At 48.0% G+C, this 114,371-nt stretch carries 122 protein-coding genes and 2 riboswitches (1 of these 124 running past the window's edge); of the genes, 81 read left to right on the forward strand and 41 right to left on the reverse strand.

The features are described 5' to 3' along the window. Window positions 1–212 precede the first annotated feature (212 nt). The 9 genes from cdaA (at window position 213) to KNP00_RS04905 (ending at window position 11,368) form a co-directional block, all read left to right on the forward strand. Window positions 213–1,073 (forward strand): diadenylate cyclase CdaA, encoded by an 861-nt coding sequence (gene cdaA, locus KNP00_RS04865; RefSeq protein WP_215142806.1) that lies wholly within the window; start codon window positions 213–215, stop codon window positions 1,071–1,073. Continuing rightward, complete coding sequence (locus KNP00_RS04870; protein WP_215142808.1) at window positions 1,074–2,354, forward strand: CdaR family protein; 1,281 nt, start codon at window positions 1,074–1,076, stop codon at window positions 2,352–2,354. Between the two features lie 36 nt (window positions 2,355–2,390). Next, complete coding sequence (glmM, locus tag KNP00_RS04875) at window positions 2,391–3,749, forward strand: phosphoglucosamine mutase (protein WP_215142810.1); 1,359 nt, start codon at window positions 2,391–2,393, stop codon at window positions 3,747–3,749. A 359-nt stretch (window positions 3,750–4,108) separates the two neighbouring features. Next, window positions 4,109–5,905 carry a glutamine--fructose-6-phosphate transaminase (isomerizing) gene (gene glmS, locus KNP00_RS04880; RefSeq protein ID WP_012727635.1) on the forward strand — a complete coding sequence of 599 codons (1,797 nt, stop codon included), beginning with the start codon at window positions 4,109–4,111 and terminating at the stop codon, window positions 5,903–5,905. A gap of 172 nt (window positions 5,906–6,077) precedes the next feature. After that, entirely contained in the window at window positions 6,078–6,764 is a 687-nt protein-coding gene (locus tag KNP00_RS04885; RefSeq protein ID WP_215142812.1) for a DUF975 family protein, read from the forward strand. A gap of 69 nt (window positions 6,765–6,833) precedes the next feature. Further along, window positions 6,834–7,802 (forward strand): NAD(P)/FAD-dependent oxidoreductase, encoded by a 969-nt coding sequence (locus tag KNP00_RS04890; RefSeq protein ID WP_215142814.1) that lies wholly within the window; start codon window positions 6,834–6,836, stop codon window positions 7,800–7,802. A gap of 73 nt (window positions 7,803–7,875) precedes the next feature. Then, window positions 7,876–8,319 carry a MarR family winged helix-turn-helix transcriptional regulator gene (locus KNP00_RS04895; protein WP_214785181.1) on the forward strand — a complete coding sequence of 148 codons (444 nt, stop codon included), beginning with the start codon at window positions 7,876–7,878 and terminating at the stop codon, window positions 8,317–8,319. A 3-nt stretch (window positions 8,320–8,322) separates the two neighbouring features. Next, window positions 8,323–10,977 carry an MMPL family transporter gene (locus KNP00_RS04900; protein WP_215142815.1) on the forward strand — a complete coding sequence of 885 codons (2,655 nt, stop codon included), beginning with the start codon at window positions 8,323–8,325 and terminating at the stop codon, window positions 10,975–10,977. A gap of 103 nt (window positions 10,978–11,080) precedes the next feature. Next, window positions 11,081–11,368 carry a putative quinol monooxygenase gene (locus KNP00_RS04905; RefSeq protein ID WP_215142816.1) on the forward strand — a complete coding sequence of 96 codons (288 nt, stop codon included), beginning with the start codon at window positions 11,081–11,083 and terminating at the stop codon, window positions 11,366–11,368. Between the two features lie 86 nt (window positions 11,369–11,454). Here the strand turns inward: KNP00_RS04905 and KNP00_RS04910 are convergent, their stop codons facing one another. Further along, the gene (locus KNP00_RS04910; RefSeq protein WP_215142817.1) at window positions 11,455–13,269 is read right to left on the reverse strand and encodes an LTA synthase family protein; all 1,815 of its coding nucleotides are present in this window, start codon (window positions 13,267–13,269) and stop codon (window positions 11,455–11,457) included. A 179-nt stretch (window positions 13,270–13,448) separates the two neighbouring features. Here KNP00_RS04910 and KNP00_RS04915 point away from each other — a divergent pair, with 179 nt between their 5' ends. Then, entirely contained in the window at window positions 13,449–13,640 is a 192-nt protein-coding gene (locus KNP00_RS04915) for a helix-turn-helix transcriptional regulator (RefSeq protein WP_215142818.1), read from the forward strand. 3 nt (window positions 13,641–13,643) lie between these two features. Beyond that, complete coding sequence (locus tag KNP00_RS04920; RefSeq protein WP_215142819.1) at window positions 13,644–14,111, forward strand: hypothetical protein; 468 nt, start codon at window positions 13,644–13,646, stop codon at window positions 14,109–14,111. 118 nt (window positions 14,112–14,229) lie between these two features. Here the strand turns inward: KNP00_RS04920 and KNP00_RS04925 are convergent, their stop codons facing one another. Further along, window positions 14,230–14,628, reverse strand: a complete 399-nt coding sequence (locus KNP00_RS04925; protein ID WP_215142821.1) for a VOC family protein — start codon at window positions 14,626–14,628, stop codon at window positions 14,230–14,232. Between the two features lie 199 nt (window positions 14,629–14,827). Between KNP00_RS04925 and KNP00_RS04930 the strand changes: the two genes are divergently transcribed. After that, complete coding sequence (locus KNP00_RS04930; protein ID WP_215142823.1) at window positions 14,828–15,304, forward strand: GNAT family N-acetyltransferase; 477 nt, start codon at window positions 14,828–14,830, stop codon at window positions 15,302–15,304. Between the two features lie 318 nt (window positions 15,305–15,622). Here KNP00_RS04930 and thiW read toward each other — a convergent pair whose 3' ends face one another. The 3 genes from thiW to KNP00_RS04945 all read right to left on the reverse strand — a co-directional run bounded on the left by thiW (window position 15,623) and on the right by KNP00_RS04945 (window position 17,818). Beyond that, window positions 15,623–16,108: an energy coupling factor transporter S component ThiW gene (thiW, locus tag KNP00_RS04935; protein ID WP_215142824.1), complete on the reverse strand. Its 486-nt coding sequence runs from the start codon at window positions 16,106–16,108 to the stop codon at window positions 15,623–15,625. A 66-nt stretch (window positions 16,109–16,174) separates the two neighbouring features. Then, a riboswitch (TPP riboswitch) is annotated at window positions 16,175–16,273 on the reverse strand. Between the two features lie 44 nt (window positions 16,274–16,317). Beyond that, window positions 16,318–17,058: a hypothetical protein gene (locus KNP00_RS04940; RefSeq protein ID WP_215142825.1), complete on the reverse strand. Its 741-nt coding sequence runs from the start codon at window positions 17,056–17,058 to the stop codon at window positions 16,318–16,320. Between the two features lie 73 nt (window positions 17,059–17,131). Further along, on the reverse strand, window positions 17,132–17,818 hold the full coding sequence (locus KNP00_RS04945; protein ID WP_215142826.1) for a hypothetical protein: 687 nt from the start codon (window positions 17,816–17,818) through the stop codon (window positions 17,132–17,134). Between the two features lie 93 nt (window positions 17,819–17,911). Here KNP00_RS04945 and KNP00_RS04950 point away from each other — a divergent pair, with 93 nt between their 5' ends. The 9 genes from KNP00_RS04950 (at window position 17,912) to KNP00_RS04990 (ending at window position 25,976) form a co-directional block, all read left to right on the forward strand. Beyond that, window positions 17,912–18,832 carry an AAA family ATPase gene (locus KNP00_RS04950; protein ID WP_215142827.1) on the forward strand — a complete coding sequence of 307 codons (921 nt, stop codon included), beginning with the start codon at window positions 17,912–17,914 and terminating at the stop codon, window positions 18,830–18,832. 2 nt (window positions 18,833–18,834) lie between these two features. After that, a complete protein-coding gene (locus tag KNP00_RS04955) occupies window positions 18,835–19,887 on the forward strand; it encodes a DUF58 domain-containing protein (RefSeq protein ID WP_215142828.1) in 1,053 nt (350 codons plus the stop codon). Between the two features lie 63 nt (window positions 19,888–19,950). Beyond that, on the forward strand, window positions 19,951–20,490 hold the full coding sequence (locus tag KNP00_RS04960) for a ribonuclease FAU-1 family protein (protein ID WP_215142829.1): 540 nt from the start codon (window positions 19,951–19,953) through the stop codon (window positions 20,488–20,490). Window positions 20,491–20,539: 49 nt separating this feature from the next. Then, complete coding sequence (locus tag KNP00_RS04965) at window positions 20,540–21,670, forward strand: tetratricopeptide repeat protein (RefSeq protein WP_215142831.1); 1,131 nt, start codon at window positions 20,540–20,542, stop codon at window positions 21,668–21,670. 138 nt (window positions 21,671–21,808) lie between these two features. Continuing rightward, the gene (locus KNP00_RS04970) at window positions 21,809–22,252 is read left to right on the forward strand and encodes a MarR family winged helix-turn-helix transcriptional regulator (RefSeq protein WP_215142833.1); all 444 of its coding nucleotides are present in this window, start codon (window positions 21,809–21,811) and stop codon (window positions 22,250–22,252) included. 26 nt (window positions 22,253–22,278) lie between these two features. Then, window positions 22,279–23,271 (forward strand): ring-cleaving dioxygenase, encoded by a 993-nt coding sequence (locus KNP00_RS04975; protein WP_215142835.1) that lies wholly within the window; start codon window positions 22,279–22,281, stop codon window positions 23,269–23,271. Beyond that, window positions 23,268–23,897 carry an NADPH-dependent FMN reductase gene (locus tag KNP00_RS04980; RefSeq protein WP_420828311.1) on the forward strand — a complete coding sequence of 210 codons (630 nt, stop codon included), beginning with the start codon at window positions 23,268–23,270 and terminating at the stop codon, window positions 23,895–23,897. The genes KNP00_RS04975 and KNP00_RS04980 overlap by 4 nt, the downstream gene beginning before the upstream one ends. Window positions 23,898–24,060: 163 nt before the next feature. Next, entirely contained in the window at window positions 24,061–25,128 is a 1,068-nt protein-coding gene (locus tag KNP00_RS04985) for a saccharopine dehydrogenase family protein (protein WP_215142839.1), read from the forward strand. 53 nt (window positions 25,129–25,181) lie between these two features. Continuing rightward, window positions 25,182–25,976, forward strand: coding sequence for a GNAT family N-acetyltransferase (locus tag KNP00_RS04990; protein WP_215142841.1), 795 nt, complete (start codon window positions 25,182–25,184; stop codon window positions 25,974–25,976). A 35-nt stretch (window positions 25,977–26,011) separates the two neighbouring features. Here KNP00_RS04990 and KNP00_RS04995 read toward each other — a convergent pair whose 3' ends face one another. Further along, a complete protein-coding gene (locus KNP00_RS04995) occupies window positions 26,012–26,797 on the reverse strand; it encodes an SDR family oxidoreductase (RefSeq protein ID WP_215142843.1) in 786 nt (261 codons plus the stop codon). Window positions 26,798–26,870: 73 nt separating this feature from the next. Next, window positions 26,871–27,185 (reverse strand): hypothetical protein, encoded by a 315-nt coding sequence (locus KNP00_RS05000; RefSeq protein ID WP_215142845.1) that lies wholly within the window; start codon window positions 27,183–27,185, stop codon window positions 26,871–26,873. 150 nt (window positions 27,186–27,335) lie between these two features. Here KNP00_RS05000 and KNP00_RS05005 point away from each other — a divergent pair, with 150 nt between their 5' ends. Both KNP00_RS05005 and KNP00_RS05010 read left to right on the forward strand, forming a co-directional pair. Continuing rightward, window positions 27,336–27,638, forward strand: a complete 303-nt coding sequence (locus KNP00_RS05005; RefSeq protein ID WP_215142847.1) for a hypothetical protein — start codon at window positions 27,336–27,338, stop codon at window positions 27,636–27,638. A 63-nt stretch (window positions 27,639–27,701) separates the two neighbouring features. Then, a complete protein-coding gene (locus tag KNP00_RS05010) occupies window positions 27,702–27,956 on the forward strand; it encodes an LD-carboxypeptidase (protein ID WP_240542733.1) in 255 nt (84 codons plus the stop codon). 95 nt (window positions 27,957–28,051) lie between these two features. Here the strand turns inward: KNP00_RS05010 and KNP00_RS05015 are convergent, their stop codons facing one another. Continuing rightward, window positions 28,052–28,516 carry a GNAT family N-acetyltransferase gene (locus KNP00_RS05015; protein WP_215142849.1) on the reverse strand — a complete coding sequence of 155 codons (465 nt, stop codon included), beginning with the start codon at window positions 28,514–28,516 and terminating at the stop codon, window positions 28,052–28,054. A gap of 50 nt (window positions 28,517–28,566) precedes the next feature. Between KNP00_RS05015 and KNP00_RS05020 the strand changes: the two genes are divergently transcribed. The 3 genes from KNP00_RS05020 (at window position 28,567) to KNP00_RS05030 (ending at window position 30,688) form a co-directional block, all read left to right on the forward strand. Beyond that, the gene (locus KNP00_RS05020; protein WP_215142851.1) at window positions 28,567–29,355 is read left to right on the forward strand and encodes a GNAT family N-acetyltransferase; all 789 of its coding nucleotides are present in this window, start codon (window positions 28,567–28,569) and stop codon (window positions 29,353–29,355) included. Continuing rightward, window positions 29,355–29,540 (forward strand): hypothetical protein, encoded by a 186-nt coding sequence (locus KNP00_RS05025; RefSeq protein WP_215142853.1) that lies wholly within the window; start codon window positions 29,355–29,357, stop codon window positions 29,538–29,540. Before KNP00_RS05020 ends, KNP00_RS05025 begins: the two co-directional genes overlap by 1 nt. 164 nt (window positions 29,541–29,704) lie before the next feature. After that, a complete protein-coding gene (locus tag KNP00_RS05030) occupies window positions 29,705–30,688 on the forward strand; it encodes a M23 family metallopeptidase (protein ID WP_215142855.1) in 984 nt (327 codons plus the stop codon). Window positions 30,689–30,733: 45 nt separating this feature from the next. Here KNP00_RS05030 and KNP00_RS05035 read toward each other — a convergent pair whose 3' ends face one another. Then, entirely contained in the window at window positions 30,734–31,276 is a 543-nt protein-coding gene (locus tag KNP00_RS05035; RefSeq protein ID WP_215142856.1) for a TraR/DksA C4-type zinc finger protein, read from the reverse strand. 151 nt (window positions 31,277–31,427) lie between these two features. Between KNP00_RS05035 and KNP00_RS05040 the strand changes: the two genes are divergently transcribed. Genes KNP00_RS05040 through KNP00_RS05055 form a run of 4 tightly spaced genes read left to right on the forward strand, consistent with a single transcriptional unit; the run spans window position 31,428 to window position 33,092 of the window. After that, the gene (locus tag KNP00_RS05040; protein ID WP_215142858.1) at window positions 31,428–31,952 is read left to right on the forward strand and encodes a GrpB family protein; all 525 of its coding nucleotides are present in this window, start codon (window positions 31,428–31,430) and stop codon (window positions 31,950–31,952) included. A gap of 57 nt (window positions 31,953–32,009) precedes the next feature. Continuing rightward, on the forward strand, window positions 32,010–32,309 hold the full coding sequence (locus KNP00_RS05045; RefSeq protein WP_215142860.1) for a hypothetical protein: 300 nt from the start codon (window positions 32,010–32,012) through the stop codon (window positions 32,307–32,309). Next, window positions 32,309–32,782, forward strand: a complete 474-nt coding sequence (locus tag KNP00_RS05050) for a GNAT family N-acetyltransferase (RefSeq protein ID WP_215142862.1) — start codon at window positions 32,309–32,311, stop codon at window positions 32,780–32,782. Before KNP00_RS05045 ends, KNP00_RS05050 begins: the two co-directional genes overlap by 1 nt. A 4-nt stretch (window positions 32,783–32,786) precedes the next feature. Next, on the forward strand, window positions 32,787–33,092 hold the full coding sequence (locus KNP00_RS05055) for a hypothetical protein (protein ID WP_215142865.1): 306 nt from the start codon (window positions 32,787–32,789) through the stop codon (window positions 33,090–33,092). A gap of 67 nt (window positions 33,093–33,159) precedes the next feature. Here KNP00_RS05055 and KNP00_RS05060 read toward each other — a convergent pair whose 3' ends face one another. Together KNP00_RS05060 and KNP00_RS05065 are read right to left on the reverse strand one after the other, a co-directional pair. Continuing rightward, window positions 33,160–34,428 carry a hypothetical protein gene (locus tag KNP00_RS05060; RefSeq protein WP_215142867.1) on the reverse strand — a complete coding sequence of 423 codons (1,269 nt, stop codon included), beginning with the start codon at window positions 34,426–34,428 and terminating at the stop codon, window positions 33,160–33,162. A 286-nt stretch (window positions 34,429–34,714) separates the two neighbouring features. After that, the gene (locus KNP00_RS05065) at window positions 34,715–35,611 is read right to left on the reverse strand and encodes an aldo/keto reductase (RefSeq protein ID WP_215142869.1); all 897 of its coding nucleotides are present in this window, start codon (window positions 35,609–35,611) and stop codon (window positions 34,715–34,717) included. 146 nt (window positions 35,612–35,757) lie between these two features. Between KNP00_RS05065 and KNP00_RS05070 the strand changes: the two genes are divergently transcribed. The 5 genes from KNP00_RS05070 (at window position 35,758) to KNP00_RS05090 (ending at window position 38,172) form a co-directional block, all read left to right on the forward strand. Further along, window positions 35,758–36,369, forward strand: coding sequence for a protein kinase family protein (locus KNP00_RS05070; RefSeq protein ID WP_215142876.1), 612 nt, complete (start codon window positions 35,758–35,760; stop codon window positions 36,367–36,369). A gap of 77 nt (window positions 36,370–36,446) precedes the next feature. Further along, the gene (locus KNP00_RS05075) at window positions 36,447–36,776 is read left to right on the forward strand and encodes a four-helix bundle copper-binding protein (RefSeq protein WP_215142878.1); all 330 of its coding nucleotides are present in this window, start codon (window positions 36,447–36,449) and stop codon (window positions 36,774–36,776) included. Between the two features lie 91 nt (window positions 36,777–36,867). After that, window positions 36,868–37,380 carry a GNAT family N-acetyltransferase gene (locus KNP00_RS05080; RefSeq protein ID WP_215142880.1) on the forward strand — a complete coding sequence of 171 codons (513 nt, stop codon included), beginning with the start codon at window positions 36,868–36,870 and terminating at the stop codon, window positions 37,378–37,380. A gap of 133 nt (window positions 37,381–37,513) precedes the next feature. Continuing rightward, on the forward strand, window positions 37,514–37,900 hold the full coding sequence (locus KNP00_RS05085) for a hypothetical protein (RefSeq protein ID WP_215142882.1): 387 nt from the start codon (window positions 37,514–37,516) through the stop codon (window positions 37,898–37,900). 89 nt (window positions 37,901–37,989) lie between these two features. Beyond that, window positions 37,990–38,172, forward strand: coding sequence for a DUF6440 family protein (locus tag KNP00_RS05090; protein WP_026824899.1), 183 nt, complete (start codon window positions 37,990–37,992; stop codon window positions 38,170–38,172). Between the two features lie 65 nt (window positions 38,173–38,237). On the opposite strand, the gene KNP00_RS05095 is transcribed toward KNP00_RS05090, so the two are convergent. Beyond that, complete coding sequence (locus KNP00_RS05095) at window positions 38,238–39,695, reverse strand: aldehyde dehydrogenase family protein (RefSeq protein ID WP_215142884.1); 1,458 nt, start codon at window positions 39,693–39,695, stop codon at window positions 38,238–38,240. 127 nt (window positions 39,696–39,822) lie between these two features. Between KNP00_RS05095 and KNP00_RS05100 the strand changes: the two genes are divergently transcribed. Both KNP00_RS05100 and KNP00_RS05105 read left to right on the forward strand, forming a co-directional pair. Continuing rightward, entirely contained in the window at window positions 39,823–40,182 is a 360-nt protein-coding gene (locus KNP00_RS05100; protein ID WP_215142886.1) for a hypothetical protein, read from the forward strand. Window positions 40,183–40,266: 84 nt separating this feature from the next. Further along, the gene (locus KNP00_RS05105; protein WP_215142888.1) at window positions 40,267–40,944 is read left to right on the forward strand and encodes a YjjG family noncanonical pyrimidine nucleotidase; all 678 of its coding nucleotides are present in this window, start codon (window positions 40,267–40,269) and stop codon (window positions 40,942–40,944) included. A 1-nt stretch (window position 40,945) separates the two neighbouring features. Here KNP00_RS05105 and KNP00_RS05110 read toward each other — a convergent pair whose 3' ends face one another. Beyond that, window positions 40,946–41,395 carry an NUDIX hydrolase gene (locus tag KNP00_RS05110; protein WP_215142890.1) on the reverse strand — a complete coding sequence of 150 codons (450 nt, stop codon included), beginning with the start codon at window positions 41,393–41,395 and terminating at the stop codon, window positions 40,946–40,948. Window positions 41,396–41,450: 55 nt separating this feature from the next. On the opposite strand from KNP00_RS05110, the gene KNP00_RS05115 reads away from it, so the two are divergent. The 3 genes from KNP00_RS05115 to KNP00_RS05125 are packed head-to-tail and all read left to right on the forward strand — an operon-like array spanning window position 41,451 to window position 43,080. Then, the gene (locus KNP00_RS05115; protein WP_215142892.1) at window positions 41,451–42,053 is read left to right on the forward strand and encodes a pentapeptide repeat-containing protein; all 603 of its coding nucleotides are present in this window, start codon (window positions 41,451–41,453) and stop codon (window positions 42,051–42,053) included. Beyond that, on the forward strand, window positions 42,050–42,877 hold the full coding sequence (locus tag KNP00_RS05120) for an aminoglycoside 6-adenylyltransferase (RefSeq protein WP_215142894.1): 828 nt from the start codon (window positions 42,050–42,052) through the stop codon (window positions 42,875–42,877). Before KNP00_RS05115 ends, KNP00_RS05120 begins: the two co-directional genes overlap by 4 nt. A gap of 50 nt (window positions 42,878–42,927) precedes the next feature. Beyond that, window positions 42,928–43,080, forward strand: a complete 153-nt coding sequence (locus KNP00_RS05125) for a hypothetical protein (RefSeq protein ID WP_215142896.1) — start codon at window positions 42,928–42,930, stop codon at window positions 43,078–43,080. A gap of 7 nt (window positions 43,081–43,087) precedes the next feature. Here KNP00_RS05125 and KNP00_RS05130 read toward each other — a convergent pair whose 3' ends face one another. Then, window positions 43,088–43,483 carry an ion channel gene (locus KNP00_RS05130; RefSeq protein ID WP_215142898.1) on the reverse strand — a complete coding sequence of 132 codons (396 nt, stop codon included), beginning with the start codon at window positions 43,481–43,483 and terminating at the stop codon, window positions 43,088–43,090. A 136-nt stretch (window positions 43,484–43,619) separates the two neighbouring features. Then, window positions 43,620–43,724: riboswitch (TPP riboswitch) on the forward strand. A gap of 87 nt (window positions 43,725–43,811) precedes the next feature. Here KNP00_RS05130 and tenA point away from each other — a divergent pair. The 8 genes from tenA to KNP00_RS05170 all read left to right on the forward strand — a co-directional run bounded on the left by tenA (window position 43,812) and on the right by KNP00_RS05170 (window position 50,070). Continuing rightward, window positions 43,812–44,486: a thiaminase II gene (gene tenA / locus KNP00_RS05135; protein WP_215142899.1), complete on the forward strand. Its 675-nt coding sequence runs from the start codon at window positions 43,812–43,814 to the stop codon at window positions 44,484–44,486. Beyond that, complete coding sequence (gene thiM / locus KNP00_RS05140) at window positions 44,483–45,274, forward strand: hydroxyethylthiazole kinase (protein WP_215142900.1); 792 nt, start codon at window positions 44,483–44,485, stop codon at window positions 45,272–45,274. The genes tenA and thiM overlap by 4 nt, the downstream gene beginning before the upstream one ends. Next, window positions 45,271–46,110, forward strand: a complete 840-nt coding sequence (thiD, locus tag KNP00_RS05145; RefSeq protein ID WP_215142901.1) for a bifunctional hydroxymethylpyrimidine kinase/phosphomethylpyrimidine kinase — start codon at window positions 45,271–45,273, stop codon at window positions 46,108–46,110. The genes thiM and thiD overlap by 4 nt, the downstream gene beginning before the upstream one ends. Further along, window positions 46,079–46,720, forward strand: coding sequence for a thiamine phosphate synthase (gene thiE / locus KNP00_RS05150; RefSeq protein ID WP_215142902.1), 642 nt, complete (start codon window positions 46,079–46,081; stop codon window positions 46,718–46,720). Before thiD ends, thiE begins: the two co-directional genes overlap by 32 nt. 24 nt (window positions 46,721–46,744) lie before the next feature. Then, a complete protein-coding gene (locus tag KNP00_RS05155) occupies window positions 46,745–47,383 on the forward strand; it encodes an SDR family oxidoreductase (protein ID WP_215142903.1) in 639 nt (212 codons plus the stop codon). 105 nt (window positions 47,384–47,488) lie between these two features. Further along, the gene (locus KNP00_RS05160; RefSeq protein WP_215142904.1) at window positions 47,489–49,054 is read left to right on the forward strand and encodes a GGDEF domain-containing protein; all 1,566 of its coding nucleotides are present in this window, start codon (window positions 47,489–47,491) and stop codon (window positions 49,052–49,054) included. A 42-nt stretch (window positions 49,055–49,096) separates the two neighbouring features. Then, window positions 49,097–49,546 (forward strand): OsmC family protein, encoded by a 450-nt coding sequence (locus tag KNP00_RS05165; protein WP_215142905.1) that lies wholly within the window; start codon window positions 49,097–49,099, stop codon window positions 49,544–49,546. A gap of 65 nt (window positions 49,547–49,611) precedes the next feature. Further along, window positions 49,612–50,070 (forward strand): GNAT family N-acetyltransferase, encoded by a 459-nt coding sequence (locus KNP00_RS05170; RefSeq protein ID WP_215142907.1) that lies wholly within the window; start codon window positions 49,612–49,614, stop codon window positions 50,068–50,070. On the opposite strand, the gene KNP00_RS05175 is transcribed toward KNP00_RS05170, so the two are convergent. Then, window positions 50,052–50,498, reverse strand: coding sequence for a DUF4385 domain-containing protein (locus KNP00_RS05175; RefSeq protein WP_215142909.1), 447 nt, complete (start codon window positions 50,496–50,498; stop codon window positions 50,052–50,054). The genes KNP00_RS05170 and KNP00_RS05175 overlap by 19 nt on opposite strands. A gap of 74 nt (window positions 50,499–50,572) precedes the next feature. Here KNP00_RS05175 and KNP00_RS05180 point away from each other — a divergent pair, with 74 nt between their 5' ends. The 7 genes from KNP00_RS05180 to rbsB all read left to right on the forward strand — a co-directional run bounded on the left by KNP00_RS05180 (window position 50,573) and on the right by rbsB (window position 56,872). Further along, the gene (locus KNP00_RS05180) at window positions 50,573–51,115 is read left to right on the forward strand and encodes a GNAT family N-acetyltransferase (protein WP_215142911.1); all 543 of its coding nucleotides are present in this window, start codon (window positions 50,573–50,575) and stop codon (window positions 51,113–51,115) included. 109 nt (window positions 51,116–51,224) lie between these two features. Beyond that, on the forward strand, window positions 51,225–52,202 hold the full coding sequence (locus KNP00_RS05185; protein WP_215142913.1) for a LacI family DNA-binding transcriptional regulator: 978 nt from the start codon (window positions 51,225–51,227) through the stop codon (window positions 52,200–52,202). Window positions 52,203–52,205: 3 nt separating this feature from the next. Continuing rightward, a complete protein-coding gene (gene rbsK, locus KNP00_RS05190) occupies window positions 52,206–53,090 on the forward strand; it encodes a ribokinase (RefSeq protein WP_215142915.1) in 885 nt (294 codons plus the stop codon). Next, window positions 53,090–53,479 (forward strand): D-ribose pyranase, encoded by a 390-nt coding sequence (gene rbsD / locus KNP00_RS05195; protein WP_215142917.1) that lies wholly within the window; start codon window positions 53,090–53,092, stop codon window positions 53,477–53,479. Before rbsK ends, rbsD begins: the two co-directional genes overlap by 1 nt. A gap of 13 nt (window positions 53,480–53,492) precedes the next feature. Next, on the forward strand, window positions 53,493–54,971 hold the full coding sequence (locus KNP00_RS05200; RefSeq protein WP_215142919.1) for a sugar ABC transporter ATP-binding protein: 1,479 nt from the start codon (window positions 53,493–53,495) through the stop codon (window positions 54,969–54,971). Window position 54,972: 1 nt separating this feature from the next. After that, entirely contained in the window at window positions 54,973–55,938 is a 966-nt protein-coding gene (locus KNP00_RS05205; protein ID WP_215142921.1) for an ABC transporter permease subunit, read from the forward strand. Window positions 55,939–55,960: 22 nt separating this feature from the next. Further along, window positions 55,961–56,872: a ribose ABC transporter substrate-binding protein RbsB gene (gene rbsB, locus KNP00_RS05210; RefSeq protein WP_215142923.1), complete on the forward strand. Its 912-nt coding sequence runs from the start codon at window positions 55,961–55,963 to the stop codon at window positions 56,870–56,872. A gap of 192 nt (window positions 56,873–57,064) precedes the next feature. On the opposite strand, the gene KNP00_RS05215 is transcribed toward rbsB, so the two are convergent. Then, window positions 57,065–58,402, reverse strand: a complete 1,338-nt coding sequence (locus KNP00_RS05215; protein ID WP_215142925.1) for a sugar phosphate nucleotidyltransferase — start codon at window positions 58,400–58,402, stop codon at window positions 57,065–57,067. Between the two features lie 43 nt (window positions 58,403–58,445). Here KNP00_RS05215 and KNP00_RS05220 point away from each other — a divergent pair, with 43 nt between their 5' ends. Next, window positions 58,446–59,048 (forward strand): response regulator, encoded by a 603-nt coding sequence (locus KNP00_RS05220; protein WP_215142926.1) that lies wholly within the window; start codon window positions 58,446–58,448, stop codon window positions 59,046–59,048. On the opposite strand, the gene KNP00_RS05225 is transcribed toward KNP00_RS05220, so the two are convergent. The 3 genes from KNP00_RS05225 to KNP00_RS05235 are packed head-to-tail and all read right to left on the reverse strand — an operon-like array spanning window position 59,002 to window position 62,215. Continuing rightward, the gene (locus KNP00_RS05225; RefSeq protein ID WP_215142927.1) at window positions 59,002–59,895 is read right to left on the reverse strand and encodes a glycosyltransferase family 2 protein; all 894 of its coding nucleotides are present in this window, start codon (window positions 59,893–59,895) and stop codon (window positions 59,002–59,004) included. The genes KNP00_RS05220 and KNP00_RS05225 overlap by 47 nt on opposite strands. Beyond that, entirely contained in the window at window positions 59,892–61,031 is a 1,140-nt protein-coding gene (locus tag KNP00_RS05230; protein ID WP_215142929.1) for a glycosyltransferase family 4 protein, read from the reverse strand. Before KNP00_RS05230 ends, KNP00_RS05225 begins: the two co-directional genes overlap by 4 nt. After that, on the reverse strand, window positions 61,031–62,215 hold the full coding sequence (locus tag KNP00_RS05235; RefSeq protein WP_215142930.1) for a lipopolysaccharide biosynthesis protein: 1,185 nt from the start codon (window positions 62,213–62,215) through the stop codon (window positions 61,031–61,033). The genes KNP00_RS05230 and KNP00_RS05235 overlap by 1 nt, the downstream gene beginning before the upstream one ends. A 47-nt stretch (window positions 62,216–62,262) precedes the next feature. Between KNP00_RS05235 and KNP00_RS05240 the strand changes: the two genes are divergently transcribed. Beyond that, window positions 62,263–63,420 (forward strand): glycosyltransferase, encoded by a 1,158-nt coding sequence (locus KNP00_RS05240; protein ID WP_215142931.1) that lies wholly within the window; start codon window positions 62,263–62,265, stop codon window positions 63,418–63,420. 66 nt (window positions 63,421–63,486) lie between these two features. On the opposite strand, the gene KNP00_RS05245 is transcribed toward KNP00_RS05240, so the two are convergent. From KNP00_RS05245 to KNP00_RS05265, 5 genes are all read right to left on the reverse strand, one after another. Next, window positions 63,487–67,902: a glycosyltransferase family protein gene (locus tag KNP00_RS05245; RefSeq protein WP_215142932.1), complete on the reverse strand. Its 4,416-nt coding sequence runs from the start codon at window positions 67,900–67,902 to the stop codon at window positions 63,487–63,489. A gap of 102 nt (window positions 67,903–68,004) precedes the next feature. Next, the gene (gene kynB / locus KNP00_RS05250) at window positions 68,005–68,628 is read right to left on the reverse strand and encodes an arylformamidase (protein ID WP_215142934.1); all 624 of its coding nucleotides are present in this window, start codon (window positions 68,626–68,628) and stop codon (window positions 68,005–68,007) included. 15 nt (window positions 68,629–68,643) lie between these two features. Beyond that, window positions 68,644–69,483 carry a tryptophan 2,3-dioxygenase gene (kynA, locus tag KNP00_RS05255; protein ID WP_215142936.1) on the reverse strand — a complete coding sequence of 280 codons (840 nt, stop codon included), beginning with the start codon at window positions 69,481–69,483 and terminating at the stop codon, window positions 68,644–68,646. A 12-nt stretch (window positions 69,484–69,495) separates the two neighbouring features. Then, on the reverse strand, window positions 69,496–70,770 hold the full coding sequence (gene kynU, locus KNP00_RS05260) for a kynureninase (RefSeq protein ID WP_215142939.1): 1,275 nt from the start codon (window positions 70,768–70,770) through the stop codon (window positions 69,496–69,498). Window positions 70,771–70,916: 146 nt separating this feature from the next. Next, window positions 70,917–72,431: a glycine betaine uptake BCCT transporter gene (locus tag KNP00_RS05265; RefSeq protein WP_215142941.1), complete on the reverse strand. Its 1,515-nt coding sequence runs from the start codon at window positions 72,429–72,431 to the stop codon at window positions 70,917–70,919. A 146-nt stretch (window positions 72,432–72,577) separates the two neighbouring features. Here KNP00_RS05265 and KNP00_RS05270 point away from each other — a divergent pair, with 146 nt between their 5' ends. Both KNP00_RS05270 and KNP00_RS05275 read left to right on the forward strand, forming a co-directional pair. Then, entirely contained in the window at window positions 72,578–73,426 is an 849-nt protein-coding gene (locus KNP00_RS05270) for a Cof-type HAD-IIB family hydrolase (RefSeq protein WP_215142943.1), read from the forward strand. Window positions 73,427–73,990: 564 nt separating this feature from the next. Next, window positions 73,991–74,155: a hypothetical protein gene (locus tag KNP00_RS05275; protein ID WP_215142945.1), complete on the forward strand. Its 165-nt coding sequence runs from the start codon at window positions 73,991–73,993 to the stop codon at window positions 74,153–74,155. 17 nt (window positions 74,156–74,172) lie between these two features. On the opposite strand, the gene abc-f is transcribed toward KNP00_RS05275, so the two are convergent. Further along, entirely contained in the window at window positions 74,173–76,017 is a 1,845-nt protein-coding gene (gene abc-f, locus KNP00_RS05280) for a ribosomal protection-like ABC-F family protein (protein ID WP_215142947.1), read from the reverse strand. 325 nt (window positions 76,018–76,342) lie between these two features. On the opposite strand from abc-f, the gene KNP00_RS05285 reads away from it, so the two are divergent. Continuing rightward, window positions 76,343–77,239, forward strand: coding sequence for a DMT family transporter (locus tag KNP00_RS05285; protein WP_215142949.1), 897 nt, complete (start codon window positions 76,343–76,345; stop codon window positions 77,237–77,239). A 42-nt stretch (window positions 77,240–77,281) separates the two neighbouring features. On the opposite strand, the gene KNP00_RS05290 is transcribed toward KNP00_RS05285, so the two are convergent. From KNP00_RS05290 to KNP00_RS05305, 4 genes are all read right to left on the reverse strand, one after another. Further along, on the reverse strand, window positions 77,282–77,464 hold the full coding sequence (locus tag KNP00_RS05290) for a hypothetical protein (protein ID WP_215142951.1): 183 nt from the start codon (window positions 77,462–77,464) through the stop codon (window positions 77,282–77,284). Between the two features lie 14 nt (window positions 77,465–77,478). Next, window positions 77,479–78,384: a Gfo/Idh/MocA family protein gene (locus KNP00_RS05295; RefSeq protein ID WP_215142953.1), complete on the reverse strand. Its 906-nt coding sequence runs from the start codon at window positions 78,382–78,384 to the stop codon at window positions 77,479–77,481. 62 nt (window positions 78,385–78,446) lie between these two features. After that, a complete protein-coding gene (locus KNP00_RS05300) occupies window positions 78,447–79,169 on the reverse strand; it encodes an anti-sigma factor (RefSeq protein WP_215142955.1) in 723 nt (240 codons plus the stop codon). Beyond that, window positions 79,166–79,726, reverse strand: coding sequence for an RNA polymerase sigma factor (locus tag KNP00_RS05305; protein WP_215142957.1), 561 nt, complete (start codon window positions 79,724–79,726; stop codon window positions 79,166–79,168). Before KNP00_RS05305 ends, KNP00_RS05300 begins: the two co-directional genes overlap by 4 nt. A gap of 398 nt (window positions 79,727–80,124) precedes the next feature. Between KNP00_RS05305 and KNP00_RS05310 the strand changes: the two genes are divergently transcribed. Beyond that, on the forward strand, window positions 80,125–80,925 hold the full coding sequence (locus tag KNP00_RS05310; RefSeq protein WP_215142959.1) for an HAD-IIB family hydrolase: 801 nt from the start codon (window positions 80,125–80,127) through the stop codon (window positions 80,923–80,925). On the opposite strand, the gene KNP00_RS05315 is transcribed toward KNP00_RS05310, so the two are convergent. Beyond that, a complete protein-coding gene (locus tag KNP00_RS05315; RefSeq protein WP_215142961.1) occupies window positions 80,871–81,176 on the reverse strand; it encodes a hypothetical protein in 306 nt (101 codons plus the stop codon). The genes KNP00_RS05310 and KNP00_RS05315 overlap by 55 nt on opposite strands. 134 nt (window positions 81,177–81,310) lie before the next feature. Continuing rightward, entirely contained in the window at window positions 81,311–81,526 is a 216-nt protein-coding gene (locus KNP00_RS05320) for a zinc-ribbon domain-containing protein (RefSeq protein WP_215142963.1), read from the reverse strand. A 122-nt stretch (window positions 81,527–81,648) separates the two neighbouring features. Here KNP00_RS05320 and KNP00_RS05325 point away from each other — a divergent pair, with 122 nt between their 5' ends. From KNP00_RS05325 to KNP00_RS05335, 3 genes are all read left to right on the forward strand, one after another. Next, window positions 81,649–81,882, forward strand: coding sequence for a hypothetical protein (locus KNP00_RS05325; RefSeq protein WP_215142965.1), 234 nt, complete (start codon window positions 81,649–81,651; stop codon window positions 81,880–81,882). Window positions 81,883–82,130: 248 nt separating this feature from the next. Beyond that, window positions 82,131–83,591: a UDP-N-acetylmuramoyl-L-alanyl-D-glutamate--2,6-diaminopimelate ligase gene (locus KNP00_RS05330; RefSeq protein WP_215142967.1), complete on the forward strand. Its 1,461-nt coding sequence runs from the start codon at window positions 82,131–82,133 to the stop codon at window positions 83,589–83,591. 96 nt (window positions 83,592–83,687) lie between these two features. After that, window positions 83,688–84,032: a YflT domain-containing protein gene (locus KNP00_RS05335; RefSeq protein ID WP_215142968.1), complete on the forward strand. Its 345-nt coding sequence runs from the start codon at window positions 83,688–83,690 to the stop codon at window positions 84,030–84,032. A gap of 71 nt (window positions 84,033–84,103) precedes the next feature. On the opposite strand, the gene KNP00_RS05340 is transcribed toward KNP00_RS05335, so the two are convergent. Next, window positions 84,104–85,096, reverse strand: a complete 993-nt coding sequence (locus KNP00_RS05340; protein ID WP_215142970.1) for an MDR family oxidoreductase — start codon at window positions 85,094–85,096, stop codon at window positions 84,104–84,106. A gap of 143 nt (window positions 85,097–85,239) precedes the next feature. Here KNP00_RS05340 and KNP00_RS05345 point away from each other — a divergent pair, with 143 nt between their 5' ends. After that, window positions 85,240–85,665 carry a hypothetical protein gene (locus KNP00_RS05345; protein WP_215142972.1) on the forward strand — a complete coding sequence of 142 codons (426 nt, stop codon included), beginning with the start codon at window positions 85,240–85,242 and terminating at the stop codon, window positions 85,663–85,665. 14 nt (window positions 85,666–85,679) lie between these two features. On the opposite strand, the gene KNP00_RS05350 is transcribed toward KNP00_RS05345, so the two are convergent. The 5 genes from KNP00_RS05350 to mgtE all read right to left on the reverse strand — a co-directional run bounded on the left by KNP00_RS05350 (window position 85,680) and on the right by mgtE (window position 91,085). Then, window positions 85,680–85,889 (reverse strand): hypothetical protein, encoded by a 210-nt coding sequence (locus KNP00_RS05350; protein ID WP_215142974.1) that lies wholly within the window; start codon window positions 85,887–85,889, stop codon window positions 85,680–85,682. Window positions 85,890–85,971: 82 nt separating this feature from the next. Beyond that, complete coding sequence (locus tag KNP00_RS05355) at window positions 85,972–86,679, reverse strand: SDR family NAD(P)-dependent oxidoreductase (protein ID WP_215142976.1); 708 nt, start codon at window positions 86,677–86,679, stop codon at window positions 85,972–85,974. 27 nt (window positions 86,680–86,706) lie between these two features. Next, window positions 86,707–87,720 (reverse strand): serine hydrolase domain-containing protein, encoded by a 1,014-nt coding sequence (locus KNP00_RS05360; protein WP_215142979.1) that lies wholly within the window; start codon window positions 87,718–87,720, stop codon window positions 86,707–86,709. 107 nt (window positions 87,721–87,827) lie between these two features. Continuing rightward, window positions 87,828–89,606, reverse strand: a complete 1,779-nt coding sequence (locus tag KNP00_RS05365) for a solute:sodium symporter family transporter (protein ID WP_215142981.1) — start codon at window positions 89,604–89,606, stop codon at window positions 87,828–87,830. A 120-nt stretch (window positions 89,607–89,726) separates the two neighbouring features. Continuing rightward, window positions 89,727–91,085 (reverse strand): magnesium transporter, encoded by a 1,359-nt coding sequence (mgtE, locus tag KNP00_RS05370; protein WP_215142983.1) that lies wholly within the window; start codon window positions 91,083–91,085, stop codon window positions 89,727–89,729. A gap of 313 nt (window positions 91,086–91,398) precedes the next feature. Here mgtE and arcA point away from each other — a divergent pair, with 313 nt between their 5' ends. The 8 genes from arcA to cydC all read left to right on the forward strand — a co-directional run bounded on the left by arcA (window position 91,399) and on the right by cydC (window position 103,060). Continuing rightward, window positions 91,399–92,628 carry an arginine deiminase gene (gene arcA, locus KNP00_RS05375; RefSeq protein WP_215143310.1) on the forward strand — a complete coding sequence of 410 codons (1,230 nt, stop codon included), beginning with the start codon at window positions 91,399–91,401 and terminating at the stop codon, window positions 92,626–92,628. A 21-nt stretch (window positions 92,629–92,649) separates the two neighbouring features. Next, complete coding sequence (gene argF / locus KNP00_RS05380) at window positions 92,650–93,678, forward strand: ornithine carbamoyltransferase (protein ID WP_215142985.1); 1,029 nt, start codon at window positions 92,650–92,652, stop codon at window positions 93,676–93,678. Window positions 93,679–93,736: 58 nt separating this feature from the next. Then, on the forward strand, window positions 93,737–95,212 hold the full coding sequence (gene arcD / locus KNP00_RS05385) for an arginine-ornithine antiporter (RefSeq protein WP_215142987.1): 1,476 nt from the start codon (window positions 93,737–93,739) through the stop codon (window positions 95,210–95,212). A 15-nt stretch (window positions 95,213–95,227) separates the two neighbouring features. Then, on the forward strand, window positions 95,228–96,190 hold the full coding sequence (gene arcC / locus KNP00_RS05390) for a carbamate kinase (protein ID WP_215142989.1): 963 nt from the start codon (window positions 95,228–95,230) through the stop codon (window positions 96,188–96,190). Between the two features lie 161 nt (window positions 96,191–96,351). Beyond that, complete coding sequence (locus KNP00_RS05395) at window positions 96,352–98,694, forward strand: glycoside hydrolase family 31 protein (protein ID WP_215142991.1); 2,343 nt, start codon at window positions 96,352–96,354, stop codon at window positions 98,692–98,694. A 119-nt stretch (window positions 98,695–98,813) separates the two neighbouring features. Beyond that, window positions 98,814–99,503, forward strand: coding sequence for a Crp/Fnr family transcriptional regulator (locus KNP00_RS05400; protein ID WP_215142993.1), 690 nt, complete (start codon window positions 98,814–98,816; stop codon window positions 99,501–99,503). Window positions 99,504–99,623: 120 nt separating this feature from the next. Then, window positions 99,624–101,348: a thiol reductant ABC exporter subunit CydD gene (cydD, locus tag KNP00_RS05405; protein ID WP_215142995.1), complete on the forward strand. Its 1,725-nt coding sequence runs from the start codon at window positions 99,624–99,626 to the stop codon at window positions 101,346–101,348. Then, the gene (gene cydC / locus KNP00_RS05410) at window positions 101,345–103,060 is read left to right on the forward strand and encodes a thiol reductant ABC exporter subunit CydC (RefSeq protein WP_215142998.1); all 1,716 of its coding nucleotides are present in this window, start codon (window positions 101,345–101,347) and stop codon (window positions 103,058–103,060) included. Before cydD ends, cydC begins: the two co-directional genes overlap by 4 nt. A gap of 252 nt (window positions 103,061–103,312) precedes the next feature. Here cydC and KNP00_RS05415 read toward each other — a convergent pair whose 3' ends face one another. Both KNP00_RS05415 and KNP00_RS05420 read right to left on the reverse strand, forming a co-directional pair. Next, window positions 103,313–103,837 (reverse strand): hypothetical protein, encoded by a 525-nt coding sequence (locus KNP00_RS05415; protein ID WP_215143000.1) that lies wholly within the window; start codon window positions 103,835–103,837, stop codon window positions 103,313–103,315. 128 nt (window positions 103,838–103,965) lie between these two features. Further along, window positions 103,966–105,042 carry a GGDEF domain-containing protein gene (locus tag KNP00_RS05420; protein WP_215143003.1) on the reverse strand — a complete coding sequence of 359 codons (1,077 nt, stop codon included), beginning with the start codon at window positions 105,040–105,042 and terminating at the stop codon, window positions 103,966–103,968. A 207-nt stretch (window positions 105,043–105,249) separates the two neighbouring features. Between KNP00_RS05420 and KNP00_RS05425 the strand changes: the two genes are divergently transcribed. From KNP00_RS05425 to KNP00_RS05450, 6 genes are all read left to right on the forward strand, one after another. Next, window positions 105,250–105,432 (forward strand): hypothetical protein, encoded by a 183-nt coding sequence (locus tag KNP00_RS05425; RefSeq protein WP_215143007.1) that lies wholly within the window; start codon window positions 105,250–105,252, stop codon window positions 105,430–105,432. Window positions 105,433–105,514: 82 nt separating this feature from the next. After that, window positions 105,515–106,465 (forward strand): peptide-methionine (S)-S-oxide reductase MsrA, encoded by a 951-nt coding sequence (gene msrA / locus KNP00_RS05430; RefSeq protein WP_215143009.1) that lies wholly within the window; start codon window positions 105,515–105,517, stop codon window positions 106,463–106,465. A 13-nt stretch (window positions 106,466–106,478) separates the two neighbouring features. Continuing rightward, entirely contained in the window at window positions 106,479–107,765 is a 1,287-nt protein-coding gene (locus KNP00_RS05435; protein WP_215143012.1) for a DUF2252 domain-containing protein, read from the forward strand. Between the two features lie 62 nt (window positions 107,766–107,827). Next, the gene (locus KNP00_RS05440; protein WP_215143014.1) at window positions 107,828–108,103 is read left to right on the forward strand and encodes a DUF5327 family protein; all 276 of its coding nucleotides are present in this window, start codon (window positions 107,828–107,830) and stop codon (window positions 108,101–108,103) included. A 321-nt stretch (window positions 108,104–108,424) separates the two neighbouring features. Next, on the forward strand, window positions 108,425–108,790 hold the full coding sequence (locus KNP00_RS05445; protein ID WP_215143017.1) for a rhodanese-like domain-containing protein: 366 nt from the start codon (window positions 108,425–108,427) through the stop codon (window positions 108,788–108,790). Between the two features lie 112 nt (window positions 108,791–108,902). Beyond that, window positions 108,903–109,538: an HAD family hydrolase gene (locus tag KNP00_RS05450; RefSeq protein WP_215143019.1), complete on the forward strand. Its 636-nt coding sequence runs from the start codon at window positions 108,903–108,905 to the stop codon at window positions 109,536–109,538. Window positions 109,539–109,578: 40 nt separating this feature from the next. Here the strand turns inward: KNP00_RS05450 and KNP00_RS05455 are convergent, their stop codons facing one another. Beyond that, window positions 109,579–110,991 carry an NAD-dependent succinate-semialdehyde dehydrogenase gene (locus KNP00_RS05455; RefSeq protein ID WP_215143021.1) on the reverse strand — a complete coding sequence of 471 codons (1,413 nt, stop codon included), beginning with the start codon at window positions 110,989–110,991 and terminating at the stop codon, window positions 109,579–109,581. A 92-nt stretch (window positions 110,992–111,083) separates the two neighbouring features. Between KNP00_RS05455 and KNP00_RS05460 the strand changes: the two genes are divergently transcribed. Further along, window positions 111,084–111,596: a glycerol-3-phosphate acyltransferase gene (locus KNP00_RS05460; RefSeq protein ID WP_215143023.1), complete on the forward strand. Its 513-nt coding sequence runs from the start codon at window positions 111,084–111,086 to the stop codon at window positions 111,594–111,596. Further along, window positions 111,593–113,176, forward strand: a complete 1,584-nt coding sequence (locus KNP00_RS05465) for a GNAT family N-acetyltransferase (RefSeq protein WP_215143025.1) — start codon at window positions 111,593–111,595, stop codon at window positions 113,174–113,176. Before KNP00_RS05460 ends, KNP00_RS05465 begins: the two co-directional genes overlap by 4 nt. Here KNP00_RS05465 and KNP00_RS05470 read toward each other — a convergent pair. Continuing rightward, window positions 113,115–114,371, reverse strand: the 3' portion of a protein-coding gene (locus tag KNP00_RS05470) for an ABC1 kinase family protein (protein WP_215143027.1). It continues 381 nt past the right edge of the window; the window shows 1,257 of its 1,638 coding nt (coding positions 382–1,638); its start codon lies beyond the right edge, outside the window — the gene reads right to left on this strand; its stop codon occupies window positions 113,115–113,117. The genes KNP00_RS05465 and KNP00_RS05470 overlap by 62 nt on opposite strands.

Raw genomic sequence — 114,371 nt, forward strand, 5'->3', positions numbered from 1 at the left:
AGGTCGCGATGCGGCTCCGGGATTGCCTGCGGAAAGCGTGGGCGCCGGAAAGGCGAGCGATATGATTCATGTTAGTCAACAGCCTGAGACGCTTCCAGCGTCTTTTTTCGTTTCATTCCAGTTTTGTTTTGATGTGACACAATGCGTACACAAAGAAATGATGATATAATGGAAATTGCACAATTTAGCTAGGTAGTTGAGGAGGGGAGCATTTGCCGCTACTTGAACAAGTATCATTTTTCTCATTTTTAAATCTTTCAGAAAACGTACATTGGTACGATTATTTGAATGACGTTTTAGATATTGTCGTCGTCACGTATGTCATTTATAAGTTAATGATGATTGTACGTGGGACAAAAGCAGTTCAATTGATTAAAGGGATTTCCATTATTTTAGTTAGTTGGTTCTTGAGCGGTTTCTTCGGGTTGAAGACGCTCCAGTTCTTACTGAATCAAGTGATCACATATGGTCTCCTTGGGATTATCATCATCTTTCAGCCTGAGTTGAGACGGGGGCTTGAGCATCTCGGACGAACGAGTAACTTATTCGGTCGTACGGGGACGAGTGATGAAGAACAACAACGACAAATCATCGAAGCCATCGTCAGTTCGGCACAATATATGTCGAAACGACGAATCGGAGCATTGATTGCAATCGAGCGTGATACGGGGCTGAACGAATACGTAGAGACGGGTATTCGGATGGATTCGCACATCACCTCACAGTTGATCATTAACTTATTCATACCAAACACACCGCTTCATGACGGAGCGATGATTATTCAGGATGGGAAGATTGCGGCGGCAGCCTGTTATTTACCGCTTTCAGAAAGTCCACATATCGATAAAGCACTCGGGACGCGTCACCGGGCAGCCATTGGTGTGAGTGAGGTGACGGATAGTGTCACCCTCACCGTTTCAGAAGAAACGGGGGCGGTCTCTCTTGCGATTGCAGGACGACTGTATCGTGAGTTAGATGAAGAAGCACTTCGAAATAAATTGATTCAAGAACTCGTCATCGAAGAAAAAGAGGCGACCCTCTCGTTCTTCGGCAAAAAAGGAGGGGACAAGTAAGTGATTGATCAGTGGTTACAACATAAGTGGTTTCTCCGCTTCATCGCACTTGCTTTAGCCGTTCTTTTATACTTAATGGTTGCCGAGACAAGTTCTTCAAACACGGCTTCGAGCGCATTACCGATCGTTGGACAAAGTTCGATGGTGCTTGATGTGCCGGTCGAGGTGTTTTTCGATGAGGTGCAGTATGTTGCATACAACGTACCGGAAGAAATGGGTGTCGAGCTTCAAGGTCCATCGAGTAGTTTAACGATGACCAGATTGGTGAAAGATTATCAAGTGTTCGTGGATTTGACCAATCTCGGAACTGGCTTCCATCGTGTCCCGGTCGAGGCGCGAGGGTTCGGTGGTGACGTCAACGTCCAACTGGACCGAGAGACTGTCGAGATTTATATCGATCGGAAACAAACGATTGAAGTGCCCGTGTCGGTCAACTTGTTAAACAAAGATCAGTTACCAGAAGGTAAAGTGGCGGGCGATGCCAAGATTGAACCATCGACTGTCAAAGTGACAGGTGGCGCGAGTCGGATTCAAAACGTCAAAGAAATCACCTTGAACGTCGATGTCGCGAATCAAAACCAGACGTTCACACGTGAAATTCCACCGACCATCCTAGATGCGAATGGGAATCCACTGAACGTGTCGGTCGATCCGAACATCATCAATGTGACCGTACCGATTTACAATGAAAGTGCGATGGTTCCCATTGAGGTCGTCACGAGCGGAGAGGTAGCGGATGATTTTAGGTTGGTCGATACATTGCTAGGTGAGACAGAAGTCCGTGTCTTTGCGCCCAAAGCGGTGCTCGATACACTCGATCAAGTGGAAACGGAACCGATTGAACTAGACGATTTATCAAAATCGGAAAAAATAACGGCCACACTCCGACTTCCCGAAGGAGCCACATCATTTAATAAAAAGGAAGTGGAAGTCCAGGTGCTCGTTCGTCCGAGCGACGAGACGAAAGATGACACCGGGGAGTTGACGGAGCGGATTCGACTGACCGTTCCAATCAATATTCGCGGATATGACCGAACAAATTACACCATTCAAACGCAAGACGTCGTCAGCGTGACACTTTCAGGCAAACGTTCCTTATTGGAGAATCTTTCTTCGAACAGCGTCAACGTGACGTTGGATTTGACCGGATTACCGAGCGGGACACATGCGGTAGATGTCGATTATGAAGTACCAAAAGGTGTGACTGTGATTTCACCGAAAACAATCGATGTTCAATTGACGAGCGTCGATGAAGAAACAGAAACATCTTCGATTCAATAAAGATGTTCAATCATACAAAAGTGAGGATTTAATCTTATGGGTAAATATTTTGGAACAGATGGGGTTCGCGGTGTCGCCAACTCTGAGTTAACTGCTGAATTAGCATATCGTTTAGGTCGTGCGGGTGGCTATGTGTTGTCGAAGCATTTGCCAGAGGGCGAGCAACCGAAAGTATTGATCGGTCGTGACACACGGATTTCAGGACATATGCTCGAAGGTGCATTGATTGCAGGTCTTCTCTCAATCGGTGCAGAAGTGATGCGTCTCGGTGTCATCTCGACACCTGGAGTTGCCTACTTGACGAAATCGCTCGATGCAACGGCAGGTGTCATGATTTCGGCATCGCACAACCCGGTAGCCGATAACGGAATCAAATTCTTTGGTAGCGACGGCTTTAAATTAGATGATGCGACTGAGCAAGAAATCGAAGACATCTTGGATGCTGCGGAAGACACGCTCCCGCGTCCGACAGGTAAGGACCTCGGTTTCGTATCGGATTACTATGAAGGTGCGCAAAAATACCTTCAAATGTTGAAGCAGACCGTAGAAGAAGATTTCGACGGCCTTCACATTGCACTCGACTGTGCGCATGGAGCGACGAGTGGACTTGCTGCTCGCCTCTTTGCTGACTTAGAGGCAAACGTGTCGACGATTGGAAACTCGCCGAACGGTTTGAATATCAATGAAGGTGTCGGCTCGACACACCCTGAGCACTTAGCTGAGTTCGTTCGTGAAAAAGGAGCGGACATGGGCCTTGCCTTTGATGGTGACGGGGACCGTTTGATTGCGATTGACGAGAACGGTGAAATCGTTGACGGGGATAAGATCATGTACATTTGTGGGAAATACTTGAGTGAAAAAGGTCGTCTGAAAGACAATACGATTGTCGCGACGGTCATGAGTAACCTCGGATTCCATAAAGCCGTGGAAGAAGCGGGTATGTCGGCGCTTCAGACAGCGGTAGGCGACCGTTATGTCGTTGAAGAGATGAAGAAACACCAATATACACTCGGTGGTGAACAGTCCGGTCACTTGATTTTCCTCGATCACTCGACAACGGGCGATGGCATGCTATCTGGTGTGCAATTGGCAGAAATCGTCAAATCAACAGGGCGTAAACTATCTGAATTGGCGGCTGAGATGCCGGTTTATCCGCAAAAACTCGTCAACATTCGTGTGACGAATAAAAACGATGCGATGAACGGAGAGCGTGTCTTGGCGACGATTCAAGAAGCGGAAGCGGAAATGGCTGGAAACGGTCGAATCCTCGTCCGTGCATCAGGAACAGAACCACTCGTTCGTGTCATGGCAGAAGCCCCGACAGCGGAAGAATGTGACCGCTACGTTGAACAAATTGCGCAAGTCGTGCGCGAAGATTACGGCGTAGACGGATAAAATTCTCAAAACCGGGAATAAAACAAGGGAATCCAACATTGGATTCTCTTTTTGTTTCCGTTTTGTCATCGAGAAAACAAGGGATTTTCTTGACGAATGGGGGTGTGATTTGTACTATTAAGAGCGTGACCTTGGAAACGGAAGGGCACAAGAGTACGAACAAGCGCCAGAACTCTGCGGAGTTGACGAGGTTGGAGGTTATCGAGATTTCGGCGGATGCCTCCTCGTCGCCTGTCACGACGAAAAATATGCTTTTAAAACGCCCGGGCGACCGGACGGACAAAGAAGCGTGTACTGACAGCTCTTAGAAAAAGACCGTTTCCTTTTTCGAGAAATCGAAGAATAGAGGAGATTTGTTTATGTGTGGAATTGTAGGAATGATTGGGAATACCGGAGCGAAGGAAGTCCTTCTCAAAGGTCTAGAAAAACTTGAGTACCGTGGTTATGACTCGGCAGGTCTTGCGTTGATGCATGAGAATGTCAACGTTCACAAAGAAGTCGGTCGCATCGCTGCGCTACGCGAAATCATCCCAGCAGAAGTAGACGGCACGATTGGAATCGGCCACACACGTTGGGCGACACACGGGGTACCGAGTGTACCGAACGCCCACCCGCATCAAAGCACGACAGGACGCTTCACGCTCGTGCATAACGGCGTGATTGAGAACGACGAAATCATCAAGAAGACGCTTGACGTCCCATTCCTTTCGGAGACGGACACGGAAGTCATCGTCCAGCTTATGGAGAAGCACTTCGTTGAACTCGGCGATGTCGAGGCGGCGTTCCGCAAGACGCTTTCGGACCTCCACGGTTCGTATGCGATCGCGATGATCGACTCAGAGGACAAAGAGCGCCTCTATATCGGCAAGAACAAGTCCCCACTTCTCGTCGGACTCGGTGACGGCACGTTCAACGTTGTCGCATCGGACGCGATGGCGATGCTCCAGGTGACGGACCAGTACCTCGAGCTCCACGACGGTGAGATCGTCATCCTCACACGCGAGTCGGCGACAATCAAGACGCTCGACGGCGACGTGCTCGAGCGTGCACCGTACACGGCCGAGATCGATGCGTCAGACATCGAGAAGGGCACGTACGCGCACTACATGTTGAAAGAGATGGACGAGCAGCCGGCCGTCATCCGCAACATCATCCAGCACTACCAGAACGAGAACGGTGACATCGAACTCGCAGAAGGCGTGCGTGAACTCGTCTCGGAAGCGGACCGCGTCTATATCGTCGCATGTGGTACAAGTTACCACGCTGGTCTTGTCGGGAAGCAATTGATTGAGCGCGTTGCAGGTGTACCGACTGAAGTACACGTCGCATCAGAGTTCGGTTACAACATGCCACTTTTGACAGAGAAGCCACTCTTCCTCTTCATCTCACAATCAGGTGAGACAGCGGACAGCCGTGCCGTCCTCGTCGAAGTGAAAAAACTAGGTCATAAAGCGCTCACGTTGACGAACGTGGCAGGATCGACATTGTCGCGTGAAGCGAACGAGACGATGCTCCTCCATGCCGGACCGGAGATCGCCGTCGCGTCGACGAAGGCGTACACGGCACAGATCGCCGTTCTCGCGATTCTCGCGTACGATATCGCCCGTGCGAACGGGAAGAAACTTCCGTTTGATCTCATGCAAGAGCTCGCGCTCGTTGCAACGACGATGGACTCGATCATGGCGCAAAAAGAAATCTTTGAAGAGCTTGCAGATAAGTTCTTGAAAGAGTCACGTAACGCATTCTTCCTCGGACGTGGATTGGATTCATATGTAGGTCTCGAAGGCGCATTGAAGCTGAAAGAGATCTCATATATCCAAGCAGAAGGATACCCAGGTGGGGAACTCAAACACGGTCCGATCGCGTTGATTGAAGACGGGACACCGGTCATCACGCTCGTGTCTCAACCGAACACTCACCTCAACATCCGCGGAAACATCAAAGAAGTTGTGGCGCGCGGTGCCATCGCATGTACGATTTCAATGGAAGGAATGGAACACGAGAACGATGCATTCGTTCTTCCACGTGTTGAACCACTTCTCACACCACTCGTGACGGTTCTTCCACTTCAACTCATCTCGTATTATGCAGCACTTGCTCGCGACTGTGATGTCGACAAGCCACGTAACTTGGCGAAGTCAGTAACTGTTGAATAATGTTCAAGACCAAAATCTTTCGGGGTTTTGGTCTTTTTTGTTGCGATGAGTGAACGAACCTTCTAGCAATGAGCAATCTGACAAATAGATGAAATACTTAGCGGCACCATGTGGTGAAACGATTTCATGCTCTGTTGCGTATATACAATTAATCAAAAGGGGGATTTGAAACATGATTCAAACATGGACAGAGCGCACACATGACGCAATCAATGGAAAACGCAGCTTACTGCTAGCTTGGTCGTTTCTTTGTGCTGTTATTTTAGAGTTTAGCTCAATACTCGACCCGACATTGTATGGAGCGGAAGCCGATTCAGTACAGGCGATTGTATTTCTTTTAAGCACGATTGTTGTATCCTTCATGCTGTACCCACTTATCATCGGATATCACTGGGTTATCCTTGCCATTATTCGCGGGCAGCACGGACAGTTCCGTCATGTATTTCGACCGATGCAAGGGCGATACGGAAAGCATCTACTTTCTGTCGTCTTACTTTCTATTTTTCGAGTACTATGGACACTTCTGTTCATTGTCCCAGGAATTATGAAGTACCTCTCCTATGCGTTCACTTATTTTATTTTACGGGATGATCCGGAGCTGTCAGTCATGGATTCAATCACGAAGTCACGCGCATTGATGCATGGGCGGAAATGGGAGGCATTCAAATTGATTTCGCCGTTCATCCCGATTTACGTGACCGGCTTCACGTTGTTCGTGATCGTCGATTCTGTATTACTTTCTGCGTTAGCCCTTTCTATAGCGACGATTTTAGTCCGGCCATTTATCGTTGCACGCTTTGCTGTCATGTATGAGGACATGCGCCGAACGTACGACGAACAATGGAACAAGTCAGCCTGAAGCATATCGGACGGACGTTTCAATCAATAGGCATGCTACAATCTTCATGAAGGAAAGGGGAAATGCTGAATGAAGATTGGAATCATTGGGGCTGGTCTGAGCGGGGTTGTCGCAGCACGTGAACTCGCACGTCGAGGTCATACGGTTGAATTGATTGAAAAGAGTCAAAGCGTCGGGGGACGTTTGGCGACTCGTCGAATCGGTGACGGACAAGCGGATCACGGGGCCGTCTATTTCACCGTACGTGGGGAAGAGCTCAAACGCGAGGTACAGTCGTGGATGAGTGCGAACTGGGTGCGTGTCTGGTATGCGGATCCTTATCCGCGATACATGGGGACGGATGGTATGAATGGACTCGCCAAGCATCTTGCTGAGGGATTGACCGTACACTTAAATGAACGGGTGGAGAACGTTCAGGTAGAAGGAGACAGAACCATCACAATCAAGACAGACGTGACGATACGTTCATATGATCGAGTCGTGATGACGGCACCGCTTCCACAGTCATTCGAACTACTAGGGAGTTTGGTCGACCAGATCGAGCCCGCGCTGCACCGTCTCGTATATGCGCCGACGTTCGTCGGTCTCTTTGAATGTGCAGGTGATGTACAGATTGGAATAGACGGGATTCTCGATCACGACCTGACGCCAGGCGTATTGAAAGTAGTCAATAATCGCCAAAAAGGAATCTCTAAGACATCACTCCTTAGCGTCTATATGGAAGAGGGGTGGAGTGAGGAATGGTATGAGCGACCGGAAGAGGAGACGCTTGCAGAAGTTGAGCGGTTATTCCAGGAAGAAGTCGGTGATATCGATATCTTGTCACGGCAATTGAAACGTTGGCGTTATGCGCAAGCGAAAGACGTGTGGCATGAACCGTTTTATCAAGTGAGCTATCATCCCATCTATTTAGCAGGGGATGTCTTCCTTGAGTCCGATGACCCATCCGGACGAACGCGATTCGAAAGTGCCTATCTGTCCGGGTTACGCGTGGCAGAAGCGATTGAGAAGAGCATGGATCGATTAGGACACTCCTGATCGGTCTTTTTATTTGACGTCATTTAGTTTAGGGCATAAACTATAACCATCTAGTTTAGGGGGTAAACTAAAAATGAAAGCATTGATGCGCGAAGCCGTGCAGTTATTTGAAGAAGTGATGTTCCATGGGACGGAACATGTCATCGAAGCAATGGAAGGGGATGTATGGCGTGAGTATTCGCGTGAACAGCTCCAACTGTTGAAGTTACTCGATCAATTTGGACCGACCCCTGCTGGACAGTTGGCACAAAAGCAAGGTGTCCATAAAAGTGCGGTCTCGAATCGACTCAAAAAACTCGTCGAAAAAGAACTCGTCACGAGTCGACGTGGACAAGACCAACGCGAACGATTGATTGAATTGACATCAGAAGGAAAGCGGCTCGTCGAGGAAGTGGACGGTGCCGTCTATCGATATGTAGAATCCCTCATCGATGGAGAAGTAGACGAAATTGAAATCGAGCAGTTTGTTCGGACGTTCCGAAAAATAAAACAATTGCTCCGAATCGGGGAGGAATAATACGTGCATAAAGTCATTCAATGGCGCTGGGGAATCTTCATTTCCCTCATCGTATTGACGGCAGCATTATTTGTCGCAGCACCAAACTTAACGAAACAAGCAGAAGAGGCAGGGAGCTTCCAACTTGCGGACGACATGGACTCGCAACGCGCACAAGCGATTTTAGATAAAGCCGGGAAGAGTGACAAGACCATCTCCCTCGTCTATGAGTTCGAATCAATCGGTGAGACGGAGCGAACAGATGTCGCGCGTGTCATCGAAGAACTTAAACAAAACGAAACGGTCGTGACCGATGTTCTCGACCCGTTCGAAAATGAGGAGACGGAGACGCAGCTTGTCTCAGAAGACGGACGCATCGTCCTCGTCCCAATCACGGTAGAAGGTACGACGGAAGAAATCAATGCGTTTGCTGATGATGTCCGTGAAAACGTGCTTCCGCAAGAGGAAACGGTATATATCACTGGGGAAGAAATCATTAACAATGATGTGAACTTAAGTGCCCAGGAAGGATTGAAAAAGACAGAGATCATCACGGTCGTGTTGATTTTTGGATTACTCCTTCTCGTCTTCCGTTCCATCGTGACTCCGTTCATCCCGCTCATCGCGGTCGGATTCACGTATCTATTGAGCCAATCATTTGTCGCGTTCTTCGTGGATTGGTTCGGGTTCCCGGTGTCGAACTACACGCAGATCTTCCTTGTCGCCATCTTGTTCGGGATTGGGACAGACTACTGTATCCTGCTTCTTAGCCGTTATAAAGAGGAACTCAGTGCAGGACATGCCATCGAAGACGCCATCGTCAATACGTACAAGACGGCTGGACGGACGGTCCTCATCAGTGGACTCGCGGTCTTCGTCGGTTTTGCCGCCATCGGATTTGCTGATTTTCCAATCTTTAAATCAGCGGTTGCCGTCGCGGTCGGGATTGCGGTGTTGCTGTTGATTCTCTTCACGGTCGTCCCGTTCTTTATGGCGACGCTCAAGCAACGACTGTTCTGGCCATCGAAGAAAGCAGGCGAGCATCATGATAGCAAACTCTGGGCTGGATTGAGCCGATTGTCGGTCAATCGTCCGTTCTTATCGATTTTGGTCGTCGGATTGATTACAGTACCTATCTTATTCACATATGACGATGCCCGTTCATTCAATACGGTCGATGAGATTGGAGACGGGTACGATTCGGTTCGTGGACTGAATTTGATCTCAGAAGGGTTCGGTCAAGGGGAATCCCTTCCGGTACAAATCATTTTGAAGCAAGATCAAGCCATTACGGAATCGGAAGTCCCATACATTGAAATGTTCGCAAGCGAGCTTGAAAAAGTCGATGGAGTGAGCGGCGTACGTGCCCTCACACGCCCGACTGGTGAAGTCATCGACGATTTCTATGTCGACACACAACTCGGTGAAGTCAGCGATGGCTTGTCTGAAGCGCAGACGGGTCTCGGGGATGTTCAAACTGGATTGGATGAGATTGAGCAAGGGCTAAACGCGATCGTTGGACAACTACCAAGCGGTTCAACCAATGCTGGGGCACCGCTTGCAGAAGCAGCAGCGGGGCTGAATCAGTTGAATGGTCAACTTGGTCTCATTGGGCAAGGATTGACAGCGACGCAAAACATCCCTGCTGCAGTCGGACAGCTCGCTCAAGTGTCGGCAGGACTCACACAAATTGAATCGGGCATCAGTGAAGCCGCGTCCGCATTGAATGCGCAAGGGTCTCAGGTTGGTGAACTTAGCACCGGATTATCGCAACTCGCGACAGGTGTCGGCGAAGCGAACGACGGATTAGGACAAATCGAGTCGGGCCTCGGCGAAGCGGTTTCGTTCTTGCGACAGTTGAGTGAAGCAGATTCGCTTCGGGAGACAGGCGTCTATCTTCCTGAAGGAACGCTCACGTCAGATGAATTCTCCCCTGCCGTAGAACGCTACGTCTTTGACGAAGAGACAGCTACTCAGCTCGAGGTGGTACTAGAGATGGATCCATACTCACCAGAAGCGATTGATGTCGTCGAGACAATTAAAGAGACGATGGATCGTTCTGTTATGGGGACACCATATGCAGATGCGACCATCAGATACGCAGGTATCTCAAGCATCAACAGCGATTTGAATGAAACGTCAACGAACGACTTCAATCGGACGGTAGCCATCATGCTCGTGACGTTGTTCATCGTCTTGACGGCATTGTTCCGCTCGATAATCATGCCGCTCTACATGATCGCTTCGCTTCTCTTGACGTACTATACGTCAGCGGCGATTACAGAGCTGATCTTTGTCGAGGGACTTGGCTATGACGGCATTAGCTGGGCCGTGCCGTTCTTTGGCTTCGTCATGTTGATTGCCCTTGGAATTGACTACTCTATCTTCTTGTTAGATCGATTCCGGGAAGAGACGATCAATGGGAAGACGGTCCGTGAGGCGCTCATCCACTCGATGACGAAGATGGGTACCGTCATCATGACCGCCGCAGTCATCCTCGCCGGGACGTTCGGTGCCATGATTCCGTCAGGCGTGCTCAGTCTCGTCCAAATCGCGACGATCGTCATCACCGGTTTGTTATTGTATGGCTTGATTGTGTTACCACTCTTGATCCCAGCCATTACGATTTCATTTGGGGATGGTGTCTGGTGGCCATTCCGGTCAAAGAAAAAGTCATAAGCAGAAACGGATGTCTCGTATGATGAGATATCCATTTTTTTGGATAATTTGCAGGAGATTCGGGAACAGAAAGGCAGGTCCATGATCGAAGGAGGAATACTGTATGGAGGAAATCGTCATTACTGCTATCTTGAAAGCTCATCCTGGAAAAGAAGAGGCGTTACGTGATGCGTTGCACCGTGTGATTCCACCGTCACGAGCGGAAGAAGGGTGTCTCGCGTACGTTCTTCACGAGGCAATCGATGCGCCAGGTACGTTTGTCTTCTATGAAAAGTACAAGGATGAAAATGCACTCAATCACCATATCCATTCGTCGCACTATCAGGCGTATCGTGATGAAGCCGGAGAGCTTCTCGCCTTACGTGAGGTCTATCGTTTGCATGAAGTCTGATTCTGGGAACTGAACAAATCGTGTAAACGTGTCTACCTAGTTGCATAGCAGAAGCCTCTCGAGACATATCTCGGGAGGCTTTTCGATTACGGATTGATTTGTGAGAGGGCATCTTTCTCGATGATGGTATCCGAGAGACGGAGCTGGTTGGTCGCGCGGTCGATGTAAGGGGCACATCGATCGAATGCGACTTGTTCTTCCGTCTCAATGGAATAGCACGTTCCATTCCCAGCACGTTCGGTCAAGTCTGGTTCGTAATAAAGATCTTCGTATCGGAAAGCACCCGTCCGGAAGACGGTCAGATTCGACGTATCATTCAATAGGGAGTCGCCAAGCATATATGCCGGAGAGATCCCAAGTAAATCGAGAATCGTCGGCGCGATATCGATTTGTCCACCACTCACCTCGATGACTTTCCCGGTCGTCAATCCAGCTGGTTTGATAAAAAGAGGGACAGCACGGTCAAGTCGAAACGCATCGACCGTCGAGTCCACTTTTTCGATTGTAGCCATTTCTTCCCCCTGTGCCGTCAGACCGCTATCATGGTCACCATATAGGACGAGAAGCGTCTCATCCCACAGTCCATCTTGTTTCAATCGTTCGATGAACTGACCGACTGCGGCATCGACGAAATGAACGGTGTGGTAATAATTTTCGAGAAGTGGGTCGTCAATTTCAGATAGGTCTAACCGTTTCTCTGAATCCGGAATATCGTACGGTGTATGACTCGTTAAAGCGACTAAAAACGCATAGAACGGTTCATTCAACTCTTCCAAAAATCCGGCCGACGTATTCAAGAAATCCTGGTCGTTGAGGGCCATCCCGATGATGCCTTGGTCTGGATAATCTTTGTCGCTAAAGAAATGATTGAATCCGATGTTTTCGTAAAAATCATCTCGGTTCCAAAAGTCCTTTCGGAAAGAATGCATGGCTGCTGTATCATAGCCTGCCTCGTTCAGTGACTGAGAGAGTGCACTGAACTTATTTCCTGGGAAACGCGTGTAGACGGAACCAGATTTGACTGGATAGAGTGACGTATTGACAATGAACTCCGCATCGGATGTCCGTCCCTCATGCGTTTGATGATACACGTTCGGGAAATAGAGCATATCACGTTGCAATCGGTTTAAGTTCGGTGTCAATTCCTGTCCGTTGATACGTTGGTCGATGACAGATGTTTGGAACGATTCGAGTTGTAAGATGATGACGTTCGTATCCGGGCTCGGGGAACTTAATTCCTGATACGAGAGTGCTTGAATTTGAGAACGCTCCTCGTCTGTCAGTCCCTCGTTCCACCCCATGGCACGCTCGACACCTCGGGCGACGTCCATCGCGTGATATCCCCAAAAGCCGAGATGATAGTATTCGCGCATATTGGAGACGGGATCGTCTGCAATCCATTTTTCCCCGCGCTGATAACTGAGCGTGAGCGGAGTCGTGAAAAGAAGAAATCCAAGTGTGAAGCCGGCAAGCGCCAACCGTCGTCCGTTCCGCTTCACTTCACGGACGGGATGACGTTTCATATAACGCAAAATCAAACCGTACATGATGAGGTCGATGAAGAAGAGCGCATCGATTGGGCGGATGAGCGTCAAGAAGCCTCCACCGACATCTCCCATCTGCCCGATATCAGAAAGTAAGGCGACAGACAAGAAGTCTTCAAAATAACGATAGTACCAGACGTCTGAGACGAGAAGGGTACTATGCAGAAATAGAGAAACGTATAAGATCCATCGACGAATCGAGAAAGACACGGCAAGTGCCCAGCTCGTCAGGAGTAAAATTGTCGCCAAGTTGATGAGGAAGAACGAAAAATCGAACGCCGTTGCGGTCAACCAGCTAAAAAAGAAGAGCTTTGCCAAAGAGAGTGACAAGTAGCTCCAATAGTCGAGATATTTCATTTGAGGTCTCCTAACACAAGATGTAGTTATTTTACTCTTTCCCTTTCTTATGAACAGAGGAAACGTAGAAAGTGTGATCTGAGATTCATTCTAAATCACAAATATGTAATATATATATTGCGTTAATGGAACATATATATTACATTTTAAGTGTTGGGAAACTCAATAAGGAGATAGACATGGGAAATAGAGTAAAAGAATATCGAGTAGAAAAGAACTATACTCAAACCGATTTGGCGGTGGCAATCGGGGTGACCAGACAGACGATCGGTCTAATCGAAGCGAATAAATACAACCCCTCTTTGAAACTCTGTATTGCCATCGCAAGAGTTCTTGATGTCACGCTAAATGATTTATTTTGGGAGGAGTAAAAGATGAAAAAATCATGGGTCACATTGTTTTTACCAAATGACGAATATAAAGAAAGGCAGTTATTGTACTTTATAGCTGAGGCTTTCGTTTTGTTCATTGGCTTATTAGGAGTAGCTGGTCTATTGAATAAAACTTTCAGTACATTTCACGCCGAGTCTCTCTTCATTTTACTGATTATTGCGGTAACGCTAAGTCTCTATGTATGGATTCGTTATATTGTCTCAGGTATGGAGTATGCAAATGTTGTTGAGAAATCTGAATATAAAATTGAACTAAGGAAACTGATTGGTTCTACATCGAAGTTTGCTGTTTTATTTGCTGGAGTGGCGATAGCATTAAAGTTGACGGGTGTAGTGGATTATTCGTGGATGGACTTGTTAGGAATGACCCTTCTTTCATACGGGTTACTTCTGGTCGCGCAGTTTGTTTCGCTTCAACGATCAGTTAGAAAAAATCGTGAGCTTTCATGACCGAGGTGATCTGTTTGTTTTACCTCAAATAGGACATCTTTGTCTTTAAGAATGCATAACAAAACCAGGTCCATGGGTGCATGGGCTCTGGTTTTGTTGGATAACTGTGAAGCTCTGATTATGTAATCTCGAACGTATCACGCAGTTCAATGATTGTTCCTTCCGGTGCTTTTAGTTTACTTAAATGTCCATCGACGACGAAGTAGATGTTGCCACCGTGCTTCGGTAAAAACGTTACGCCGAGTTGTTCGAGTCGTGCGACTTCCGCTTCGAGATCATCCACATAGAGGGCGAAGTGGACGGGACCGGCCACATGTTTCGAGTAGTCTTGTAACGTTTCATCCGTTTTAGCGGTCTGGAGCTCGATATAAAAATCCCCGAGCTTGAGCCAACTATTGAAGTCACGCGTGTGGAAGTTTGGAGACTCTTGGACAAGTTCAAAACCGAGCGCTTCGTAAAATGACTTCGATGCGGCATAGTCTGGTGTTTGGATACAAATGTGATGGATTTGTTTCATTAAGATGATTCCTCTCCCTCAATTTTGGTGAAGTGTACGATATGACCTAGTCAAATACTAAGTGGGGGAAGCTATGATGTGAAACAGACGACAGCTTCCCTTTTATTTTAGTGTACCGAAGAAGATACGGGAGAAAAAACTTTTTACGGGAGAAAGCGTATGAAAGAGAGAAAAGGATAGAAATCAATGAGGTGAAAGCATGGAAGGAAATGAAATCACGATTCAACCGATTGATGCAGTCAATCGAGAGGCGGTCATCGCCCTGACAGTGGACGAGAAACAATCTCGATTCATCGAGACGAATGCCGAATCCCTTCGAGAGATGATTGAGGATACGAAATACAATTGGCAGAGCTTTGCATTTTATGAAGGCGAGCGACCGGTTGGCTTCATGATGGTCGGAGCAGAAAACCAGACAGAACGTTACGTATGGCTCGACCGGTTCATGATGGATCAAAACGAACAGGGGAAAGGCGTTGGAACGAAGTGCCTACGCATGGCAGTGGAATTCATCCAGACACAATACGACGTGGATGATATCATCCTCAGTCTCCATCAAGAGAATGAAGCTGCGAAACGATTTTACGCAAAGAACGGCTTTGTCGACAGCGGCTTAATTGATGAATGGAATGGTGAAGCGATTTGGGTCTATCATACAAAAAACCGACCGTCATGAGTCGGTCGGATTCTCGGATGGACTTGTTTTTTGCGTGACATTCATAGCTGCCAAGAAGAAGGGGATAGCGGCAAAGAGAAACAAGGTAACGAACCAGTTTTGGAGAAATGGATCGACAAACGTCGGTTTTTCCAACCAGCTCCCAGTTGAGATTTCGGCGTATCAACGTATGTCGAGTGCGATGCGTTCGAGTGTGTATAAGAGTCCGGATAAAAACAACAAAATACCACCCGCTACAAGTTGATTGAAACGAGACATAAAACCCCTCCTCTATAGATGTTGTCTGTATTTTACCATTTTAATCCAATAAAGAGGCTTTTATTTGAGTATACTCGGTCGCAATTGTTTGACGCGTGACAAGACGAGCCAACCGAGAAGCGCGCCCGTCAAACTAGAGGCAAGGAACGCCGGGACGAAGAAGAACGCACCGAACGTCGAACCCATTAACAGTTTCGCATACGGGACGGCTATCAATGAGGCGATGACACCGGTCCCGATGATTTCTCCGAGAGCGGCAGCATAGACACGATTCGTGCGAATGAAAAAAATGCCAGCAAGAAATGCCCCAATCATGCCACCGGGGAATGCGAGCAGTGATCCTGTGCCGGTCATGACACGAATGAGCCCTGTCACGAAAGCGACGAGGACGGCTCCGATTGGGCCGACGGTAACAGCGGCAATTACGTTCACCATATGTTGAATCGGATAAGCGCGGGCGACACCAGTCGGAATTGAGATGAACATCGAGCCGACGACGGCGATGGCAACGAGCATTGCCATCCAAGTGAGTTGTTGAATACGCATGAGTAGTCTCCTTTCAAAATAAAAACGCCACGTTTCCAGACGGAAAAATGGCGTGGACATACAGAGACGTATCCCAAGCCACTTCCCTACGCTGGTATGAGCCAGATCAGGTTCAAAGGGTCCGGCACATGCCGTCTCAGCCCGAAGGCTCCCCTAGTGGTCGTTATTGATTTGAGTATAGCATAGCTAAAATTGGAAAGGGGGCGGAATTATCCCTCATTCTTGGCTAACAGGTCCTCATAGTCCTTCTCGTTCCAAAAGAGCGGTGAGATGGATTCGGGACCTTTTAAAATTTCTCCGTCCTGATCATATACGATGGCATACCCGCTCTCGACATCGAATACGAACAAGTCGGCAGTGACTTCGGTCACGCCGTTCCCGGCAATGATCACGTCATCGATTGGCTCTCGTGCGAGATCGACGCCCGCTTCATCGAGTTCGACGAGGAGAGCTGACGTGTAGGCATGATGGTCATAGACTGTTTGGAATTCATCCTGCGTGAGGACGACATCGGTAGGTGGGGCACTCGTACCGAATTTCCGATTTTCAATCTCTTCGACATATTGAAGGAAAGATTCCTCTTGCCAAAATAGCGGAGCGACCGATTCGGAGGCATTGATCACTGTTCCGTCCTGACCGTCGAAAATGGTAGCATACGTACCATCATCGAGCTTGAATGGGTAAATATCCGCATATGTATGCTCGAGTCCGTTCCCGGCGATGATGACGCGTTCGAACGTCTCCCGAAACGGTTTGATTCCTTGTTGTTCAAGGGCAGTAAGGAGCGGTTTCGTTTGTTCATATTGGTCATAGACGTCTTTAAAGTCCTCACGTGTCCATTCTGTTATGGGTTCATTCGGTGATTCGATTGGAATCGGATTGTCTGCCACCGTATCCGTACAACCTGTGAGTAAAAGTGCACTTAATCCAATCATCGCCCATCGTCTCATGTTTCCATCCCCTTAAATCCCATTTTTCACCATTTTATCACTTGTGATAAGTTAGTAGAACCTGTGCACATTCTCACTCAGGCTGAGGACATGTGACATACTCATCAAGAGTGCTCTTGAAATGAATGGCATCCTCTTCAGAAATCGTCACACCTGAGGAGGTGCCGTATCGAACCGCATGATACACGGACGGGTTCATCGGTAAATCGATGCGTTGGAACCACTCTTGCAGTGTCTCATGAGCACGCAATCGCTTGGCTGGTACGAGAGATTGATTGAATGTGATCAGTGCATCGCGAATCGGGACGTTCGTGAACGCCGTGAGCGTCGAAACGGACGAAGCGTGATTGTTCTGCACATCTTGTTGGAACAAGCCTGTGCTTGAATCGATGCTTCGTGTGCGCGCCAAACGCCGCTTCCGTTTTCGATAAATATAAAAGGACAGACAACCGATCGCAATCAAAGCGACCAATAACCCGAGATTTCGTCGTGTTGATTCTCCAGAGCTTGTCAATCTCTCGAGAGGTTTTATTTTTCCTTTTTGTGGGTCAGGTTTAAATGGGAAATTCGCTTCTTCCTCACTTAATAATATTCCATCCTCATCCGATAGGAGATCAGTCGGAGGACTATTACTTTCCTCGACAGGGATCGTTTTCGGGTTGTAGAGCCGTTCGAATACACTCGTCGTGATCATCATCATCGTAAAGGTGACGAGGAGTGTGGCGGCAATCATGAGAAAAAACTTGTTCGTCCAGCGCAAGAAGGTACCTCCTTTTGAATTTTCAGACTATTTGTTGTTTATCTTACCATAAAAAGGTAAAGTTTGATTAAGACAAAAAATGGAGGTCATCTTATGGGCATGGAACAGGTCATCAAACAGTTGAACGAGGTGTATTTAGGAAAAGAGGATGTCGTGCGTCTCTGTTGTACGGCGTTACTCGCGGAAGGACATATTCTATTAGAAGATGTACCGGGTACCGGAAAAACGTTACTGGCCAAAACGATTGCAGCTAGCTTCGACGGCGCGTTTTCTCGGATTCAGTTCACGGCCGACTTGTTACCGTCTGATGTGATTGGCGCAGACTATTTCAACATGAAGACGCAGACGTTCGATCATCGCCAAGGACCAATCTTTGCGAACATCGTCTTGATTGATGAAATTAACCGAGCGGTTCCACGAACGCAGTCCGCCTTGCTAGAGGCGATGGAAGAACGACAAGTTTCCATCGGGGGAGAGACATATCCGATGCCGAAACCATTTTTCGTCATCGCGACGCAAAACCCGATCGAATCGGCAGGGACCTTCCCGTTACCGGATGCCCAGCTCGACCGCTTCCTCATTTCGATTCCGGTCGGTTACCCTGATGTCGCTGAAGAGCGGGAGCTCCTCTTACAAGCCATGCGCCAAACACGGAAAACGGTGGAGGCGGTCGCGACGTTAGACGAGTTACGCCGTGCCCAGGAGGAAGTGAAGCAAGTATCGATTCAAGATGATGTCCTCGATTACTTACTCGGGCTCGTCCATGCGACACGAGAACATCAATCTGTCGAGGTCGGCGTCAGTCCACGCGGAGCCATCGCGCTCATGCGAGCGTCCCAAAGTTATGCCTATCTGAACAACCGATTGTACGTCATTCCGGAAGATGTGAAAGCCGTAGCACCTTATGTATTGGCCCATCGTCTGACGTTGACGCTTGAAGGAGGCATCAAATCGACGAAACAGGACATCATTCGTTACATCTTAGACACCGTCTCTGTGCCGGTCGAGGGTTGACAATGACGTTCTCGACACATAACGCCCTGCAAAAACAATGGATCTCAGTCTACGGATTCGCCGGGGTGATTCTCGTATTCGTTCCGTACATGGAGATTGTCGGGTATGCGCTTTGTTTACTTGCGGGCATCGTTTGGTTCTTTGAACGGACACGAAAACAGTTGGAACAAGCTCTTCGGCTTCATATACATACACACGAATCTCTTCTCTTCGTTGGGGATGAGACGGAGGTGCAACTGATTTTAGATGGAAGTGAAGTCGTCGAACGACTCGGGCTTCCGGTTCGTGTTCGGATGAAATCCAATACAGCGCTCAGCTTTCCAGCCCACGACCGGTCCCCAAATAGTTTGGATTTGACGTTACGGACAGATCAGGCTCGTCACTCGCTCCGCGTTCAGGCTGAATTCCGAGGCCCTGCCTACATCGAAGAATGCGTACTTGCTGTGACGCTCCCGTTTCATCTCGGGACGTACTTACTCGAGTGTCCCATCGACAAGCGATGGACGGTTTTACCGTCACTCTCGTTACATCCTCCAGTCGGCACGAAACGCTTGGCACTCGGTGACCGTCCTTTGACCGCATCACCACTTCGGAATCCATTGCAGGTTCTGGGGTCGAAGCCTTATGAAAGAGAACCGGTCAAAGAGATCGACTGGGTCGCCACGGCGAAACTTGGACGAGTCCAGTCGAAAGTCTTTCAAAAGACGTCACTCGATACGTTCACGTTCGCAGTCGATTTGAGTGGGCCGTCCGGCTACACGTTACATCACGACTTCGAGTCGATCATCAGCCAAGTCGCATATGTGACGACCCGACTCTTAAAAGAAGAGTGTAAAGTCGAGCTGTTCATCAACCGCTTCAACGGGGAAGGGAAGATGGAACATATCTCTCTTCAAGAGGGAGAACGAGGTTCACGCCTCATCCTCTTGATGCTAGCCGACCTCCACCCCGGGAACCGTTTCATCTCGACAGACGCGTTCGTCCGTATGGTCGAACGGAAACGCTTGAAGCAAAGCCACCTCGTCTGGTTCAATCAGCATAACCTGTATGACTAACAAGGAACTTTTCTTCTTCTGGCGAACTGTATCATACAGGGATGACCGAAGGGAGAGATTCATATGCCAAAGCGGAAGTATGCGAATCGACGAGACTGGGAACGGATTATAAAAAATCGTTATGCACAAGTTCGTGTTCAGACGGAACAATTTTCCGGAGTGGTCGCCTTGTTCCAAATCGATGAGGTGAGAGCACCTCAATATAAAATGCATAACGGCGAAGAATTCATCGTGGCAGATGCCGGTTTTGGCTGGCTCCAATATTTCCCGGACAATGAACCGTTCGGCGTGACGGTTATGATCAATCCAGGAGGCGAAATCGTGCAATGGTATATCGACCTCGTCGACCGAATCGGCGAAGAAGAGGGGATTCCATATATGGATGACTTGTTGCTCGATATTCTCGTGTTTCCGAACGGGGATATCGTCAAAAAGGATGAGGATGAGTTCGAGGCGGCGGCCGAAAGCGGGGAGTTGACACCTGAACAAGTCGAGCGGGGATGGCGTGAGTTCGAAGCGACGCTCGAACGAATCGAACGTGGAGACTTCATCTACTTTGATTTGGCAAAAGAACATTACGAACAGTTGAAACAAATGCTATGAGCGAACAAACTCTCTCTGCTACAGTAAGAGCGTAGGAGGGGGAGTTTTTATGAGAAAAATTGAAATCGAGACGTGGGCACGACGTAAGCACTTCGAGTTTTTCAAAGCGTTTGATAGTCCACATTTCAACGTGACGGCAAACGTAGATGTCACGAATTTATATACATATGCCAAGGCGAGCAATCAATCGTTCTTCAAACTTTTTTTATATGGTGCGATGAGAGCGGCGAACGCGATTCCGGAATTGCGCTATCGGATCCGTGGAGAAGAGGTCGTCGAACATGAAGTGGTCCACCCATCGTTCACGGTCATGTTAGACGAGGATGTTTTCAATTTTTGTTCGGCCACGTTCGATGAAGATTTACCGACGTTCTTACAGGAAGTGACGAAGCGAATGGAACAAGCCGCTGACGAAGTCGTGGTCGGGGATGAAGAGCCCGACGACTTACTGTATATCACTAGTGTCCCGTGGGTCACATTCACGAGCATCATGCATCCGACGCATCAGCAACAACATGACAGCGTGCCGCGCATCGCCTGGGGCAAGTTTGAACGTCAAGGCGAGCGTCTGGTCATGCCATTATCCGTCCAAGCCCATCACGCACTCGTCGATGGGGTGCATATCGGCAAGTATTACGAAACACTAAAAACGTGGTTAGACCAAGATTTCGCACAGGAGGGGACCGACGTGCCAGAAGAAAATGAGTTTAATCGAGCCGTCCGTCTACGCGAGGAGGGACAACTCGAGCAGGCGAAGCAACTGTTCTTGTCGCTCTTACGGAAGGATGAGAAGAATCCGAGACTTCATGCATACTGTGCATGGTGCTATGACTCGCTCGGGGAAGAGAGACAAGCCGTCCCGCATTATGAACGGGCCATCCGACTCGGGTTGACCGGGGAAGAGTTGGCGGAATCATATCTCGGACTCGGCAGTACGTATCGGGCACTCGGTCGATACGCGGAAGCGGAACAGTTATTTGAAGAGGCAATCGAGCAATTCCCGAATCACGGGGCGCTCAAGGTATTTCAAGCGATGACCCATTATAACGTCGGTCGCCATGAAGAGGCGACCGGTGCGTTACTCGAGTTACTCGCTAGCCCGAAACCGGACGAGAGCATCGCGCGGTACCGCCGTGCCATCGCGTTTTATGCCCGAAATCTAAATGAGACGTATGGTTGAATGAAAATGAGGCGGGCGACCCGTCTCATTTTTTTGAATCAAATCAATTGACGGACTAATGAGTGCATGTTACATTTATCTTGAATTAAAGATATTAATTTGAAGTCAATCACTCTCTTGAACAAAGGAGGGAGACAGATGGAACCGTCTGATGCATTGAAAACGATTACCGTGCTGTTACGCGCCTCTCAGTCGCTACAGGACCTGGTGAAGCAGGAAGTAGCGTCGTACAGATTAAACGCGACCGAATTTGCCGTACTCGAGTTTTTATACCATAAAGGGGATCAACCGATTCAAGTCATCGGAAAGAAAATCCTTCTCTCGAGCGGGAGCATGACGTACGTCGTGAATCGGTTAGAAGAGAAGGGGTATCTCGTCCGTAAGGCTTGTCCGAGCGATCGACGCATCACATACGCCGCGCTGACAGATGACGGAGAACGTTTGATGCAAGACATTTTCCCTAAGCATACGGCGCATATGGACGCGTTGTTTGAAGGAATGCACTTAAACGAAACGATAGAACAGTTGAAACAAATTGGGAAGCGGGCAGAAGCCGCAAAAAATTTTAATCATGTATCTTGAAATCAAGATATAAAGGAGAGAGAATGATGAACCACGTTAAAGGAATCCACCACGTCACAGCAATCACGAGCAGTGCCGAAAAAAATTATGATTTCTTCACTCACGTGTTAGGCATGCGTTTGGTGAAAAAAACAGTCAATCAGGACGACATTCAAACATATCACTTATTCTTTGCGGACGATAAAGGGAATGCGGGGACAGACATGACGTTCTTCGACTTCCCAGGCATCCCGAAAGGCAAGCATGGGACGAATGAAATCGCGAAAACGTCGTTCCGCGTCCCGACTGACGAAGCGTTGACATATTGGGTGCGTCGCTTCGACCGTCTCGGTGTCGAGCATGAAGGAATTCAAGAACAGTTCGGGAAGAAGACGCTCTCGTTCATCGACTTTGATGAGCAGGCGTATCAACTCATCTCAGATGAGTTCAATGAAGGGATCGCATCAGGCGAGCCGTGGAAGGACGGTCCAATCCCGCTTGAGTATGCAATCACGGGACTCGGTCCCATCTTTATTCGCATCGCTGACATCACATATTTCAAACAAGTGATGGAGCAGGTAATGTTATTCAAAGAGATCGGGCGAGCAGGCGATGTGTATCTCTTTGAAGGAGGTGAAGGTGGAAACGGAGCGCAAGTGATCGTCATTCACGACGAGACATCTCCGCAAGCGCGTCAAGGATTCGGTACCGTGCACCATGTCGCATTTCGTGTCGAAGACCGTAGTGTCCTCGATGAATGGACAGCACGTCTCGAGCAGTTCGGTTTGCCGACTTCTGGCTATGTCGACCGCTTCTTCTTTGAATCGTCTTATGCGCGTGTCGCGCCGCAAATCTTGTTCGAGTGGGCGACAGATGGACCTGGATTCATGGGAGACGAGCCGTACGAGACGGTCGGTGAGAAGTTGTCACTCCCGCCGTTCCTCGAACCGAAACGTTCGCAAATCGAGGCGATGGTACGACCGATCGATACGGTCAGAAGCACGAAAACATTTGAAAAAGAATATGAGGGCATGAAATGAGTTTCTTGAATCGTTTGTTTGGAAAATCAGCTGCATCACAACATAACCAAGGAGGAACTACTATGTTAAACATCGGAATCGTACTCGGATCAACTCGTGAAGGTCGTGTCAGTCCACAAGTCGGGGAATGGGTGAAAGAACTTGCCGACAAACGTGGCGATGCCAACTATGAAGTGATCGACATCGCAGACTACAACTTACCGCTCCTCGGTGAGTCGGGACAAGACGCATCAGGCGCAGCGGCATGGTCGGAGAAAATTGCGCAAATGGACGGTTTCATCTTCATCGTTCAAGAATACAACCATTCCATCGCAGCATCTCTTAAAAACGCACTCGACTACTTACGTGTCGAATGGAACAACAAAGCAGCCGGAATCGTCTCATACGGTTCAGTCGGTGGGGCGCGAGCTACAGAACATCTACGGGGCATCTTGAGCGAATTGTCAATCGCCCACGTCCGTGTCCATCCTGCCCTCTCACTCTTCACGGACTTCGAGAACGGAACAAATTTCGCTCCAAAAGATGTGCAGGCACAATCGGTCAACGATATGCTCGACCAACTCCTTCCATGGACGGAAGCGATGCAATCGGTCCGTACGAAAGCCGGAGAAGTTGCAAACAATTAACAAATCGTGAAGCCAGCCTCAATTTAGGCTGGTTTTTGTGCGTTTTCAAGTGGAGTACGCTAGAGTGGAAAGAAGAAAAGGGATAGTTGCTGTAAGAGACATAACTAGATTGTGCGTTATAAGGGAACTATACATAAACAAACTGAAATAGGGAGGGTTTTAGATGAGATGGATGATTTATGGGGCGAATGGCTATACAGGTGAATTGATTGCCCGTCAGGCGGTCAATGACGGATTACGTCCGATTCTTGCGGGAAGGAACGGTCGTGAGATTCATCGACTTGGAGATGAACTGGGTTGCGAGACATCAACTTTCGCATTAAGCCGTGAAGCCGCAATCGAGGCGCTTCATGATGTAGACTTAGTGCTCCATTGTGCAGGTCCGTTCACAGACACCAGTCAAGTGATGATTGAGGCATGTTTAGAGACAGGGACACATTACTTGGATATTACCGGGGAAATCGACGTGTTCGAATATGTTCATTCTAAACAGCGGTCGGCTCATGCGAAGGAACGTGGTGTAATTTTATGTTCGGGCGTCGGATTTGACGTCATCCCGACCGATTGTGTCGCAAGAAAGCTAAAGGAGTTGTTACCGGATGCGACAACACTCGCGCTCGGCTTTTCGGCGGCAGGTGGTATTTCTCCTGGAACGTTGAAAACGGCCATCCGAGGACTCGGGTCGAGTAGTATGGAACGTGTGAACGGGAAGTTATCACCATTTCCGATTGGAGCGAAACGAAGAACGATTGACTTCGGACGTGGACGTCACATGGCAATCGCGATTCCGTGGGGAGACGTCTCGACCGCCTACTATACAACGGACATTCCGAATATTACGACGTGGGTACCGGTGCCGACAGCGGTGGCCTATGCTTCACGTACGTTGTCATGGCTTAGCCCGATTCTTGGAAAAGGTGCAGTGCAGGAGCGACTGCTCCGCTATGTCGACGAAAACGTATCGGGGCCAGATGCGGCTATACGTGAAAAATCATCGACGTACGTATGGGGCGAAGCAATGAATGAGGAAGGGCGAAAAGTTGTCGTCCGCATTCAAACGGCAAGTACGTATGCCTTCACCGTGTACGGGGCACTCGCCGTCGTCAAGCGATTGCTCGGTTCAGGCGGGATGCTTGCCGGAAGTTTTACACCAGCCATGCTATTCGGATCACACTTTATCGAAGAGATACAAGGTTCCTCTTCGTTCGTGATTGATGAGATTCGTCCATAAAAAATGAACGCCGATATGCTACACTCAACATGAAAAACAAGGGAGGGAACAGCGTGAAACGTTTGGAATTGGCAAGGCGTATCGAAGGGATCAAAGCAGAGGGGACGTCTGCTTACATTCGACATCGTAAACAAGCCCCTCCCTACGAAGGTGCGGAATTACATGTGGAAGGAAAAGGGCATGTGTTCAAGATGGGCAATATGAGTTTTGCGGTCGGGTTCGGTTTGAGTCGACCGACAAGCTTTTACGACTTGCACCAAATGGAAAAATGGGTGCGCGGGAGAAACGTGTCCCGTCTACATATCGAGGTCTGTCCGTTAGCGGATGACTCCTTGCTTCGCTTATTGCAGGAACGTAACTATACGCTCGATCATTTTTTGGATGTGTGGACGCTAGATTTGACACAACACTCATCCGTTTCTATGTCGACCCAGGTCGAGAGAGTGAAGGACGAGACACTTGATGAATGGGCGTACGCAATCGCATCCGGCTTTTCTGAGTCAGGCACGCTCCTTCAAGAGACGGTCGATACGGCCAAAGGTTTTTATGCCTTGCCGAGCAATCACGCCTATCTCGTCCGAGAAGAAGACACTGTCGTAGCGGGCGGAATTTTAGCGATTCAAGACGGCATAGGAGAATTGTTTTTAACAAGCACGGTGCCGTCCTACCGGCAAAAAGGATACCAGACACAGCTCATTGTGGAACGAATCGCTGAGGCGAAAGCGCTTGGTTGCGACATCCTGACGGTAACAACGAAAGTGGATTCGGCATCTGGACGCAACATGGAACGGCTCGGCTTTCATCCGTTCTATCAAAAAGCGGTCATGAAGAGTCCGATTCTTAAATAAGCAGGTCGCCTCGGGTGAGGTGACCTGCTTTTTGATTACAAGAGCGACTCAGCCCCATCGACGTACACTTCAGAGCCGGTGACATGGCTCGACATGTTGCTCGCAAAGAACAAGACAACGTCAGCGACCTGTTTCGCGGATCCCGACTTTCCGGCAAGCGGTTGATTCCCGAACGGATATTCAATTGGAATGACGACCTCTTCGAGTAGTGCATCGTCCCGATTGGTTGAGTCATCGATATTTGTATCGATGGCCCCTGGACAAATGGAGTTCACGCGAATTCCAAATTGAGCGAGTTCGGCGGCTGCCATTTTCGCGAATCCGGTCTGTCCTGCCTTTGTTGTCGCATAACCACTAAAACCGAAGTTTTTAAAGTAACGATTGCCGTTGATGGAGGAAGTGATGATAATACTGCCACCGTCCTCTTTCAAATAAGGGATCGCATGTTTGACGGTCAAAAAGGTCCCCGTGAGGTTCGTATCTACGACACCATTCCAATCCTCCAATGATAGATGTTCAATCGGCGTGATGGTCCCATTCTGTCCGGCGTTCGCAAACACGATATCGATTTGCCCAAATCGTTCGATGGTGAGCTCATACGCCCTTTTCATCGCAGATTCATCCGACACGTCGACACTGATCCCGATTGCACGCTCTTCTCCGACAAGGCTGGCGAGACGCATCGTATCTTCTTCATTTAAGTCGAGAATAGCAACTTTGGCACCCGCTTGAATGAAGCGAATGACAGCTGCACGTCCAATTCCGGACGCTGCCCCTGTCACAAGTGCTACTTTTCCAGATAGTAATTTATTTGAAATCAATCCAACCACTCCTTTTTATGATTCTGTTCTCATATTCCACAGTTCTGGGAAAGTTACGCTTCATTTCAAAAAATCATGGAGCGGTGACCTCGATGGTGCGGGCAATGTTCAAGTTTGAATCGGTCGGAACGACTTCAACTTTCACTAGTTGTCCGCTCTGTAAGCCTTGTACGCTATTGACGATGCCCCTCACCTCGGTTTGGTCATTGATTAAAATGACGCGCATGTTGACTTCTCTTGAAGATTCGGTGGATTCAATCAATAGTTGAGGAACATCGACCCGTACAATCTGTCCTTCGACGATATTGTCATTCCACGTGCTCATCCAATAAACGACGACTAAAAAAAGACCGAGAAAGACTAGGGCAAAAGTCAAACGTGAACTCATGTCTACCTCACTCCTTTGTCGTCCCGTTTCGCATCTTATCTAATTTACCTTTACCCGGAAATTCTCTCATTACTTGAAAAAATAGTAGGAATCAAAAGAAAAATGGGGAATAGAAAGAAAAACGAAAAGGTGAGGTGCAGGCATATGTGGATGATGGTCGTAGCATTAGGAATGGTTGCTTGTGTCTGGATCGTGTTTGGATGGTTTACAATCGGTAATGCGAAGCGACGGGTATGGGGAGGCCTTTATTCACTTATTATGACTTGTCTGTTCGCACCATTCTTTCTTGTGAAACTCGGAGAACAGTATGGATTTATTGGGATTCAAGTAGGACTGACCGCTTTATTCGGTGTACTCGCAGGTGCATTTTTCTTCGTGACACTCGGATGGACAGGACGCCCGGCCAAAGTTCGAAAAGTGAGAACGTTATCGGAAGACCCTGATTTATTTTGAATCATGATTCGCCGCTCCTACGGTATAATGCGGTCATAACGATGTTGCGAGGGAGTGGGGGTCATGATTAAACCGCCAAACTTGCAGATTGGGGATACGATAGGAATCATTACGCCTTCTTTTCCGGCACCTGTTCAGTTTGAGGGGCGTTACCAAGGTGCGGTTGAACAGCTCAAGCGGATGGGATTCAAGGTAAAAGAGGGCATATGTACATATAAAACAGAAGGATATCGGTCATCCTCGATTCGGAATCGAGCGGACGAACTGATGCGCTCACAGAAGGACGCAGGTGTACGATTGAGGGACGCTCACTCATGAAAAATCATCTCGTTCAAATCACGCAAACCGATTTAGTTCCACATCGTCTGACGTATTGGCAACATATATGTGAGGGGTTGGCACGAATCGATGCGTCAAATCGATAAAGAGAGAATTCGCTGCTCGCCGATCGGTCCGCCGATTCGGCGTCCGGTATCGACCCATCCGCTTCTCGTGTAGAGTGAAAAAGCGGCTTCATTTTTTAGATTGACCGATAGAACGACTTCACGAATGTGAGGGAAATGCTGCTTTACGAACATCGGAAGTTCTTGTAGTGCTGCTTTAGCATAGCCTTTGCCTTGATCCGTATAATTGATGGCGAAAGCGGAGAAGAGCAAGGCATTGGACTCGGTCGTGTAGGAAGCAACGCGCTCGTTGTCATGTAGTAAAAACATCCCGACTGGCTTCTGTTCGACGACAACAATCGGATGAACGCCATCAGGCAATGGGTCATCCATGTCTTTTGGAAGGGTCGTATATTTTTCTTGGTCCGTTGGTAGTGTGAATGTATCAAGAATCGATTGATGCGTGTCATTTCGATACTCTAGCGTGATTTCCATTAGAAGTCTCCTTCGAGCAAGATTTATTTCATCCAGAAAAGAGGGGTTGCATGTCTACAGTACTTACATATCGGCAAAACCCGCCTATGCAAGATTTATATCGCGCGTTTATGACCGGTTTTTCTGATTATATCATTCCGTTTCAATTTGATGAGCAGGCGTTTGAAGACGTTTTTCTCGTGCGAGACCAAAATCAGCCGTCTCGTTCAATCGTCGCTTATGATGGAGGAGAGCCGGTCGGCGTCGTATTGAGTGGGATTGCACATCTCGATTCGGGATGGCAGACGCGTTGTGGTGGGCTCGCTGTCGCCCCGCACGTTCGAAAGTTAGGCGTTGCGACCGAATTGATGAAACGATTTGAAAAGGACGCGAAAGGGACTCGTTTGCTCGAAGTGATTCAAGGGAATGATGCGGCATTGTCGCTTTATCATCAGCTTGGATATAAGACGACTCGTGAAATCTATTACTTTCAATCGGTACCACTTGAAACGACCGCTCACACGACTTCTGAACCAATTCAAACATTGTTTGACCGATTATATCCGACGGCACAGCACGTCCCGATTTGGCAATGCGATGTGCGCGTGACCCAACAGGAAACAAAACTTGTGAAAGTAGTAGAAGACAAAAAAGAAGGATTCTTGTTATACCGGAATCATGTATTGCTTGATGTCTTTGGACATGAAGAAGAGGCTGAATGGTTGTTGCGGGCGGCTGCGAGTCAATCGCCACTTCATATCACGTTGACGTCGGATCGTCCTGAATGGATTGAAGCGGCAAGAAGATTAGAGTTTGTTCGAGACGAGATTTCGCAGTTTGAAATGGTAAAGAACGAATGATGAAGCGACTATTGGTAATTTGCATCATTGGATTGATTGGTGGGAATACGTTAACTTTGATTGCGTTGACGACGAACATCTCACAACAGATGTCGCAATTTTTCGTGTTTAGTGGCGTTGGCATCACCATCCTTTCCATCGTATTGATTGTCCTTACAAGATATTATGCGAAAAAAAGTGAGTGAAATGATTATGAAGTGGTCGTTATGAGTTTCACATCATTCTGTCATCTATGACACGAAAATGAAAAACTTCATATATTGAAATGTTTAACCCCCGATGGTATATTCGCACATGTAGCTTTTTTATCATTTTATGAATGTATCAATTTGGAGGGTTTATTATATATATGTGGAAACAACTCATCATGACAGCAGGTGTCGGTGTTCTTTTGTTCCAAGGACAGACTGCATCCGCTGACAACATGTCCCCGCAAGACCTCGTTCATACGGAACAGTCATTAGAACAAACGAAGCAACGTGTGAAGGATACGAAACAATCTATTCATGCCATTGAGACAAAGTTAGGACAAATCGATCGCCGGGCAGAAGTATTACGAGAAAAAGTAGAAGATATTTCGAAAAAGTTAGAAGAAATGGAAAACGAACTCGTTCCGACAGAACAGTCATTCTTGGCGAGAGTCGTTTCTTCTGTCTTACCGAGTGCGAAGGCAGAAGCCGCTGAGGCAGAGGAAGCCCATCAAGAGCTCGTCGAAAAGAAAAAACAAGAAAACGATACGTTGAAGCAGTTGAAAGAAGAGCAGGAGCAAATCGAATCGACACGTCAAGACGTCAAGAGGTCACATGACGAAAAATCGAAACAATACCAGAAGCAAGCGAATCAATTAAGTGATTTGAAGAAACAATATGAAGCGATGGCGCCCGCTCGGTTCTTGATGCCAGCGGAAGGACGCCTCTCTCAAGGATTCGGTCCGGCGAGCGGACAATTTGGCTATACGTTTCATAACGGGATCGATATCGCCGCCAAAACGGGAACCCCGATATATGCCGCAGAATCTGGAAAAGTCACAAAAGTCGGTTCGAGCGGCCCTTATGGAAACCACGTTCAAATTGAACATAACGTAGATGGTCAAAAGTGGACGACGGTCTATGCTCATCTGCATAAGGTCGATACGAAAAAAGGCGAAACGGTTCGCCAAGGTGAATCGATCGGTCAACTCGGAAACACAGGCAATTCATCCGGTCCACACTTACACTTTGAGATTCACAAAGGCGATTACAACTTCTCGGCCACTTCGGCAGGGAACGCCATTAATCCGATGAAAGTGGCAGAACGTCTCGGTGGTGCCTCTCCAGTTAAATCAACGTTTTAATCAGACAGATGCCCTGAGCCTCCGAAAATGAGGTCAGGGCATTTTTTATTGCTCACGTGTCGGGTCATGATTGCCTTCGCTATCAGCAATCGTGTCTGAACTCCCATAATCTTCGACTTGTGAGAAAGCGTCTGTTTTTTGCCCAGGTTCATCCGTCCCGTCTAATTCCTTGCGACGGGCTGTCTCATCTGGATTTAATACATCTTCTTCTACCGGACGATCGAGCTCACGTTCGTGCTCTTCCTCCTGTGCACGGGCATGTTCGATACAGAGGGTGGCTTCTGGGATAACTTCAAGCCGGTCGAGTTCGATGTCTTTCCCGCACACTTCACATTTTCCGTACGTACCGTTCTGAATGGCCAGTAGCGCCTTGTCGACATCGCTTAAAAACTCTTCATCAAGCTCATTTAGTGCTTGATCCCGTTCTCGTAAAAAGAGCTCTTCGCCCGAGTCGGCGGGGTGGTTATCGTAATGAGAGAGCTCACCTTCATCGTATGTCTCTTCCCGACGGTCCATATATCCTTCTGTCTTTGCTTTTTCTTTCAACAGACGTTGTTTAAACGTCTCAATTTGTTTTTCGGTTAACATATCGATTCACTCTCCAGTTCTCCAGTCATTAATATAACGTTTCCCATTTTATTTACGTACAAACCTTTTGAAGTGGAATTCCTCATGTCGAGTGATGTGCAGAAAGGGTATGATAACGATAGAGAATATGATTTTTAAGGAGGAATGGATCATGCAGAAAGTTGAAGTAGTCGCATACAACCCAAAATGGAAACAGAAGTTTGAAGAGGAAGCCGGCAAGTTGAACCGATTGTTCGAAGAGGAAATCGTCACAATCCACCATATCGGAAGCACATCGGTCGAAGGATTGGCGGCAAAACCAATCATCGATCTCATGCCGGTCGTGCGAGACATCGAGCGTATCGATGACTACACAGAGCGGATGGAAGCGCTCGGATACAGGGGGCTTGGTGAGTATGGTATCCCGAAGCGACGCTATTTCCGGAAAGGGGAAGAAAAACGGACTGTTCACGTGCATGTGTTTGAAGAGGGGAATCCGGATATCGTCAGACACCTTGCCTTTCGGGATTATTTACGTAGCTTCCCTGACGTAAGAGATGAGTACGGTGAGCTGAAACTGCAACTTGCGGCGCAACATCCGAAAGATATGGAAGGATACATTCAAGGAAAACATGACTGGGTAATTGAAACAGAACGACTGGCAACAAAGTGGTATAAAGAAAAACACAGCGTGTGAAACCTTTTTATGGAAATCGTCGTATAATGAATCAAACCTTGAAGGGGGAGATATCGTATGAAACGATTTCTCGGGAAATGTGTGGAATACGCCTTAGCTGCACTTACGTTCGCCGGTCTGTTCTTTGTTCTTCGTTTGATTGCCGATGACACGGACAAAGGCTATATGTTGACACTATTTGGCTCATTTTTTCTCGTTCTACCTAGTTCACTTTTAATCGGTTACTTGTTGGCACGCCCGCTTCAACGTCGCCTAGAAGGGAAGGGGACTCGAGCTTCAAATGACTATACGTTAAGAGGGACTGAAAAGCCGCACGGTGTGAACGAAGATCGAAACCATTCAAACTATACCGGATGATGGAGATCACATTTACCCCTACGATCGATGCCCGTCTCATCGCACGGTTGAATCGTTCCATCCATGAGCATCACGTCCATATGAATCCGACCTTTTTTGCGGAGTATGAGGAAGAGAAGATGTATGGAGCCTTTTCCGAGCTGATTGGAAGACCCGGCCATCACTATATAGTGATGCAGCTTGAAGCAACTCCAATCGGTTACATATGGTTCGAAGAGAAAGTGGGTGAGGCGAACGCGTTTCGTCAAGCTGTTCGAGTGGTGTATGTTCATCACATCAGTATCGACCCCATGTATCAACGGAACGGTTACGGTCGACGTGTGATGGAATGGATAGAGCAATGGGCGCTTGACCACCAATTCAAATCGATTGAGTTGGACTACTGGATGAACAATACAGATGCTGCCTCGTTTTATGGCGAAATCGGGTTCACCCCAAAACGTCAGATTGTTATGAAAAAATTGGAGGAATAAAATCATGGAGTTACTTACAATTGGAGTTGGTATTCTCGGAGTTCTGTCGTTAGGGTGGTTCTTTTATAGTCACTGGCTCGGGTTTAAAGGTGGCAATATCGTCATGACTCTTGATGAACACTATACGAAGCTAGAAGAATATGTACCTGCGATCTTAACGAAGTTATACGAAGATGGAAAAGCCGCTCATTATCTAGGAGACCGCAAATTTGAAGTGGAAGGAAAACGTTATGTTCTCGTAGAACGGACCGTCCCGATCGGTCACGTTCCGACACAACAGACGGTGTTACAACCGGATCGCTCGTCATAAACAAAGGGAGTTCTCGACTTGAGAAACTCCCTTTGTTCATCTATTGATTTGGAGATATGAAGTTGACTCAGGTACGATCCTCTTCGAATAGACGGTACCATTGGATCGCATCTTCGTTCAATAGTTTGAAGTGGGATCCGCTCTTCGAATTGGTCACGTATACGTCTGTTCCGTCATAACTGACGTCAAATGTTTGGGCACATACTCCTTGGAATAGAGTTAAATAGGGAGTCGGTGCAGGCGTCCCGGCATAGGATGTCGCATTTGCCCGTTCGATTGCACGGAAGAGAAAGTCAACTTCTTCTTTAGCTAAGTGCTGTAAAAATGGCGCATCCTTCGACTCTGTCCCGATTAGCGCCAAATCATGGAACAAAGCATGTCGCTTACCATTCAACGTTTCATAGATTCGCTCAGTCAGTTCCTCTCCATGTAAGAGTTTTGGCTGATGATACGTCAGTGAAACGTTCTGGCGATGCGCTACTCCGTCTTTCATAAAGGTGAAACTATAAAGCGGATAGCTGTGACCTGGTACAAGAACAGAGGGGATTTGTTCGGTCAACGTTGCACCGAGCATCTTTGAGATGTCGGCCTGCCCCGGTCGTAATACTTCCTTGTAGTCATCTTGGTCATGGCTCGTATAAATCGCGTATTCGATAAGGTCGTCTGACTTCTCCGTCCCGAGCCCAAACGACAGGTAGGGAGAGCGTGATGAATGAATCGGAATGGTCAGGTGTTCTTCGCCTTCTGCTGATGTAAACGTCAATTCAAATTCACCGTTGAACGGCATCGTGAGATGAAAGAGGGTATGCTCGATTCCTTTTCGTTCCGGATAGGGCTCATTACCTATCGGTTGTTTCATCTCTTGTGCGAAATGCTCATATTCATGCGACTCGGCCGATCGAATTTTGGCAACTTCCGGATAAGCATCTGCTACATCTTGAAAATCATTTAAACTTTCAGGCATCGCGTTGATTTTTGTGACGTACGTAATCGAGTCGAGTTGACATTGTACGTACGATTTATTTTCGACAGTGAAAAAAGTAGCCGTCGGGAAAGCGGTCGAGGTAGTGGTGGCAGTCAACGGTTGGGTCAGTGTGACTGTCCCATGCCAACGTCTTTCTCCACTTGGAATTGTTGGGGCCGCATTGTCGGGTTGGCACAGTTCAATAATTGCTGCGCGATCGGATTCTGGCATTTCAACTTGTTGTCCGTTCGGTAACAGGGCACGTCCTTGATAGTATTCAGGAGCCGGTTGGAGTCGGAGTGCGCGTTCTTCCTCACACCCGAATAAAAAAAACAGGATAGCGAGGGTACTGAAAATCAGGTACTTTTTCACATTGGTACTCTCCTTCAATGAATCACTTTCACTATTCTAGCACCATTTTTTTGTGACTTTAGTATTAGGAAAATTAATGTGTTATTTCGAAAAAAAATCAAAAAACCCGTCCAACTTGAACTGGACGGGGAGTAAAACCAAATATGTCTTATTTTTACTTTTTAACTTTTTGTCTATGTCGAATTTTGGCGAAAAAACGCTGATATCATAGGACTTTGAAAAAAGGTGATTTTTCTTCTAAATTATCAGTTTATAATTCATCGGGATTTACTTGATGAAGTTTCCTTTAATCGACATCTCGACCGCGTGCTGCCTTCAAAATTTCAAACCATTCTTCACGAGTCAGGTCGATTTGAAGTGCGTCAACACCTGTTTGAACACGCTCAATTTTCCCTGATCCGATGATTGGCATAATGTTTGCTGGGTGTTTAATGAGCCATGCGTAAACAATCGAGTCAATCCCACTCGCGTTGTGACGTGCACGAATCTCCTCAAGCTTTTCACGAAGCGGTGCGTACTGTTCATCTTTAAAGAGTTGACCTCCTGCAAGTGGGCTCCAAGCCATGAGTGGCATCCGTTTTTCATGACAAAGGTCAACCGATCCATCTTCGAAGTGCTTCAATTGCATCGGCGACAGCTCAAGTTGATTCGTCACGAGCTGGAACGGGAGACGTGATTGAAGCAAGTTTTGTGTCGATGGGACGTGGTTGGATACACCGAACTCGCGCACTTTACCGCTATCACGTAACGTGATGAAAGCCTCGGCCACTTCATCCGGGTTCATGAGCGGGTCTGGGCGGTGAATCAATAATGTATCAATGTGGTCGATGGCGAGCTCTTTCAACGAACGCTCTGCTTGCGCGATGATATGCTCTTTTGTCGTATCATAATAATTGAGCGTTTGGTCTGGGTTGAACGACCCTGTTAACTTGATTCCCGTCTTTGTGACAATTTCCATTTGGTCGCGGAGTTCAGGTTTTAACTTTAGCGCTTCTCCAAATAGACCCTCACACGTATACCCACCATAAATATCTGCATGGTCAAACGTTGTGATGCCGAGTTCGAGACATTGCTCGATGAACGTAAGGCGTTCTTTCGGTGTCATATCCCAATCCGCGAGACGCCACATTCCGTGAACGACACGTGAAAATGATAGTTCTTCTGTTAAAGCGATGCGTTGCATATTAACTCCTCCTTAGTTGTCAGTCGCCATCCATTATACGTCTTTAAGGAAAGAACGTCACTTGGCAATCATCCGAGCAGATTTTAGCGTCAAATGAGCTTGAATAAGCTATGATAATAAAGAGAAACAGGAGAGAGGCGTGACAGATGAGGAACTATGATCAATATGCGGACGTCACTTTCGATCGGGTAGGCGACTCGTTTCAGGTGAAGGCGATGCACCCAGAGCTTCATTTACATGGGATTGGACGCAGTGCGGCCGTGTTTCGTTTAAAAGAAAAGGACCGTGTCATCAAAGTGTTTTTCCCAGGTTATGAACAAATCGCAATCGAAGAGGCGGCCATCTATGAAAAACTAAAAGGACTCCCTTATTTTCCGACTTGTTATGAAGCGGGTGACTCGTATCTTGTCATGGATTACATCGAAGGCAAGACGCTCTTCGAGTGCCTAACGGAAGGGATTTGGATTGATTCGACTTACATCAGTGTGGTGGACGAAGCACTACGCCAAGCGAGACTACTCGGATTGACCCCATCGGACGTCCATTTGAGAAATATTATTTTAACACCGAACGGACAAATTTTTTTAATCGATTTGGCACGATTTAGACAAGGTCAGCAAATCGATCATCAGTGGGAAGATTTGAAACGAATGTATCGACTTTATCGTCACGGTTTCATACCGAAACGTTATAAGGCCGCATTCTTAAATCAAATCGCCTCCTTATATCGAAAGTTTGTGAACGACCCAGATTTTTGAGACGGGTCGTTTTTCTTTTGGCAATTAGGGAACAAGGTTAACGTATCCGTCATGAAAAAAGAAAGGGGAATGATCATATGGCTCATCGCATCTATGCAAATGAACTTGAAATTCTCCACGAATGTGTGGAGACGTGTAACTATTGCCTAGAATCCTGTTTAGAGGAAGAAGACGTCAAGATGATGGTCGATTGTATCCGACTCGACCGGGAATGTGCCGCTGCTTGTGCGTTTCTAGCTGAGGCGATGACTCGAGACTCGGCGTTTGTACCAGAGTTCGCTCGAGCGTGTGCCATCATCTGCAAAGCGTGTGCTCAAGAGTGCGAGAAACATAAGCATGCACATTGCCAAGAATGTGCGCGAGTCTGTACGGAATGTGCTTCGATGTGTGATCGTTTGGCCGCCTAAGACGAGTGACTGGTCGATTGGACCGGTCACTTTTTTCGTGTCTTTTGAATGCGGGATTCGTATAATGGAAAAAACGAAAAGGGGTAATGGCATGATTCGTAACTGTCGACGAGACGATCTTCAGATGATTTTACATATTTACAACGATGCAATTGTGAACAGTACAGCCGTCTATCACTATGAACCGGTGACGCTCGAGAATCGAGTCGCATGGTATGAGGAGAAGAACGCGCAAGATTGTCCGGTCATCGTATGGGTGGAGGATGACGTGGTCATGGGGTTTGCGACGTTTGGTCCGTTTCGTCCTTGGCCGGCGTATCATTATACGGTCGAGCATTCGGTCTATGTGCATCCCGGATATCGCGGGAAAGGCATTGGCAACAAACTGTTAAAAGAAATCATCCGTATCGCAAAGGTGAGAGGAATGAAGACGGTGATTGGTGGGATCGACGCATCGAACGTGACGAGTATCCGTGCTCATGAAAAAGTTGGATTCGTTCATTCCGGTACGATTCGAAACGCTGGGTATAAGTTTGGCAAATGGCTCGATCTATCCTTTTATCAACTCGATTTAGAAGGTCCCGCGGCGCCCACGGAAGGGTGAAGGATCTAAAGTACGATATAATGAAGTTAGACTGCCGACGAATTAGGGCGTGAGATGCGGTCTAGTTCGTCTTTTTTATGAATTTTTGATTGTCGTAATATGTAAGCGTAATCGAGGGATGGAGGGGGAGAATATGTTTTTGAGAAAAATGATTACTTTCCTCAGTATGGTTCCGTTATTCGTATTAATAGGGTGTAGCCAACAAGATCGGGAGCTGGTTATTGGAAATTACACTGATGAGCAGACGATTGTTTTTTCTGAAAATAAGGTGACGGATGAAGAAAAGATTGAGGACTTCAAAACGATGATTGAAATGAGTTCAATCACAAATGAACGACCAGAAGGGCTTCCTCAATATGTAGTGACCATCAATAATCCAGCTGAATCAACGATGGAATTGATGGTGAACTTTTGGATAAGTGACAACAACGAGGTCGTTTTTTCAAAAGGTATGGAAAGTAGCGAATATTTCAAAGTTGATGAAGAAAACATCAAGGATGTAAATGAGCTCTTAGAATGATTTGAATGGTTAAAAATGGTATATATTCTGTATGGATATGAGATAATGGCGAAGGGAATCTAAATCAAAAAAGAGGAGGATGGCACTTCGTGGGACAACGATTTGTATTGAAGTCGAAACAGCATATGAGCGGGGGAATCATTAAGATTGTCATGGATCGCTATACGGGCGTTCATTACATAATGACTAGTGGATTAGGATTGAGTGGGATGACACCTCTCCTAGATGAACATGGAAAAGTCGTGATTGAAAAGCCCCAATCGACTTCGTGAAATATTGAATGAAGAATTCATACAAAAAACCAGGCCGACAAGCCTGGTTTTTTGTATTGACCGTATTAAGAGAAAAACGGTTTGTACTCTCGACGTTCATGCATGACGGATACCCATTGGAGCGTCGTGAACTCTTCGAGTACCCATTCACCGTTGAAGCGTCCGAGACCAGAGTTTTTCTCGCCCCCGAACGGCATGTGCGGTTCATCGTTGACTGATTGGTCGTTGACGTGAATCATGCCGGTCTCGACTTTTCGTGCGAAATTGGTCGCACGGTGGACGGTTCCATGTACGGCGCCGCTCAATCCATACGGTAATTCGTTCGAGAGACGGACAGCTTCTTCGTCATCTTTAAAGGAAAGAATGACCGCGACTGGACCGAAGATTTCATTTTTCGCGAGCGGCATGTCATTCGTGACACCACTGAGGACGGTCGGTTCGAGGACGTTGCCGTCCGCTGTCCCGCCAGTATGGACGGTCGCACCGGCGTCGACCGTTTTCTCGATTTGGTCTAAGATGCGATCGATTTGGTCGTGGTCGATGAGTGGACCGACTTGCGTATCTTTTTCGTTCGGGTCACCCGCTTTCAACTGTTTTACGCGCTCGACATAACGCTCCACGAACTCGTCATGAATCGATTCGGCGACGAGAATTCGGTTCGTCGACATACAGATTTGTCCTTGGTGGAAGAACTTACTGTACACGGCTGATTCGACGGCGCGGTCGAGGTCGGCATCATCGAGCACGACGAATACGTTATTTCCACCGAGCTCAAGTGCTGTCTTCTTCAGCAGACGACCCGCCTTCTCCGCAATTCCTTGCCCGACCTCGGTCGAACCCGTGAACGAGATGAGACGTGGAATCGGATGTTCGACGATTGCGTCCCCGATTTCAGACCCTCGTCCGACGACGACATTGAGCACACCTTTCGGAAGACCTGCTTCTTCAAAGAGTGATGCGAAAAGAAGCCCACCTGTGACCGGTGTCGCTGTGGCCGGTTTGACGACGACGGTATTTCCGGTCGCGAGCGCAGTCACAATCGATCGGACAGCCAAATGGAGCGGGAAGTTCCACGGGCTGATGATGCCGATGACACCGAGTGGTTTGCGATATACCCGGTTCTCTTTATTCGGCACAATTGATGGTTTGATGAGCCCGTCCATACGGAACGGGAACGTCGCGGCTTCTTTGATGATGGCCATCGATGCGGCGAACTCACTCTCTGCCTTGATGCGTGTACTACCGGACTCTTTCACGAGCCAGTCGACGATAAAGTCTTTGTTGTCCATCGTCAGCTGGGCAAACTTCTCAATCAATTCACGGCGTGCTTGTGGAAGCATGTCGGCCCAGTCCGTCTGAGACGCTTTCGCTGCTTCATAAGCACGATTCAAGTCCTCTTCATCCGCTGATTGAATCGAGAAGAGCGTCTCGTTCGAGAACGGATTGACGTTGTCGATCGACTTTTCACTTGATCCATTTACCCACTCACCATTGATGTACATGTTCGTAAAATCTGTATGCATATTTGAACACTCCTTTGTTTTTTCTTCACCATAAGAAGTATTCACTTGTTTTAGAAAAATAAACATATCAATGTATTGGATTTGGTAAACTTGAATCAATTAAATTCAACAAATTTAGGAGCAAACGATGAAAACTTGCTGTGTAAATTTCTTCCTTTTAGTGCCTTGGGCATTTTTTGTGGCGGCAATGGATTATATATGGGGTTTTCCATTTGGATATTTGATTGTACCGATTGTTATCTGGTTGGTAACGAAACAAGCTTTGAAGTATACACGTATACGTTTCGTTTTAGTTCCTTTGGTCGGATCGTATGGTTTGTCGATTTATTTAGCCTATTTGTTTGAGAATGATTGGGGATATTTCTTCAAGCCATTGAATCTGATAGGGATTGTTCATACGTGGTCGGTCGTGACATTGATTGGGGTACTCGTGATTTTGATTTATCATGGGGCTCAAAAAGTAAACCAGTCATCTAATGAACATTGAAAGGGGGATACGTCATATCTCCCTTTTTTGATGTTCGTTTCTACTTCCTGTACAGTTAGACGAAGAGAGGGGTTAGAAAGAGACATGAAACGTTATGAAGCGATTTTATTTGATATTGATGACACACTGTTAGACTTTAAACAAAGCGAACACGTCGCCTTAGAGCAGTTACTCGCATTCTACAACGTGCGGATGACGGATGAAGTGAAGGCGCGCTATGTCGACATCAACACCGGCCTATGGCGCGCATTTGAGCGCGGCGAAGTGGATCGTGAGGAAGTGCTCGTCGGGCGGCATACAAAACTGTTCGATTCACTCGGACTAAAGGTCGATGGATCATATGTCGAACAGCAGTATCGTGACTATTTACATGCAGGTGTACACATGATTGATGGCGCTATGGAGGTCGTGCAAGCGCTGAGCAACGACTATCCTCTTTACATCGTCACAAACGGTGTGACGGAGACGCAGTTCAAGCGATTAGAGTCATCGGGACTATTGCCGTACTTCCAAGATGTATTCGTATCGGATGCGACCGGCTCACAAAAACCGATGAGACCTTTCTTTGACTACGTCTTCAATCGAATCCCGAACGTGGCACCAGAGAAAGGTTTGATTATCGGTGACTCGGTCACGGCAGATATCGCCGGTGGGCGGATGTATGGGTTGGATACGTGTTGGTTCAATCCGAATGAAGTAGCTGCGACGACGGAGTCGACGTATGAGATTCGCCGCTTGGACGAGTTGAAATCTCTTCTCTAAGTTATGGAAGATTGATGGAATGACTCGGTAAGCGATTCGGTAGGTGAGCAAGCGCTTTTGGATAGAGCGTGACGTCTTGTAGACGTTCAAGTTTTTGCCAACGATAGATGAGGTGGTCTCCTTCAGGGCCGTAAAACTCTCCGTCTTGGAACGGGAGGTCACCGTCTACATAAAAGTACAGTCCAATCTCATGAAACGGTTGGTCGTTGTAGGTAAACAAGTTCTCGTGCACGAAGGCGAATGAAGTATCGGTCACTCGCATGTTCAACTCTTCATGTAGCTCGCGTGCGAGAGCGGTTGCGGCATCCTCACCGAGCGTGACGCGACCACCCGGCAATGCCCAAAAGTCATCCCGGACGTTTCGGTGAATCAATACGTGACCGTCTTTCAAAAAAATACCGGCGACGCGGTAATTGAAGACGCCATGTTCTGTCGGAAATACGAGATCCATCTATATCACTTCCAATCTTTGTAATCCATTCTAGTATACCTGAAGGAGGGGTCGTATGTTTCAACCACATACGCAATATCGAGATGAAGATTTCCGTGACGTAACACTCCGAGACGAAGAACTGTCACACGTCACGTTTGAGAACTGTCGCTTCACATACGTCGATGCGACGGAACTACAAACAGAACGCTGTCAGTTCATCAACTGCGATTTCACCGACTCGAAATGGAATGCGTCCCGTCATGTCGGGAGTTCATTTTTGAACTGTCAGTTCCAGGGTGCCAATCTGTTCACGAGTGAGTTTGAACAATGTAAAATGACCGGTTCATCTTTCGAAGAAAGTCAGTTTGAAGGCGTCCGTGTAACGGAAGGGGACTGGTCGTTCGTCAACCTTCGTTACGTGTCGCTCAAAAAGGTGGATTGGTCCCACGTACGTTTAATTGAGGCGGACCTGTACGGTGCCGATTTGACTGAGACGGTTTGGCATCAGGCGGACTTGTCACGAGCGACACTGCAACATGCGGTGTGCCGTAGTGCCGACTTCAGAGGAGCCCTCGTCGATGGGGTTGATTTTTCGAACGTGACGTTACAGCAAACAAAACTAGACGCGATGCAGGCAATCCAAGTCGCGCGCTCATTGGGGGCGATTGTAGAATGAAACCGGAACAAATCGTTGAACAGTTGGTTGCGTTCGCAAAAGAACGTGAATCCATCCGAACGGTCGTCTTGAACGGCTCGCTCATCAATCCGAACATCCGACCAGACCCGTATCAGGATGTCGATCTTGCCTTTTACGTGGAAGACGTTCAAGCGGTTGCGACCGATCGCTCATGGATCGACATGTTTGGAGAGGTCTTGATTATGCAGACACCTGAGACGTCTGATCCCGAACGACATGTGACGTTTTTAGTGCAATATGTGAGCGGACACCGCATTGATTTGACGATTCGAAGCGTAGCGCAACTTGAAGCGATGCTCGAAGCCGACTCGCTTAGTCAGATCGTATTCGACCGAGATCATCATCCAGGTGTGACACCGTCAGACGACACATACCGTGTGACACGTCCATCTGCAGACGAGTATGCAGCTTGTTGGAATGAGTTTTGGTGGGTGTCGCTCTATGTCGTCAAAGGAATCAAACGACATCAGGTGCTATACGCGCTCGACCACCTCGACATCATGCGAAAGATGCTCCGTCAGATGATGGGATGGAACATCGGCTATGCGACGGAATTCTCCGTGAATCTCGGGAAATCGGGCGACGGGATGCGCGACCACTTGCCAGAAGAATTGTGGGAGATGCTAGGGACGACGTATGCTTCGGCTGAGCTGAGCGCCATCGAAGACACCCACGACCGCCTGCAATCACTCTTCTTCTTTTGTGCACAACGTGTCGCCGAACAAGGCGACTTCATATTCCGAGAGGAAGAGGCGAGACGCGTCCGGTCTGCATGTGCATCACTTCGACATTCAAACGATTAATGACGGCACAAGCCGGGAAACGCTTCTTATAGAGAAAGGAGCGTTTTTTTATGAATCCATATACGACATTTATTGCCCTTTTAGTCGGAAGTCTTGTCCTATTTGTCGGCGTTCGTTTAAAGAAATGGCCAATCATTTTGGTTGCGATGCTTCCCCTTGGTCTCGTCGCATTTAATATGTTCTTACTCATTACTGGGCGTTAGGAGACACTCACTCGTCTTTTTGATACATCGATTTGATGAAGAAGGCACTCGGTAACAAAATACCGATGGCGCCTTCGATGATAGCGAATAATCGGGTCAAACCTATCGGTAACAAATCACCAAAACCAATGGATAGTAACGTGACCCCGCTGAAGTACAGGAGGTTTTCCCAAGTCGGTTCGACGGCATTCATGGATTCGAGTGAAGTGACGAGAATGACTGAATCACGAGACAATGCATAATAAATCAATGTGAATCCTAACATGACACCGAATAGGCTGACGAACAACTGAGTAAACAATCTTCCATCAAATCCTGCTTGCTTGTACGTTCGACGTTTGAAAAACCAAAATACGTTCAAACTGATGAAGAGTAAGGCAATTGTCAATAAAATCGTATTCAATCTCAACACATCCTTTTCACGTAAACAGGTTCATTTACCCATTCCCGTAACGAAGAATGGGAAACAGAATCGGAAAAGGTTTGCAATTGATGAAAAGATTGATAAAATGTGGTCGAAGACGACTGAATTTCATAATGTTTGCCACTAGGGGAGTCGCGTCACGCGGCTGAGATGGACAAGGTCCAGACCCTTTGAACCTGATCTAGTTCACGCTAGCGTAGGGAAGTGGGCGATACGACTCATATAGCTCCATCTAGATATGATTGTCCGAGACGCCGCTTCCGTTATGGGAGGCGGCGTCTTTTCACTTATATAAGGAGGGGTCACTATGAAATTTACAGATCACTTACGTCAGGAAGCAGATGGGTTGTTTGAAGCAAGTTTTCATCATCCATTCGTCCGTTCGCTTGGAGAAGGCACGCTAGATGAGAAAAAGTTCAGACACTATGTCATGCAAGATTCCTATTATTTGAATCAATTTTCAAAAGTACAGGCAAAAGGAGCTACGCTCGCACCGACGATGGAGCTCTCAAGCCGTTTTTTAACACATGCCTTACACACGATTGAGGCGGAGCTTGCACTTCATCGTGAGTTTTTCACGATGCTAAATGTGACGGATGTCGAATTGGCGAACTTCGAACCGGCGCCGACCGCTTATGCGTATGCGCTCCATATGCAACAGGCAGGACCGACTCTCGGGGACGTGCTGGCATCGATTCTTCCATGCTACTGGGTGTATTACGAGATTGGTGAACGTCTGAAAGACAAGCGTCCGGACCATCCGATTTATTCGGCCTGGATTGCGACATACGGCTCTGAATGGTTCCGCGAACTCGTAGAAGAACAGATTGATCGGTTGGATGAACTGGCTGGTCAAGCGACGGAAGAGGAACGTGTACGTTATACGAAACTGTTCTTGAAGAGTTGCTATTACGAAGTCGCTTTTTGGGAAATGGCGTGGACGCTTGAGTCGTGGACATTGTCGCAGGAGGTCAACCAATGAGACATGAGATTTGGAACGAGATTCGACAGCAGGCTCCGTTGATTCACAACATCACGAACACGGTTGTGGCGAATTTTTCAGCGAATGGACTGCTCGCAATCGGCACCTCTCCAGTGATGGCAGACGCGATTGAAGAAGTGGCAGAGATGACATTCGTGAGCGATGCGCTCGTGTTAAATATCGGGACACTTGGAACGATGACCGAAGCCACGATGATTCGTGCAGGGCAAGCGGCAAACGAGGCAGGATGCCCGATTGTACTCGACCCGGTCGGAGTGGGGGCGACATCATTTCGCCGAGATGTCATCGAGCGTATTTTACGCCACGTCCGTGTCACGGTCATTCGAGGGAACGCAGGAGAGATTGCGACATTGATTGGTGTCGATTGGGCGGCTCGTGGTGTCGATGCGGGTGACGGTGCATGCGAACCACGACAACTGGCACTTGAAGCCGCAAAACGATACGGATGTGTCGTGGCCGTGACTGGAAAAGAAGATATGGTCAGTGACGGACATGTCGTCATGGAAGTCCGAGGTGGGACGAAACGGATGACTGAGACGACCGGTACAGGGTGTTTACTCAGTGCGGTCGTCGGAGCTTGTCTAGCCGTTGAAAAAAATGCGCTCAAGGCGACTGTGACTGCCATGTCAGGCTACGCCTATTGCGGGGAGCTAGCGAGTGAACGGGCGGAAGGGCCGGGAGACTTCCCGATTCACTTTTTAAATGCACTCCATCAATTGGCACAGCATGCTATCCCGACGAATCGGATCGAGGTGACAACATCGTGAGACCTCAAGTGTTGACAATCGCAGGATCTGATTCAGGAGGAGGCGCCGGTATTCAAGCTGACCTCAAAACGTTTCAAGAGCTCGGTGTGTTCGGGACGAGCGTGCTCACCGCCATCACAGCTCAGAATACACTTGGGGTTCATGGGATTGAAGCCATTTCCTTGGAAATGATTAACCGGCAAATCGATGCGGTGGCGGATGATTTTGCCATCACCGCTTGTAAAACCGGGATGTTGGCGGATGCGGAACGCATTGAAGTGGTGGCCAAAGCGCTTGCACGTTACGATTTCGATCATGTCGTCGTCGACCCTGTCATGGTGGCGAAAGGTGGGGCTTCCTTACTACAAGAAAGTGCAGTCGAAGCACTTCGTACGAAGTTATTGCCACAAGCGACCGTCGTGACCCCGAACATTCCTGAGGCAGAGGTGCTAGCTGGAATGGAGATTCGGACCGAGATGGATCGAATGAAAGCCGCTCAATTGATTCGGGGTCTTGGTGTCGATGTTGTCGTCATCAAAGGGGGACATGCCGATGATACGGATGCCGTGGATCTCATTATGGCCGAATCTGAAGCCTTCCGCGTGAAAGCACCTCGAATTCAAACGAAAGATACGCACGGGACGGGATGTACGTTCTCGGCCGCATTGACGGCTGAATTGGCGTATGGGAAGACGTTGCGTCAAGCGGTCGTGGATGCCAAACGATTCATCCATCAGGCGATTGCACACGGGCTATCAATTGGACAAGGTCATGGACCGACCAATCACTGGGGACATCGTTTAGCGAAAGAAGAGGTGATTACCATTGACGTCATGTACGAAACGAGCGCTCGCTAAGCAACTTCGCCTTTATTTCGTATGCGGGACGACCGATTCAAGTGACTTGGTCATGACGGTGGAAACGGCACTTCGATGTGGGGTGACATGTTTTCAATTTCGTGAAAAAGGTAAAGGTGCATTGTATGGAGATGAAAAAGAAGCGATGGCGAAAACGCTCCAACACTTATGTAGACGGGCGAATGTTCCATTTATCGTCAACGATGACGTGGAATTGGCGCGATCGATTGGTGCGGATGGTGTGCATGTCGGCCAAGACGATTTGCCTGCCGAATGGGTTCGTCAACAGTTGGGACCTGATAAATGGTTAGGTGTCTCTGTCCATACGATGGAGGAAGCAAGTGCGGCTCTTCCGTTCGCAGATTATGTCGGGATCGGACCGATTCATGCAACAACAAGTAAGGCGGATGCAGGGCATGTGCGTGGCACGGAACTGATTCAACAGGTTCGTCGACACTATCCGCTGCTTCCGATTGTGGGGATCGGGGGCATTCGTCCGGAACATGTACCGGCAATCATACATGATGGGGCGGACGGTGTTGCCGTCATCTCTGCCATCGCTTCTGCACCGGATGTAGCAGCAGCTACCCGGCGTTTCGCTTGTCTCTGAAATCAATGTTGAGGAGGAAGACAGATGAACGTATTTGTAATCGGTGCAAACGGTCAAATTGGCCGTCAGTTTGTCGAAAAATTACATGATGAAGGAAAGCATCAAGTGACTGCGATGGTGCGTAAAGAAGAGCAACTTGAGGATTTCAAGTCAAAAGGGTACAACGCCGTACTCGGTGACCTCGAAGGTTCAGTGGAAGATTTACAGAAAGCCATCGATGGGATGGACGTCATCGTGTTCGCGGCTGGTTCTGGTGGAAGTACCGGCGCAGACAAGACGCTCTTGATTGACCTAGACGGTGCAGCGAAAAGTATCGAGGCGGCACAAGCGAACGGGAACATTAAGCATTTCGTCATGGTCAGTGCCTTGAAAGCTGAAGATCGCTCGGCTTGGCCGGATTCGATGAGACCTTACTATGTGGCGAAGCATCATGCCGATCGTTTGCTAGAAGAGAGTGGGCTCACATACACGATTGTTCGTCCGGGGGCATTGACGGATGACGCAGGAACGGGCAAAGTGAACACGCAGTTCGAAGGAAGTGGCGAGGTCCCGCGTGAAGATGTGGCATCGTTCTTGGTACATGTGCTCCATGACCATTCGAATGCGCAGAACAAAGCGATTGATTTGATTAAAGGGGATATCCCGATTGAAGAAACATTATAAGCATGAAGGAACGGGATATGGACTATCCCGTTTTTTGTCGCTTTGAAAGGGGAAAGAGAACAGAATGGCGAAATAGGGGATTACATTCAGTTAAGGAGGTTCCGCATGACCGAGATGTTTCTTTATCTGGCGGTCTACTTAGTGCCGTCATTTTTACTCGGATTTTTAGCACTCGATGTCTTTCAACGTAATCCGAATAAAGTGGAGCATCGTTTGTTGAGCCTGTTTGTTTTCGGCTATTCGATGCTCTTCTTGGCAGAGTTTGTCCGTCATCTTTCACCGATTGAATATAGTCCGGCACTTATTACATATTGGTTTGGGAATGCCGGGATTCTCATTTTTGTTTTTTCCGTTCATTTTATGTTAAGTATCACAGGATTAGGCACGAAAGCGCCAAAATGGCTTTACCCGTGGGTCGTCTATTTACCATTGATTCCTGTCGTGCTGACGTACGTTCGAAGAGAAAACCTTACGAATAGTCAGCAGTTTGAGCAAGTGGGAGTTTGGATTTATCCTGAGTTCAATTCATCATATTTAATCACGCTGACGATCGGGAATATTTTTCACTTCCTGATTATTTGCCTTATTTTTTATGCATTACGAAAAACGAATCGAAGAGAACACCAACGAGTATTACGTATGCTTTTTTGGACGGCTATTGTCATCTTGTTGTGGGATATCGTCTTCGGTTATTTTCAATTCCGTGGATTCATGCCGCCTTATTCGTACATGTATGGGGGATTGGTTTGGGCGGTGGCACTCGTGATTGCCATGAACCGTTTGGATTTCTTGACCTCTTACGTAAAACGATACGGGACACTTTATAATTTGAATCCATCTGCCATTCTTTTGATTGATCCTGAAGGCAATATAGAGAGTGCGAATCCAGCTGCACGTACCTTATTTCATACGGTGCGTGTCATGAATGAGCGTTTTGTCGATCTATTGCCAGAAAAGAAAAAAACGGAGTGGCTGGAACATTATAATCAACACTTCATCACGCGAAAAAAGTTTTTAGAGTTTGAAACGAAAATCATGACAAAATCGGGACAAGAGCGTTATGTCGTTATCGATGGGGATTTCGTCGACATCGATCGAACGATTCACGGAATGATTATCATTCGTGATGTGCACTCGTTCAAAGAGGCCGAGCAAACAATCCGTTTCTTTGCCTATCATGATCCGCTTACGAAACTGGCAAATCGACGTGCGTTTTATGAACGCGCCGATCATGCATTGCTTGATTCTGCGAGATTGTCTTTACTCATTATTGACTTAGACGGATTCAAAGCGGTGAACGATACGTACGGCCATCAAATCGGAGACCACTTCTTGACACACTTAGGCGGATTGTTGGAAGCTTCGACTCGAGACGTCGGGTTGGCTTCCCGCGTCGGAGGCGATGAATTTTACATTTACTTAGTCGATTTAACAGATTCTGAAGTGCTGGCATTTATTCACGAACTTCAGATGACGTTGAATCGAAATCCATTCAAAACCCCAGATTTGGCGATTCCAATTCGGGCAAGTATCGGGGTCAGTCACGCCCCTGACCAAGGGACCGATTTGGACAAGTTGATTCATAAAGCGGATCAGGCGATGTATCAAATCAAACAGAACGGAAAAAATGATTATGCGATTTATAATGAGGCGTTACATGGTCCGATGTAAAGGGAACATAAAAATGGTTAATCATTGAGAGGAGGATGCGATATGTCAGAGAGACCGTTAGTGACGATGCGGACTGAAGGAGAGGCGGGAGGTGTCAAGACGACTGTTCGTGTAGGCGAGCACACTCCATTTGTCGTCGATGAACCGGAACGACTCGGTGGAACGAATATGGGACCAAACCCACTCGAATATCTTCTCGGTGCGCTGTCGTCTTGTACGACCATCATGATTGCTTACGTCGCCCAGGACTTGAGCTTTGAGTATGAAGGGGTCGAGTTTGGTACGGAAGGTACACTCGATCCGCGAGGTTTCCAAGGGATGGAAGGTGTGCGCACTTATTTTGAGTCGGTTCATATGAAAATCATACTCGACACGACCGAATCGGATGAGCGGATTGCGGAATTAAGGAAAGGTGTCGAGGCACGATGCCCAATCCATAATCTGATGCATGCGGCAGATGTGACGATGACGGCAGAATGGGTTCGGAAATAAAGGTGGGGGCAACCTCATCTTTTTTACATAATAAGAGGCGTAAACGAGGATGGAGGGGGAAACGGATGCATCACCAACCGATGACACGTGAATGGGCAGGCCAAATTCAAGAATGGACCTACGGAGCTCCTTATGACTTCTATAATCAGCCTCCTTCTGAAGAGGGAATCGCCGAGTTGATGGCGTATCAGGCAACTTTAGAAAAACATGAACTGATTGGATTTTATTGTATCGGCTCCCCGGCTCAAGTGCCCAATTCGACATATCTATATTCGTCAGATTTCACGGACATCGGATTTGGGATGCGGCCTGACTTGACGGGGAAAGGACGGGGACGCGCATTCGTGACCTATGTCATCGAGAGGGCAATCGAAAAAGGAAAACCGCTTCGACTGACTGTCGCTTCTTTCAACGAGCGCGCGATTCATCTATACGAAACGGTCGGATTTCGCACCATCACATCGTTCGAGCGGAATGGTGTCCCCTTTCAAGTGATGGTACGCGATCAACCATACTGTTTTTGATGTGCTTTTTTACGTCGCAAATAATCCTCATCGGCACGAAGCTGATCCCAATACGTTTTGAAGATGCGTGCAGACTCCGCCTTTTCCTCATCGATTTGGCGTTCATGAATGTCACCGTCTTCTTTATATTTTCGCCCGCCTTTATAATTGGCGTAGCGCCGGGCTCGTGTATAGCCCATTTGAATGAACTTTCGGGCCATATCCATCCCGACGAAATCATCGTTCGCGCGATACGCTTCAAACAACTCCATGATTTCTTCGGCAGATTGCTTCGCAATCTCAGGGGTCTTAAATCGCCAATGAGGCAAAATCTCGCTTTTATACGGTTCGACGAGTAACACACCTTGTTCACCACGACCGACCCGGTACAGCTCCGGTTGTTTTCGAAAGTCGATTTCATCAAAGTTTAAATCGTAATCAAATGGCATGGTCATTCCTCCTCGCCTAACGTTTCCCATTAGGGCGGTGGAGGAAACAACTCGAAGGAAAAGGACGGATTGAGATGATCACTTTAGAGACAGAACGATTGATTTTACGGGCATTTACGTTAAAAGATGCAGAAGATGTGTACCATTATGCAAAAGATGAGCGAGTCGGACCGATGGCCGGTTGGGCACCTCATGAATCAATTGAAGAAACAAGGGACGTCATTCAACTGTTTATCAAGGAGGGGGATGTATGGGCCATCGTCTTGAAAGAGACCGGGAAAGTGATCGGTAGCATCGGGTTACATGACCGAAGACCAAACCCTTCAATCCAACATGAGGCACAGCGTGAAATCGGTTATGTACTCAGTCCAGACTATTGGGGAAACGCTTATACGCCGGAAGCCGTTCAGGCGATGATTCGATTTGGGTTCGAAGCGTTAGGGTTGGAGCGGATTTGGTGCGGATACTTCAGCTTCAATGACCAATCGCGGCGCGTCGTTGAAAAGTCTGGGTTCACCTATGCGTTTACAAAACAACAGGAATTGACCCGACTCGACGGACGAACGGTAGAAAATCTCGTCTATGTCCAATTAAATCCGACGTTCTTTACACATTGAAGCACGATTTCAGTGTGTTTTTTCATGAAATATTCAAAATCCCCTTGATATGTAACCGGTTACACATTAAGATGGTCTTGTAAGCGTTTCCATAACGGAGGGGTGTCAAGTGGCGACAATCAAACAAGTAGCAAAACATGCGAACGTTTCAGTAGCGACCGTATCACGCGTCATGAACAAAAGTGGATATGTGAGCGAAGAGGCGAAAGAAGCAGTCGAAAAGGCGATTGCGGAATTGAATTACGCACCGAACCGAGTCGCGCGTTCGCTTTATAAAAAATCATCGAATTTGATTGGACTCATCATGCCAGACATCACGAACCCGTTCTTTCCGCAGCTGGCTCGGGCGATTGAAGATGTCGCGAATCAGCATGGCTATCAAGTCGTCTTATGTAACACGGACGAGCAACTTGAAAAAGAGCAGACATACTTGGTCGCTTTGCAGACAATGCATGTCGACGGTTTGATCATCACGACGAATCATTCACACAATCCGAATTATGAGACGTTGGATCTACCGATGGTTGCGCTTGACCGGATCGTGAAGGCGGGCATCGATGCAGTCATTTCTGACGGCTATGAGGGTGGGAAGTTGGCAGCCGACACGTTGTTACAGCGTGGAGCGACACGGCTGACCCACATCGCCGGACCCGATCATCTCAAGACCGTCAAGCGTCGAACGGAAGGATTCGTCGAAGTAGCGGGAGACAAGCTCGTCGGGATGACCGAGTCCACGTTCACGTTCAAAGATGCATTGAAAGCCTCCCAAGAGCTGTTCGATCACGCTTGGCCGTTCGATGGCATCTTCGCAGCGAACGATGTGATTGCAGCCGCAGTATTGCAAGAAGCCGTCCGTCGAAATATTCGTGTTCCGGAAGAACTACAAGTCATCGGGTATGACGGGATCGAGCTAGGTGAGATGACGTCGCCACCGTTGACGACCATCGTACAACCAATTTATGAAATGGGACGAATGGCGACCGAACGATTGCTTGATTTGATTGAGAAAAAGGATACGCAACCGAAAGAGATGCTGTTACCGGTCACGTTACTTGAAAGGCAAACGACAAAGCGAAAGGAGAAATAGAGAATGAAACGCATTGTTGTCATCGGCAGTATATCAATGGACCTCGTCGTCACGTCCGACAAACGTCCGCAAGCAGGAGAAACGGTAATTGGTGATTCGTTTCGTACCGTTCCAGGGGGGAAGGGAGCGAATCAGGCGGTCGCCGCTTCAAGATTAGACGGTACCGTACAAATGGTCGGCTGTGTGGGGAGCGACCCGTTTGGACAACATATTCTTCAGAATTTTACACAGCATGGCGTTGATGTCACGAACGTTCGTGTTATACGAGATGAGGTAACGGGCACTGCCCATATCGTCTTGGCAGAAGCAGATAATTCGATTGTCGTCGTTCAATCGGCGAACAAACAGGTTACCTTCACAGAAGAAGAACTTGAGAAACTTCTAGACGATCAATCTTTTGTGCTTCTCCAACTCGAAATTCCAATCGAGACCGTCCGGCAAGTGACGTCTTATTGTCAGTCAAAAGGGATTCCAGTATTACTGAATCCGGCACCGTCGCAACCGCTCCCGCCAGAAGTGATTGAACAAGTCACGTATCTGACACCGAATGAACATGAGTGCCGCGATTTATTCGATGGTTTATCCGTGGATGAAGTGCTCGAGCGATATCCGAACAAACTACTCGTCACGGAGGGAGCACGCGGCGTACGATTCCATGATGGGCAATCAGTTCGGCACGTACCGGCCATCCGAGCGAACGTCGTCGATACGACGGGAGCGGGGGACACGTTCAACGGCGCACTCGCGGTTGCACTTGTCGAACATAACGATTTAGAAGCGGCGGTACGATTTGCCGTGGTCGCGTCCGGCATGAGTGTCGAGGGGTTTGGCGCACAGGGCGGTATGCCGACACGTCAAGCTGTACAACAACGATTGGAGCATGTGTGATGAAAAAACAAGGGATTTTGAATAGTCATCTAGCTAAAATCTTTGCCGATCTCGGGCATACAGACCGGGTCGTCATCGCGGATTGTGGATTGCCGATTCCGGACGGTGTAAAACGGGTCGACCTCAGTCTTCGCATCGGGGAACCTTCTTTTTTAGACGTTTTAGACGCTGTGAACTCCGACATGGTCGTGGAGCGTATCACGATTGCCGAGGAAATTCTCACGCATAATCCGGCGATTGCCGATTCATTGAAAGAGCAGTATCGAGAAGTCGACATGTGTTCACATGAAGAGTTCAAACGTGAAGTGGAAAAAGCGAAAGTCGTCATTCGAACCGGGGAAGCGACACCTTACGCCAACGTCATCTTGCACGCCGGGGTCATTTTTTAAGGGGAGGGATTCGATGCACATTCAATTGAAAGGAATCCATAAGTCGTTCGGTCCGGTCTCCGTCTTAAAAGGGGTCGACTTCGAGCTATTACCTGGGGAGATTCATGCGCTCATGGGTGAGAACGGTGCCGGGAAATCGACGTTGATGAAAGTGATGACCGGTCTTCACGCTCAAGATGAAGGAGAGATCCTGATTGATGAGAAGAGACGGCAATTCAAACACCCGAAAGAAGCGGAGCAAGAAGGCATCGCCTTCATTCATCAAGAACTCAATATCTTACCTGAAATGACGGTGACGGAGAACTTGTTTCTCGGTCGAGAACTGACGGGGCCGTTTGGGACAATCAAACAGCAAGAGATGGCGAGACGGGCTCGGGAGTATTTAGCAGAATTGAATGTATTCATGGACGTCAATGAAGTGGCTCGGAACTTATCTGTCGGTCAACAGCAGATGATTGAGATTGCGAAGGCGCTCATGACGGATGCGAAAGTCATCGTCATGGATGAACCGACAGCAGCCTTGACGGATCGGGAAATCCAAGCACTCTTTGCCGTATCACGGGCATTACGGGACCAAGGCGTATCCATCATCTACATCTCCCATCGGATGGAAGAAATTTTTGAGTTGTGTGACCGCATCACCGTACTGCGAGACGGGCAATCCATCTCGACGCGCATGATTCAAGACACGTCATTCGAAGAAACTGTACGTGATATGGTCGGGCGTGAAATCGGTGAACGGTATCCGGCACGTACCACAACGCTCGGGGATGTTGTACTCGAAGTGGATGATTTAATCGGTAACCGGTTCCACAACGTATCGTTCAACGTTCGTGCCGGTGAAATCGTTGGATTTTCCGGATTGATGGGAGCGGGACGGACCGAAGTGATGCGTGCCTTGTTCGGGGCGGACACCCATAAAGGTGGAGTCATCAAGTTGAACGGGAAGCCGATTCGCATCAAAACTCCAGCAGACGCCATCAAGCACGGCATCGCATTTTTGACAGAGGACCGAAAAGGAGAGGGGTTGCTACTCGACTTCTCGCTCCGAGAAAATCTGTCACTCCCGACACTCGACAAGCGGACGAAAGGGTCCGTCATCTCGAAACATCAAGAAGCAACGTTCGCGGAGACGTACTTGCAAAAACTGCGGGTCAAGCACCATTCGATGGAACAAAAAGTGAAATCGCTGTCCGGTGGGAACCAACAGAAGATTGTGCTCGGTAAATGGTTAGGTGTCGAGCCGGACGTCTTGATTTTGGATGAACCGACCCGGGGTGTCGATGTCGGTGCCAAGAAAGAGATTTACAACATTATGAGCGATCTCGCGGAATCGGGTGTCGCCATCATCATGGTCTCTTCTGACTTACCAGAAGTGCTCGGCATGAGCGACCGAATTGTCGTCATGCGGGAAGGTGTCGTGACGGGAACGCTCACGAAAGAAGAGGCGACACAAGAAAAAGTTATGACATATGCGACAGGAGGGCAATGACATGGAATTGAAAGCAACGACTGCACTGAAGCGCCCCGGTCGACTCGGATGGGGACAAAAGTTAGGCCCACTGTTTGGTCTGCTCGTCATCGTCGTCGTCGTGACCGCGCTAGAACCAGGATTTTTATCATTAAACAATATCTTTAACGTACTTCGACAAGTTTCGATTAACGCCTTGATTGCTTTTGGGATGACGTTCGTCATCTTGACGGGAGGGATCGATTTATCGGTCGGTTCCATTTTAGCTCTCGCATCTGCATTAGTGGCAGGCATGATGGTAGATGGTCAACATGCAATTATGGCTGTCGCTCTCGGTTTGATCGCAGGTGCTCTTCTTGGTGCCTTTAACGGTGCGGTCATCACGTACGGGAAAGTGGCACCGTTTATTGCGACATTGGCCACGATGACGATTTATCGGGGATTGACGCTCGTTTATACGGACGGTCGACCAATTACAGGTCTTGGAGATTCTGGTTGGTTCGAGATGCTCGGACGTGGTTACTTCTGGATTATTCCGGTGCCGGCATTGACGATGTTACTCGCGTTCGGTGTCCTCTATTTTATCTTGAAGAAGACGACATTCGGTCGGCATACGTATGCGATTGGTGGAAATGAGGAAGCGGCAAAATTGATGGGGATTGGCGTCAATAAAGTCAAAATCATGATTTACTCGTTGTCTGGGATGCTCGCGGCACTCGCCGGGATTATCTTGACCTCGCGCCTCAACTCCGCTCAACCGACGGCAGGGACGTCATATGAACTCGATGCCATCGCAGCTGTCGTTCTCGGGGGAACGAGCCTAGCGGGTGGCCGTGGTTGGATCGTCGGAACGTTGATCGGGGCGCTCATCATCGGAACGTTAAATAACGGATTGAACCTTCTCGGCGTATCATCTTTCTTCCAACTCGTCGTAAAAGGTGCAGTTATATTGTTTGCAGTATTGCTTGATCGTCGACAAAACGCTTAACACGCGAAAGGGGAAACGGAACATGAAAAAATGGACAGCTTGGCTACTCGCACTGACAATGGTATTGATGGCAGCTTGCTCGACAGAACAACCGGGGTCAACATCTGAGACGGAAACGAAAGATGGGGATTACGAAATTGGACTCTCGATTTCAACATTGAACAACCCGTTCTTCGTCGCTCTAAAAGAAGGTGCAGAAGAGCAGGCGAACGAAATGGATGCGACACTTACTGTGGCGGATGCACAAAATGATGCGGCAAAACAAGTGAACGACGTTGAGGACATGATTCAAAAAGGCATGGACTTGATTTTAATTAATCCGACAGACTCAGAAGCGGTTGGAGCAGCGGTACAGGCAGCGAACGATGCGGGTATTCCAGTCATCACAGTAGACCGTAATGCTGAAACCGGTGACGTCGTCGCACACGTGGCGTCAGATAACGTTGCTGGCGGTCAGTTGGCGGGTGACTACATGGTCGAACTCGTTGGGGAAGGACAAAAAGTGGTTGAACTTGAAGGGATTCCGGGAGCGTCTGCGACACGTGACCGTGGTCAAGGGTTCAATGAAGCAATCGATGGGAAACTCGAGGTAGTCGCAAAACAATCTGCGAACTTTGACCGTGCAGAAGGATTGACGGTCATGGAGAACATTTTACAGGACAATAAAGATATCGTCGCTGTGTTCGCGCATAACGATGAGATGGCGCTCGGTGCCGTTCAAGCGCTCGATGCAGCTGGTATGAGTGACGTGAAAGTCATCGGGTTCGATGCGACAGACGATGCGGTCAAAGCGGTCGAAGGTGGAACGATGGCAGCGACCGTCGCTCAAAAGCCAACTGAAATCGGGAAATTGGGTGTGGAAGCTGCAATTAATCATTTGAGCGGCGAAACGGTGGAAGCGAACATCCCGGTAGAGCTCGAATTAATCAAATAATCCAAATGAAACCTCACGATACCTCGATTTCGGGTAAGGTATCGTGAGGTTTTTTCAGTGTTCACACATCCCTGTCCATGAATTGGATAGTAAATCCCTTTTTAGGGTATATCTAGATAAAAATGAATTTCGTTTTGTTCATCGGAAGATCAGATCGGAGGAGATGACATCCTTCATCCGACAGCACACATGTCAATGTTTCTGATCAAGTGAAGGCGGTACGGGACGAGTGTCGTCAATAGTTTGATTGTTAGAATACTGAACCTCGATCAATACGACATCTTCATGTGCTTTGAGCGTATGGGCGACCCCACGTCGAATCGATATGACGTCGGTCGGTTTTACTTCAAATGATCGTCCGTCAAGCGTCACGCTCGCCGTCCCTTGGAGTACCGTCCAGATCGTGTCGGTCTCTTCATGATAATGATAGCTGAGTTCTTTTCCTGCCTGAACGAGCATGCGACGCGTCATGCTATGATTTCCGTCTTCAAGCGTCTCATGATGGATGACTTCCGATTGTCCCCATCGTTTCCATTTGAACTTCGGATAGTCATCAGAGGAAGCGAGGTAATCCTTCAGTTGCGGAGTCGCCTCTTTTGTTGAGACGAGAATCCCATCCGCGTTAGCAGCGACGATCATATCCTCAAGCCCGACCCCAATCAACGGAAGGTTCAGTTCATTGATTACGTGGGTGTTCGTCGATTCAAACAGTTCGACTTGGCCATGGGTTGTCGACGTCATCTCTTCGGTCAATGTGTTCCATGTCCCCAAGTCTTTCCAATCTCCATCGTAGCGATGAACAAATACAGACTCCGTGTGTTCGACGACCGCATAGTCAAACGAAGTCTTTTCTAAATCATCGTAGCGACTTGTCAGCTCTGAATAGGTCGTCGGTAGGTTTCGTTCTGTCAGTTCATCGAGTAACCGGTGTAACTTGCAAGCAAAAATCCCACAGTTCCATAGTGCACCTTGCTCAATCAGTCGCTCTGCCACATCGACGACCGGTTTTTCTTGAAACAAGCGGACAGAGGAGATTTGAGCCATTTCATTTGGGACGATATATCCGTATTTTGATGTCGGATGGAGGGGGGTGACCCCAATCAGATGTAAGGCATCGTCACTCGCCTGCACCGCTTCATTTACTTGAGGGAAGTATTCAAAAAAACGAAGGTCGACATAAGCATCGACCGGCATCACAAGCACCGTCTCATCCGGGTCGATCCGTTGTTCGTTTAAATAACTTGCGCCGAGCACGATAGCAGGAAACGTATCACGACGACTCGGTTCGGTGATGATATTGGCATCGGTCCCGATTTGATAGACAATTGCGTCACGTTGGAGCGCATTCGTTAAAATAAAGGCATCCTGGTCTAACTTCATGTCACTTAGTTGTGAGAAGACACGTTCAATCATCGACTGTTTGGCACCTTGACCGTCATCAAGTAGTCGAATGAACTGTTTTGAGTTGATATCATTTGAAAGTGGCCATAGACGCTTTCCAGACCCACCAGATAGTAAGAGTAATTTCACTTCGTGACACCCTTTCTCGATTAAAATTTCGGAGGTACACAACATGGCAAATTACTTACTCGTCGAACCGCATGAGCATACACGCAAGACGTTGGCTCGTCTATTGATGAATGAAGGAGAACTTATTTTCGAAGCAACGGAAGCGACAGAAGCGATTACGATTTTAGAATCAAGCGATATCGATGTCGTCATCACAGAAATGCGGCTCCCCCATACGGACGGGGTCGAATTATTATCTTATGTGAAGAAGAAGTTTCCGCTCATTCATCAAATCGTATTGACTGACTATACGCATACACACACGTTAATCGCGGCCGTCAATTATGGGAACGTCAAGCGCATCATGACGAAACCGATGAAAATCGATGAGTATGTGATTCGTGTCATAAAAGATGTCGGTCAACAAGCTGTCAACATGAAAACGAACAAGTATCGAGTCGCAGACACGTTGACAGAGTTTCTAGATGATCTTGGACAGGCATATTGTCTGTTTTATGAGAATGGTGACTTGGTCAGTTCAGAGAGTCTCGTCGTATCGTTCGAGTCCGGGGAGACGAACGAGTTGAAACGTTTTGTCATCCCCACTCAATACGGAGATTTTATTTTGTATCAGTCACGGGATCGCTCTTCCCGAACTTGTGGGTAAAGAGTTGCGATACCCCAATCATTGTCAATCGAAAGTACATGTAGGCGACTCCCGTTGCTAACACCGGGTGTCGTCTATATTTTTTGAGATTGGACGGATGATAGAGCACCGGTCTGAAGAAATACCAGCGAGCGAGTGCTTTGCGAAATCCACCTTTCTCTGTCTCAAGTGTCTGTGGCATCACTTGGAAATAATAGCGTTTCTTTTCGAGAAGATTTTGAAGCGTTACTTCCTTCTCATTATGTTTCACCGTGGTGAACGTGGCGCGACGGATGATGCCACCTTGTTGAATGTAACGAATCGTCGGTTGTGTTTCTTCAAAACTAATTTGAGTGGGGTTGATTCCACCCGATGCTTCGTATGCCTCCATCCGCCAAAAGCGTGCCGCCTCGATTGAACGGTCATCAATCCGTTCTTCAGGAATTTGGAATAGGTTACGCTCAAACACCTTCACTTTGGAGAAAAAGTTCGTGTACGTGCTATAGGCCTCTTCCGGGATGACGAGCGCGCCGACATCTTCGTGATGTTTTAGGTAAAGTGAACAACTCGTCAACAGTCCCTCGGTCAATACCATGTCCGAGTCAATGATGTACAGCATGTCCACATTGAGCTCTCGGAGACGACCGATCGCTTCTTTACGGGCGATTCCACGCTCGCCATGTGCGAGAGGGAGAATGATGAAGCGGTCGTCGTCAGCGGTTAACTCTCGCATGACCTCGACGGTTCGATCGGTCGAGCCATCATCCGCAATCACGCAGACAAATTCGGCCGTTTGTTGTTGGATGGACTGAATCGTTTCCTGAATGATTGCCTCGTTACAATACGTTGACATCGCAATTCCAATCATGATGTTCTCCCTTCCTGAATCAAGATTCCGAGCTTATCGGTCAACCAACGTTCAAATGCCGTCCCGGTGCGACTCCACTGCAACGTCTTCGCAAACGTATGGGCGTCACGTCTCACGGTTTCATAGTGACCTCGGTCGTTTAGACAGCGTCTCATCTCGAGTGCGAGCGCCTCTGCTGTCTGTGCCATCGTCATATAACCGAGTTTTCCATACTGAACTGCGTCTCGAAGTCCAGGAGCGTCGTACACAATCGTCGGCGTCCCGACAGCGGCAGCCTCGCTGACGGTTAGTCCCCATCCTTCACGACGGGACGGGAATAGGAGGGCCGTCGCTCGACTCATCCGTTCAAGTTTCTCTTCTTCGCTCACAAAACCGAAATAATGGACATCAGATCGTATCGCTTCCGGCGTAATGGGATTGAGTTGTTCGGTAATGTACGCTTCGTTCTTTTTCCCGATAATCCATAGTTGTGCGGTCGGGAAGTCACGTTTGATGGATACGAACGCTTTGACCGCATCATTGATTCCTTTATAGGCGGACATGCGTCCAACGTATAAAAATGTAGGATTTTGTTCCTTTGGATACCATGCGTCTTCTGGCCACGGTGTGAAATTGAGACCCTCCGGTAAAATCGTGATGTGCGATGCAGGGATTCCGACGGACACGAGATCGTCTGCTGTCGACTGACTGACGGTCAACACGTCATTTTGTCGATAAAGGCGCAAGCGAGTGGTCTCCGTCCATGCTCCGACCCATGACATGGGGGGGGATAGATTGATGCGCCAAATTTCACGCGTCAATTGATGGATGAAGAGAATACGCTTGTGCTCGGGTACATAGAATGGCGTGAAGAAATGGTGTGTATTCATTTGATCGATGACGAGATCGATTTCCTCTTCGTGCGCTTTGTAGTAGCGTCGTGCCTCGACGATGCTCGTGACGTCTGTACCCGTACGAATATAACGGACGCCATCAATCCATTCCTCATCCGAGCGTCCTTCGATATGAGGGGACAGATGAATGATATTGTAACGAGGGGACACGTAAGCTAGCATCTCATGCGTGAATACTTCGGCCCCGCCTGCCTTAGGGTGTTTAATGTCTCGCCAAGATAAACATAATAAAGTGGGTTTCATCACATTTCCTCCTTTAAGCGCCGACGTCGCTCAGAGTGAAAGCGGAAACGGAGGAGCAGAGATCCACCGAGTAAGACGACCGCTTGAGCGAAGAGCCACATCTCCATCGATTGCCGGAATAGGAATAAGGCAACGAGAAACACGAAGAGTAGAGCCCAATACCAGCGCAAGTAGTGATTGTTCCGTAAGATGAACTGCAACATCGCCTCATACTGAACGATGATGATACCGATATACGTGAAAATCATGTAGCGTACAAAATATCCGGCCTCGTCATATCCTTGTCCGAAGAATATAGGAACGACCGATGGAATGACCAAGAAGTAAAGCACCGCAATCACTCCAAGTGCTGCTAATAGCAAGCGGAACACCATGCGTTCAAACGATAGGAATGAGTCCGTCTCAGCCGCTCGGCTCAGACGTGGCAACATGACTTGGAAAACAGACAGACAGACGAACAAGACGAGCTGACTAAAGCGCAGGCTGACGGAATAGTCTCCTACGAGCGACGGGAAAAATAGAGTGACGAGTAAACTGTCGATTGAAAAGAAGAGTGTCATGACGATTTGCACATGAATGAGTTGGAACAGACCATGAAATTGTCTCTCTCCAGCCGTTTCTGGAAAATGAGTTTGCCACATGCTGAGGCCGTACGTCAGCACCATACCAATCAAAATACCAATCAGGGCAAGCGTGATGTCGAGTCGTTCAAGAAACACCCACGTAATCCCCACTTTGACAATGGCTTCAACGTAATAAGATAGAGTCAGGGCATAGAAGCGCTCATTTGCTTGTAAAACCCCACGTCTAAATGACACAAGTATATGGAAGAACACTGTAACTGCAAGTAAAAAAAGGTTAATCCTAGATAAAGGAAGAATATATGGAATAAGTATATAGAGTAGGCCGGACAAGGTCATCGCGACGAGCAAAATAATTCTTTCAATATATCGATAGTCGGTCGCGATCTGTTGCCCTAAGTTTCGGGTGACAATCCACTGGACAGCGCTACCGATAATGAGTAACAGTCCGAGAAGGGCAAGATATGCATTCAAGAGACCGTAGTCTTGATTCGTCAAGCCACGGGCCAGAAAAAAGTGATACGAATAATTGATAATATTGAGCAATGCGTCAAGTACGGGGAAAATCAGTAAAATCGAATAACGACTCATGACAGCTTTCACACTAATCACCTCTTTCGATTCGTTCATCAGAAAAGGAGGACAATGTAATGGATAAAGGGAAAGTGGTCATTTTCACAGACCAGCAACGACAAATTCCGTATGCTTCTTGTATTCCACACTATGAGCTCGTTCTATCTGAGGCGAACCATCAATCTGAACAAAGGATTTCACCCGATATTCGGGGGATGAAAGATCAAGTCAAAGTGTATGTGATTGACTACGTTGAGTATGAAAAAGGATTAACTGTGGCGGCGGCACTACGCACGTACCATCCACAGGCATCAATTTTATGGGTTGATGACGTTATTCGACATATAGGGAACTTCCCCTTTAATAAATTGTTAGGTAATGGTATTTTTAGAATATTTTATTATAGAGAAGAATATCAGGATGAACTGCTCGCTGAGATTCAAAATATTATCCATCCGGAATACGCTGTAAAAAAAGGGACTGTAGCCTTTATATTGCCAATTTTTAATGAAGAGAAACGATTTTCACACATTCATGCTTTTTTGACATCCCTTACCAAAATGATTGAACGAAACTATTTGCACGGATCTGTCTATTTCGTAGACGATGCTTCGTCCGATCAATCAAAGCATCTTTTACAAGAGTATCGGGACATTGTGATGTCTGCGACAGACACATTGTTCAAAATTGATTACTTGAAAATGTATGAGTTGAAGCAGAACACGAAAAAAGCGGGTCTTTTTATCGAAGGGATGACGCATATCTCGAGTGAATATTACGTATTTGTCGATGCGGATAATTCTTTCAAGGTTGACGACATCGCTCAACTGCTAAGCATCGCCGAAAACGATTACTACGATATCGTCATCGGTACGAAAGATTTAACGATTGAAGACAGAAGTCTCGTCCGGAAGTTCGTCAGCCTTGCAAAGCGAACGATCACAAAACCGTTCCTACCGAAAGGCGTGTCGGATTCACAGACAGGGCTGAAAATTATCAATCGCCGAGCGATTCCAAGATTATTGCCATATTTGAGCGCGACGAGTGGATTTGCTATCGACTTAGAGATGATGTATGCGGCAAAAAAAGAGCGCCTTCGCGTCTATCAACAGCCGGTGACGTGTATCGAGCGTGAAGGCTCACATGTCAATCTCGTAAAAGACTCGATCGCCTTTTTGAAGACGATGGCCCTTCTCTTGAGAAAACAGCGAGCTGTCAGTCGGACAAAGCGATGAATCGCATGACACACAAAACCCACGCCTCGTATAGGACGTGGGTTTTGTGTGTCATCGACATAGGATTTACACTTTATTGAATCGCTGTCGCAACCGACGAAGGAGCGGTTCCTCCTGTCGCGCGTTCCAATAGAAGAAGAATGAGACTGGTGTGGCGAGTAACAGGAGGATCATGCCAACAAAATAGACGAGACGTAATACGGCATTCACTTGTACGTCACGTTCGGAAGACATGTACAGTTGCGTCACGCCATTCAAGGCGACGTCACCGCGCTGTGCCCCCTCATCGCTCGAGAGTTCGAACAATGGGGACGGAGAGTCGTTCAATGTGAAACGACCGAGCGTATCCTCATGGGAAACCGTTCGTTTCATCATGCTTCGTTTCACGTCGAGTGATTCTGCTTCTGTTGTAGCGAGCAGCGGACGTTCGGTCACTTCCTCGACAGTCACTTGGTCGGTCAAGAGAAGGTGATCGTAGCGGACGACGTTCAAGTTCTTCATCTCCAGTCGTCCTACATTTTCAATGTTTCCACGCGCCCAAATATGAAGTTGCATCGAAGCGGTGCCTTTTGGTGGAATCAAAATTTGTTCATAGTGATTCCACGTCGATTTTCGATACTCTTCCACTTCACTGATGAAGTCGGTCCCAATCACGCGACGTTGCTCGTCGAGATAGTACATTTTTACATGGCGATTTCGAATCTGTTCACTCCGTGCGTCAAAAGCGACCAAATATTCTCGGTCGGGGAGTGCCTCGATTTGATCCGATACGAAAATATACCAGTCACAGGAACAGGTCGGCTCATAAGATGCGATAAACGTGTCATCTTCAATCGTGGACTCAAACATATCGTCTGTAATGGATACACAGGTCGCGCACGTCGCGGCCGCTTCAGGTGTTGCGAGCGGTTCGGTCACGACGATTTCGTTTGGGTCGAACTTCCGTAAATCTTCCAACTCGATTCGTGATGGCACGTTACTGTCTACGGTCAACTCGAGTGCGTACGATCCCTTCTCCATCTCGAACGTGCTCGGCGTCCACCGTTTCAATGTCGGATGAACATCTTCGAGCGATTGAAGTTGGTATGGGAAGTCACGACGCAAGGAGTCATACGTGACCGTCTGCGACCCGATGTCCGTTTTCACATCAGGCAGTTGCTGCATCTCTGTGACCTCAATCGTCTCTTCTTGAACGACTTCTTCGTTCTGCAAGAGGCGTAAACGAATCGTTCCATCTGTCGAGACAGGTGGTGTCAGGTTGATATGGAATCGATACTCACCTGGCTCTGCCACATCGATTGAACGAGACAACGTGCCGGATGTGAGTGAGACTCCTTTCCCAAAACTGAGAGAAGGGTAGTTCCGCTCGGACTGGATCGTCCCGTTGTAATCGAAATCTTGTTCACCTTCGAGGACCATGAACGTGTTCGTAGGTTCTAATACATTTTGGAGTGACTGCTGTAACGCCTTCCATTCTTCCTCTGGTAAGAAGACGATGTTTTGAATGGCATTGAACCCGACCGTGTTCTCGACAGTGATGGTCGTTTCGTTCGTATCGACATCGTGTATTCCGAGCGGCACCCATTCTAGCCGGGCACCGGTCTGTCTTGCCGTTTCGACGACTTGCTCGTCGTCATTGATGGACACGTCAAGCTGTCCGCCGCTCTGATTCAACAAGACACGGGCGAATCCGATGTAGCGCCCAGGAGGTGTCTCTTTCGTAATGGAGAACGTGTTCGGCACCATGTGTGACTCGAAGCTCTCGATTTGAACATCGTGAATCCACCAATATGTCTTCCGTTCTGGTTTTTGATAACTCAATAAGTCGATGCGCATCGTCTCGGCAGCCCGTGGCGTCACGTATTCTCCGCGCAGATGAATCCCGTCTAAATTTCCGGAATCTCTCGGTGCGACGACGTAAGTCTGGTCGATTTCTTCACCGGATGCATCAAAGAAGCGGACTTTGACGTGCAAGCGGTCGACACCTCGACCTGATGCGATGATATCGAACCGATATGCGTTATTCGGGAGAGCTGGCAACAGCCCGGACTTCGCGACTTGCCAAATGTAGTTCGGATCGCCTTTCGCGACCTCGGCTTGAAGAAGCGGCACATCGTTCGTCGAAGACAATGGGTTAGGTGACAGTTCGACGACGTCCGGATTGTCCGATTTGAAGAACGTTTCATCTTCGAGCATCGAGTTGAAAGAGGCGACTTCCTTGGTCGGCAAGTCGTCGAGTTCGTAAGGTGGAGCATCGATTCGGGCAGAAGCGAAAGAAAGCCCAACCCCATCTCCGAAATCAAGGTCGAATGCAGGGGCTTTCACACCTTGCGTTTGTTGATACCAACGCCAGTCGCTGTTCGCGAATAGAGTCTTGCCCCATGTGAGAAACGGATTGGCAGAATCGATTGCCTCGAACGGTTTCCAATAATACATGTCCGGAATTTGACTGAGGAGCATATCCTTTTGTTCAACCATTTCAATCGCGTCACCCGGACGAATCCAATCAAAGTCGTCACTATGTCGCTGTGTCGTGAATAAAATCGACTGTTTTCCTTGTTCATAACCAGGCAATGTCGCATAGGTGATGGAGCGATCGAGGCCATAAGGCGTCACAATCAGCTGTGGGACGGTCCGGTCGGTGAGCGGTGCGACAATATCGAACAGGGTGAACAGTCCGACTTGTTTCGTTCGAAGTAAGTCACGTTGAGATGCGAGCATCTCCAAGTTGAACTGCTGTCGTTCTTCCATCCCTAAATATTCATCCCGATACGCGAACTGGTCGACACCGAACACTTTGATTAAATGACTCGCCTCGTCCGACCGCCCTGTATCGAGCAAGTACTGTAAGAGTGAAAACAGATAGCGAATCGCTGGAGTCGACCCTTCATGATGGAACACCGTATTTTCAAGTGAGCTATACACATGGAAGTCCCCAGTCGGTTTGACCGTTTCATCGAGTGCAGGATTTTGATTCCATCTCGGTGTCGCCACGCCGGTGATCGGCTGGGTCATCTCATCGGCAATCGGGAATTGAAGCCATTTTCCATCAATTTCTTCTTGGACGGTCACGTATTCTTCAGGTACATCGACCGGTTTATAAAAACCCTCCATATACACGGTGCGATACGGATAGATAAAAAGGGTCAACGCTACAAAACTGCCGATAAAAAGGATACCACGGTAGAGTGGACGTGGAATCGCCTTAGACTGTCTGGCATCGACTATTCCAATTCCGAGCGAGAGAAGCAAACTGTAGCTGACAATCAACAGACCGACAAGCTTGTTCGGGTCACGAAACATCGGACCGATCAACGGTGTGTACGTGACGAGCGCGACGAACGCCGTGGCGACCCATTCATATGTTCCGGTCGCGAAGACAATCAAGCCAATCCCGAGTAAACCGAAAAATAAGTGAATCGGTCGTTTGTAGCTACCGAGAAAGCCGATGGCGATGAAGAAGAGCAAGATGCCTCCTGCCACCCAGAACGTCAGCGGAAGTGTATGCAAGTCAAACATCGGCCACCAGTAACTGATCGTATATAACACATTTTCAATCGAAGAGTTGCGACTGAACAGCATCAACGTCTCCGTGACGTTAATGTTATGTTGTGACGCCTGGGCCCCGAACAAGATAGAACCGACATACATGAAGAACCAGTAGCCATTGAACAAGATGAACACGAATCCGACTGCCGTGATGAGTCGGACGTAGTAGAAGAGATACGATTTGAACGACAACGTCTTCCGTTCGGTCCAAAGTGTTTTGAGCGCAATCAGACCGAGCATAATCCCCATATAAATGGCCGAGAAGAAAAAATAATGAATGCCGGCCGACATAAACATAAACGTGACGGACAACCCGATGGCATCGATCCAAATTCTCGGTGAAAGTCGTTTGTCGAACGAAAAGTCCGGGTCTAGCTGACGTCGGAATTTCGGGTCGAACAAGTTGAAAAAGAGCAGGAGTGCGAACGGGAACAACGCATAGCCGCATAGGAGATAAATGTGTTGGATACGCGTGATGATCCATGGGTTCAACGCGTAAAAGAGCCCGGCGAGCGTGAACGTCATGAGCGTCATCAGTTGGAACTGTTTCGTGATATAAATCGAATGAAGTCGTTTGACGAGTGCGTACATACTGAGTGCCGAAACGATGAGCAACGTCAGGATGAAGGATTTGATGAGAAATGGTCCAGACGCGTCCAACAATAGACTCAGTCCATAAAGCGGTGCGATAAAGACGAGTCGAGGTACGTTTAACAATGTCGTCGTACTCCACCGCTCATTCCACGCACCAAAAATTTCTTCGATATAACGGTCGGATGATAGACCGAATGCGATATCACTAAAGACGACCATCCCCGATGAAAAGAGTGGGTACGCATAGACAAAGATGCATGACATCATAATCGTCAAGGCGATGAGGTCATAACGGTACGTATGCAGACCGTTTCGTAGAGTAGATAAGATGCGTTGCAAACCCGATCTGCCTCCTTTCAGACAATGTATGTCATCTATTTCGCCAAACGTCGGGCTATCCCTGTCTAATCAAAAAAGAGACAGCCGATTCCGGCTATCTCGTTAGGACATGGGACGAAGCAGTGCGCGAACTGGACTTCCATCCCCTTCAACGATCGGGAGGGGAACGGCGTTCAAATCATAATCCCCCGGCAAGATGTCATCTAGGACGAGTCCTTCTAAGATGTGAACACCGTTTCGTGCTAACGCATGATGGGCATTCATCTCTTTACTGTCAATCGCATCGACGGATGGTAAGTCGAGTCCGATCAAAAAGATTCCGAGTTCTCCGAGACGATTCGCGAGAGACGGTGTCAGTTCAGGGATCGTTTCTGGGAAGACGCGCTTATCCGGCCAACCATCCGTCTTCAAAATGAGGCGTTCCACCCCGGTCAAATCGTGACCGTCCAAATCAGATGCTTCAATCTTTGCCTTATGCGGTAGATGAATGACACGGGCTGGTCCGATATAAACGGAAGGGTCGAGGTCGATGACACGTTTTCCTTCATCATCAAAATGGAACGGCGCATCGATATGCGTCCCGACGTGTAAACTCATCGTCACTTTCCCTACATTGACCGAGCCGCTCCGTGCCATCGGCCAAGCGATTTCGTACGAAAACTTCGTGTCTCCCGGCCATGTCGTCACGTCGGCATGAAGCGGTTGTGATACATCAATCCATGTCATTTCCTTCAGCTCCTCTTATAGTGATGTCCGGACCGTCCACAGTTCAGGGAAGAAACGATGATCGAGCACGCGACGTAAATAGTTCACGCCAGACGAGCCTCCTGTCCCCATCTTCTGACCGATGATGCGTTCTACAGTGCTCATATGGTTGAAGCGCCACATTTGTTGTTGGCTACCGATATCCAGTAATTTTTCACCGAGCTCATACAAGTCCCAGTACGTGTCGACGTCCCGATACACCTCGACCCACGCCTTTTCGACACTTTCATTCCATTCCCAGTCCTGTGTGACATCGCGTTCGAGCACACTTGCATCAATCGAGAGTCCACGGCGAGACATCTCGCGGACGGTCACATCATAAACACTAGGGGTTTGGAGCGACGCTTCGAGGAGCGGATACAGCTTTTCATAGTGCGCGTAGACACTGAGCGTCCGTGCATTTTTAAAGCCGAGCGCGAATTCAATCTGACGGTTTTGATAGGACTGAAAGCCAGAGGAAGAGCCGAGCTGGTCACGGAACTCCAAATACTCGGCCGGTGTCAATGTGGCGAGGACGCTCCATGACTGGATGAGTTGCTGCTGAATCTTTGAGACACGGGCGAGCATCTTGAATGAGCGTTCGAGCTCCCCGTTCGTGATGGCCGTCGTGGCCGCCGTCAATTCATGCAAGATGAGTTTCATCCACAACTCGCTCGTCTGATGGATGATGATAAACAGCATCTCATCGTGATGATCAGAGAGGCGATGCTGGCTCGATAAAATCGGGTCGAGTTGCAAATAGTCACCGTACGACATGTCTTTCGAGAAGTCGGTTTGAATCGATTTTTCTATTTTATGTTCCGTGCGTTCACTCATGACAGTTCCCCCTTATGCGACCACTTCGCGGACGTTCTCAAACGCCTCGTATTCTTTGTCATCCATAATTTTCTTTAACGTCACAATCACGTCATACACATCGGTGAATGTATTGTACAAGGCGACCGGTGCGAGACGGATGATATTCGGTGCCCGAAAATCTGGGATGATGCGATGCTGTTTTAACGCTTTACAGATGCGTGCCGCTTCAGGGTGTTCTAGACTTAGGTGCGCACCACGCTGCCGTGTGTCGGTCGGACTTCCGATGAAGAACCCATGTGGTTTGAGCATTCTTTCAATCAAGTCCATCATATACGTCGTGAGGGCGAGTGATTTTTGACGAATCGCGTCCATTCCGACCTCGTTGAACATTTCGAGCGCGCCAAGCTGTGGAGCGAGGCTCATAACGTGTGGTGTTCCAATTTGGAATGCACCTGCATGTTCGGCTGGTGTCATCGTGTGATCCATATCGAACTGTTTATCTTTGCGCGAACCGAACCATCCGGCGAGTCCAGGTGTCGTGCCGAAGTGACGTTCATGAACGAATAAGCCACCGACCGTTCCCGGCCCTCCATTTAAATGTTTATAGTTGCACCAGTAAGCGAAATCGACACCCCATTCATGGAAGTCATGAGGGATGGCACCGACGGAGTGACAGGCATCGAAACCGATCAAAATCCCGCGCTCGTGTGCCGCCTTCGCTAGACGAGGCATATCTAAAATCTGACCGCTCCGGTAGAGGACGGTCGGCAATACGATGAGGGCGATCTCATCGGTCATCGCCTCAATTAAATCATCTTCTACTAAGAAACGGCCATCCGGACTGGCGACTTGAACGAGATGTTCTGATGGGGCGAGACCGCGCAGTTCGAGCTGACTCTTCAAAGCGTAAATGTCAGACGGGAACGTGAGGGCGTCTGCCAAAATTTTCGTTCGTTTGCCTTCTGGTTTAAAGAAAGAGGCGACGAGTTGATGCAAGTTCACCGTCGTCGAACCGGTCACCATCACTTCTTCTGGCTTTCCTCCGATGAGCGGCGCGTTCAGTGTGGCCAACTCTTCAGACAAATTGAACCAAGGATGACGACCGGACATCCAACCATCGATCCCGAGCTCTCTCCAGTCCGCAAGCGATTCAAGGAGCGTACGCTCGGCTCGTTTCGATAAGAGTCCGAGTGAATTCCCATCCATATAAATTCCGTCTTCCGGTAAATAAAACTCTTCCCGATACGATGCGAGCGGGTCCTGTTTGTCTAGTTGCTGTGCGTAGGCACGTGTGAAATCGTTCATCTCCCCGTATTCCCCCTTTTATTGCTGTGTACGTTGTCAAAATCGTAGCAATCAGGTCATAGGAAGTCAACAAACAACGAGGTGGCACATATGTAGGATCGACAAAAAAGCGTTCAAGAATAATCCTGAACGCTTTTATGTGGTACTTATTTAATTTTTCGGACGTTCTCTTGGCGGAGCAACTTGAATAGCGTAAAGACCATCAGTAGAAGAATGATCGTGAAGGGCAAGGCGGAAATCAAGGAAGCGGTTTGGAGACCTTCAAGTCCACTTGCGATCAACAAGACGGCGGCGATTCCTCCTAATAGGACCCCCCACGCGATTCGAACAGGAAGCGGTGGATTTAGTCGTCCATTCGTCGTCATGCTACTGATGATATAGGTGGCGGAGTCTGCCGATGTGATCAAAAACGTTAAGATCAGTAGAATCGACAAGACCGATAGAATAAAGCTGAAGGGTAGCTCAGCAAACGTCACAAACAATGCGCTCGTCACATCCGCGTCAACGGCTTGTGCGATAGAAGTCCCTTCGAATAGATCCAAATGCAAGGCGGTGCCTCCGAAAACAGCAATCCAAAGAAGCGCGATGAACGGAGGAACAATCAGGACCCCGACTACGAATTCACGAATGGTGCGTCCTCGTGAGACACGTGCGACGAACGCTCCGACGAACGGGGACCAGGCGATGGCCCATGCCCAATAAAAGATGGTCCAATCCCGTACCCACGTTCCTTGTTGGTATGGTTGCAAACGAAGGCTGTAGCGAATGAAGTTTTGTAAATAATCACCTAAACCGAGTGTCAATGTCTCTAAAATGAAAATGGTCGGACCGGCAAAAAAGACAAAGACCATTAACACGAGTGCTGTCCCTAGGTTAATATTACTTAACCACTTGATTCCACGATCAAGTCCGGTCGTGGTGGATGTTAAAAAGAGAATGGTCAAGACGACGATAATGAGGACCTGCACCCAAGCAGTGTTCGGGAGTCCGAACACACTGTTCAACCCACCGTTTATTTGGAGAACACCTAAGCCGAGTGAGGTTGCGACCCCCATGACGGTCGCGATCACGGCTAAAATATCGATTGTCTGATTTAAAGGTTGTTTGTAAGGTCGCTCTTTCATGAGAGGAGAAAGGGTAGTCGAGATGAGACCATCCGCGTTTCTTCGGAACTGGAAATAGGCGATAATCAGTCCGACAATCGCAAAGACCGACCATTGACTCACACCCCAGTGGAAGAAGGAATATGCCATGGCAAGGCGCGCTCCTTCAACGGTCAATGCTTCCGTATCCCCATATGGAGGGGTGAAAAAATGGCTCATCGGTTCGGCGACACCCCAAAAGACGAGACCTACACCGAATCCGGCAGAGAATAACATGCCAATCCATGTGAAGAAAGGATATTGAGGACGATCGGTATCTTTCCCGAGACGGATTTTCCCGTATTTACTGAACGCCAGAAAAATTAAGAAGATGACAAACAAGAAAACAGAGAGTAAATAGAACCATCCAAATGATTGAGTTGTAAAATTGAAAATTGAGCCTGCGATTGAGGCGAATGTGTTTGGGGCGATGGCCCCGAACAGAACGAGTAGGGCGACGAGACTCGCCGAAATATAAAAGACGCGATTCAAACGTGGCTTTTGCGTAGAGTCCTTCATGATGTCTCCTTTCGATCTAAATGTTATTGAGAACTAATAAACGATTCCCTATTTTCAACAATGCAAACAGGAGGTGCCCCGAGTTCGCATTCGATTGTGTTTTGACCACTTGAATCGGGAAAGAAATGACTGAGGGGGGAGAAAGAATGAAACTGATTGCGATTGATTTAGATGGGACGTTGCTATCACGTAAAGGTGTCATTACAGAAGCGAACCAAGAAGTGATTCGTCGTCGACAAGAAGCGGGTGACATCGTTGCGATTTGTTCAGGACGCTCGATTCATGACATTGAGGAGTTGTTGAAGCGAAGCGACCTCGTTTGTCCTATTTTGTCGGGGAACGGGGCGATTGGCTTTTATGAGAACGAGCGAATTTACTATTATGCGATGAATCAAACGGTCGTACACGAGCTGTGGGAAATTGCGAAATCGGACGAGGCTTACGTGGAATTTTATACGAACGCTGGGGTGAAGGTACTTCGCTCAGGAACCGAGTTGTTGAAAAGGGAACTCGATGAGGTGTTGCTACACGATCAGTCGTTCACTCGTGAGTGGGCGGAACGTGAGATTGAAATTCAAAATGAGCAGTTCGGACTGACGTATATGGATTCGATGGCAGACATCGACTTTTCACGAGATGAAGTGTACAAGGTGTTCATCTATTCGTTCGACCGCCAAAAGCTGCATCGCTTACGTAAAATATATGAACGACGGGACGACATTTTGATTACTACGGCTGGTTGGACAAAAATTGAGATAGGTCACCCTCGTGCTAGTAAAGGCGCAGCATTGAGAGAACTAACAGAGCATTATGAGATTCCGATGCAAGATGTCGTCGCCATCGGAGATAATCTGAATGACGTGTCGATGTTCGAAGTGGCCGAAACTAGAATCGCGATGGGGAATGCCGTGGATCAGCTGAAGGACTTGAGTACCCATATCACAAAAGATGCGGAAGAGGATGGGGTCGCCTACGCATTGACACATTATATATAGAGGAAGTATGGAGAAATCGTGAACAGGGATTGAAGGTCGATGAAAATGGATATTGTTTATATATAACCATTCACTTTCTGAAATGGGTCGGGGGAAGGGGCGAGTCGTTCGTCACTTGTAGCTGATGGAAGAAAGGGATGGGAAAGTCCACAAAAGCGTGAATCGTGTATTCCGAGCGATGATGCGTCGGCCTCTGTTTGCGATGAAAGCAGACATACCAGACAGACTATGTATGAGGAATTCCACATGATCCGCGCCATAGATGGACGACATAGGTGCCAAGTCTTGCTGTGCCCATTCAATCAAAATGTCTACGAGTCACCCGTTTGATTTCATGTTGTCCGATGAAAAAATAATTGGTGAACCAATGGACAATGAAGCGATTCGAATGATGCGTCACACTGCCTTGGACATCTCTAGTCGAACCAGATTATAGATGGGACGGTCAATCGAGCGAGGCTTGATTGGATGAAAGTCCGGGGACTAGAGAATCAAGAAAAGCGCCGAGTGAGGCGCTTTTCTTGTGGTATTCTATTGGGTGAATGCAGCGGATGGAGGGATTCTATGTCAAAACTATATTGGTTCGGAACGTTCTTTAGTGGTATGATTCTGCTCACGGTAGGCACGCTTGAAGGGGTGTATCGCCTGTTACCGGTTGGTTTGATGGCCATTGCGGTCATTGGCTATCTCATACAGACTCGATTCGAGCAAAAGAAGCGGCGCCCTTGATCGGGTGCCGCTTCTTTTTATAAAGATTCAAGTAAACGTCTCATCACGTCGTCGATTTCTTCTTGTAGTTCATCGGCTTGTCGTTGTAGCGCCATCAATTCATCAAGATCGTCCAGTTCATTCATTCGTCGGAGCAATGCCTGATGTTCGGCCTCTAACTGGGTCAGATGAGCCTCTTCATCAGCCGTAGATGATGTGGGTTTCGTCTTTTTCATCGATTTCGATGATGTTGCGTGCTCCACTTTTGATTCTTCTTTTGGTTCTTGTCCCCGTTTTTCCAAGGCATAGGCGACGTTGCCTTCGAAACGGGTCATCGTCCCGTCAAGCCAGTATGTCACCGGAAACAACTTATTTAAAAAGTAGCGGTCGTGCGATACCGTGACGACCGTTCCAGGAAAACGTTCGAGCGCCTCTTCTAGTGCCTCTCTTGATTCGATATCCAAATGGTTCGTCGGTTCATCCAAGACGAGGACGTTCATTTCTTCATGGACGAGGATGGCGAGCATGAGTCGCATCTTCTCACCACCGCTCAAATTCGAGACAGGTTTAAACACACTCGCCCCGTAAAATAAGAACTGGGCGAGGAGGTGTCTCGCTTTTCCTTCATCGACCGCAATTCGGTCCCGGAATGCCTCGATTAATCGATGCGATTCATCGAACGTGATATGCTGCGATAAATAACCGATTTTTGCTTGGTCGGCTCGCCTTACGGTCCCGGCTTGCGGCACGACTTGACCGAGCAACATCTTTAAAAGAGAAGACTTGCCGCTCCCGTTCGGTCCGACGATGGCGACGCGTTCTCCGTGCCCTGTGTAAAAACTCACATCTTCAAAAAGCGGTCGATCGTAACGGAGTGTCGCATCAGTCACTTCAAAGACGTCGCGTCCGGTTCGTCCGTTTGTCGTGAAATGGATGTTCGGTTGTTCGGCTTCGAGTTGTGGTTTCTTGATGCGCTCTATGCGATCGAGTGCCTTCTCCATCGATTTGGCGCGACGATAAAACTTTTCATTCGGTGGATTGCCTTCGTTGGCCCATTGCCGCAACTGCCGAATCGTTTCTTTCATTTTTTTGATTTTCTTCTGTTGTTCGGTATAAGCATGGAACTGGTCAAGCAACTGTTTTTCTTTTTGTGCGACGAAGTCCGTGTAATTCCCTGAGTAACTCGTCAATTCTCCGTCCTCACACTCGACGATTCGTGTGGCGACCGCATCCAAGAACACGCGGTCGTGGGACACGATCAGGAGCGCTGAATCGTAATCCTGCAAATAGGACTCGAGCCACGTCATCGCTTCTAAATCTAAATGGTTCGTCGGTTCGTCTAAAATGAGTAGCTCTGGTTCTTGTAGGAGAGCCAAAGCGAGACCAATTTTTGTCCGTTCCCCGCCGCTCAATGTATCGAACGGCTGATCGACGAATGAGGTCAGTTTCAGTCCGTCAATCATCGCGCTGATTTTTGACTCGTAGACGTATCCTCCCGCATGTTCGAACTGTGCTTGGACCGTCCCGTATGTGTCGAGAAGGCGTTCGAGCTGTTCGGTCGTCGCCATCTCGAGCTCGAGGCGAGACATCTTCTCACGAAGTCGGTTTACTTCCTCAAAAGCGGTATGCAGGACGTCACGACCACTATGCCCGGGATAGTCGGGAAGCTGGACCAGATAGCCGACCGAGAGTCGCTGACGACGATAAATCGTCCCGGCATCATGTTCTTCAGAACCGACAATCATACGCAGCAGTGTCGTTTTGCCGCTTCCGTTTCGACCGACGAGTCCGACTCGTTCTTGTTCGTTCATGAATAAATTCGCATCTGTAAGAACGGCGTGACCACCGTATTGTTTTTGAATGTGTTGAAGATCGATTAGCATAATAGGTTCCTCCTATAGTTAGGGCCTATCAAAAAAACCGAGCGCAAACAAGCGCTCGGTTGAAAGGGAGAGGCGCTTTGTCGTTTATTCAGCAATGTCTAAAAAAGGACAGACGGGTCCCTTGATTAAGCGACATCGTGAAAAATCGCACGCAAAATGTACAAATGTTCAGTTGTCCAATGCGTACGTCCGACAAATTTCACCTTTCTCCCTCCTTTCATTCATCTATGTCTTGATTGTAAGCGTTTTTCTTATGACTGACAATGAAAATAAAGGAAATGGAAGCAAGGGTGTCGTATATAGTCGCCATCGAGGAGGCGAAGAAATGAGGAAAGAATGGCTAGGAGCACTCAGTTTGACCCTTGCGGCGAGTATATGGGGCGGGATGTATGTGGCCAGTAAATATGCGCTCGCATATATTGAACCGTTCACGTTCGTCTGGTTACGATATGCAGTCGCCTTTACCGTCCTATTTGTCGTCTGGATTCGATTTGGACGGGAATCGATTCGACGGACGGATTGGAAATGGATCGGACTCGTCGGTGTCATCGGATACGTTGCTTCAATTTCGTTTCAATTTATCGGGACAAAATTATCAGATGCACACACCGGCTCGCTCGTGACGGCAGCGACGCCCGCCTTCATGGTGCTGTTCGCCCGGATCCTACTAAAAGAACGGCTGACTCCTGTCAAAATAGGGGCGCTCGTACTAGCGACAATTGGTATTTTGATCGTGATTGGTTGGGAAGGTGGGGGAACGTATCGGGTAGGAAGTTTCATACTCGTTCTAGCTGCCGTGACGTGGGCGCTCATGTCGATTTATGTGAAAATCGGGTCACAGACCTTGTCGACGTTGACGTTAACCACGTTTGCGATTGGAGTCGCATGGGTGTTCATGACACCGTTGATGAGTATAGAGGTCATTCAAAACGGAGTTCCAGATTTGAATGGTGTCCTTTGGCTAAGTGTTCTCTATATCGGTGTCGTATCAACGGCAGGAGCGTTCTTCTTTTGGAACAAAGGGCTCGAGTTGATGGATGCGAGTGTCGGGTCACTCTTTTTCTTCTTTCAACCCTTGGTCGGCGGAACGCTCGGTTGGCTCGTCTTGAACGAGACGCTTCATTTCAACTTCTTTGTCGGTGCTGGTTGTATCATGACGGCAGTGACCTGGTCAACGCTCGCAGACCGACGACAACTACCGGTTTCAGAACGTCATTTATAACGACAAAGCGGTCGTCCTTCTCTTTAGAGGACGACCGCTTTGTTAAAATCCGCGATGTTCGAGCTTATGTCGGTCACGCTCCATCTCGAGTTCGAGCCGGTGAATGGCAAGCTTTTCTTCTTCGATTTTTAGACGGCGCTCCTCGATGTTTGCTTTTTTTACTTTGACAATCGTATCAGCACCGATCGCTGCTACGACGATAACCATGACCATGATGAAAACCATGAATGTACCTCCTTTCAAGGGAACAGATTCGTGACAATACGCTGTGTCTCAAGGGCGGAACGACCGTCTGTCAAAATCGCTGTATCCTCGATGAGTGCAGAAATGAAATGGTCAATCGCGCCTTGGAACCCCCGCTCGGTGAGCATTGGATCCCATGAACCGAATGTTTCGACTTCATGTCGCCCTTCCTTGAAACGGTGTAATGTGACCATCTCATCAACGGACAATCGTTCTCCATCACGGACGATCGAGACATGCTCGTGATTCGCGCCTGCAGAGCGGTGCATGGACGTCGTGTGCATCCCATGCTCATCTTGCCAAATGTGGCGGGCGAAATGGAGCTCATGTTTGTCATTTACTTCAATTTGACCTGAGATGAGTCGTAGTTCGCTCCCGGCAAGGAAGCGTAACGTATCCACAACGTGTAAGTAGTCGTCAAGCAAGGTAAAGGTCACATCTTGTGGACCGATTTCATTCTTCCGATGCTTCACCACGTCAATCATATGGAACGGTGATTCATGTTGTAACCGCTTATACATTGGGGCAAAGCGTCGATTAAATCCGACCATCAACTTGCGATCGAGCTGTTCGGCCTGAGCAACGAGTCGCTCCGCTTCATTCAAGGTTGCGGCGAGCGGCTTATCGACGTATACATCAATACCGTGTTCCAGTAAATATGACACGATTTCATAGTGGGTTGAAGTCGAACTATGTACGAACACGGCGTCTACGGATGAAGCGAGTTCACTCAACGTATGGAATGGGGTCATCCGGAACGTTTCACAAATCATTTCACGCTTTGAGACATTTGGGGAAAAAGCACCGACCACATCAATTAGTGGATGATTCACGAGGACAGGTAAATATGCTTTTTGAGCGATACTCCCGAGTCCGACAATACCGATTTTTGGTTTTCGCATGACGTTCACTCCTTTTGTTCATCATAACAAAAACCGGACAGCTCATGTGTCCGGTGGATGAATTATAGGCTGGCAATTAAGACGATTTCACCTTGTGGGGTCTCATTGCCACGGTTCGGTTCTTTCGTGACTGCGACCGTGTCCCAGTCGACGTCGGTCTCACTCGAGTCAAGTGTATAAATGACGGTGCCATTACCCTTGTCGTCCGTGACGAATGCGCCTGTTGGAATCGGGGCGTTATCTTTTAAGAGCCACACTTGGTATACCTCATTGGCGTCGAGTGATGCTAAGCCGTTCGTTTGAACGATCAGTTGAGTCGTACCGTCTTGCTCCGCAAGATAAGCAGTCCCTTCAGACTCGCCGTCGAGCGGAATCGTTTCGGTCAGTGTGATACCAGGTGAATCCGATTGAGTCGAGAGCAAATAGCCGTTCCCGATTAAGGAAAAGAGAAGTGCCGCTGCTAAAGCGACCATTCCCCAAACCGGTACGTTCCGTTCTGTTTTCTGTTTGAATGGTGTCGCAGGCGGAGCGGGTTTCGTTGACTCGACGGCTGTCATAGGTTCATCGTCATCTTCTTCAAACACACGATCGAGGACACGCGCTTTCATGCCTCGGGGTGGCTCGGCCGGAGTAGACAAGAACGCGACGCCACCGACGAGTGCTTCGAGTTGCTTGAGCTCTTCTTGACAGTCTTTGCATGACGCGAGGTGCTGTTCAAATTTCACACGTTCCTCTTCCGATAGGTGTTGGTTAAAGTAGTCGATTAATTGGTCGCATCCGTTCATTGTTCTACCTCCTTTCCAATGAGTTCATGGGATAAGTGTTTCTTCAGTTGCCTCAGCGCGAGACGGACCCTTCCTTTTACCGTACCGAGAGGAATGCCGCACGTATCAGCAATTTTTTGTTGGCTCAATCCTTGAAAATACATGAGTCTTACGACTTGCTGCTGTTCGGCCGGTAGCGTCGCCATGGCCGTCTCGATTTGAGCACGTTCCTCTTGCCACTCTGCTTCTTTTTCAACGGATGGTGACTCAGAAGGGATGGTCTCGGCGTAGGATTCGTCTAGCTGTAAATCGGGCTTCCGCTTTCGGATTAAATCAATCGCCACGTGACGGCTCATCGTAAAGAGCCAAGAGCGAAACTTTCCTTTTGTTTCATCATATACACCGCCACCACGCCAAAGCTTGATAAATACTTCTTGCATGGCCTCTTCAGCCAAATCACGGTCTTTTGTCAACTGGAGGACAAAAGCATATAAAATGCGTTCATACCGATCATACAATATTTCGAGCGCTTCTTTGTCCTTTTGCCTGACACGCTCATATAAGTCTAAGTCAGTCATAACATACTCCTTTGCGCAGAAGGGATGTCCCTTGTATTGATCTAACGTATAAAACGAAAAAATAGATGTCTATTTTGTGTGAATATTTATTGAACATGTAGATGATGGGCTAGGAATTTTCTTATAAATGAACAATCTTAATTTCTCTGAAAAGATGTAGGTGACGACACTTAACCCGGTTGCTGTCATCAGCATCAGACCGATAGCAGTCAAGGGAGAGCCCATCGTTGCCCAAAAGAAATACGAGCGGATTCCAAATAAAAAAGCGAATACAATGAAAAAGCCCGTAACCAGGCTACTCATTTGGCAGTAGAAGCGAAAAACACGTTGAATCATAAGATGCCTCCTTTGTTTCATTGTACTATAGGAAAGAGAGAAACCGATAAGGAGACGATAGCATGAAGCGATTTACGAATGAAGGACACACACTCATTTGCTTTGATTTTGATGAAACTTATTTCCCTCACGCTTGTACACCGACTCAATTGGCGGCCGTGCGTCAGCTTGAAGATTTTTTGGAACGCTACTCCGATCAACTGTCAACGATGTGGGTAACCGGTAGTTCTCTCGAGTCATTGCGTGAAAAAATCAATCGGGCGAACCTTCGTTTTTGGCCACACCGTATCGCCTCAAGTCTCGGGACAGAATTGTATCGAGTGGAGGCGGACGGAACGTTTTCAATAGAGCAAGCATATCAAAAGTCGTTTCCGGATGATTTTGTTTCTCGCGTCGAGCGCATTGTGTCAAAAATTATACAGAGGCGCATTGAACTAGAAGAGCAGCCAGGTAATGGAACGAGTCCTTGGATCCGTAGTTATTATGTCCGTGACCAAATCGGCTCCTGGAAAGAGGCGCTTCATCTACTGGCCGACGAAGAAGAAGTCGCCGTCAACATCAGTCGATGCAATCCTCAAGCGGGTGATCTGGCGGATGCATTTGACGTCGATTTCTATCCGATGCACGCTGGAAAAGAATCCAGTGTTCGATATGTATGCGCCACTGCTTCGTTTTTACGAGAAAATACGTATGCATTCGGTGATAGTGGGAATGACCTTGATATGTTGGCGCATGTGGGGAATGGCTATCTAGTAAGCAATGCGACCGAACAGGCAAAACAGATTCATTCAAAAATGACAAAAAAGCCTTATGCAGAAGGGATTTTAGAAGTGTTGGAGTCTGACTTTTGCTCTTTCATATGACGAACAATCTGTTCTAATGAACGGAGGAGAGTTGTACGAACCGTTTCGGAATGCGGATTGAAGTCGAGCCGTTGTTGCCAGATAAGACAAAATAAATCGGTCATGGCCGCTTCGGCAGTCGCAGGGTCGTCATTCAGATGAAGTGCGTATCGATAAAGTAGCTTTTCGTAGCGTGAGTATAGCTTTTCTAGAGCATGTCGATTTTTTTGACGAATTTGATCGATCAGGCGCTCATCGAGTGTAGGAAGCATATGCAACTCCTTTCGTATGGAATGAGAGGCTCAACTGTGAAAGAATGAGGAACTTTACTCTAATAAAGCGCCCATACTGTTCTTTCACTATTATGCTCTCATTCAAACAAAAGGATGTACGACATAGGCGTGAACTAAAATGTGTGGTAACAGTTCGGACAAGTCTGCGCATCTCCTGGTGCGCGTTTAAATGAAGTTTTACACTTCGGGCACGTGACGGTCTCACTCTGTTGATTGAACAGACTACCGCGATTGAATAAGATGTTGCGAAGGTTCGGTAATGCGAGTGCGGCGAAAATCATCGCACCGAATAAAAAGACCGCTAAAATCAGTAATAATACATAGCTCATTGTCCTTGTTCCTCTCTTGTTCTATTTCTTTCATCATAATAGAAACTCGCTCGAACGAACAGCTTATGAATAGAAATAAGAACAAATGTTCTGTATAATGGGATTAAAGGAGGGAAAACAGGATGAGAACAGAATTGTTACGATGGATGCGTTCGGGAAGAGTCATAGAAATAGTGTATGTCGACCGAAAGGGGATGTTTTCGGAGCGACGGGTTAAATTAATTAAAGTGCAAGGGGAGCACGTCGTGGCATGGGATTTGAATAAACGAGCGAGACGAACGTTTCGAATCGAACAAGTTCTTGCCTGTCTTCCCGTCAACGAACGATTCAGAAAACGCAGGACGAAAGTCGGTTGATTCCGCTATCGAACGGACCAGAAAGGGTCTGAGTAATTGCCTCCCATGTCCTTGAAATAGAGCTAACAACAATTCAAAAGGGAAAGCCTAGTACGTAATTGAAACGTCTAGGTTTTTTTCGTGAAGTGATTGCTTTCCCTTGAAAACGGGAAGTAATATATTTGTCATCTCAATTGCCGGTAAAATTTAGTACTATGACGATAAGGTTTATGAATCTAGCGACACCCATGAGAAAGGACGTAAACAGCATGAGAACGAAACGTTTGTCCGCCATTTTAGGAAATGAGATGGATGACATTGAGCTTGATCCATGGGTGACCGGAGTCGAAACGGACTCTAGAAAGGTCAGTTCAGGAAACGTTTTTATTTGCATTCGTGGCTATACGGTTGATGGTCATAAGTTTGCTGAAGACGCCGTCACCAATGGTGCGAGTGCGGTCATCTCAGAATATCCACTCGATCTTGATGTACCGAATGTGATTGTCGCTGACACGAAACAGACTGCCGGAGCGGTTGCGAGTGCATTTTATGACCACCCCTCACATCGGATGCGTATATATGGTGTGACCGGAACAAATGGAAAAACAACGACAGCCACGTTGACATATGATTTGTTACGGCTTTCAGGACGTCGCGCCGGAATCGTTAGTACGATTGGTGCGCGCTTTCATCATCAGACGATTGAAACAGCCAATACGACACCGGAAGCCGTCGTCTTGCACCGTATTCTAGCGGAAATGATTGAAGCTGGTGTCACCGATTGTATCCTTGAGGTGTCGTCACATGCATTAATGGAAGGACGTGTGGCCGGAATTCACTTTCATGCGGCCGCATTTACGAACTTAACGCATGATCACCTAGACTACCATCGTTCGATGGATGAGTACGCGCGGGCAAAGGCAAGACTGTTCGAACAGGTGGAAGTGACGAACGGGGAAGCGATCGTTTTAAACGCAGAGGACCCGGCAAGTCAGATTATGGCCGAGTTTGCTCCGACCCGGCAAACGATCATGTATAGTACGAGCGAGGAAAAAAAGGCTGACATTCAAGTAATTTGGTTGGAAGACCAGGTGCTCGTCAACATGAATGAATTTAAACTTGAAGTACCTGTTCGATTCATGGGAGCGTTCAATGCGGCAAACTTGGCTGCAGCAATCGGGCTTGTCTCGACTTCAGATATGGCTTTACGAACAATCGTTTCGAATGTACCCGGGCTCACGTTGCCAAAAGGACGTCTCGAACGACTCGATACAGAAGATGCTGAAATATATATCGACTATGCACATACGCCAGACGGTCTCGAGAAATGTTTGTCCACGTTGAAACAAGACGACCGTGCTCTCGTCGTCGTCTTGAGTGCGGCAGGAGACCGAGATCCATCGAAACGACAAGAGATGGCACGCATCGCAAGTCATTATTCGAACGAGCTGATTGTCACTGTACATGACGTGCGCATGGAAGACCCGAAACGAATCATTCAAGATTTAGTCAAAGGAGTTCAACCGACCACGAACTATGTGACGTTTGAAGCGAGGAAAGATGCGCTTCGCCATGCGGTAATGCAAGCTTTAGAGGGAAAACGGGTTGTTGTCGTCGGCAAAGGGCATGACCATGTCGAACGCATCGGCCGTCAGTCGGTTCCGTTCAATGAATCGGATATTTTGCTGAAAGAATTGAAGAGGCGAAAAGGACAGGAGCCTGCTGTTTAACAAAACGATGACAAACGTCATCGTTTTTTAATGTGTGAAAACGAACGTGTACGGCAATACATAGTAGTGTAATAGAATTGAAGGAGGAGAATAGACATGTCAGTTTTGTACAAAGAGTTTACAAATGACGAAGAAGTCGTCACCGCCGTTCAATCGATGAAATCTAACGGGGTAGATGAATCCAACATCTACGTCATCACTCATGATGATGATCGAAGCAAACGGGTCGCGGACAATGCGGATGCGAACACCGTTTCGGCTTCAGATGTCGGGCTTGGAACAGCCACTAAGAACGTGTTCCGTAAAAAAGGGGACGAACTTCGGGCGCAGTTTCAAGAGCTTGGCTTTTCAAAAGAAGAAGCCGAACGTTTGGAAGACAAGCTAGATCAGGGGAAAGTGCTTGTCGTCGTGAAAGATGCACCTGCTGGATTTACAATTTGATTCCACTACCATGGAGAATAGAGAGAAAAGAGGCTGGACCGTCAAATTGGTTCAGCCTCTTTTTTGTTCGATTAACGGAGACGGACGACGGTGCGACCACTCAATTCTCCTCGCATCATCGCTTCCGCATGACGTGGTACTTCATGTAACGGGATTTCGTGAACCATTTCGTTTAACACGTTCGTGTCAATGAGCTCCTCGAGTCGCTCCCACGCGTTCGTACGGCGGGCGAGCGGCTGCATGACCGAATCGATTCCAATGAGCTTCACGCCGCGCAAAATAAATGGATATACGCTTGTCGGCAAGTCAGCTCCGCCAACGAGACCGCATGCTGCGACAGCACCTTCGTACCGTGTCTGACTCAAAATGTTGGCGAGGGTATTGCCACCGACAGAATCGATGGCGGCATCAAAACGCTGTTTAGCGAGTGGGCGGGCAGGTCCTTCTAATTCGCTCCGGTCGATGATCGTTTCGACACCGAGTGAACGTAAGTATGGCGAATCTGTTTTACCGGTCGAGGCGATGACATGGTAGCCGAGACGACGAAGCAACGTGATGGCGAAACTCCCGACGCCGCCCGTCGCGCCTGTGACGAGTACTTCTTCACCGGGGCGTACGCCCGCGTGTTCAAGCGCATCGATAGACAGCATTGCCGTCAGTCCAGGTGTACCGATTGCGATGGCATCACGCATATTCATCCCCTTCGGCAGTTTGACGAGCCAATTGCCGGACACTTGCGCGTATTGGCTGAAGCCTCCAAAGTGACGTTCGCCGATACCGAAACCTGTGGCAATCACTTCGTCTCCGACTTTGATGTCGAGGTGGTCTGATTCGACGACCGTTCCAACGAATTCGCATCCTGGAATGAACGGATAGCGATTGACGATTTTACCTGAAGTCGTTAAACCGAGCGCGTCTTTATAGTTCAAAGCGGAATAGTGCACTTCGACTAAGACGTTCCCATCCTCTTCTTTTGGAAGGACGTCAGATTTTACTTCTTTCACTTCGGCGTGAAGGTGTTCATCGTGTTGCTCGAGCACGAGTGCTTGGAATGATTCATTCATCTGCTTAACCTCTTTTCCTATGGATGTCCTCACTCTACCATTCTTTCCCGTGAGAAATAAAATATATGCGCGATTCTTTAGGGGAAATCGGGTGGAGAGTGTTACAATGAAGGGGATTCAAATTGCGTAAGGAGGAATGTAGTATGCGGCACGATGACTATGAGTTTGATGAAGTAGAAGTAGAAGAAGGCGAATTGTTCAACGTATACGATATTCTCCCACCAGACGGGACGATCCTGGAGATGGCGACAGCTGAAGAAATGGTTCGGGCGGCCGAATTAGAAGCGAAGCATCATGCGCTCCAACGGCTCCAAGATTCAAACTTCCAGTTGACAGGTGTGTCATTTAAAGAACTCCTGACAGAATTTGAACAGTATGAGCAAGAATCAATGGAATTCTGGACAGGTGTTTATAACCGATTACGCATTCCTTGGGCGTGGACGATTCGAATCGATGTGGCCAATGGTCCGATTCACGTCGTGAACGATCGCGACATCTTCATCGACGAAGATGACTTCGAAGAATATGATGTTGATGATCTATTAGATGAATACGAAGAAGACGAATAAAAGACATCTCTCCCTCATTCAGATGGGAGAGATGTCTTTTTGTCACGTAGCAGGTCATGACGAATCCGATTCAATTCCGTTGCCCCGAATAGCAACCCGATGCCACATAAAATTGAAACACCGCTCACCATCGCCCCGACGATGGCGGTATCTCCAATCATTGTGAACGACATGGTGAGGCTGAACAGTCCAAATAGCAGTAATCCTCCAGCGATTGTTTTCATAGAATCCACCCTTTCACACATCTATGCATGTAGTGTAGACGGTTTGACGAGAAAAGGGTGTTCCTTTTTTTAACCTGGTAAATTATTTAATTAAGTCATAAATGGAATACGTCTCGCCATTTTTCAAAGGACGGTCAATTAGCTGTTCAGCGAAAACGCGAGCGACCGTTTCAGGAGAACGGAGGCGTCCTTCCGTCTCGTATGAACGGAACTGCTCAAGGTCAGCAAAAGCATCTTTCGAAGAAGAGCGAATCTCCGCCTGCATCGACGTGTCCATCACACCTGGATTGAATAGAGCTGCACGATGTGACGTTCCTTCAAGCTCTAGTGCAAGCGTCTCAGTGAAATGATCGAGGCCTGCTTTCGTGCCGCAGTATGCGCTCCAACCTGAAATCGGGCGCTTAGCCGCGCCGGAGGTCACATGAATCAGCTCGGTCGGCTTATTGAAGCCGAGGACCGCATTTGCCAATAGCATCGGCGCAAGTAGGTTAGCGTGGACATGAGCGGTCACTTTCTCGCCGTCTAATTGTCCGACGCGATGAATCGGTTCAATCCACGCTGCATTTTGAACAAGAAGAATTGAATCGGCGGTCTCTAGAAGTGGAGTGATGTCTCGGATGGCTGAATTGATGCCAGAAACGCTTGAAAGGTCGACTGAAAGCTGTTGATACGTCACGTCTTCCGCTCGTGAACGCGAAAGTCCGACAACTTCGTAACCTCTAGCTTGTAATTCTTGGGCGATGGCACGACCGAGACCACGTGATGCGCCGGTGATGAGAGCAAGTTTCATATACATTCCTCCTGTTCATACGAATGTTCATTCAATTGGCTTAATCTGTGCTTCGATTTGTTTCATCACATCAAATGCGCCGTCTGACTGATTGGCACAAACGACCGAGATCGTATCGACTTCTGGATAGTAACCAGAATGGAAACTGACACCGGGGTCATATCCCATCACATGATATTTATAGACGTCTCCCGACGCGTGATGTTGAATCCAAAGTCCGTATCCATAACTCCCGCCGTGGTCATTGACCGTCACGTGTGGTGTCAAAAGAAGCGACGTAGAAGCGGTATCAAGAAGTCGATGTGAAAACAACGCTTTCCAAAATTGGGTCATGTCTTGAGCAGTCACATACGCGCCACCATCTGCTCCTCCCTTGATTGGAATCGCATATTGGTTCGTACGCCATGTGCCGTCCGAGTTGTCGATGTAACCGAGCGCTGTTTTAGAAGGCAAGACATCGAGTGAGAAGTATCCGGAATCGGTCATACCGGCAGGCTGAAAAATCGATTGTTCGACATAATCGGTGAAAGGTTGTCCGGTCACTTCTTCCACAATCAACCCTAACAGGATATACCCTGCATTGTTGTAAGAGAATCGAGAACCTGGTTCATCCTTCATGTTTTTTTGTTGAAACAACGGTAAAAAATCATGTAACTGTTGTAGACGATACATCGGGATATCACGCCAGAGCGCTTCAAAGTCATCAGAGACGGATTCATCAAAATAGTCAGGGATTCCGGACGTATGCGTCAGCAACTGATGCACGGTTACATTTGGTGACAGGTGCGGTAAGTCGAATGTTTGAAATGAGTCAAGCGAGGTGGAAAAGGACAGTTTCCCTTGCTCGACTAGCTGGCAAATCGCGATTGCTGTAAACAGCTTGCAACCGGACGCGATCCCGAACCGTGTCGTCACGTCATGTTGAATCTGTTCTGAGCGATTCGCATAGCCATAAGACTGGTAGGTCGATTCGTTTCGATCGGTGACCAAATAGACACCCGAAAATGTCTCATCAATCGATGGGCGTGTGAAGAATTTCATGAGAAACCTCCATGTATTGAGTGATTTACTAAGTTGACTATATCATGCGCGCTACAATTTCGATAAAATGACCTCCTTGACGTGTAAGTTCAAGGAGGTCTATTTGATTAGCCACTTTGCTCTTCCGCGTCAGACGACACGTCACCCAAAGTGTTTAGATAGCGTTCATAACGAGAAATGCCGTAGCGATAAGATGCCCAAACGAGGATTGACGTCGCGATAACGAGTCCGATTGCAAATGGTGCGAACCATTCGGAAACGATTCCATTTTCGTAAGCGAGTCCGATTGGGGAGAAGACGAGGTAGACGAATATCATCGAAGCGACGAGTACAATCGATGTCGACAGGGCGTGACGCCACGGTTTGACTCGACCGAGTTCGATTCGAATCGGATTCGCTTGAAGCATCGGTCGTACACGTGCGAATACGAGCATGATGCCGGTCTCGATAACGAAGAGGATTCCGTAAATGTGGATGAAATTAATGCCGATTTCCACACCGAACCATTGCTTTGTTCCCCACACGAGGAAGTAGTAGGCGAGGATGTGGAAAAAGATGACGGTCTTCGCAGCAATCGGCGGGACCCGTTTGACGAGCATCCCGATCAGAACGATGACAAGGATTGGGATATTGAAGAATCCTGTGAATCGACGAATCAAATCCCATAAACCGTCAGGGGCATACATGAGGTTCGGGGCGACGAAGAAAGAAACGAGTGCGACGAACGTCCCGACCCACTTGCTGACACGAATCAAATCTTGATCGGAGGCATCCGGTTTGAACTTCGGTTTGTATATATCGAGGACGAAGAGCGTCGCGATACTATTCAAGAGCGAGTTGAACGAGCTGAATACGGCACCGAGCAAGACGGCGAGGAAAAAGCCCATGAGCCATATCGGTAACAGTTCGGCAATCAGACTCGGATAAGCGAGGTCGGCCTTTTCTACGTTCGACCCGTACAAGTGAAACGCGATGACGCCAGGCAGTAACATAAAAATCGGAACGAGTAACTTCAAATAGCCAGTAAAAAGCACTCCTTTTTGCCCTTCTGCCAAATTTTTCGCACCGAGCGTCCGTTGAATCACGTATTGATTCAGTGCCCAATAGAACAAGTTCGCAAAAATCATTCCAGTGAAAATCGAAAGAAACGGAACTGAATCATTGGCAGAACCGATGGCGTTCAGTTTTTCAGGACTCGATGTGGCGATCGTCTTCATCCCGTCCAACAGATTCCCATTACCTAATGCAAAAAAGCCAAGTGTCGGGACAAGAAAACCGATGATGATAAGACCGATCCCATTCAATGTGTCGGAAACGGCGACCGCGCGAAGTCCTCCGAAGATAGCGTAGATGGCTCCGATGATGCCGATGAACCAGACAACGAGCCAAAGAGAGCGCTCGAAACTGATTCCAAGTAGCGCAGGGACGTCGAACAGTTGCAGAACGGCCAATCCACCTGAATAAAGCATTGACGGGATCGTCACACACATATAACCGAGTAAAAACAATATGACGGTCAATCGACGGACATCCTCGTCATAGCGCTGACTTAAAAATTCAGGGATGGTCGAAATACCGATTCCAAGAAAACGTGGCAACAAAAAGAGTGCCATGATGATGGCGGCGATTCCGGCCGTCACTTCCCAAGCCATCGCAGACATGTTGCCGGCGAACGATTGTCCGTTCAACCCAATCAATTGTTCTGCCGACAGATTTGTCAAAAGGAGCGAACCCGCGATAAAAACACCTGTTAAGCCGCGTCCTGCCAAGAAGTAATCATCAGCACTTTCGACTTTTCCTTTCGTCATTCGATACGAGACGTAAGCGACGAGCGCCATGAAAAAAGCGCCGGTAACGAGTATGTAAAGTACTTGTTGAATCGTCATGAAATCCCCTCAATCCTTACAATATGATAAGTATTTGTATGGGATACCCGAATCAAACCGAAAATAGTCATTCCTTCTTTGAAAAATGAAAAATAAAAAAAACACCCGATTGCTCGAGTGTCATAAAAATTGCAGCATGGATGTCGCGACCGTGAAGTAGATGATAAGCCCCAGATTGTCCATCAACGTCGTGATGAACGGACCAGACGCGACGGCCGGGTCTAGTTTCAGGCGGTTGATGAGAAGCGGGACGATCGTACCAATCATCGTGGCGACACTGAGGGCGGCAAAGATTGAAATCCCGACAATGAAACCGATCAGCACATTGTCGTACAAAAGCGAAATGACGCCGAAAATGACAATCATACAAGCGATACCTAAAATGATTCCTGTCCCAAACTCGCGTCGAATCATCTTCATGACATTTTTTCGATTGATTGTTCCAAGGGCGATGGAGCGTACAGCAACGACGAGCGATTGGGTAGCTGCGTTTCCGGCAGAACCCATGACAAGAGGCATGAATACCGCGAGCAGTACAATTGTTTCGAGCGTGTCTTCAAACCCGCCGATTGTCGAGGCAGTGATCATCCCTAGAAACATAAGGCTGACAATCCACGGGGCGCGTTTCTTTGCAGCCTCGAATGGGCTCATGTTGATATCTGAGGACCCTTTCGTCGCCGATAGTTCCTCAAAGTCCTCTGTCGTCTCCCGTTCGATGACGTCTAACACATCATCGACTGTGATGATGCCGAGCAGTTTCTGTTGGTCATCAATGACGGGAAGGGCCAACAAATCATATTTTTGGACGATCCGGGCCAAGTCTTCCTGATCGGTCATGACGTTTGCTGAAATCACACGGAAACCCATGATGTCTTCGATTTTTGCATCAAGTGGCGCGACAATCAAATCACGTAACGAGACGACACCAACGAGTTGATGTGATTGGTCGACCACGTATAAATAATAAATCGTCTCAGCATCCGGTCCGAGCTCACGCAATTGTTCAAGGGTCTTTCCGACCGTCTTATCGGCTTGGAAGACGACAAACTCGGTCGTCATGAGCGATCCGGCCGTCTCCTCCGGGTATTGCATCAAATCTTTTACTTCTTGTTCCTCGACATCATCCATTTGTTCAAAAAGTGTTTCCATGAACGCATCGGGAAGCTCCCGCATCAAGTCAGCCGCATTGTCCGAATACATTTCATTTAAAATTCGTACAGCGTACGGCTGAGGCATCTCTTGAATAAATGTGCACTGCTCATCTATCGTCAGTTTTTCAAATGAATCGGTGAATACCTCGGGCGAGATGGCCTGATATACGAACATGCGCTCATGTCGATCGAGTTCGATGAAAATGTCGGCCTGTTCACCTGGGTGGAGGGATAGGAATACATCTTGAAAGTCGACCGGGTCCCCTTTTTGAATGAGTAACTGAAGTTCTGCTTGATGTTGATTCTGTTCCGTTTCTTCAATCTTCACGTTCTCACATCCTAATCTATCGCATTTTTTAAAAATAAATAAAAAAATATCCGCATTATTTTAGAGCGCTTCTATACATCCCCCATACATCTTCTTTCCCCCTACCATGACACTCATTTTCGACAGGTTGTTTGTTCATTCACAAAGGTGAGCATTTATACATAGTAATGTGGAAATGCCAACAGGTGAAGTGCCGGATTAGACCTTCTCAAATTTGGTAAAGTGATAAGGTAAGGGTAGTCACACACCCGAATCACAAGGAGGAAGCGAGATGATCTCAATGACGAATCAACCGATTTCACAAGATACGACGCTGAAACATCCGATTCATGTGTATTCAGAAATTGGAGAATTAAAAACGGTATTACTGAAACGACCGGGAAGGGAATTGGAAAACCTCACACCGGAATATTTAGAACGCCTCTTGTTCGATGATATTCCCCATTTGCCGGTCATTCAAAAAGAGCACGACTATTTTGCGAGCGCGCTCCAAAATCGTGGCGTCGAAGTCCTTTATCTAGAAAAATTGATGGCCGAGACGCTGTCGCTCCCTGGTGTTCGCGAGAAGTTTGTTGCGGATATCTTATCGGAGTCAAAATCAAATATCAACGGCTCTTATGAAACGTTAAAAGAATATTTACTCGGTTATGACAACGAGACTTTGATTGAGACCGTGATGGCCGGTATCCGAAAATCGGAAATCAAACCGGAGAAACGTCGACATTTGCACGAAATGATTGAAGATACGTACCCCTTCTTTTTAGATCCTATGCCAAACCTCTATTTTACAAGAGACCCGGCCGCTGCAATCGGTCACGGACTCTCCATCAATCGAATGAAAGAACCAGCGCGTCGTCGCGAATCACTCTTCACGCAATATATTATGCGTTATCACCCACGTTTTGCGAAGCATGACGTTCCAATTTGGTCGGATCGAGACTATCGATTTGCGATGGAAGGCGGAGATGAACTCGTCTTATCGAAAGAAGTTGTCGCTATCGGAATCTCTGAACGAACGACCGCGCAAGGAATCGAACGCGTCGCCCTCAATTTACTCAAGCATGGAGACAGCTTTAAGAAAGTGATTGCCATCGAAATTCCAAAATCACGTGCCTTTATGCATCTCGATACCGTCTTTACGATGGTTGATCACGATAAATTTACGATTCACCCATTCATTCAAGGTCCGGAAGGTAAAATGAACATTTTCGAGCTTTCCTTAAATGAAGCAGGGGAACTTCACATTACCCAACACTCTGATCTATTAAAAGTGTTGAAAGACGCACTAGGCTTGCAGGAGGCGACCTTAATCCCATGTGGAGGCGGTGATCCGATTGCAGCAGCCCGGGAACAGTGGAACGACGGGTCGAATACACTTGCGATCGCCCCAGGTGTCGTGGTCACGTATGACCGAAACTATGTTTCAAACGAACTGCTCCGAAAAGAAGGTGTCGAAGTGATTGAGATTATGTCGAGTGAGCTATCACGAGGACGTGGCGGCCCACGTTGCATGAGCTGTCCGATTATTCGTCAAGACATTTAAATTTGATAAGGGGGAAGCAGTATGTCTACAACGTTCAATTTTGATTTGAAAGGTCGTCATTTTTTATCGCTAAACGAGTTTTCTGGTGAAGAAATCAATTACTTGATCGATTTGTCTGCTGCATTCAAACGTCAGAAGAAAGAAGGCATCCCACATCGTATTTGTGAAGGCAAAAACATTGCTCTGCTCTTTGAAAAACCATCGACCCGAACGCGTTGTGCGTTCACGGTCGCTGCCATCGATTTGGGGATGCACCCTGAGTATTTAGGGAAGAACGACATTCAATTCGGGAAGAAAGAATCGGTACGCGATACGGCAATCGTCCTCGGGCGCATGTTTGATGGCATTCAGTTCCGTGGATTCGCCCATGAGACAGTAGAGGGTCTTGCGAAAGACGCGGGCGTACCAGTGTGGAATGGATTGACTGATCTTTATCACCCAACCCAAATTTTGGCAGACTTCTTGACGGTGAAAGAACAAAAAGGAGAACTTGCCGGAATCAAATTCGTATACGTCGGTGATGGACGGAACAACATGGGAAACACGCTCTTGATCGGTGGTGCGAAAGTAGGGATGGATATGCGCATCTGTGCACCGAAATCGCTTTGGCCGTCTGAAGAAATCGTTGACTATGCAAGATCGGTTGCAACGGAAACGGGTGCTGTCATCACGTTGACAGAGAGTATCGAGGAAGCGATGGATCAAGCAGACGTCGTCTATACGGACGTTTGGGTGTCGATGGGCGAGGAAGCGGCCTTCGCTGAACGGATTGAACTGTTACGACCATATCAAGTGAACATGGACATGCTTCAAAAGAGTGGCAACCCGGAAATCATGTTCTTGCATTGTCTCCCTGCCTTCCACGATTTAGAGACGGAAGTCGGGCGTGCGATTCATGAACAGTATGGATTGGCGGAAATGGAAGTGACTGATGAAGTGTTCCGCAGTCGTCACTCATTCGTTTTTGATGAAGCCGAAAATCGCATGCACACCATTAAAGCGGTGATGGCGGCTACGCTGACAGAGACTCGCGAATGGCTTGAACGTTAACGTTGACGGTGAGGGGCTTTCCCCTCCCGTTTCAAAATAAGCGAAAGGGATGAGTAGAATGTCTACAAAGTTCGAGCATGACTCAAGTAGTTCGGCTGGAGTACATCCTGACAAGCAAGATAAGCGGTTAGGTCTCGGAGCGTTGACGGCCCTTGTCGTCGGATCGATGATTGGTGGTGGCGCCTTTAATTTGGCGGCCGATTTGGCACGAGGCGCAAACGCAGGTGCCATTCTCATCGGTTGGGTCATCACCGGGATTGGAATCATCGCACTCGGTCTCAGTTTTCAAAATTTAACGAATCGTCGCCCTGATTTGGACGGCGGGGTTTATAGCTATGCGCGAGCAGGATTCGGTTCGTTCGTCGGATTTAACTCGGCATGGGGATATTGGTTATCCGCCTGGCTCGGGAACGTAGCGTACGCCACGCTACTGTTCAGCTCGGTCGGTTACTTCTTCCCGGTTTTTGAAGGAGGACAGAATATCGCTTCGATTGCCGGAGCGTCGCTTATGCTCTGGCTCGTGCATACGCTCATCTTACGTGGCGTGCATGAGGCATCGATGATTAACATCGTCACAACGATTGCCAAGCTCGTACCAATTTTTGCCTTCATTACGATTACTTTGTTTTTCTTTAACCTCGAAAACTTCACCTTCGATTTTTGGGGACAAGGCGGCTTCTCATGGGGAAGCGTTCGCGATCAGGTCGTCTCGACGATGCTCGTGACCCTTTGGGTATTCATCGGCGTCGAGGGAGCCGTCGTTCTTTCCGGGCGTGCTCGGAAACGTTCGGACGTCGGGAAAGCGACCGTAATTGGGTTACTCGGGACGCTCGTTATTTATTTACTTATTTCTGTCATGTCGCTCGGTCTCATGACGCCCGAAAATGTGGCCAACGCTTCGCAACCGGCGATGGCTTACTTGCTCGAGTCGGCTGTCGGTCCGTGGGGGGCGATGCTCATCAATGGAGGACTGGTCATATCGGTGCTCGGAGCGTGGCTCGGCTGGACGCTTCTCGCGGCTGAGATTCCGTTCGTTGCCGCAAAAGATGGGGTCTTCCCGAAATGGTTCACGAAAGAGAATAAAAACCAAGCCCCAGTCAACGCCCTTTGGTTGACGAACGGATTGATTCAACTTTTCCTCTTTACATTCTTGATTTCAGATGCCGCATATAACTTTGCCTTTTCACTCGCTTCAAGCGCGATTTTGATTCCTTACGTGTTCTCTGCATTTTACCAAGTGAAAGTATGTAAAAATGGGATTGGCTATAGCGCGGGCGAACGGAGAATGCGTGATTTGACAATCGGATTAGTCGCTTCCATTTATGGACTGTGGCTCATCTACGCAGCGGGAATCGATTATTTACTCCTCACAACGCTATTGTATGCACCGGGCACGCTTCTTTACATGAAAGCACAACGAGAAAATGGAATAAGATCACTTACAAAAACCGAGTGGATGGTCGCTTTCGTTTTAACTATACTCGCCATCTACGCAGTCATTCGTATATTATCTGGTAATATCTCAGTCATCTGATCGGGGGATATCGATATGAAGAAAAAACGTGTGGTCATCGCGTTAGGTGGTAATGCGATTCAACAAGGGAAAGATGCTACAGCTGAAGCACAGATGAGAGCCGTCGAGGCGACGGCGGAATCACTCGCCGCACTCATCGCCGAAGGAGTAGATGTCATCATCACGCATGGCAACGGACCGCAAGTCGGAAACTTGATCTTACAACAAGCCGCTTGCGATAGTCCGGAAACGCCGGCGATGCCTCTTGATGTGTGTGGGGCGATGACACAAGGGATGATTGGATACTGGTTTGAAAACGCACTGACGAAGGCGCTTCGTGCCCGTGGACTTGAACGAGAGGTGGCCTCGCTTGTCACGCGAAGCGTCGTCGATCCGAATGACAGCGCGTTTCATCATCCGACCAAACCGATCGGCCCGTTCTATACAGAAGACGAGGCACTTCATCTTGAACGGACGACCGGCTATATATTTAAAGAAGATGCAGGTCGGGGATATCGTCGCGTCGTCCCGAGTCCAGTCCCGATGAAAATTGCGGAGCATGCTGTCATTCGACACCTCGTCGATGCAGGGCACATCGTCATCGCTTCCGGCGGAGGTGGTGTTCCGGTTATGGAAACAGAGGAAGGATATGTCGGAATCGAGGCGGTCATCGACAAAGATTTCGCTGCAGCGAAATTGGCGGATCTCGTCAACGCAGACGTCTTGCTCATCCTTACTGCGGTCGAACATGTATATGTCAACTTCGGGAAGCCTGACGAGATGGCGCTTCAAGAGACATCGAAAGAACAGATGGAATCATACATCGCCGAAGGGCAGTTCGCCCCGGGAAGTATGTTGCCAAAAGTGAGGGCGGCCCTACAGTTCGCAGAATCTGGAACGAATCGGGTCTCTATCATCACGTCACTCGATCAAGCGCTAGCCGCTATCTATGGAGATGCGGGGACGCGAGTCCGTTTGGCCCCGTCTCTCCAACAGTAAGAATGTGTCGCAAACGTGAAACGTTTGCGGCTTTTTGTTTTCTGTTTGTATTCAAGGGGAAGGAAAGTTGTATGCCAAAATAGAGATTGCTATCATAGACAGTGTAAACGTTTGCACTCATCTTAGGAAGGAAGTGACGAAGAGCGGAGACGCTCGTGTGTATGCGCCTATTTGAAGAAAATCATGTGTATCAGTCGTGGATGAAGCCACTAGCAAAAAAAGAGGCAATCGTGCAAGGGGGCAATTATCGATTCACCGTCTTGACAAGCCAAATGATTCGGATGGAATATGCGGAGGATGGGATATTTGAAGACCGTGCCACTCAAGTGGTGTGGAATCGAGAGTTTGACGTACCGAACTTTCGAGTCATTGAAGACGAGACCGAACTTCAAATCATTACAGATCATGTTCATTTGTATTATACGAAAGGCCCGTTTGCCCCAAACACGCTTTATGTAGATGTGAAAGGGAACTTTAGTACGTATTATAGTCGCTATACGTTCAGCGGTCCGAAACGGACACTGAAAGGGACGGCTCGTACGCTCGACCATGTAGACGGGGCTACGGAACTAGAAGAGGGAATTCTCTCGAAACAAGGGTACGCGGTCATTGATGATTCTTCTTCGTTCTTAATGACGGAAGATCGCTTTGTCGAACCGAGACGAAAAGGAATTCATGACATCTATTATTTTGGATACGGACATGATTATAAGAGAGCGCTGCGAGACTTCTACACATTGACAGGACCGACTCCAATGCTCCCTCGTAAAGCGTTAGGGAATTGGTGGAGCCGCTATTGGCGATACGACGAAAAAGAGTATAAGGCGTTGATGCGTCGTTTCAAGTCGGAGGATGTCCCGTTCTCTGTTAGTGTCATCGATATGGATTGGCACGTGACAGATATTCCGGAAGAGTACGGGAGCGGATGGACAGGATATACGTGGAATAAGAACCTATTCCCCGAACCGAAGCGATTCCTCGACTGGTTAAAAGATGAGGGAATGATGGTGACGTTGAACCTGCATCCCGCGGACGGGATTCGTGCGTTTGAAGATCAGTACGTGGCGATGGCTGAGTCTATGGGCGTCGATCCGGAATCGGGGGATCGAATCCCGTTTGATTTTTCGGACAAGCGGTTCATTCAAGCGTACTTTGAACAAATGCACCATCCACATGAGGCAGAAGGCGTTGATTTTTGGTGGATCGATTGGCAACAAGGGTCGACCTCGAAGATGGAAGGTTTAGATCCTTTATGGATGTTAAATCACTATCATGCGGTTGATATCGCCCGTGACGGCAAGCGTCCGCTTATTTTCTCTCGTTACGCTGGCCCAGGAAGTCATCGTTATCCGGTCGGATTCTCGGGAGATACAATTATCTCGTGGGCGTCACTCGCATTCCAGCCGTATTTCACCGCCACGGCAACGAATATCGGATACGGCTGGTGGAGTCATGACATCGGCGGACATCACCGTGGTGAAAAAGATGATGAACTCGCCGCGCGATGGGTTGCGTATGGCGTGTTCAGTCCAATCATGCGTCTACATTCCACGTTTAGTACGTTCAACGGAAAAGAACCTTGGCGTTTCGGTATGGAAGCCGAACAGTCCATGAAGCGGTTCTTGCGTCTGCGCCATCAACTCATTCCATACTTGTATACGATGAATCATCGGAATCACGCAGAGGCGTTACCGCTCGTTTTACCAATGTACATTGAACATCCTGACGATGAAATGGCTTATGAGGTGCCGAATCAATTTTATTTCGGAAGTGAGCTCATCGTCTCTCCAATCGTCACACCGATGGACCGAAAGCTTCACGTGGCCGGAACGAACGTCTGGTTACCGAAAGGAGAATGGTTCGATTTCTTCACAGGTCATCGCTACGAAGGCGATAAATCGATTCGTGTGTTCCGCGGACTCAAAGACCAACCTGTCTTCGCTAAAGCGGGTGCAATCATTCCGATGATGCCACACGAGCCGCATATGAACGATACGGGTAACCCGAGCGAGTTAGAAGTGGTCGTCTTCCCAGGTGCCTCGAACACGTTCACGATGTACGAGGATGACGGAGAGAGCCGAGATTATGAAACAGGTGCCTTACTCGAAACGACGTTCACGCTTGATTGGGAGGCGCGGACGCTACACGTCGAGATGTCGGGTGATCTCACACTCGCTCCGGCGAACCGGACGTTGACGGTGCTTGTCCGAGGCGTTGTCGGAGAAGGCGATTATGATGCGGAGACGCAAACGTTACACATTTCAGTAGGAGAGATGAAGCAGGAACAGACCGTGGTGCTACCGGTCGATGTGACGCAAAATGCGCATCGTCTCGACCGTCTCTATCATTTTCTTGATCGTGCCGAGATAGCCTATGACTTGAAAGACCATCTGTATCAGATGGCGACAACGAAGACGCGTCTAGAGGCATGGTTGTTTGACCTACATGCGTTACAACTCGATCATGATTTACAAGATGCGATATTAGAGCTCATGTTGGACTAAAAAAGGGGGATGCCCCCCTTATTTATTATGTCAGAAAATTTTCAGCTTTTGAAAGCGTTATCATTTTAGTTTCTAGTATACTGATAGTAGAAGACTAAAATGAAAACGAGGGGATATACATGCGGCACACGTGGACGATTGACGATTTACGGCAATTGACGCTATTTGAAACATGTCCGAGCCGGACACTCGAACAGCTGATCCCGTACGTCTATTTTCGGACTTATCGGAAAGGACAACTGTTGTTCATGGAAGGAGATCCGCGAGAGCGTGTGTATTTCTTGATGAGTGGCTATGTAAAACTCGAACGAATGAACGAGAATGCGACGCACCATTACGCCGATTACGTGAAACCGAAGCAGTTCTTTCCCTACAATGGTTTGTTCACAGGGGAGGACTACCGTCATACGGCGGAAGCGGTGACCGATATTGAGGTCATCTATATTCCGACAGACCGATTCGAACGGTTCGTGTCCACACAATCGAGCATGTTGCTGTATATCATTGGACAAATGAACCGTATTCTCGACTTACATGAGCGTCGTGTCCAAGAAATCATTACGCCGAGCGCAAAAGAGCGTGTGTTGAATACGCTCCATTTCTTGATCGAAGATTTAGGGGAGCCTGACGAAGAAGGGGTGCGTGTCCGATGTCCCTTCACCGCAGTGGAGCTATCTCGTTTGTCCGGAACGTCTCGGGAGACGGTCTCGACGATTTTAGCCAAACTTCGCAAAGAGGAAGTACTTCGAATGGACGCCCATCAACTCGTGATCGACCATCCAGAATATTTTAGTCAAGGGTTCGATTGACGCCACTCGACAGAGGGCGTCTTTTATATTCAAACGAGCGGAGCGTTCGCTTCAGACGGAAGCATATTGTATAATTAGTGATGAATCTCACAAAGCAATTGGATTGTGAATAGAGAAAGGATGAATGCAGTGAAACGACTGCAAGCCCTGGCTTTCGCGGAACGAGGACACATCGTCGGACTTGTACTGTCTGCGGTGATGATTGGACTATCGATTCTGGCGCAAGCGTATTTAATCGTTGACATTGTCGATCGAATTTTTTTGAAAGAGGAATCATTTGAATCGATTGTACCGGCATTGCTTTGGCTCATTGTGGCACTGTTGGCACGAGCCCTCTTCGGCTACACATCTGGGAGAATCGGTGCGAGTTTATCTGAGAGGGCAAAACAGACGTTGCGTCTTCAGCTGTTGGATCGATATGCTACGAGCCCGGTTGAGTCCTCCTTGACGGGGCAATCAGGCAAAAAAGTCAGTGTGTTCATGGATGCCGTTGACGAAGTGGATGCCTATTTTAGTCAATATTGGCCACAGGTAATCCAAACCTCGATTATCCCGCTTCTCATTTTGGTTGTCGTATTTAGCCAACACTGGATTTCTGGCGTCATCATGATGGTGACGGCACCATTTATCCCGCTGTTTTTCATTATTATCGGAATTGCGACTCAGAAAAAATCTGAAGAACAGATGGAGAAGATGAATCAATTTTCTGGTAAGTTTCTAGATGTCTTACAAGGATTGACGACGTTAAAGCTTTACAATCGGACCGAGCAAGAAGCGAAAGCGATTGAAAAGAGCAGCCTCGACTTTCGGGATGCGACGATGGTTGTTTTGAAGACCGCATTCTTGTCTGGACTCATGCTCGAATTTATCTCGATGCTCAGTACCGGGGTCGTGGCATTAGAAGTTGCGCTACAGATGGTCGTTTGGGAGAACCTCACGTTCTTCTCTGGATTTTTAATCCTTGTGTTGGCGCCGGAGTATTATTTGGCGATTAAAGATTTGGGAAGTGCTTTCCATACGGGACGTGGAAGTATGGGCGCGGCGGACCGAATCTTTGAAGTGTTAGATGCCCCCGATGATCGCATGGAATGGGGAACGAAGACACTCGGTTCACGGACACCAGACGTCGAACTTGAAGATGTATCGTTTGAATACGCAGGCGGACGGTTTGCACTTCAACCGTTGAGTGGTCGAATCCCATCGGGCACTCACTTGGCCTTAGTCGGTGCGAGCGGGTCCGGAAAGACGACAGTGCTCAACATCATTTCTGGACTCCTACAGATGAAATCAGGGCGTGTGCTCGTTGATGGGGAGACACTCCATTCATTTGACGAGTCCGAGTGGTATGGAAATATCGCCTATATCTCTCAAAATCCTTATTTGTTTGCCGGGACACTTGCCGATAACATCGCCTTGGGCGAGAAGGTTGATGAGCGTGCATTACTAGAAGCGGCCGAGGCGGCTGGATTGTCCGAGGTGATTGGTCATTTGCCAAACGGGATCTTGACGGAACTTGGAGAAGGCGGATTCGGTCTGTCCGGGGGTGAACGACAACGTTTGGCACTCGCCCGGGCTTTCTATAAGCGACCTGGTATTTTACTATTTGACGAACCGACGACCGGACTTGATTTGAAGACGGAACGAATCGTCAGACGTTCCATCGAGGAGCTGTCCAAAGGTGCGACCTTGATTACGGTGGCGCATCGCCTGCATACGATCAAGGAGGCGGACATGATTTGGTTTATGGAAGACGGAGCGCGAATCGGTGAGGGGACGCATGAAGCGTTACTTGCTCTGCCGAAGTATGCTGAACTATTTGCACTTCAGAAAGGAGGGCATCGATGAACTCACTTTGGACAATCACAAAATGGATGATGCGTGAGAAGAGAGATATTCTTCTCTCTATCTTCTTTGGATATTCAGCCGGCATCGCGGCGGTCGCTCTTTTTGCAGCGAGTGGCTATCTCGTTTCCCGTGCAGGCCTCGTCCCGCCGTTATATGCGCTGATGATCCCGGTCGCCTTGATTAAACTGTTCGGAGTCATTCGAGCGGGGAGCCGTTACCGGGAACGTCTCGCTTCTCATCGGGCCACGTTTACGATCTTGAGTGAGTTGCGTGTCCGATTTTATCGACAGCTCGAACCGCTCGTCCCGTCCATCTTTGCGAAATATCGAAGTGGTGACTTACTGGCCCGTGTCGTCGGAGATGTGGAGAGCCTTCAAAACTATTTTCTCCGCGTGTTTTATCCGCCGATTATACTAGTACTCGTTTTTTTAAGCACGATTTTCTTTGTCACCTTTTTCTCGTTCGCAGTCAGTCTATGGATTTTACTAGGCGTACTCGTCACCGGGTTCTTGATTCCGCTTGGATTCGCTCGTATTCGAGCTCGTCATGACGAGACGATTCGTTCACTACGTGGGGACGTATCGATTCAATTGACAGAGATGATGTACGGATATCGCGACTTAAAACTCCATCATCAACTTGAGCGTACGAAGCAAGCCGTCTATGCTCGAAGTGAACGTTACATGGAAGCTGAGCGAAAAGATACTTCGAATCAGTTTTTCAATTCGTCGCTTGTCGTTGCAGCCTCTTTACTCGTTTCGTGGGGTGTTTTGGCGATTGGCGCGTATCAAGTAGTGGATGGGGATTTGAACGGTCTGTTTTTAGCGATGCTCATCATGATGTCGCTCACGGCGTTTGAGAATTCGACACCGATGGCCGTGTTCCCAGGTCATTTCGCGGACAGTCGACAAGCAGCGGATCGCTTGTTCGAGGTGACGGAACCGAGTGAAACGATTGTAGACATGGAAGCAAAACGACAGGACGTGACCTTTACCGCTTCCCCGTCGATTTCATTTGAGAATGTTCGTTATCGTTATCCGGACACGTATCGAGATGTGATGGATGACGTGACGTTCCACATTCCAAGTGGTTCTAAAACGGTCGTTGTCGGCCCGAGCGGGTCAGGTAAATCGACGTTGCTTCAATTGCTATTGGCATTCGTTCGGACGGAAAACGGAACGATTTGGTTAGATGACTACAAGTTGAACGACGTCAAACAGACGGCCGTTTGGGAACATGCGAGTGTCGTCTTACAAGACAATCATTTCTTTTACGGAACGATACGAGAGAACCTGGAGCTAGCCGGTGACTTCACCGATGAAGAGATGATTGATGCGCTTGAGCGTGTCCGTTTATCGTTCACACTGGATGAGCCAGTGCTTGAGAAAGGGGCGAACTTGTCAGGGGGAGAACGTCAACGCTTAGCGATTGCCCGAGCCCTTCTGAAAAATGGGCTTTTCTGGTTACTCGATGAACCTACGTCGGCACTAGATGCAGGAACCGAGTCCCACGTCTTTTCTGAGCTGTTACAGCAATCGGGAGAAGGGACACTCATTCTTGTCAGTCATCGGTTGACCGGTTTAGAATCGTTCGATCAAATCATCGTGATGGAAGCCGGACGGATTGTTGAAGTCGGTTCATACGATGAACTGATGATGAAACGTGGTATGTTTTATGAGCTCAAACAAATCGAGCAAGAAGTATTCTCATGAGAAAACGAGCAGCCCGTCGGTGGGCTGCTCGTTTTGTGTTGGCAAATATGGGTGCAACAAATGGGGGTTGTCGCAATGCTTTCAAAAAGAGTGTCGTGGAGGGGAATCCACGTGACGTGATTGGTTTGGGGAACGTGCACGTCAAGCTTTTGGGAAGCTACATTTAGAGTATAGTTGATAACGATTCTCATTGTCAATGATAATCAATAAAAAAATTCTTACATATGCGAACATACGTAAGAATTGATGGTCTTAATTTGATGCGATGCTTTTTTGAACAGAGAATCGAATCAAGCTGAACAAATATCTCGTAAAGAAAAGAGCGAACGCATAGAATACCGCGATGAGCGACGATTGAAGATGAATCCCCGGAATGTTCATCAAGAACTCTAACACGAGTATGGACAACAAAAACACATATAATCCGGCGTCCAAATAAATTGGCATGAGACGACCCCGTTGATGCCAAAATGTGCGGACGAGCGGTGCAACGATCATCCCGATAATCCGTTCAGCGAAGCCGATACTGAGAACGGCGATGATAAATGATGAAACAGTTTGAAAGGTCACGAGTTCCGAGAACATGAATCCCGAAATCAACAAGAGCGGACCGATGACAATCATCATCGATAGTGACGTACGGAAGAAGATCCAAAGGTTTTGCTGAATCGAACGCAAGCCCCCGAGTGCCGACTGTTGAATTGTCTTGCCACGTTTATAGTCAATCGCGAACGATCCGATAAACATAATTCCAAACAAAGATAACAAAACTGACATGAACGATGTTTCCCCTTTTCTGAATGTATCTTGATGTATCGATCTGAATCAAAGTCTAGCCTAGTTTAACGATTCGTCTCGAGAAAGTAAAGCGTGAAAACACCATTATTTGTGAAGGGATTGACATATTAAGAAGCGAGAATGAAGCGGTTTCGACCTGACTCTTTTGCGTGATATAATGCTTCATCCGCATGTTTCAGCACACTATCGATTTCAATGTCATTCGAATGACAGGCTCCGAGCGAAACAGTGATGTGCAACGTACCAGCACTCGTCTCAAACGGGAACGATGAAACCTTTTCTCGAATAGATTCAGCAAGGCGTGATACTTCCTCTCGTGCGGCATGTGGCATGACGATTAAAAATTCTTCACCGCCGAAGCGACCGACCAAATGTCGCTCATCACTCTCATTGACGAGAAGCATGCCCAGCTCACGTAAAATATCATCACCAACGTCGTGACCGTACGTGTCGTTCACACGTTTGAAATGGTCGATATCAGCCAAAATCAACGCATATTCTTCTGCCTCGACTGTCAAGTTGGCCATCGCTTCGTTTAAGAGGCGGCGGTTGGCAATCCCAGTGAGCGCGTCCGTCCGTGCCAATTGTTTTTGATGCTGAACGTTCTCGAAATGACGGCGCAGTTCGAGCAACAAGCGATATGAGGAACTAGCCCCGCCGTATGACATCAACGTATAAACGATTAAGACGGGATAGAACAGATTAAGTGGGAGCGCGGCGTAGATGGCTGCTCCGAAAATGACGACGCTAATTGTTGTGAAAGCGAGCAAGGTCGTCCGCGTATTATTCATTTTACGGCGAAGTATGCTAGTCGACCCGACTAAAACAATCATTGTGGCAATGGCGAGATATAGACCGATCATTGCGCCATCTGTCGATAAAACGACGAGAGCTCGACCGGTCAAAAAGATTACACCTGCCACCGCGCCACTCACCCACCCGCCGAATAAGACGCCTATCATGATCGGGATGGCACGTAAGTCGATCAGTACCCCTTCAAGAGGCAAGGCGTTTCCTAAAAGGAGTAATGCGATGAGGCCTGTTTGTACACCGAGCAACACCCTGCCGTTTAAGGGTGATTGTGGAGTCAATCGAGGTCGGTTGCGAAACGGTAAAAAGGAAATGGTGAAGAGTGTGAACAAGATACACAGGTTGATAAAGAACGCATTAATGATGGTGAGCATCGAATCTCCCCCTTATCTTGTATAGGAATATTTAGTTATATTATAGAGTATCATGCAAAAAACAGATAGGAATCAGTCCCTCTTGATGAATATTCAAGAAACTGTATCGATTTCCTTGTGCCCATATCAAAATCTTCTTTCTCTTTTTTGAACTTTCATAATTGAAATTCGAAAGTTTGGTATGATAAAAGAAAAGGGGGACTGTCCGTGCGTTACTGGGATCATTTTAAACGAGCGTTTATCCCGATTGCGCTCATTTTGATTGGGTTAGCGATTTTTTATACGTTATCCGCTAGAGACAATATCGTATTGACGCTTTTAGGAGCGATCATCGTAGGAGTCATCTTATTTTTAGTGATGCGTCATGTGAATCAAGTCGAAGAGGATTGAAGCGAGAACACATCTAGTGGTTCTCGTTTTTTGTTGTCTTGCGATCTTTTTGGGTACACTACAAAGTAAGGAGGGATTCATTATGGAAAAAGCTACTTTTGCGGGCGGCTGTTTTTGGTGCATGGTCAAACCGTTTCATAAATACGAGGGAGTCGAACGTGTCATTTCTGGATATACAGGAGGACATGTAGACAATCCGACATATCAACAAGTCTGTTCGGAGACGACGGGACATTTAGAAGCGGTCGAGATAACGTTCGATCCTGAGGTCATCTCTTATGATGAATTACTTCACATCTATTGGCGTCAAATTGACCCGACAGATGGTGGGGGACAGTTCAATGACCGAGGTGAATCGTATCGACCGGCAATCTTCTATCATTCAGAGGAGCAACGGGTTGCCGCAGAGCGCTCCAAACAGGAAGTAGAAGACTCTGGACGCTTCGACCGCTCGATTGAAGTCGATATCCGTCCTGCGAAAACATTTTGGGAAGCAGAAGACTATCATCAAGACTATTATAAAAAGAACCCGTTCCGTTATGAGATGTATCGGGTCGGGTCGGGTCGCGCGAAGTTCATCAAGGAAGCGTGGAGCGATCGGAAACTTCAGCAGGCTCTTCGTGAGCGCTTGACACCGATGCAGTATAAAGTGACGCAAGAGAATGGGACGGAACCCCCTTTTAAAAATGAATATTGGGACGAAGAGCGAGAAGGGTTATACGTTGATATTATTGACGGAACGCCACTGTTCACTTCTCATGACAAGTTCCAGTCAAATTGTGGATGGCCAAGTTTTTCTCGACCAATCGAAGAAAAGCAAGTCGATTTGAACATGGATACGACACATCACATGGTCCGAACCGAAGTTCGTTCGAAACATGCCGACAGTCATCTCGGACATGTGTTTGATGACGGACCGAAAGAGCTTGGTGGTTTGCGATATTGCATCAATTCAGCCGCACTCCGATTCATCCCGGTTGAAGAGCTTGAAGAGGCCGGATACGGGGAGTACAGCCACTTATTCAACAAGTGAAGGGGAGAACCATATGTTCACAGCCGTCAAACAACAAATACGGAGTGAGACGATTGGGACCGTCCTCGATTTTTATGACAAATCGATTCGGCACCTATCCGAAGAAGCGAGACAAGAAAAGTATGCCAAAATGAGTTCGAGTCCGTTTTCGTTTTTTCGAGGCAGTTCTCACTTGTTTTATTATGACTTTGCGAAAATACCGATTGCATTTGATACGGGACCTGATTATCCAACGTTCATACAAGGAGATTTACACTTTGAAAACTTCGGTGTGTTTGAGGACGGCGCCGGTACAATCATTTATGACGTAAATGATTTTGACGAGGCGTATATCGGCTCCTATCTGTTTGATTTGTTGCGGATGGCGGTCTCTGTCGATTTGTTTGCGGCTGAATCTGGGTTCGATGGCAAGGCTGCGATCGAGGCGTTTGCCGAGTCGTACACAGTTGCAATTGAGCAACACGCGAATGGACGAAGTGGAGATATCCAATTTACTAAAAAGAACACGTGTAAGCCTGTAAAAAAGGTGATTAAAAAGGCCGAAAAAAAGAAGAGTGAGTTTATGGCTGAGCGTACGGAAGTTCGGGATGAAGAACGTTATTTTGCAACGAGTGACGACTTGATCCCTCCATCACCTTCTATGCGCGAAAAGATTGTTGAGGCATGGGGAGATTATTTATCTTCCCTGTCGGATGAGCATCGCCATCACGCGGATCATTATGAAGTGAAAGACATCGCCATCAAGTTACAAAGCGGCACGGCTTCCATCGGATTAGAGCGTTACTATATCTTGATTGAAGGGGCCGACGAGGAGCACGATGAAGATGTCATTTTAGAGATGAAACAGGCGCAGTCCGCTGTCCCGTCCCTGTTTTTGCCGACGCACCCACTGTTTGAAAATGGATTGTCGCATGAAGGAGCGCGTGTCGTGGCCGCTCAGCGGGCGATGGTTCATAGTCGTGACCCATATCTCGGTCATTTGACGATTGATGGGAAAGCGTATTACATCCGACAGCGTTCACCATATAAACGAAAAGTGAAGGCGAAGCATATGAAAGACGAGACGGCACTCATTGAAACGTTGAGGATACAAGCAGAAATTACGGCGAAAATCCATGCGCGAGCCGATGCGACGTCCAATGTGTTAGATTATACGGCGAGCGAACGAATCACGATGGCAATCGGCGACTCGCCTTCGTTGTTTATTCGACAACTGTCGAGGTGGGCCGACTTTTACGCGAACCAAGTTCGCTTTGACTACGAAGCTTTTTTAAAATGGATCGCGTCAAGGAATCGTTAGGAGCACTTGCGAATCAAGGATGAAATCCTGCACAATGGAATCGTAAAGGATGTGTACGGACCATGATTACTGAACAACAAGTCATCGCCCAAATGCGTCAGGTGATGACACAGATTGAATCGTCGACCGGCGAGGTACAAAAGCGTCACTTGGCAAAATTGATGGGTTTTTGTGAGCTACTGTTAGCAGAAACGTCAGAAAAAACTGTCGACACGCCACAAACGACGACACCTACGAGCGAGGTGAAGCCACCACTCGATCGTCAAATGGCTGCTTTCCTAGGAATCCCGATGGAGGATGACGAACAGCAAAAGTCTGATTCGTTGCTTGATTTTTGAGCCACGTGTAGGCTACGAGGGCTCTGAAAAATTAAAAAAATATTGAGTAGAGGAGCGTCTTCCCAATGAGGGATGACGTTCCTTTGTCTTGCCGGCACGTCGCTGTACGTCCGGTCCGTATGATACTGACGGAAACTAAACATATTGAAGGTTTCTCATGATGCTCAAATAGATCCGTGACCGGGTGTGACCTCAACACAATGTTGGACCCGCAAATCGATTTACTGGTAGCCAACTCTGAGACAGAATTCACTTTCATTGACTTAAATACCTTAGGGGGTATAATGAGGGTATCAATTGAACTCAAATGGAGGCGTGAATATGTTGGACTTTCTTTTTGTGGCAATCATCATTGGAATCGTATATTTTTGGTGGAGTCGTCGAAACAACGTCAAAACGGTGTCGACAGATGATTTGAAGCGAAGGATTGCGGAAGAGCGGAATATTCAACTGTTGGACGTTCGAGAACCGCATGAATACCGCGCAGGACATATTAAGCAAGCAAAAAGTGTCCCCCTCTCGGGATTCGGACAGGCGCAAGCGAACTATCCGAAGGAAAAAGAGCGTCCCGTTTATGTCATTTGTCAAAGTGGGATGCGAAGTCAGCGTGCCGCGGCAATGCTCAAAAGTTCCGGATATACCGATGTCTATTCCGTGAAGGGCGGAATGAATTTTTGGCGAGGATGATGGATGCGACTGAACGAATCGGTTCAGTCGTTTTATTGTCACCACGTTTTCACTTTTGCATTTACGGGGATTCTGCTACGGTAAGGAGAGTGAAAGAGAGGAGACAAATCCAATGGCAGTCATTTTATTTGATATCGATGGAACGTTAGTAGACACGACAGGACCGATGACACAGGCAATTCATGAGGCGCTCGAGGAACTTCCGCACCTCCCGAAGCCGAGTGAAGAGGCGGTCCGTTCTGGATACGGATTGGCGGGCAACGCGTTTTGGGAGCATGTCATCCCAGAGGCGACGCTTGAGGAGATTCGTCTCATCCGTAAATTACGTCATACGACGCTCGAGAAGACGATGAAAGGGCAGAATGTCTTATTTGATGGGATTCGCGACATGTTAGAGACGCTTCACGGGCAAGGTCATACATTGACGACAGCGAGTAACTGTGGAGTTCATTACATGAATCTGATTTTAGATACGCAACAGATTCGTCCATACATGACGGCACCTGAATGCCTTGAGTCCGTCGGAGGTGAGAAGAAAGCAGATATTTTGACCGCACACCGTGTCCGTCATGGTGAGGCTGACTACATCATGGTAGGCGATCGCAAATCCGATGTAGAGGCGGCGCGTGCCCATGATTTTCCGGTCGTCTTGACGGGATTCGGGTTCGGGAATGAAGAAGAGTGGGCGCTTGCGGATCATGTGATTGAGTCGCCTGACGACCTTGTCGAATGGGTCAACCAATCATAAAAGGCTTGTCATCGCGACAAGCCTTTTTGCATACGCAGATTTACAATCCGAGCGAGATGTATTTCACTTCTAAAAATTCTTCGATGCCATGGTGCCCGCCTTCACGTCCGAGTCCGCTCTCTTTCCATCCACCAAAAGGCGCTTGAGGCGTTGATGGCAGGCCGTCGTTTACGCCGACAATTCCGTACTCTAGCGATTCTGCTAAATAGACGGCCTCATTGATGTCTTGTGTAAAGAGATAAGCGGCCAACCCGAACGGAGTGTTGTTTGCCCGTTTGATGACTTCATCGAGCGAATCAAACGTAGCGATTGGCGCAACAGGTCCAAACGTTTCTTCGTTCATACAAAGCATGTCTTCATTCGCGTAACGGATGACCGCGGGACGAATGAACAAACCGTCCAACACTTCGCCGCCGTACACTTCACCACCACGAATCTCGGCGTCCTCGATATGTTTTTCGACTTTACTGAGCGCATCATCATCGATGAGAGGACCGATGTCGACGCCTTCTTCTAGACCGTTTCCGACCTTCAACTCCTCGACCTCTTTAATAAAGCGTTCCGAGAACTCATCGACGACGGCACGTTCGACATAGATTCGATTCGCACATACGCACGTTTGCCCACCATTACGGAACTTGGTCGCGACGGCTTGAGGTACTGCCTTGTCTAAGTCGGCATTGGCCGTGACGATGAGCGGGGCGTGTCCGCCAAGCTCTAGAGAGATTTTTTTCATGGTGTCGGCGGCGTCGCGCATCAGCGTCTTCCCGACTTCCGTCGATCCTGTGAATGTCAATTTCCGAACACGAGGATCTTGTTGCCACGCCTTGACGAGATCAGACGCTTGTCCTGTGACAAGGTTGATGACTCCTTTTGGAAATCCCGCCTTCTCCGCCAGCTTGACCAACTCGATAGCGGTCAACGGGGTTGCTGATGCGGGCTTTATGATGACCGTACAGCCTGCTGCAAGCGCCGGGGCGACTTTCCGGGTAATCATGGCGGCCGGGAAGTTCCATGGCGTGATGGCCGCGATGACGCCGACCGGTTGCTTGATGGCGAAGATGCGCTTATTATTCGATGATGCGGGAATCGTCTCGCCATACACGCGCCGTCCTTCTGCCGCGTACCAATCGATAAATCCATTTGCGTAGTTGATTTCGCCGATCGCTTCTTTAAGCGGTTTTCCTTGTTCTTCCACCATCGTCCGCGCGAGCTCTTCAGTATGCTCTGCGATCAGACGATGCCATTCATTCAGTAACGCTCCTCGTTCTTCCGCTGTCTTCTGTTGCCATTCCTGTAACGCCTCATGTGCGGCATCAACGGCTTGAGTCGCTTCTGTCGCATCGCTTTTCGTCACAACGGCCATCACGTTACCGGTTGCCGGATTTCGTACTTCAATCGTTTCGTCCGTTTCCATCCATTCCCCGTTGATGTAGTTTTTTTCTTCTCTCATCTTGATTTCCCCTTTCCAAAAAGTGCACAGTTAATTAGAGGATACCCGTTTTTTTAAAACACACACAATTTTCCAAAAAGTGAGGGGATATGATGTGGATCATCATTGTTGGTTATTTAGTCGGAAGTCTGCTCGGGGGCAGGTTGTATGGATTACTAAGTGGTCATGATTTGTCGACATCTGGGTCAAAGAACACAGGGGCTCGCAATGCACATCGCATCGGAGGGGTGAAGGCGTTTCTCATCGTCTATGGATTCGACGTGCTCAAAACGGTTCTTATATTGCAGATGAGCGGTCTATATTTTTGGGAGACCGCGTTCGCGCTCACACTCGGTCATATTTATCCATTTTGGCGTCTCCGTACGGGTGGGAAGGGTTATGCCGTTTTTTCTGGGGTCATTTTGGCATATGACCCCCTGTGGTTTATCGGGGGTCTCCTTGTGCTATTACTGTTGATTAAAGGGACCGACAACTCTCGCGAGACAGGACTGGTGATGCTCATCTTGCTTCCGCTCGCTGCGCTCGGCAGTGTCGGAAATGTCATATGGGCCACGCTCACTGCCCTCGTGATCATCTATCATCATGTAAAGGGGGAAACGGAATGATTATATATCGAAAGGCCGACGTATCAGATTTTGACGCGATTCATCGATTGAATTACGAAACATTCGTCGAGGAGATTCCGCAACATCCACCGAATCCGGAGCGGCGACTTGTCGACCGATTTCATGGAGAGAATACATACTGGATTGGAGAAGCGAATGGGGAAGTCGTTGCCATGTGTGCGTTACGAGAAGAGCGACCGTTTTCATTGGAACAAAAGGGAGTGAGTATTCCTGAGGGAGAGTGGCTCGAGATTCGTCTCCTCGCCGTGAAGAAGGCGTATCGGCGCAACCGTACGTTCGCCGGACTGATGCGTGCGGTCATCGAAGACGCGACAGAACGTGAGGTCGATGGCATCGTCATCAGTGGAACGACACGGGAACAAGTGCTTTATCATCGGTTCGGGTTCGTGCCGTTCGCTGACCCGATCGGTCCAAAAGAAGCGAGATACGTTCCGATGATGTTAACGAGGACCGCTTTTTACGAATCCAAATCGGCAACGGCGCTTCGACCGAAAAGTTTGCTCGCGGGTCCCGTTGAATGTTCAGAGCGAGTTAGAGAACGACTCTCAAGGCAACCACGTCCACACCGTTCAAAAGAGACGAGCCAATTGCTTGAATCGGTGCAGCAAAAGCTCGCGGACCGGGTCGGACTCCCACATGTTTACACAATGCTCGGGAGCGGTACTGTCGCCAATGATGCGATAGCCTCTCGGTTGAGCGGACACGGGGCCATTTTCAATACGGGTGAATTTGGAGAGCGTTTGATTGACCATGCCCGACGTGCCGGTCTTTCTTTTGACGTCATTTCGGTAGACAGGAATGGGAAGTGGGACGTTCCTCAAGTCGAGCGAATCCTGCCTAAGTGGATATGGACGGTTCATTGTGAGACATCGTTAGGAATGTTAGTCGACCTTGAACCGCTTCGCACGTGGCAAGGGACCATCGCCATTGATGCGATCAGTGCGGTCGGGACGTTTGACTACGACTATTCTTTTGCGGACTACGTGACGTTCTCGTCTAATAAAGCGCTTCGGAATGCGCCAGGACTCGCGTTTGTCGCAATGAAACAACCAGCAGTTGCGTCATCACATGTACCGCGCTATTTTGACTTGACGCTTTACAAACCGATTGCTTTCACACAGTCAGAACCGCTCCTTTCGGCAATGGATGTCGCGCTAGACGAACTGACGAATGAAGAGGTTGCTTCGCATCAAGAAAAGATGACCGCATTGCTCAAATCGCTTCGGGAGAGCGGTTTACAAGTCGACGTGAGTCCAGCGCAGTCACCAGGCATTATCACGCTTCACATGCCACCGGGCCAGTCCGCGACGGAGCTCGGCCGACAGTTATCGTATCAAGGGTATCTCGTTCAATATGAGAGTGATTATTTGAAGCGGGCGAACGTCATCCAAGTGTCAACGATGGGGTGGACGACATGTCGCATGATGCGTGACGTCGGTACCTATATTGCGCAGTGGATGCGACAAAAAAACGCCACTCCTAGAAGTGGCGGTCCAATCATACGCGAAAATCTTGACGTGCCAAGTGACGAACTTTTCGTCCGAGGCGTCTCCAATTAAAATAAGCCAAAACAGAGACGGCCCCACCTGACCAAAAGAGCCATTCATCTGGTCGGATGTAGCCGAGTAGCCCGACAAGTAAGCCGAGCAAGATGACGATGGCATTGAATGTCTGGCGGTGTAACAGTTCTTTTGATTCTAGGTCACGCTGGAACATCACTTGTTCGGACAGACGTTTTCGTGTCGGTTCCTTCAAATAGTTATCGAGAAGAGGGGGGACGTTCAGTAATTTTTTCGCATAGTTGATCCCGGTCTTCACATAACGATTTTGTAGCGTCGTCCCGTCTTCCTCGAGCCATTCGATGACAATCGGTTTTCCGAGCGTGAACAGGTCGATTTTCGGGTCTAAAATCTGTAGGATGCCGAGCAAGGTCGAGGCAGCCCGACCAAAGAAGGCGAACTCTGCTGGAAGCTGAATCGGTTCGTTTTTAACGAGTAGTTGAATATCTAACAACACTTTTTCGATTAACTTTGTATCGACCGTGTCGAGGTCGGTTTCTAAGTAAAAGTTGACAGCCTTCTCGAGCGCTTGACGAATGTTTTGTTTGTTCGCCGTCGGCAAGAGGAAACGTAAATCTTCTAATCCGTCCACGATGCCTTCATAGTCAAGAGTGATGAATGCCTGTAAGATGTTTCGAATCGTCGCCATGTCTTGGGCGGTCGTCTGTCCGACCATGCCAAAGTCAAGGAGGATGATTGTTCCGTCAGCGCGAATCTGGACGTTTCCAGGGTGCGGGTCGGCATGGAATTGTCCGCCGAATAACAATTGTTCAGCGGCGAGCGTGAACAGTCGTTCGGCTAGCGCCGATCGATCAATGTGATTCTCTTTTAAAAAGGTGAGGTCGGTGATGCGTCGTGCCTCGACCCAGTCCATCGTCAACACACGGTTCGTACAGAGGTGTTCATGATAGTCCGGGATGTAGACGTCCCGATTATCTGCATATTTGGCTTTGAAATATAAAGCATTTTTTAATTCGGTTTGAAAATTTAGTTCATCCCCGATGACAAAAATCATTTGGCGATATAAGCTATCTAAGTCGGTCGATTTTGCGAGGGATGTCCGCTTCAACATCGACGTGACGATCCGCATGGCGCGGAAGTCGGTGCGAATGATTTTTTCGATATTCGGACGCTGAATTTTAATGGCGATCCGTTTGCCGTTTTCTAGAAGCGTGGCACCATACACTTCCCCGAT

Origin of the sequence: Exiguobacterium qingdaonense, from assembly GCF_018617855.1 — a bacterium.
In the GTDB taxonomy this organism is placed as follows: domain Bacteria; phylum Bacillota; class Bacilli; order Exiguobacteriales; family Exiguobacteriaceae; genus Exiguobacterium; species Exiguobacterium qingdaonense.

Bases quoted from the DNA above. Each gene is read 5' to 3' on its own strand.
- KNP00_RS05305 (WP_215142957.1), bottom strand. From the start codon at position 79,726: ATGACTGACTTAGACTTATATGAGCGTGTCAGGCAAAAGGACAAAGAA.
- KNP00_RS05115 (WP_215142892.1), top strand. From the start codon at position 41,451: ATGTTTCAACCACATACGCAATATCGAGATGAAGATTTCCGTGACGTA.
- KNP00_RS04940 (WP_215142825.1), bottom strand. From the start codon at position 17,058: ATGAGACGATGGGCGATGATTGGATTAAGTGCACTTTTACTCACAGGT.
- glmM (WP_215142810.1), top strand. From the start codon at position 2,391: ATGGGTAAATATTTTGGAACAGATGGGGTTCGCGGTGTCGCCAACTCT.
- KNP00_RS05450 (WP_215143019.1), top strand. From the start codon at position 108,903: ATGGCAGTCATTTTATTTGATATCGATGGAACGTTAGTAGACACGACA.
- KNP00_RS05285 (WP_215142949.1), top strand. From the start codon at position 76,343: ATGAGGAAAGAATGGCTAGGAGCACTCAGTTTGACCCTTGCGGCGAGT.
- KNP00_RS05460 (WP_215143023.1), top strand. From the start codon at position 111,084: ATGTGGATCATCATTGTTGGTTATTTAGTCGGAAGTCTGCTCGGGGGC.
- KNP00_RS05100 (WP_215142886.1), top strand. From the start codon at position 39,823: ATGAAAACTTGCTGTGTAAATTTCTTCCTTTTAGTGCCTTGGGCATTT.
- KNP00_RS05080 (WP_215142880.1), top strand. From the start codon at position 36,868: ATGATTCGTAACTGTCGACGAGACGATCTTCAGATGATTTTACATATT.
- KNP00_RS05065 (WP_215142869.1), bottom strand. From the start codon at position 35,611: ATGCAACGCATCGCTTTAACAGAAGAACTATCATTTTCACGTGTCGTT.
- KNP00_RS05020 (WP_215142851.1), top strand. From the start codon at position 28,567: ATGTCTACAGTACTTACATATCGGCAAAACCCGCCTATGCAAGATTTA.
- KNP00_RS05125 (WP_215142896.1), top strand. From the start codon at position 42,928: ATGAATCCATATACGACATTTATTGCCCTTTTAGTCGGAAGTCTTGTC.
- KNP00_RS04925 (WP_215142821.1), bottom strand. From the start codon at position 14,628: ATGAAACAAATCCATCACATTTGTATCCAAACACCAGACTATGCCGCA.
- KNP00_RS05045 (WP_215142860.1), top strand. From the start codon at position 32,010: ATGAAACGATTTCTCGGGAAATGTGTGGAATACGCCTTAGCTGCACTT.
- KNP00_RS04955 (WP_215142828.1), top strand. From the start codon at position 18,835: ATGACGTTCTCGACACATAACGCCCTGCAAAAACAATGGATCTCAGTC.
- KNP00_RS05095 (WP_215142884.1), bottom strand. From the start codon at position 39,695: ATGCATACAGATTTTACGAACATGTACATCAATGGTGAGTGGGTAAAT.
- KNP00_RS05295 (WP_215142953.1), bottom strand. From the start codon at position 78,384: ATGCGAAAACCAAAAATCGGTATTGTCGGACTCGGGAGTATCGCTCAA.
- KNP00_RS05455 (WP_215143021.1), bottom strand. From the start codon at position 110,991: ATGAGAGAAGAAAAAAACTACATCAACGGGGAATGGATGGAAACGGAC.
- KNP00_RS05170 (WP_215142907.1), top strand. From the start codon at position 49,612: ATGCATCACCAACCGATGACACGTGAATGGGCAGGCCAAATTCAAGAA.
- KNP00_RS05000 (WP_215142845.1), bottom strand. From the start codon at position 27,185: ATGAGTTCACGTTTGACTTTTGCCCTAGTCTTTCTCGGTCTTTTTTTA.
- KNP00_RS05275 (WP_215142945.1), top strand. From the start codon at position 73,991: ATGTCAAAACTATATTGGTTCGGAACGTTCTTTAGTGGTATGATTCTG.
- KNP00_RS05105 (WP_215142888.1), top strand. From the start codon at position 40,267: ATGAAACGTTATGAAGCGATTTTATTTGATATTGATGACACACTGTTA.
- KNP00_RS05265 (WP_215142941.1), bottom strand. From the start codon at position 72,431: ATGAAGGACTCTACGCAAAAGCCACGTTTGAATCGCGTCTTTTATATT.
- KNP00_RS05445 (WP_215143017.1), top strand. From the start codon at position 108,425: ATGTTGGACTTTCTTTTTGTGGCAATCATCATTGGAATCGTATATTTT.
- KNP00_RS05310 (WP_215142959.1), top strand. From the start codon at position 80,125: ATGAAGCGATTTACGAATGAAGGACACACACTCATTTGCTTTGATTTT.
- KNP00_RS05315 (WP_215142961.1), bottom strand. From the start codon at position 81,176: ATGCTTCCTACACTCGATGAGCGCCTGATCGATCAAATTCGTCAAAAA.
- rbsD (WP_215142917.1), top strand. From the start codon at position 53,090: ATGAAAAAACAAGGGATTTTGAATAGTCATCTAGCTAAAATCTTTGCC.
- KNP00_RS05085 (WP_215142882.1), top strand. From the start codon at position 37,514: ATGTTTTTGAGAAAAATGATTACTTTCCTCAGTATGGTTCCGTTATTC.
- abc-f (WP_215142947.1), bottom strand. From the start codon at position 76,017: ATGCTAATCGATCTTCAACACATTCAAAAACAATACGGTGGTCACGCC.
- rbsK (WP_215142915.1), top strand. From the start codon at position 52,206: ATGAAACGCATTGTTGTCATCGGCAGTATATCAATGGACCTCGTCGTC.
- arcC (WP_215142989.1), top strand. From the start codon at position 95,228: ATGAAGAAAAAACGTGTGGTCATCGCGTTAGGTGGTAATGCGATTCAA.
- KNP00_RS05395 (WP_215142991.1), top strand. From the start codon at position 96,352: ATGCGCCTATTTGAAGAAAATCATGTGTATCAGTCGTGGATGAAGCCA.
- thiW (WP_215142824.1), bottom strand. From the start codon at position 16,108: ATGCGTATTCAACAACTCACTTGGATGGCAATGCTCGTTGCCATCGCC.
- KNP00_RS05030 (WP_215142855.1), top strand. From the start codon at position 29,705: ATGTGGAAACAACTCATCATGACAGCAGGTGTCGGTGTTCTTTTGTTC.
- KNP00_RS05035 (WP_215142856.1), bottom strand. From the start codon at position 31,276: ATGTTAACCGAAAAACAAATTGAGACGTTTAAACAACGTCTGTTGAAA.
- KNP00_RS05340 (WP_215142970.1), bottom strand. From the start codon at position 85,096: ATGAATGAATCATTCCAAGCACTCGTGCTCGAGCAACACGATGAACAC.
- KNP00_RS04970 (WP_215142833.1), top strand. From the start codon at position 21,809: ATGGAACCGTCTGATGCATTGAAAACGATTACCGTGCTGTTACGCGCC.
- KNP00_RS04985 (WP_215142839.1), top strand. From the start codon at position 24,061: ATGAGATGGATGATTTATGGGGCGAATGGCTATACAGGTGAATTGATT.
- KNP00_RS04915 (WP_215142818.1), top strand. From the start codon at position 13,449: ATGGGAAATAGAGTAAAAGAATATCGAGTAGAAAAGAACTATACTCAA.
- tenA (WP_215142899.1), top strand. From the start codon at position 43,812: ATGAAATTTACAGATCACTTACGTCAGGAAGCAGATGGGTTGTTTGAA.
- kynU (WP_215142939.1), bottom strand. From the start codon at position 70,770: ATGAACGATTTCACACGTGCCTACGCACAGCAACTAGACAAACAGGAC.
- KNP00_RS05070 (WP_215142876.1), top strand. From the start codon at position 35,758: ATGAGGAACTATGATCAATATGCGGACGTCACTTTCGATCGGGTAGGC.
- KNP00_RS05335 (WP_215142968.1), top strand. From the start codon at position 83,688: ATGTCAGTTTTGTACAAAGAGTTTACAAATGACGAAGAAGTCGTCACC.
- KNP00_RS05025 (WP_215142853.1), top strand. From the start codon at position 29,355: ATGAAGCGACTATTGGTAATTTGCATCATTGGATTGATTGGTGGGAAT.
- KNP00_RS05230 (WP_215142929.1), bottom strand. From the start codon at position 61,031: ATGAAACCCACTTTATTATGTTTATCTTGGCGAGACATTAAACACCCT.
- KNP00_RS05040 (WP_215142858.1), top strand. From the start codon at position 31,428: ATGCAGAAAGTTGAAGTAGTCGCATACAACCCAAAATGGAAACAGAAG.
- KNP00_RS05120 (WP_215142894.1), top strand. From the start codon at position 42,050: ATGAAACCGGAACAAATCGTTGAACAGTTGGTTGCGTTCGCAAAAGAA.
- KNP00_RS05325 (WP_215142965.1), top strand. From the start codon at position 81,649: ATGAGAACAGAATTGTTACGATGGATGCGTTCGGGAAGAGTCATAGAA.
- KNP00_RS05055 (WP_215142865.1), top strand. From the start codon at position 32,787: ATGGAGTTACTTACAATTGGAGTTGGTATTCTCGGAGTTCTGTCGTTA.
- KNP00_RS04930 (WP_215142823.1), top strand. From the start codon at position 14,828: ATGGAAGGAAATGAAATCACGATTCAACCGATTGATGCAGTCAATCGA.
- KNP00_RS04910 (WP_215142817.1), bottom strand. From the start codon at position 13,269: ATGAAATATCTCGACTATTGGAGCTACTTGTCACTCTCTTTGGCAAAG.
- KNP00_RS04885 (WP_215142812.1), top strand. From the start codon at position 6,078: ATGATTCAAACATGGACAGAGCGCACACATGACGCAATCAATGGAAAA.
- glmS (WP_012727635.1), top strand. From the start codon at position 4,109: ATGTGTGGAATTGTAGGAATGATTGGGAATACCGGAGCGAAGGAAGTC.
- KNP00_RS05005 (WP_215142847.1), top strand. From the start codon at position 27,336: ATGATGGTCGTAGCATTAGGAATGGTTGCTTGTGTCTGGATCGTGTTT.
- KNP00_RS05110 (WP_215142890.1), bottom strand. From the start codon at position 41,395: ATGGATCTCGTATTTCCGACAGAACATGGCGTCTTCAATTACCGCGTC.
- kynB (WP_215142934.1), bottom strand. From the start codon at position 68,628: ATGACATGGATTGATGTATCACAACCGCTTCATGCCGACGTGACGACA.
- KNP00_RS04950 (WP_215142827.1), top strand. From the start codon at position 17,912: ATGGGCATGGAACAGGTCATCAAACAGTTGAACGAGGTGTATTTAGGA.
- kynA (WP_215142936.1), bottom strand. From the start codon at position 69,483: ATGAGTGAACGCACGGAACATAAAATAGAAAAATCGATTCAAACCGAC.
- KNP00_RS05290 (WP_215142951.1), bottom strand. From the start codon at position 77,464: ATGGTTTTCATCATGGTCATGGTTATCGTCGTAGCAGCGATCGGTGCT.
- KNP00_RS05350 (WP_215142974.1), bottom strand. From the start codon at position 85,889: ATGAAAACAATCGCTGGAGGATTACTGCTATTTGGACTGTTCAGCCTC.
- KNP00_RS04980 (WP_420828311.1), top strand. From the start codon at position 23,268: ATGAGTTTCTTGAATCGTTTGTTTGGAAAATCAGCTGCATCACAACAT.
- KNP00_RS05435 (WP_215143012.1), top strand. From the start codon at position 106,479: ATGTTCACAGCCGTCAAACAACAAATACGGAGTGAGACGATTGGGACC.
- KNP00_RS05010 (WP_240542733.1), top strand. From the start codon at position 27,702: ATGATTAAACCGCCAAACTTGCAGATTGGGGATACGATAGGAATCATT.
- KNP00_RS05155 (WP_215142903.1), top strand. From the start codon at position 46,745: ATGAACGTATTTGTAATCGGTGCAAACGGTCAAATTGGCCGTCAGTTT.
- KNP00_RS04890 (WP_215142814.1), top strand. From the start codon at position 6,834: ATGAAGATTGGAATCATTGGGGCTGGTCTGAGCGGGGTTGTCGCAGCA.
- KNP00_RS05300 (WP_215142955.1), bottom strand. From the start codon at position 79,169: ATGAACGGATGCGACCAATTAATCGACTACTTTAACCAACACCTATCG.
- rbsB (WP_215142923.1), top strand. From the start codon at position 55,961: ATGAAAAAATGGACAGCTTGGCTACTCGCACTGACAATGGTATTGATG.
- KNP00_RS04905 (WP_215142816.1), top strand. From the start codon at position 11,081: ATGGAGGAAATCGTCATTACTGCTATCTTGAAAGCTCATCCTGGAAAA.
- KNP00_RS05360 (WP_215142979.1), bottom strand. From the start codon at position 87,720: ATGAAATTCTTCACACGCCCATCGATTGATGAGACATTTTCGGGTGTC.
- KNP00_RS05400 (WP_215142993.1), top strand. From the start codon at position 98,814: ATGCGGCACACGTGGACGATTGACGATTTACGGCAATTGACGCTATTT.
- KNP00_RS04975 (WP_215142835.1), top strand. From the start codon at position 22,279: ATGAACCACGTTAAAGGAATCCACCACGTCACAGCAATCACGAGCAGT.
- KNP00_RS05415 (WP_215143000.1), bottom strand. From the start codon at position 103,837: ATGTCAGTTTTGTTATCTTTGTTTGGAATTATGTTTATCGGATCGTTC.
- KNP00_RS04895 (WP_214785181.1), top strand. From the start codon at position 7,876: ATGAAAGCATTGATGCGCGAAGCCGTGCAGTTATTTGAAGAAGTGATG.
- KNP00_RS05320 (WP_215142963.1), bottom strand. From the start codon at position 81,526: ATGAGCTATGTATTATTACTGATTTTAGCGGTCTTTTTATTCGGTGCG.
- KNP00_RS05420 (WP_215143003.1), bottom strand. From the start codon at position 105,042: ATGCTCACCATCATTAATGCGTTCTTTATCAACCTGTGTATCTTGTTC.
- msrA (WP_215143009.1), top strand. From the start codon at position 105,515: ATGGAAAAAGCTACTTTTGCGGGCGGCTGTTTTTGGTGCATGGTCAAA.
- KNP00_RS05200 (WP_215142919.1), top strand. From the start codon at position 53,493: ATGCACATTCAATTGAAAGGAATCCATAAGTCGTTCGGTCCGGTCTCC.
- KNP00_RS05015 (WP_215142849.1), bottom strand. From the start codon at position 28,516: ATGGAAATCACGCTAGAGTATCGAAATGACACGCATCAATCGATTCTT.
- KNP00_RS05345 (WP_215142972.1), top strand. From the start codon at position 85,240: ATGCGGCACGATGACTATGAGTTTGATGAAGTAGAAGTAGAAGAAGGC.
- KNP00_RS05165 (WP_215142905.1), top strand. From the start codon at position 49,097: ATGTCAGAGAGACCGTTAGTGACGATGCGGACTGAAGGAGAGGCGGGA.
- KNP00_RS05050 (WP_215142862.1), top strand. From the start codon at position 32,309: ATGGAGATCACATTTACCCCTACGATCGATGCCCGTCTCATCGCACGG.
- KNP00_RS05220 (WP_215142926.1), top strand. From the start codon at position 58,446: ATGGCAAATTACTTACTCGTCGAACCGCATGAGCATACACGCAAGACG.
- KNP00_RS04920 (WP_215142819.1), top strand. From the start codon at position 13,644: ATGAAAAAATCATGGGTCACATTGTTTTTACCAAATGACGAATATAAA.
- arcD (WP_215142987.1), top strand. From the start codon at position 93,737: ATGTCTACAAAGTTCGAGCATGACTCAAGTAGTTCGGCTGGAGTACAT.
- KNP00_RS05440 (WP_215143014.1), top strand. From the start codon at position 107,828: ATGATTACTGAACAACAAGTCATCGCCCAAATGCGTCAGGTGATGACA.
- KNP00_RS05465 (WP_215143025.1), top strand. From the start codon at position 111,593: ATGATTATATATCGAAAGGCCGACGTATCAGATTTTGACGCGATTCAT.
- KNP00_RS05365 (WP_215142981.1), bottom strand. From the start codon at position 89,606: ATGACGATTCAACAAGTACTTTACATACTCGTTACCGGCGCTTTTTTC.
- KNP00_RS05270 (WP_215142943.1), top strand. From the start codon at position 72,578: ATGAAACTGATTGCGATTGATTTAGATGGGACGTTGCTATCACGTAAA.
- KNP00_RS04965 (WP_215142831.1), top strand. From the start codon at position 20,540: ATGAGAAAAATTGAAATCGAGACGTGGGCACGACGTAAGCACTTCGAG.
- argF (WP_215142985.1), top strand. From the start codon at position 92,650: ATGTCTACAACGTTCAATTTTGATTTGAAAGGTCGTCATTTTTTATCG.
- KNP00_RS05240 (WP_215142931.1), top strand. From the start codon at position 62,263: ATGGATAAAGGGAAAGTGGTCATTTTCACAGACCAGCAACGACAAATT.
- KNP00_RS04960 (WP_215142829.1), top strand. From the start codon at position 19,951: ATGCCAAAGCGGAAGTATGCGAATCGACGAGACTGGGAACGGATTATA.
- KNP00_RS05175 (WP_215142909.1), bottom strand. From the start codon at position 50,498: ATGCCATTTGATTACGATTTAAACTTTGATGAAATCGACTTTCGAAAA.
- KNP00_RS05355 (WP_215142976.1), bottom strand. From the start codon at position 86,679: ATGAAACTTGCTCTCATCACCGGCGCATCACGTGGTCTCGGTCGTGCC.
- cydD (WP_215142995.1), top strand. From the start codon at position 99,624: ATGAATGCAGTGAAACGACTGCAAGCCCTGGCTTTCGCGGAACGAGGA.
- KNP00_RS05225 (WP_215142927.1), bottom strand. From the start codon at position 59,895: ATGATTGGAATTGCGATGTCAACGTATTGTAACGAGGCAATCATTCAG.
- KNP00_RS05180 (WP_215142911.1), top strand. From the start codon at position 50,573: ATGATCACTTTAGAGACAGAACGATTGATTTTACGGGCATTTACGTTA.
- thiM (WP_215142900.1), top strand. From the start codon at position 44,483: ATGAGACATGAGATTTGGAACGAGATTCGACAGCAGGCTCCGTTGATT.
- KNP00_RS05205 (WP_215142921.1), top strand. From the start codon at position 54,973: ATGGAATTGAAAGCAACGACTGCACTGAAGCGCCCCGGTCGACTCGGA.
- KNP00_RS05160 (WP_215142904.1), top strand. From the start codon at position 47,489: ATGACCGAGATGTTTCTTTATCTGGCGGTCTACTTAGTGCCGTCATTT.
- KNP00_RS05075 (WP_215142878.1), top strand. From the start codon at position 36,447: ATGGCTCATCGCATCTATGCAAATGAACTTGAAATTCTCCACGAATGT.
- KNP00_RS05330 (WP_215142967.1), top strand. From the start codon at position 82,131: ATGAGAACGAAACGTTTGTCCGCCATTTTAGGAAATGAGATGGATGAC.
- cydC (WP_215142998.1), top strand. From the start codon at position 101,345: ATGAACTCACTTTGGACAATCACAAAATGGATGATGCGTGAGAAGAGA.